The sequence below is a fragment of the Deltaproteobacteria bacterium HGW-Deltaproteobacteria-2 genome (genome assembly GCA_002840505.1).
In the GTDB taxonomy this organism is placed as follows: Bacteria; Desulfobacterota; Syntrophia; order Syntrophales; family Smithellaceae; genus Smithella.
The window spans coordinates 426,899-542,241 of the sequence record PHBC01000003.1 but is presented as its reverse complement, the minus strand read 5'-3'; the positions used below and the strand labels follow the sequence as shown (position 1 = coordinate 542,241).

General features: G+C 43.5%; 110 protein-coding genes and 1 tRNA gene (1 of these 111 cut by a window edge). 49 read left to right on the top strand and 62 right to left on the bottom strand.

Annotated features, from left to right (window positions below):
• The 4 genes from CVU62_09530 to CVU62_09515 form a co-directional block, all read right to left on the bottom strand.
• Positions 1-564, bottom strand: partial view of a trehalose-6-phosphate synthase gene (locus tag CVU62_09530; protein ID PKN37948.1) — the 5' end (the start) only. Its footprint begins 1,698 nt before the window's first position; the window shows 564 of its 2,262 coding nt (coding positions 1-564); the start codon lies at positions 562-564; its stop codon lies beyond the left edge, outside the window.
• A 17-nt stretch (positions 565-581) separates the two neighbouring features.
• Positions 582-2,306: a glucoamylase gene (locus tag CVU62_09525; GenBank protein PKN37947.1), complete on the bottom strand. Its 1,725-nt coding sequence runs from the start codon at positions 2,304-2,306 to the stop codon at positions 582-584.
• 39 nt (positions 2,307-2,345) lie between these two features.
• Complete coding sequence (locus CVU62_09520) at positions 2,346-3,308, bottom strand: glucokinase (protein ID PKN37946.1); 963 nt, start codon at positions 3,306-3,308, stop codon at positions 2,346-2,348.
• 183 nt (positions 3,309-3,491) lie between these two features.
• The gene (locus CVU62_09515; GenBank protein PKN37945.1) at positions 3,492-4,022 is read right to left on the bottom strand and encodes a MarR family transcriptional regulator; all 531 of its coding nucleotides are present in this window, start codon (positions 4,020-4,022) and stop codon (positions 3,492-3,494) included.
• A gap of 153 nt (positions 4,023-4,175) precedes the next feature.
• On the opposite strand from CVU62_09515, the gene CVU62_09510 reads away from it, so the two are divergent.
• From CVU62_09510 to CVU62_09495, 4 genes are all read left to right on the top strand, one after another.
• Positions 4,176-4,628, top strand: coding sequence for a hypothetical protein (locus CVU62_09510; protein PKN37944.1), 453 nt, complete (start codon positions 4,176-4,178; stop codon positions 4,626-4,628).
• Between the two features lie 63 nt (positions 4,629-4,691).
• Positions 4,692-4,886 (top strand): hypothetical protein, encoded by a 195-nt coding sequence (locus tag CVU62_09505; GenBank protein PKN37943.1) that lies wholly within the window; start codon positions 4,692-4,694, stop codon positions 4,884-4,886.
• A 105-nt stretch (positions 4,887-4,991) separates the two neighbouring features.
• Positions 4,992-5,537: a peptidoglycan-associated lipoprotein gene (gene pal / locus CVU62_09500; GenBank protein ID PKN38066.1), complete on the top strand. Its 546-nt coding sequence runs from the start codon at positions 4,992-4,994 to the stop codon at positions 5,535-5,537.
• A gap of 239 nt (positions 5,538-5,776) precedes the next feature.
• A complete protein-coding gene (locus tag CVU62_09495; GenBank protein ID PKN37942.1) occupies positions 5,777-6,313 on the top strand; it encodes a hypothetical protein in 537 nt (178 codons plus the stop codon).
• Positions 6,314-6,404: 91 nt separating this feature from the next.
• Here CVU62_09495 and CVU62_09490 read toward each other — a convergent pair whose 3' ends face one another.
• From CVU62_09490 to CVU62_09480, 3 genes are all read right to left on the bottom strand, one after another.
• Positions 6,405-6,662 (bottom strand): hypothetical protein, encoded by a 258-nt coding sequence (locus tag CVU62_09490; GenBank protein PKN37941.1) that lies wholly within the window; start codon positions 6,660-6,662, stop codon positions 6,405-6,407.
• Between the two features lie 88 nt (positions 6,663-6,750).
• A complete protein-coding gene (locus CVU62_09485; protein ID PKN37940.1) occupies positions 6,751-7,230 on the bottom strand; it encodes a hypothetical protein in 480 nt (159 codons plus the stop codon).
• Between the two features lie 190 nt (positions 7,231-7,420).
• Positions 7,421-7,867, bottom strand: coding sequence for a universal stress protein (locus tag CVU62_09480; GenBank protein ID PKN37939.1), 447 nt, complete (start codon positions 7,865-7,867; stop codon positions 7,421-7,423).
• A gap of 354 nt (positions 7,868-8,221) precedes the next feature.
• Here CVU62_09480 and CVU62_09475 point away from each other — a divergent pair, with 354 nt between their 5' ends.
• The 3 genes from CVU62_09475 to CVU62_09465 all read left to right on the top strand — a co-directional run bounded on the left by CVU62_09475 (position 8,222) and on the right by CVU62_09465 (position 12,770).
• Complete coding sequence (locus CVU62_09475) at positions 8,222-8,500, top strand: hypothetical protein (GenBank protein PKN38065.1); 279 nt, start codon at positions 8,222-8,224, stop codon at positions 8,498-8,500.
• 96 nt (positions 8,501-8,596) lie between these two features.
• Positions 8,597-9,511 (top strand): hypothetical protein, encoded by a 915-nt coding sequence (locus CVU62_09470; GenBank protein PKN37938.1) that lies wholly within the window; start codon positions 8,597-8,599, stop codon positions 9,509-9,511.
• 562 nt (positions 9,512-10,073) lie between these two features.
• Entirely contained in the window at positions 10,074-12,770 is a 2,697-nt protein-coding gene (locus CVU62_09465) for a formate dehydrogenase subunit alpha (GenBank protein PKN37937.1), read from the top strand.
• Between the two features lie 178 nt (positions 12,771-12,948).
• Here the strand turns inward: CVU62_09465 and CVU62_09460 are convergent, their stop codons facing one another.
• Entirely contained in the window at positions 12,949-13,923 is a 975-nt protein-coding gene (locus CVU62_09460; GenBank protein ID PKN38064.1) for a peptide-methionine (S)-S-oxide reductase, read from the bottom strand.
• A gap of 1,280 nt (positions 13,924-15,203) precedes the next feature.
• Positions 15,204-18,194, bottom strand: a complete 2,991-nt coding sequence (locus CVU62_09455; GenBank protein ID PKN37936.1) for a hypothetical protein — start codon at positions 18,192-18,194, stop codon at positions 15,204-15,206.
• 796 nt (positions 18,195-18,990) lie between these two features.
• On the opposite strand from CVU62_09455, the gene CVU62_09450 reads away from it, so the two are divergent.
• Positions 18,991-19,611: a hypothetical protein gene (locus CVU62_09450; protein ID PKN37935.1), complete on the top strand. Its 621-nt coding sequence runs from the start codon at positions 18,991-18,993 to the stop codon at positions 19,609-19,611.
• Between the two features lie 325 nt (positions 19,612-19,936).
• On the opposite strand, the gene CVU62_09445 is transcribed toward CVU62_09450, so the two are convergent.
• Positions 19,937-20,341 carry a putative toxin-antitoxin system toxin component, PIN family gene (locus CVU62_09445; GenBank protein ID PKN37934.1) on the bottom strand — a complete coding sequence of 135 codons (405 nt, stop codon included), beginning with the start codon at positions 20,339-20,341 and terminating at the stop codon, positions 19,937-19,939.
• Entirely contained in the window at positions 20,335-20,553 is a 219-nt protein-coding gene (locus tag CVU62_09440) for a CopG family transcriptional regulator (protein PKN37933.1), read from the bottom strand. Before CVU62_09440 ends, CVU62_09445 begins: the two co-directional genes overlap by 7 nt.
• Positions 20,554-20,713: 160 nt before the next feature.
• Between CVU62_09440 and modA the strand changes: the two genes are divergently transcribed.
• The 5 genes from modA to CVU62_09415 all read left to right on the top strand — a co-directional run bounded on the left by modA (position 20,714) and on the right by CVU62_09415 (position 24,690).
• Positions 20,714-21,460 carry a molybdate ABC transporter substrate-binding protein gene (gene modA / locus CVU62_09435; protein ID PKN37932.1) on the top strand — a complete coding sequence of 249 codons (747 nt, stop codon included), beginning with the start codon at positions 20,714-20,716 and terminating at the stop codon, positions 21,458-21,460.
• Positions 21,461-22,120: a molybdate ABC transporter permease subunit gene (gene modB, locus CVU62_09430; protein ID PKN37931.1), complete on the top strand. Its 660-nt coding sequence runs from the start codon at positions 21,461-21,463 to the stop codon at positions 22,118-22,120.
• On the top strand, positions 22,117-22,830 hold the full coding sequence (locus tag CVU62_09425; protein ID PKN37930.1) for a molybdenum ABC transporter ATP-binding protein: 714 nt from the start codon (positions 22,117-22,119) through the stop codon (positions 22,828-22,830). Before modB ends, CVU62_09425 begins: the two co-directional genes overlap by 4 nt.
• A 367-nt stretch (positions 22,831-23,197) precedes the next feature.
• A complete protein-coding gene (locus tag CVU62_09420) occupies positions 23,198-23,788 on the top strand; it encodes a tRNA CCA-pyrophosphorylase (protein ID PKN37929.1) in 591 nt (196 codons plus the stop codon).
• Between the two features lie 128 nt (positions 23,789-23,916).
• Complete coding sequence (locus CVU62_09415) at positions 23,917-24,690, top strand: hypothetical protein (protein PKN37928.1); 774 nt, start codon at positions 23,917-23,919, stop codon at positions 24,688-24,690.
• On the opposite strand, the gene CVU62_09410 is transcribed toward CVU62_09415, so the two are convergent.
• Entirely contained in the window at positions 24,679-25,488 is an 810-nt protein-coding gene (locus CVU62_09410) for a formate dehydrogenase family accessory protein FdhD (protein PKN37927.1), read from the bottom strand. The genes CVU62_09415 and CVU62_09410 overlap by 12 nt on opposite strands.
• A 336-nt stretch (positions 25,489-25,824) precedes the next feature.
• Here CVU62_09410 and fdnG point away from each other — a divergent pair, with 336 nt between their 5' ends.
• The 3 genes from fdnG to CVU62_09395 are packed head-to-tail and all read left to right on the top strand — an operon-like array spanning position 25,825 to position 30,392.
• Positions 25,825-28,941 carry a formate dehydrogenase-N subunit alpha gene (gene fdnG / locus CVU62_09405; GenBank protein ID PKN37926.1) on the top strand — a complete coding sequence of 1,039 codons (3,117 nt, stop codon included), beginning with the start codon at positions 25,825-25,827 and terminating at the stop codon, positions 28,939-28,941.
• A 1-nt stretch (position 28,942) separates the two neighbouring features.
• Positions 28,943-29,746 (top strand): formate dehydrogenase subunit beta, encoded by an 804-nt coding sequence (locus CVU62_09400; GenBank protein PKN37925.1) that lies wholly within the window; start codon positions 28,943-28,945, stop codon positions 29,744-29,746.
• 1 nt (position 29,747) lies between these two features.
• Entirely contained in the window at positions 29,748-30,392 is a 645-nt protein-coding gene (locus CVU62_09395) for a formate dehydrogenase subunit gamma (GenBank protein PKN37924.1), read from the top strand.
• A gap of 81 nt (positions 30,393-30,473) precedes the next feature.
• Here the strand turns inward: CVU62_09395 and CVU62_09390 are convergent, their stop codons facing one another.
• On the bottom strand, positions 30,474-31,379 hold the full coding sequence (locus CVU62_09390) for a TIGR01777 family protein (protein ID PKN37923.1): 906 nt from the start codon (positions 31,377-31,379) through the stop codon (positions 30,474-30,476).
• Positions 31,380-31,438: 59 nt separating this feature from the next.
• On the bottom strand, positions 31,439-31,822 hold the full coding sequence (locus CVU62_09385; GenBank protein PKN37922.1) for a pyridoxamine 5'-phosphate oxidase: 384 nt from the start codon (positions 31,820-31,822) through the stop codon (positions 31,439-31,441).
• Positions 31,823-31,903: 81 nt separating this feature from the next.
• On the opposite strand from CVU62_09385, the gene CVU62_09380 reads away from it, so the two are divergent.
• Entirely contained in the window at positions 31,904-32,413 is a 510-nt protein-coding gene (locus CVU62_09380; GenBank protein PKN37921.1) for a lipocalin, read from the top strand.
• 213 nt (positions 32,414-32,626) lie between these two features.
• Positions 32,627-33,250, top strand: a complete 624-nt coding sequence (locus tag CVU62_09375; protein PKN37920.1) for a hypothetical protein — start codon at positions 32,627-32,629, stop codon at positions 33,248-33,250.
• A gap of 122 nt (positions 33,251-33,372) precedes the next feature.
• Here CVU62_09375 and CVU62_09370 read toward each other — a convergent pair whose 3' ends face one another.
• The 7 genes from CVU62_09370 to CVU62_09340 form a co-directional block, all read right to left on the bottom strand.
• Positions 33,373-35,334 carry a hypothetical protein gene (locus CVU62_09370; protein PKN37919.1) on the bottom strand — a complete coding sequence of 654 codons (1,962 nt, stop codon included), beginning with the start codon at positions 35,332-35,334 and terminating at the stop codon, positions 33,373-33,375.
• A gap of 36 nt (positions 35,335-35,370) precedes the next feature.
• Positions 35,371-36,453: a hypothetical protein gene (locus CVU62_09365; protein ID PKN37918.1), complete on the bottom strand. Its 1,083-nt coding sequence runs from the start codon at positions 36,451-36,453 to the stop codon at positions 35,371-35,373.
• A 14-nt stretch (positions 36,454-36,467) separates the two neighbouring features.
• Positions 36,468-38,501 carry a hypothetical protein gene (locus CVU62_09360; protein PKN37917.1) on the bottom strand — a complete coding sequence of 678 codons (2,034 nt, stop codon included), beginning with the start codon at positions 38,499-38,501 and terminating at the stop codon, positions 36,468-36,470.
• Positions 38,502-38,558: 57 nt separating this feature from the next.
• Positions 38,559-38,903, bottom strand: coding sequence for a hypothetical protein (locus tag CVU62_09355; GenBank protein ID PKN37916.1), 345 nt, complete (start codon positions 38,901-38,903; stop codon positions 38,559-38,561).
• Positions 38,904-38,954: 51 nt separating this feature from the next.
• The gene (locus CVU62_09350) at positions 38,955-39,548 is read right to left on the bottom strand and encodes a hypothetical protein (GenBank protein ID PKN37915.1); all 594 of its coding nucleotides are present in this window, start codon (positions 39,546-39,548) and stop codon (positions 38,955-38,957) included.
• Between the two features lie 68 nt (positions 39,549-39,616).
• On the bottom strand, positions 39,617-40,186 hold the full coding sequence (locus tag CVU62_09345; protein ID PKN37914.1) for a hypothetical protein: 570 nt from the start codon (positions 40,184-40,186) through the stop codon (positions 39,617-39,619).
• Between the two features lie 97 nt (positions 40,187-40,283).
• Positions 40,284-41,822 carry an MFS transporter gene (locus CVU62_09340; protein ID PKN37913.1) on the bottom strand — a complete coding sequence of 513 codons (1,539 nt, stop codon included), beginning with the start codon at positions 41,820-41,822 and terminating at the stop codon, positions 40,284-40,286.
• 563 nt (positions 41,823-42,385) lie between these two features.
• Between CVU62_09340 and CVU62_09335 the strand changes: the two genes are divergently transcribed.
• The 5 genes from CVU62_09335 to CVU62_09315 all read left to right on the top strand — a co-directional run bounded on the left by CVU62_09335 (position 42,386) and on the right by CVU62_09315 (position 45,283).
• Positions 42,386-42,808: a GNAT family N-acetyltransferase gene (locus tag CVU62_09335; GenBank protein ID PKN37912.1), complete on the top strand. Its 423-nt coding sequence runs from the start codon at positions 42,386-42,388 to the stop codon at positions 42,806-42,808.
• Positions 42,809-42,884: 76 nt separating this feature from the next.
• On the top strand, positions 42,885-43,421 hold the full coding sequence (locus tag CVU62_09330) for a flavin reductase (GenBank protein ID PKN37911.1): 537 nt from the start codon (positions 42,885-42,887) through the stop codon (positions 43,419-43,421).
• 49 nt (positions 43,422-43,470) lie between these two features.
• Entirely contained in the window at positions 43,471-44,442 is a 972-nt protein-coding gene (locus CVU62_09325; GenBank protein ID PKN37910.1) for a hypothetical protein, read from the top strand.
• A 32-nt stretch (positions 44,443-44,474) separates the two neighbouring features.
• The gene (locus CVU62_09320; GenBank protein ID PKN37909.1) at positions 44,475-44,789 is read left to right on the top strand and encodes a cupin; all 315 of its coding nucleotides are present in this window, start codon (positions 44,475-44,477) and stop codon (positions 44,787-44,789) included.
• An 89-nt stretch (positions 44,790-44,878) separates the two neighbouring features.
• Positions 44,879-45,283 (top strand): hypothetical protein, encoded by a 405-nt coding sequence (locus tag CVU62_09315; protein ID PKN37908.1) that lies wholly within the window; start codon positions 44,879-44,881, stop codon positions 45,281-45,283.
• A 41-nt stretch (positions 45,284-45,324) separates the two neighbouring features.
• On the opposite strand, the gene CVU62_09310 is transcribed toward CVU62_09315, so the two are convergent.
• From CVU62_09310 to CVU62_09280, 7 genes are all read right to left on the bottom strand, one after another.
• Positions 45,325-45,864 (bottom strand): hydrolase, encoded by a 540-nt coding sequence (locus CVU62_09310; protein ID PKN37907.1) that lies wholly within the window; start codon positions 45,862-45,864, stop codon positions 45,325-45,327.
• A gap of 412 nt (positions 45,865-46,276) precedes the next feature.
• The gene (locus tag CVU62_09305; GenBank protein PKN37906.1) at positions 46,277-46,684 is read right to left on the bottom strand and encodes a hypothetical protein; all 408 of its coding nucleotides are present in this window, start codon (positions 46,682-46,684) and stop codon (positions 46,277-46,279) included.
• 2 nt (positions 46,685-46,686) lie between these two features.
• Positions 46,687-47,850 (bottom strand): hypothetical protein, encoded by a 1,164-nt coding sequence (locus CVU62_09300; GenBank protein ID PKN37905.1) that lies wholly within the window; start codon positions 47,848-47,850, stop codon positions 46,687-46,689.
• A gap of 69 nt (positions 47,851-47,919) precedes the next feature.
• Positions 47,920-48,375 carry a CoA-binding protein gene (locus CVU62_09295; protein ID PKN37904.1) on the bottom strand — a complete coding sequence of 152 codons (456 nt, stop codon included), beginning with the start codon at positions 48,373-48,375 and terminating at the stop codon, positions 47,920-47,922.
• Positions 48,376-48,417: 42 nt separating this feature from the next.
• Complete coding sequence (locus tag CVU62_09290) at positions 48,418-49,212, bottom strand: short-chain dehydrogenase (GenBank protein PKN37903.1); 795 nt, start codon at positions 49,210-49,212, stop codon at positions 48,418-48,420.
• A gap of 230 nt (positions 49,213-49,442) precedes the next feature.
• Entirely contained in the window at positions 49,443-50,933 is a 1,491-nt protein-coding gene (locus CVU62_09285; GenBank protein ID PKN37902.1) for an aromatic ring hydroxylase, read from the bottom strand.
• 24 nt (positions 50,934-50,957) lie between these two features.
• Complete coding sequence (locus CVU62_09280; GenBank protein ID PKN37901.1) at positions 50,958-51,683, bottom strand: TetR/AcrR family transcriptional regulator; 726 nt, start codon at positions 51,681-51,683, stop codon at positions 50,958-50,960.
• 404 nt (positions 51,684-52,087) lie between these two features.
• On the opposite strand from CVU62_09280, the gene CVU62_09275 reads away from it, so the two are divergent.
• Positions 52,088-52,468 carry a hypothetical protein gene (locus tag CVU62_09275; protein PKN37900.1) on the top strand — a complete coding sequence of 127 codons (381 nt, stop codon included), beginning with the start codon at positions 52,088-52,090 and terminating at the stop codon, positions 52,466-52,468.
• Here CVU62_09275 and CVU62_09270 read toward each other — a convergent pair.
• Positions 52,465-52,779 carry a hypothetical protein gene (locus tag CVU62_09270; GenBank protein ID PKN37899.1) on the bottom strand — a complete coding sequence of 105 codons (315 nt, stop codon included), beginning with the start codon at positions 52,777-52,779 and terminating at the stop codon, positions 52,465-52,467. The genes CVU62_09275 and CVU62_09270 overlap by 4 nt on opposite strands.
• Positions 52,780-52,918: 139 nt before the next feature.
• Positions 52,919-54,370 (bottom strand): 4-hydroxybutyryl-CoA dehydratase, encoded by a 1,452-nt coding sequence (locus CVU62_09265; GenBank protein PKN37898.1) that lies wholly within the window; start codon positions 54,368-54,370, stop codon positions 52,919-52,921.
• 782 nt (positions 54,371-55,152) lie between these two features.
• Here CVU62_09265 and CVU62_09260 point away from each other — a divergent pair.
• The 4 genes from CVU62_09260 to glf all read left to right on the top strand — a co-directional run bounded on the left by CVU62_09260 (position 55,153) and on the right by glf (position 59,381).
• Positions 55,153-55,878, top strand: coding sequence for an enoyl-CoA hydratase/isomerase family protein (locus CVU62_09260; GenBank protein ID PKN37897.1), 726 nt, complete (start codon positions 55,153-55,155; stop codon positions 55,876-55,878).
• Between the two features lie 42 nt (positions 55,879-55,920).
• Positions 55,921-56,910 carry a nitronate monooxygenase gene (locus CVU62_09255; protein ID PKN37896.1) on the top strand — a complete coding sequence of 330 codons (990 nt, stop codon included), beginning with the start codon at positions 55,921-55,923 and terminating at the stop codon, positions 56,908-56,910.
• 373 nt (positions 56,911-57,283) lie between these two features.
• A complete protein-coding gene (locus CVU62_09250; protein ID PKN37895.1) occupies positions 57,284-58,132 on the top strand; it encodes a hypothetical protein in 849 nt (282 codons plus the stop codon).
• Positions 58,133-58,268: 136 nt separating this feature from the next.
• Positions 58,269-59,381 carry a UDP-galactopyranose mutase gene (gene glf / locus CVU62_09245; GenBank protein PKN37894.1) on the top strand — a complete coding sequence of 371 codons (1,113 nt, stop codon included), beginning with the start codon at positions 58,269-58,271 and terminating at the stop codon, positions 59,379-59,381.
• Here glf and CVU62_09240 read toward each other — a convergent pair.
• Genes CVU62_09240 through CVU62_09230 form a run of 3 tightly spaced genes read right to left on the bottom strand, consistent with a single transcriptional unit; the run spans position 59,361 to position 60,988 of the window.
• Complete coding sequence (locus tag CVU62_09240; protein PKN37893.1) at positions 59,361-59,747, bottom strand: hypothetical protein; 387 nt, start codon at positions 59,745-59,747, stop codon at positions 59,361-59,363. The genes glf and CVU62_09240 overlap by 21 nt on opposite strands.
• A 9-nt stretch (positions 59,748-59,756) precedes the next feature.
• Positions 59,757-60,398 (bottom strand): hypothetical protein, encoded by a 642-nt coding sequence (locus CVU62_09235; GenBank protein PKN37892.1) that lies wholly within the window; start codon positions 60,396-60,398, stop codon positions 59,757-59,759.
• 26 nt (positions 60,399-60,424) lie between these two features.
• The gene (locus CVU62_09230; protein PKN37891.1) at positions 60,425-60,988 is read right to left on the bottom strand and encodes a methyltransferase type 11; all 564 of its coding nucleotides are present in this window, start codon (positions 60,986-60,988) and stop codon (positions 60,425-60,427) included.
• Between the two features lie 324 nt (positions 60,989-61,312).
• On the opposite strand from CVU62_09230, the gene CVU62_09225 reads away from it, so the two are divergent.
• Positions 61,313-62,698, top strand: a complete 1,386-nt coding sequence (locus CVU62_09225) for an aldehyde dehydrogenase family protein (GenBank protein ID PKN37890.1) — start codon at positions 61,313-61,315, stop codon at positions 62,696-62,698.
• Positions 62,699-62,747: 49 nt separating this feature from the next.
• The gene (locus tag CVU62_09220; protein PKN37889.1) at positions 62,748-63,218 is read left to right on the top strand and encodes a peroxiredoxin; all 471 of its coding nucleotides are present in this window, start codon (positions 62,748-62,750) and stop codon (positions 63,216-63,218) included.
• Between the two features lie 74 nt (positions 63,219-63,292).
• Here the strand turns inward: CVU62_09220 and CVU62_09215 are convergent, their stop codons facing one another.
• On the bottom strand, positions 63,293-63,505 hold the full coding sequence (locus CVU62_09215; GenBank protein ID PKN37888.1) for a hypothetical protein: 213 nt from the start codon (positions 63,503-63,505) through the stop codon (positions 63,293-63,295).
• 125 nt (positions 63,506-63,630) lie between these two features.
• On the opposite strand from CVU62_09215, the gene CVU62_09210 reads away from it, so the two are divergent.
• Complete coding sequence (locus CVU62_09210; protein ID PKN37887.1) at positions 63,631-64,734, top strand: hypothetical protein; 1,104 nt, start codon at positions 63,631-63,633, stop codon at positions 64,732-64,734.
• A gap of 115 nt (positions 64,735-64,849) precedes the next feature.
• On the opposite strand, the gene CVU62_09205 is transcribed toward CVU62_09210, so the two are convergent.
• Positions 64,850-68,494, bottom strand: coding sequence for a hypothetical protein (locus CVU62_09205; protein ID PKN37886.1), 3,645 nt, complete (start codon positions 68,492-68,494; stop codon positions 64,850-64,852).
• A gap of 200 nt (positions 68,495-68,694) precedes the next feature.
• Complete coding sequence (locus CVU62_09200; GenBank protein ID PKN37885.1) at positions 68,695-70,221, bottom strand: ATP-binding protein; 1,527 nt, start codon at positions 70,219-70,221, stop codon at positions 68,695-68,697.
• A 168-nt stretch (positions 70,222-70,389) separates the two neighbouring features.
• Here CVU62_09200 and CVU62_09195 point away from each other — a divergent pair, with 168 nt between their 5' ends.
• Positions 70,390-70,683: an antibiotic biosynthesis monooxygenase gene (locus CVU62_09195; GenBank protein PKN37884.1), complete on the top strand. Its 294-nt coding sequence runs from the start codon at positions 70,390-70,392 to the stop codon at positions 70,681-70,683.
• A gap of 164 nt (positions 70,684-70,847) precedes the next feature.
• A complete protein-coding gene (locus CVU62_09190) occupies positions 70,848-72,581 on the top strand; it encodes a hypothetical protein (protein ID PKN37883.1) in 1,734 nt (577 codons plus the stop codon).
• Positions 72,582-72,610: 29 nt separating this feature from the next.
• Here CVU62_09190 and CVU62_09185 read toward each other — a convergent pair whose 3' ends face one another.
• The 7 genes from CVU62_09185 to CVU62_09155 all read right to left on the bottom strand — a co-directional run bounded on the left by CVU62_09185 (position 72,611) and on the right by CVU62_09155 (position 81,165).
• Entirely contained in the window at positions 72,611-73,411 is an 801-nt protein-coding gene (locus CVU62_09185; GenBank protein PKN37882.1) for a hypothetical protein, read from the bottom strand.
• A gap of 125 nt (positions 73,412-73,536) precedes the next feature.
• Positions 73,537-76,125 (bottom strand): ATPase, encoded by a 2,589-nt coding sequence (locus CVU62_09180; protein PKN38063.1) that lies wholly within the window; start codon positions 76,123-76,125, stop codon positions 73,537-73,539.
• Between the two features lie 7 nt (positions 76,126-76,132).
• Positions 76,133-77,362 (bottom strand): multidrug ABC transporter substrate-binding protein, encoded by a 1,230-nt coding sequence (locus tag CVU62_09175; protein PKN37881.1) that lies wholly within the window; start codon positions 77,360-77,362, stop codon positions 76,133-76,135.
• Entirely contained in the window at positions 77,359-78,054 is a 696-nt protein-coding gene (locus tag CVU62_09170) for a macrolide ABC transporter ATP-binding protein (GenBank protein ID PKN37880.1), read from the bottom strand. Before CVU62_09170 ends, CVU62_09175 begins: the two co-directional genes overlap by 4 nt.
• A complete protein-coding gene (locus CVU62_09165) occupies positions 78,051-79,235 on the bottom strand; it encodes an efflux RND transporter periplasmic adaptor subunit (protein ID PKN37879.1) in 1,185 nt (394 codons plus the stop codon). Before CVU62_09165 ends, CVU62_09170 begins: the two co-directional genes overlap by 4 nt.
• The gene (locus tag CVU62_09160; protein PKN37878.1) at positions 79,232-80,512 is read right to left on the bottom strand and encodes a TolC family protein; all 1,281 of its coding nucleotides are present in this window, start codon (positions 80,510-80,512) and stop codon (positions 79,232-79,234) included. The genes CVU62_09165 and CVU62_09160 overlap by 4 nt, the downstream gene beginning before the upstream one ends.
• Positions 80,497-81,165, bottom strand: a complete 669-nt coding sequence (locus CVU62_09155; protein PKN37877.1) for a DUF1956 domain-containing protein — start codon at positions 81,163-81,165, stop codon at positions 80,497-80,499. Before CVU62_09155 ends, CVU62_09160 begins: the two co-directional genes overlap by 16 nt.
• A gap of 224 nt (positions 81,166-81,389) precedes the next feature.
• Here CVU62_09155 and CVU62_09150 point away from each other — a divergent pair, with 224 nt between their 5' ends.
• The 3 genes from CVU62_09150 to CVU62_09140 all read left to right on the top strand — a co-directional run bounded on the left by CVU62_09150 (position 81,390) and on the right by CVU62_09140 (position 83,812).
• Positions 81,390-82,388 (top strand): hypothetical protein, encoded by a 999-nt coding sequence (locus tag CVU62_09150; GenBank protein PKN37876.1) that lies wholly within the window; start codon positions 81,390-81,392, stop codon positions 82,386-82,388.
• A gap of 161 nt (positions 82,389-82,549) precedes the next feature.
• Positions 82,550-83,194: a site-2 protease family protein gene (locus CVU62_09145; GenBank protein ID PKN37875.1), complete on the top strand. Its 645-nt coding sequence runs from the start codon at positions 82,550-82,552 to the stop codon at positions 83,192-83,194.
• Positions 83,195-83,242: 48 nt separating this feature from the next.
• Positions 83,243-83,812: a nitroreductase family protein gene (locus CVU62_09140; protein PKN37874.1), complete on the top strand. Its 570-nt coding sequence runs from the start codon at positions 83,243-83,245 to the stop codon at positions 83,810-83,812.
• 118 nt (positions 83,813-83,930) lie between these two features.
• Here CVU62_09140 and CVU62_09135 read toward each other — a convergent pair whose 3' ends face one another.
• Together CVU62_09135 and tkt are read right to left on the bottom strand one after the other, a co-directional pair.
• Positions 83,931-85,625, bottom strand: a complete 1,695-nt coding sequence (locus tag CVU62_09135) for a glucose-6-phosphate isomerase (protein PKN37873.1) — start codon at positions 85,623-85,625, stop codon at positions 83,931-83,933.
• A gap of 14 nt (positions 85,626-85,639) precedes the next feature.
• A complete protein-coding gene (tkt, locus tag CVU62_09130; GenBank protein PKN37872.1) occupies positions 85,640-87,697 on the bottom strand; it encodes a transketolase in 2,058 nt (685 codons plus the stop codon).
• A 369-nt stretch (positions 87,698-88,066) separates the two neighbouring features.
• Between tkt and CVU62_09125 the strand changes: the two genes are divergently transcribed.
• Together CVU62_09125 and CVU62_09120 are read left to right on the top strand one after the other, a co-directional pair.
• Positions 88,067-88,435, top strand: coding sequence for a hypothetical protein (locus CVU62_09125; GenBank protein PKN37871.1), 369 nt, complete (start codon positions 88,067-88,069; stop codon positions 88,433-88,435).
• A 148-nt stretch (positions 88,436-88,583) separates the two neighbouring features.
• Complete coding sequence (locus CVU62_09120; protein ID PKN37870.1) at positions 88,584-89,135, top strand: NADPH-dependent FMN reductase; 552 nt, start codon at positions 88,584-88,586, stop codon at positions 89,133-89,135.
• A gap of 140 nt (positions 89,136-89,275) precedes the next feature.
• Here CVU62_09120 and CVU62_09115 read toward each other — a convergent pair whose 3' ends face one another.
• The 5 genes from CVU62_09115 to trxB form a co-directional block, all read right to left on the bottom strand.
• Positions 89,276-89,599, bottom strand: coding sequence for a cytochrome C biogenesis protein CcdA (locus CVU62_09115; GenBank protein PKN37869.1), 324 nt, complete (start codon positions 89,597-89,599; stop codon positions 89,276-89,278).
• Positions 89,600-89,684: 85 nt separating this feature from the next.
• Positions 89,685-90,464 (bottom strand): hypothetical protein, encoded by a 780-nt coding sequence (locus CVU62_09110; GenBank protein PKN37868.1) that lies wholly within the window; start codon positions 90,462-90,464, stop codon positions 89,685-89,687.
• A gap of 4 nt (positions 90,465-90,468) precedes the next feature.
• The gene (locus CVU62_09105; protein PKN37867.1) at positions 90,469-91,413 is read right to left on the bottom strand and encodes a hypothetical protein; all 945 of its coding nucleotides are present in this window, start codon (positions 91,411-91,413) and stop codon (positions 90,469-90,471) included.
• A gap of 15 nt (positions 91,414-91,428) precedes the next feature.
• Entirely contained in the window at positions 91,429-92,274 is an 846-nt protein-coding gene (locus CVU62_09100; GenBank protein PKN37866.1) for a prolipoprotein diacylglyceryl transferase, read from the bottom strand.
• 24 nt (positions 92,275-92,298) lie between these two features.
• Positions 92,299-93,246 (bottom strand): thioredoxin-disulfide reductase, encoded by a 948-nt coding sequence (gene trxB / locus CVU62_09095; GenBank protein PKN38062.1) that lies wholly within the window; start codon positions 93,244-93,246, stop codon positions 92,299-92,301.
• A gap of 413 nt (positions 93,247-93,659) precedes the next feature.
• Between trxB and CVU62_09090 the strand changes: the two genes are divergently transcribed.
• Positions 93,660-93,959 (top strand): ribosome assembly RNA-binding protein YhbY, encoded by a 300-nt coding sequence (locus tag CVU62_09090; protein ID PKN37865.1) that lies wholly within the window; start codon positions 93,660-93,662, stop codon positions 93,957-93,959.
• Positions 93,960-93,989: 30 nt separating this feature from the next.
• Here CVU62_09090 and CVU62_09085 read toward each other — a convergent pair whose 3' ends face one another.
• On the bottom strand, positions 93,990-95,741 hold the full coding sequence (locus CVU62_09085) for a sodium-independent anion transporter (protein ID PKN37864.1): 1,752 nt from the start codon (positions 95,739-95,741) through the stop codon (positions 93,990-93,992).
• A gap of 496 nt (positions 95,742-96,237) precedes the next feature.
• Here CVU62_09085 and CVU62_09080 point away from each other — a divergent pair, with 496 nt between their 5' ends.
• Positions 96,238-96,603: a hypothetical protein gene (locus tag CVU62_09080; GenBank protein PKN37863.1), complete on the top strand. Its 366-nt coding sequence runs from the start codon at positions 96,238-96,240 to the stop codon at positions 96,601-96,603.
• Here CVU62_09080 and CVU62_09075 read toward each other — a convergent pair.
• Entirely contained in the window at positions 96,596-96,796 is a 201-nt protein-coding gene (locus CVU62_09075; GenBank protein ID PKN37862.1) for a hypothetical protein, read from the bottom strand. The genes CVU62_09080 and CVU62_09075 overlap by 8 nt on opposite strands.
• A gap of 151 nt (positions 96,797-96,947) precedes the next feature.
• Here CVU62_09075 and CVU62_09070 point away from each other — a divergent pair, with 151 nt between their 5' ends.
• On the top strand, positions 96,948-97,274 hold the full coding sequence (locus tag CVU62_09070; GenBank protein ID PKN37861.1) for a hypothetical protein: 327 nt from the start codon (positions 96,948-96,950) through the stop codon (positions 97,272-97,274).
• Between the two features lie 198 nt (positions 97,275-97,472).
• Here the strand turns inward: CVU62_09070 and CVU62_09065 are convergent, their stop codons facing one another.
• Positions 97,473-98,006 (bottom strand): carboxymuconolactone decarboxylase family protein, encoded by a 534-nt coding sequence (locus tag CVU62_09065; GenBank protein ID PKN37860.1) that lies wholly within the window; start codon positions 98,004-98,006, stop codon positions 97,473-97,475.
• 340 nt (positions 98,007-98,346) lie between these two features.
• Between CVU62_09065 and CVU62_09060 the strand changes: the two genes are divergently transcribed.
• Positions 98,347-98,676: a hypothetical protein gene (locus CVU62_09060; protein PKN37859.1), complete on the top strand. Its 330-nt coding sequence runs from the start codon at positions 98,347-98,349 to the stop codon at positions 98,674-98,676.
• Between the two features lie 26 nt (positions 98,677-98,702).
• Here the strand turns inward: CVU62_09060 and CVU62_09055 are convergent, their stop codons facing one another.
• The 5 genes from CVU62_09055 to CVU62_09035 form a co-directional block, all read right to left on the bottom strand.
• Positions 98,703-100,388: an energy-dependent translational throttle protein EttA gene (locus CVU62_09055; protein ID PKN37858.1), complete on the bottom strand. Its 1,686-nt coding sequence runs from the start codon at positions 100,386-100,388 to the stop codon at positions 98,703-98,705.
• A 26-nt stretch (positions 100,389-100,414) separates the two neighbouring features.
• Entirely contained in the window at positions 100,415-101,080 is a 666-nt protein-coding gene (locus CVU62_09050; GenBank protein PKN37857.1) for an MBL fold metallo-hydrolase, read from the bottom strand.
• Between the two features lie 2 nt (positions 101,081-101,082).
• A complete protein-coding gene (locus tag CVU62_09045) occupies positions 101,083-101,295 on the bottom strand; it encodes a hypothetical protein (GenBank protein PKN37856.1) in 213 nt (70 codons plus the stop codon).
• 66 nt (positions 101,296-101,361) lie between these two features.
• Positions 101,362-101,859 (bottom strand): hypothetical protein, encoded by a 498-nt coding sequence (locus tag CVU62_09040; GenBank protein ID PKN37855.1) that lies wholly within the window; start codon positions 101,857-101,859, stop codon positions 101,362-101,364.
• Positions 101,860-101,874: 15 nt separating this feature from the next.
• Positions 101,875-102,666 (bottom strand): hypothetical protein, encoded by a 792-nt coding sequence (locus CVU62_09035; protein PKN37854.1) that lies wholly within the window; start codon positions 102,664-102,666, stop codon positions 101,875-101,877.
• A gap of 425 nt (positions 102,667-103,091) precedes the next feature.
• On the opposite strand from CVU62_09035, the gene CVU62_09030 reads away from it, so the two are divergent.
• The 3 genes from CVU62_09030 (at position 103,092) to CVU62_09020 (ending at position 107,092) form a co-directional block, all read left to right on the top strand.
• Positions 103,092-104,234, top strand: coding sequence for a 2-nitropropane dioxygenase (locus tag CVU62_09030; GenBank protein ID PKN37853.1), 1,143 nt, complete (start codon positions 103,092-103,094; stop codon positions 104,232-104,234).
• An 85-nt stretch (positions 104,235-104,319) separates the two neighbouring features.
• Positions 104,320-105,465, top strand: coding sequence for an acyl-CoA dehydrogenase (locus CVU62_09025; GenBank protein ID PKN37852.1), 1,146 nt, complete (start codon positions 104,320-104,322; stop codon positions 105,463-105,465).
• Positions 105,466-105,592: 127 nt separating this feature from the next.
• On the top strand, positions 105,593-107,092 hold the full coding sequence (locus CVU62_09020; protein ID PKN37851.1) for an acetyl-CoA acetyltransferase: 1,500 nt from the start codon (positions 105,593-105,595) through the stop codon (positions 107,090-107,092).
• Between the two features lie 8 nt (positions 107,093-107,100).
• On the opposite strand, the gene CVU62_09015 is transcribed toward CVU62_09020, so the two are convergent.
• From CVU62_09015 to CVU62_09005, 3 genes are all read right to left on the bottom strand, one after another.
• Entirely contained in the window at positions 107,101-107,907 is an 807-nt protein-coding gene (locus CVU62_09015) for a TIGR03084 family protein (GenBank protein PKN37850.1), read from the bottom strand.
• 92 nt (positions 107,908-107,999) lie between these two features.
• Positions 108,000-109,994: a hypothetical protein gene (locus CVU62_09010; GenBank protein ID PKN37849.1), complete on the bottom strand. Its 1,995-nt coding sequence runs from the start codon at positions 109,992-109,994 to the stop codon at positions 108,000-108,002.
• Positions 109,995-110,117: 123 nt separating this feature from the next.
• Positions 110,118-110,759 (bottom strand): hypothetical protein, encoded by a 642-nt coding sequence (locus CVU62_09005; GenBank protein PKN37848.1) that lies wholly within the window; start codon positions 110,757-110,759, stop codon positions 110,118-110,120.
• Between the two features lie 544 nt (positions 110,760-111,303).
• On the opposite strand from CVU62_09005, the gene CVU62_09000 reads away from it, so the two are divergent.
• The gene (locus tag CVU62_09000) at positions 111,304-112,482 is read left to right on the top strand and encodes an acetyl-CoA C-acyltransferase (protein PKN38061.1); all 1,179 of its coding nucleotides are present in this window, start codon (positions 111,304-111,306) and stop codon (positions 112,480-112,482) included.
• Between the two features lie 244 nt (positions 112,483-112,726).
• On the opposite strand, the gene CVU62_08995 is transcribed toward CVU62_09000, so the two are convergent.
• Positions 112,727-112,813, bottom strand: a tRNA-Leu gene (locus tag CVU62_08995).
• Between the two features lie 115 nt (positions 112,814-112,928).
• On the opposite strand from CVU62_08995, the gene CVU62_08990 reads away from it, so the two are divergent.
• From CVU62_08990 to CVU62_08980, 3 genes are all read left to right on the top strand, one after another.
• Positions 112,929-113,870, top strand: coding sequence for a hypothetical protein (locus CVU62_08990; GenBank protein ID PKN37847.1), 942 nt, complete (start codon positions 112,929-112,931; stop codon positions 113,868-113,870).
• Positions 113,871-113,902: 32 nt separating this feature from the next.
• Positions 113,903-114,985 carry an aspartate-semialdehyde dehydrogenase gene (gene asd, locus CVU62_08985; protein PKN38060.1) on the top strand — a complete coding sequence of 361 codons (1,083 nt, stop codon included), beginning with the start codon at positions 113,903-113,905 and terminating at the stop codon, positions 114,983-114,985.
• A gap of 150 nt (positions 114,986-115,135) precedes the next feature.
• On the top strand, positions 115,136-115,343 hold a 208-nt coding region (locus CVU62_08980), incomplete at its 3' end, for a hypothetical protein (GenBank protein PKN37846.1).

The window sequence follows — 115,343 nt, the reverse complement described above, 5'->3', positions numbered from 1 at the left end:
GAAAGATATAACAAGGAAGAGTATAACAAATAAAAGTACTATATATTTTCGTGTATCGGCACTACGGCTTTCTATAAAACTCATATCATGGATAAGAAATAGGTGTCCCAACGGCACTCCGTCAATGAGAAAAGGTTTAACAGCGACATGCACCAGTCCGCTTGGCAGTTTGAGAATGGAAGGTTTTTCGGGTGCTGGTGAATTAGGAGAGGGACAAGCAAGATCTTTAGGGAATTTGGGTGTACTGTAAAGCAACTTACCTTGACCATCACAAAACCCCATAGCAAAAAGCCTTTCATCTTGAATGGCCCGTTTCATTAGGGAATTGATTCTGTATGTGTTTTCCTGCAAAAGAAAATCGCCGAGAGGTTCATGAATAGTATTGGCAATAAGCTGAGAGCGTATATCAAGATCTCTGGTAAACCAGTGTAACGCAAGTTTGTCCACCAGAGGCAACAATGCGTAAGCCAGTATCGTCATTGCTATTACCAACGGGATAATAAAACGCATCGTTAGTCTTAAAGATCGAAAAGAGTTGGTTTTTTTGTCTGATTGAGGACTCATTTATATATCTCCTCCTTTTAAAATGCGCTGTCCCAGCGTTTGCTGAGGCGTATAGCGGAATTGATAAGCCCTACCATGCTGTAAGTCTGGACAAAGTTCCCCCATGGTTCGCCTGTGCGTGGGTCAATGTGTTCGGCAAGAAGTCCGTGCCGGCTACGCCGTGTCAGAATATTTTCAAATAACTCGCGGGCTTCAGCACCGCGGTTCAGAGCAACCAGGGCATAAATATACCAGAAAGTGCAGACCACAAATGCGTTTTCCGGTATGCCGAAATCATCTGTCTCTACATAACGGTAAATATAATTATCGTGTTTGAGTTCCCGTTCAATGGCGGCCACCGTTTTGGCGAAGCGCGGATCATCCGCCGGCAGAAATCCTATGTCATGGATAAGAAGCAGGCTGGCATCGAGAAAATCTCCTTCGAATGTCGCGGTAAAAGTCTGTTTTTTTTCATTCCATGCTCGCCTGCATATTGTGGCATGAATTTCATCTGCCTTTTTCCGCCAGTAAACGGCACGTTCCATTAGGCTGAGGTGTACGGCGATTCTGGCCAGACGGTCACATGCCGCCCAGCACATAATACTGGAAAAGGTATTAATGCGAAGATTTTTTCTTGCTTCCCATGGCCCCGAATCCGGATGATCATGAACTATAAAGGCTATTTCACCCAGACTTTCCAACCGTGTAAAGAGAGCATTAACGCCTCTGTGTGCAAGACGCTTATCAAAGAACACGTGAGCCACTGCCAGTATTGCTGAACCGTAGACATCGTGTTGGACTTGTTCGCAGGCTTGATTGCCAACCCTAACAGGTCCCATGCCTCTGTATCCGGGAAGACTGTTCATCTCCCTCTCGTCCAATTTTGCCCTGCCATCTATGCCATAGACGGGTTGAATACGGCCACTTGGCGATCCAGCCACGATATTGATAAGATAGCTTAGGTAACGTTCCATCGTGTTTGTTGTGCTGAGGCGATTTAATGCGTTGACAACAAAATAGGAATCACGAAGCCAGCAGTACCGATAATCCCAGTTGCGACAGGAGCCCGGTGCTTCGGGAATAGAAGTGGTCATAGCCGCTATAATGGCGCCTGTATCCTCAAATGTGTTTAGCTTTAAAGTAATTGCCGCACGAATAACCTCTTCCTGCCATTCATATGGGATGGATAAGTCCCTTACCCAATCATGCCAATGGACGATGGTTTCTTCTAAAAAACGACGGGATAATTCACCAATGGCATCTGGAATAGTTTCGTCCGGTCCGAAAATAAGAGTAGCTGTATCTTCGAGAAAGAAAGGAGTTTCTTCCAGTATCGCAGTTACGGAAATGGAGCAGCTATTACTGCCATATTCGTACGTAGGACGAATCCGTATGCATATGCGTGGCGTTCCTTGAATTCGACGGATTTGCCGAATAATCATAATGGGCATGAACATACGTCCATACTGATGAAATCGTGGTGCAAAATCAGTAACTTCTATGATCGCACCATGTTTATCCGTAAGGCGTGTGATCAGAACAGCTGTATTGGCCAGATAGAACTGTTTACTTTCAACCATATCCAGCAGTTCAATAGTGCAGTACCCGGAACCTTCTCTATCCGGATGTTCATTGAGAAGAGAACAGAATACCGGATCGCCGTCAAAACGAGGTAAACAAAACCACACAAATTCAGCGTATTCATCTATCAAGGCGCCTATGTGACAGTTGCCGATTAACCCTAGTTCAAGAGAGTTTTTCATAACATGATCCTCATATTGTTGATGTTTCTACTACTTCAATCATAAATCCAACTCGCTCCAAATGAGTGCTGCCGCTCCTAATATGGCACTTTTACCTGGTGCCATTCCGGACAACATCAGTTTTACAGAGCCTTTGTATGCATGAAATAGGAACTCTTCCATGTATTGCTGTGTCGGTTTTAACAAAATGTCACCCGCCATGGACAATCCACCTGAAAGAAAAATTGCTTCAGGACCAGTAAGCGCAACAGCGTCGGCCAACTTCATTCCTAAAATCTTTGCGGTTTGATCAAAAGCTTCCAAAGCAATTGCATCTCCTTTTTGGGCAAGATCAAAGATCATCTTTGAAGTTATTTTTTGAAAGTCCATTGTTCTTAATAGACTCGGATCACATCGTTCCGTGATGAGTAACAAAGCAGTTCTCACAAGGCCAGTAGCTGAAGCGTATGTCTCCAGGCATCCCTTTTTACCGCATCTGCACTGTCGTCCCGCTGGATCGACCACCGTATGTCCAAGTTCTCTCGCGAAGCCTCTATTCCCATAGAGCAAACGGCCATCAACCACTATGCCGCTACCTAAACCAGTCCCCAGGGTAATAACCATAAAGTTTTTCATCCCACGGGCGTTGCCGAAAAGCATCTCTCCAATGGCAGCGGCATTCGCGTCGTTTGTGATGGAAACAGGAATATTATAATACGCCCGCATCAATCCGGCAAAATCTACAGTTTCTCCCCAGTTTAGATGCACAGCTTTTTCAATGGTTCCCCGATAATAATTGGCATTAGGGGCGCCGATACCGATGCCGCACAAATGATGTGACGGCAAGCCGGTTCTAACCTCTTCAATCCGGTGATGAAGCCGGGTCACAAAGTCTTCCGCCGCATCATTGGACTTTGTTCCCATAGACGTTTCAGCGATTATAGTTCCTGCACGATCGACAAATCCAAAGGATGTATTTGTTCCACCAATATCGATTCCTAAAACGATATTCATGTTGGACATGTAGTTCTCCTTGGATTTCTAACTTCCCAAACAAGTGTTCATATTTAAAGAGACTATAATTATATTCAATAAGAAGTTTATACTCATTTGTTAGATTACTCAATCTATGGAAACATGATGTCTGTTAAAAAATTAGGTATCCCGATTATTTGAAGCGATTCCAAAATTACTGATTGGTACTTATTAGAGTCTTAGTTTTTTACGTTTATCAGACTTTTGAATATCCGTATCATTCGGTACATTAACTTCAGTTGAGCGGATAAGTTTGGGCGGTGTTTTTTGGGCACCGAATATTTTAACTAGAAGCTTCATTGATCTGTCAATTTCTATAAGATTGTTTCCTGAAATTTCCTCTAACCCCGCAACAAGTAAACCCTGCGCAACTTCCGGGGCCGATTTTACCAGATTATGCCCTTTGCTTGTCAATTCAATCCAAACAACACGGCGATCGTCTTTAGACCGGCGTCTTGTAACCAAATCCTGTTTCTCTAAACGATCAATAATGCCTATAACGGTAGCAGGATGCAGATATAACTTATTGGCTAGATCTGAAACATTAACCGGTGAATTTTCATTAATTGTTTTTATTGCCCAGAGTTGAGGACTGGTCAATCCGGTTTCTCTTTCAACTTTTTTGGATTGCTCATTCAAAATTTGGAATACTCGTCTAAGATTGTCGATAATGTTTGATATGATAGGGCTTTTTTTGCTCATGGCACATCCTTTAAAAAAGTTCTTGCAATTTTGTCATAGCCGATATAGTTTGCATGCAAATCAATTGTGTAGAAATCATTATCTGTAGCTTTATTAAGCGATTAGCATAACAAATAATAAAAGTAAAGAATAATATTACCAAGGATAAAATTAATGAGATTATTAAAAAAGAATGTTCTGATCATAATTATTATTTCCTGTACACTATTCAATAGTTCTTTGGCTCAAGGACAAGAACTTATCCCTTTTCTAAAAGGAAAGTGGGTAGGAAAAGCATTGTATAAGGCAACTTCTACGGGCTTTACATCACAAAAGGATTCCATAAGTCTCAATATTTTAGAACAGTCGTATTTAGAGTTTAAGGGCGATGCGGAAAGCATAAGTAATGGGGAAAAAACATCATGGGAATTTGTCGGGTATTTAGGCGAAAGAGGTAGAAATATTTGTTTCATCAATCAGAACAATAAGAAAATTCTTGTAGGCTATGTAATTCATACAAGAAATTACAGTTCAATAAAACTTTATAGATGGGACGAGGGAAGCAATAGAGTAATTGTTTATTTACTACAAAAAATCAAGTCCACGGACAATTTTAAAAAGCAATAAACAGATAGTACTCGCTACCGTCCTTCTCTTGCGGACAAGAGTTGATGTTTTTGAGAGCATGTTATGCAACTAAATAATTTGGATCATATAACTAATTTCATCATGGCAAAAATTTCCCGAATTGCTTATTTGCTAAATTCCCAAAGAGGAAACGTAATACTAATATCGGTTTTTGCTTTCTATTTTATATTCCATTCACTAAAGAACACTTTTCTAAACTTTAATTGTGCGGAAAAAGCACTAAAGAAAGATGACTAATTTAAAGCAAAGATACTTATTGTAACTGTTAATAATAAATTCTTAAGAAGACAAATTATGAAAATGAGAAAATCGATTATTTTTTTGAGTCTGATTGTTTTTGTCATGGCCTATGCGGGATGTGCAGAAAAACAAATAATAAAAAGTGAGGGAACTGCTTATACTCAAAATGAATCGGCCATCAAAAAGAATGGGCAGTCTGGAACAGCCGGAAAATCAGCAAATCAAAATGAGCAGAACAACACAGTGAGCAAATCGACAAAACAAAGCAATAGCAAAGAACAAACGGCTAGGGCACAGGCAGTGTCACAGACCACATCTGATCTCACGGATATTCATTTTGATTTTGATAGCTATAGTATCCGCCCGGAAGACAGAAAAATTCTTTCCAGACACGCAGATTACCTTCTAAAAAACAAGAATATCAAAATTGTCATTGAGGGACATTGCGACGAGAGAGGCACTTCAGAATATAATCTAGCGCTGGGTAACAGACGGGCACAAGAAGCAAAGAAATTTCTGGTTAATTCCGGCGTAACCTCAAAAAGGATCGAAACAATCAGTTATGGCATGGAGCGTCCTCTTGATCCCGCTCATAATGAAGAAGCATGGGTAAAAAACAGGAGAGATAAATTTGTTATTAATAACTAACATGTGGAAATATTTATTAGTCAATTATCAGGGAAATTAATGCACATTTATTATTTACTGGAAAAAGCTTAACCTCCTTTTCCAGAGACTCCGGGAGGCTATGAATTAATAGCGGATTTATAGCTCCGGAGTCTAACAAAAATTTTATCTCAATTGTATCCATTGCAGGTGATTCATTCTATTCCATTACCAATATGGTAATTTTATAAAAATTATTCATAATTATTAGGAGCTTTTGTATGAGAAAGAAAATTTATCTTATTGCCGGATTTGTCCTGATGGTTTCTTTTCTAATAAGCACAAATGATTACGCCGCTGAAAGCAAAATTGGTTTTATCAACTTATCGGAAATAATGAAGAACACGGATGCCGGTAAAAAAGCAGCGAAAGAATTCAAACAATTGTATGATAAAAAACGAGAAGCAATTGCTGCTGCAGAAAAAGATATGAAGAATCTTAAGGAAGAATTGGATAAACAGGGTCCTATTATGACGGAAAATGCCCGCCGGGAAAAGGGAACTAGTTATCAAAGAAAATTACGCGATTATCAATTATTGGTTGAGGATACAAATAAAGAACTGAAAGTACGGGATCAAGATGCCTCCAGCAAACTGATTCCCCAAATTACCAAGGTCGTGCGCAAAGTAGCTGAAAAAGAAAAATATACTTTAGTAATCGACATTGCCCGTATGCCGGTACCCTATTATGCAAAAGAAAGGGATTTCAGCAATAAAGTAATAGAAGAGTTCAATAAGCTTCCGGGCGTTGGGCAATAATTATTTCAGGTAAAAATGGCGGGTTAATTGCGGCAAACAGTGTTTTCCCTCATGCCGATGTCACCGGAAAGAAAAACAATCATTGAATCAATTATTCAAAGGAATATTTGATTGTTTCTGATTGTCCTTTTCTTTTAATATTTAAAGAGATGCTGTTGCCGGACTTCATTAGATCTACCGCCCGTAGAAGGCTGACGGCACCTATTATCTTTTTGTCGTTGATATCGATTAATATATCGCCGTTTTGCAATCCCATCTTTTCATAGAGACTGCTCGGGAGAATGTTGGAAATAACGAATCCCTCATGCACGCCTTTAGGCATAAATGGACGCACCATAGCTCCTTTCATCAGGGCGTTCAGATTACTTAAATTATTGTTTACTGTTTGTCTGTTCAGGGTTAAATTTCTGTAAGGTGAACCGGGACGTGACTGATCTTCAGATAATCAGTTTGCTAGAACCGATCATGTCTCCTAACCGGTAGAATTTCTGTTTTTTGCTTTTGTGATCTTCGATAAAAATATAACCAAATGAAGAATTACAAGCCACCGTTCCTTTCAAATCAAAGTCTGTGAATCCTTCTTCAGACGCAGGAAACCCTCCATCCAATTCATTATCTTTAACAGCTTTCAAAGTGGAACGAAAGAGATTACGCTCTGTAATGATCTCATAATCTTCGATGGAACGGGAATCTGTAACAAAAGGCGAAGAAACATGATCCTTGACGACGGCAGTTTGTTTTGTCAGGAGAAAACTGATAATTTTGTAGAAAAGATTGATTGTCTCATATGACAATAGTGTTATAGTCAGCAATATTAGAAACGTCCGCAGCAAGGTAGAGCCGATTGCCGGAAAAGAACGGATATTCCTTGTCCTGCCAAGCCATCCTTTTACGAGTTGTGTTATTCTAAACCACATGCCTTCTACCAGTTTAAAATATCATGATTCCGGATTGACTGGTGTCCCACAGACAATGATATTCTTTCAGGTTTTGTTCTGCCCCGATATTTCCATTACGACAAATATATATGGATTGTTTGTTTATCGGAGAAGGCAGCGCCGGATAAACGCTGCCTTCTCTTTGGTCTTTTTTTAAGGTCTATGCCAACTAGTGTCGGACAAGAAGAACGGAACTTTTAGCTTCCTCCATCACTTTCTCAGAAATTAGGCCCATAAGCCTCTTCATAAATCCTGTCTTGCCATGAGAAGGCATAACAATTAAATCAACACCTTTTTCATTTTGCTCTTTGAGTATCTCCTGAACAGGTTCTCCTTCCCTGATATCGGTAATAACTTCTATTTCCTGGAATTCGGGAAATTTCTTCAGTTCTTTTTGCATCTTCTCCTTTGCTTGAAGGATTTCGGTATTCTCCGCCGCTTTGACTTTCGATTCATCTAAACAATAATCTCCAGCACATTGTCTAATAGGTTCTGCAACGTGCAGTAGGTAAACCTTGGCACTATATTGCTTTGCCAGTTCTAATGCCTGCTTCAACGCTTCATCCGAGTAATCAGAAAAGTCCGTCGGTACGAGAATTCTTTTTGGTGCAAACATGACAATCGCCTCCTTTCATATATTATCACCATTATTGATTCGTTGATTCACACCAACCCCTTCATATTTGATTATTTTTTCTTAATTGATTCCTACCACCTCCCTAATTAATTGCTATACAAATCATTTGTTTACATATAATATATGCTCCAATAGTCAAAAAGTCAAGGTCGGTGGGCTATTGACACGGAGAAAATGGATTATTTAATTACGGTAAAAGACGCGTTTTTTACGCTGATTGAGAAATGTGGCTTCAAGTTAAACAGGCCATGCCGGATGATGACCTGGGAAGGAGTAAAATTAATGAAGAAAATTTATTTATTTGTTGTTTTAGCATTGGTGCCACTCTTAACCATGTGTTCGGGACCTTATGGTCCCATGATGGGTGGTTGGGATCGCACTGGAAATTATGGATGTCCGTTTGGCTTTGGATATGGATATGGAGGTATGTTTATGGGGATATTGTTTTTAATTCTTCTCGGTGTAGCGATTTACTTTATTGTTCAGAATGTAAAATCGAAGAATGGAATCGGGCAGATACAGGCGTCCCCCCTAGACATTCTAAAGAAGCGTTATGCCAAGGGTGAAATAACAAAAGAAGACTTTGATCGAATGAAAAACGAGCTACAATAAAATCAAAGAAATCCTTATTGCTAAATACTGATCGGCCTTCCTGCTTGGTCAGTATTTAGCGCAACTTAAAAATACAGACCACTAAAGGAGGAATGTATGAAGAAGACAATTTTAATTGTTTCATTAATATTGGCTGTGGCCTTTGTCCTTGGCACCGCTACAGTGCAGAGTCAGACCGGTAGAGGCGGATATGGTTACGGTATGGGACCCGGCTACGGTTATGGCTATGGCATGGGCCCGGGAATGATGGGTGGCTATGGCATGATGGGCGGTAACTGGCTTGAAGTACCGGACAAATTACCAGCGCCAAAAAACGCAGAATGGGTGCAGAAACTCAGGGAAATTCTGACACTGGAAAAAGAATCTTTGGCTCAGTATCAGACCGATCAGGAAAAATTCAATGCTTATATGCCTTATATGATGGTCATTCCTCAGGAGGAGAATCACGTTGAATGGATAGAGCAGCTCTTTGCCGCCTATGGCCTGCCTGCCGATGGAAAGGCACCCCCTGTCGTGGACAATAAGGCATTGACGGACGCTTACGAACTTAGCGTAAAAATGGAAAACAAGTTATTGCCCCGTTATGAATGGCTCATAAAAAAGGCCGAGGATCGCGATACGGCTCAGGTGTTGAATGGCTTACTCATTCAGAGCCGCTGGCATCTGGTGATGTTTGATCACGCCTTGCGTATGGGCCATGGTTACGGATACAGCAGAGGATGGGGAATGGGGTCCGGCATGGGCCCGGGGATGATGGGCGGTTATTACGGTTCTGACACTGGCCATGGATACGGTCGGCATCACCAGCCAATGGCCAAAGCCATTACTGCAAAGGAAGCCGAAACCATGATGAAAGACTATTTGAAATCTTCCAGAAACCCCAACCTGAAGTTGGGCAAAATAAAAGATGTGGGAGACAGCTTTGAGGCGGAGATATTGACAAAGAATAATGACCTGGTTGACAAGGTCCATATTAACAAGGCAACTGGCTATATCAGATCGGCTTATTAGATACAGAACAGATTTACTGGTTGATCTTCAACCTTGTTTCATACTTTTCATTATATCCCGGAGGCAGGCATAATAGAGAAGGCAGCGTCGGATGAACGCTGCCTTCTCGTTTTCCTTGGAAAAGGGCAAAGGCTATGAGCCGATGGCCATCTGCGCCTGGAATGTTCTGAGTTAACTCAGTCCCTGGTCAATTATCTAAAGTATTTAATTTGTAATTCTATGTAGCTTGTCACCGCCTGGATACCTCCCCCGGCATTCGCCGGGCAGTATCGAGGGAGGGGGGATTTAGGGATACCCGCAGTTTGTGAGGATTGTTTTCCCAAAGCTTGCTTTGGGGTTTCACGCCCGTGATTCCAAAATTATTTAGGTCATACTTTACCCTCAGCACTTCAGTATATTAATGAAATGTTGATGGTTTTGTCTGTTTGGTTTATGCTAAATATGACATAGGCCATAATTGACAGAATTGACAATATAGTCGCTTCCCGCTATGAAATCCACACTTAATAAAAATAAAACTCTTTTAAATAAGAGTATTGATTATTGAAGATTGGAGAATAACATGGAGAAAAAGGTACCTATTAAAATTGATGGAAAAGATGTTGAAGTGACCGCCGGTCAAACTATTTTGGAATGCGCCCGCGATAACGGTATTTTCATTCCTACCCTTTGTCATTACCAGAACACAACCAACGTCGGGGCATGCCGTGTTTGCGTTGTGGAAGTCGAAAATGCCCGAAGTTTGGTTGCTTCATGTTGCATGCCGGTGAGTCCCAATATGGTAATTCGCACCAATACTTCGGCAGTTCGCGCTGCCCAGAAAATGATTATTGAATTGCTCTGGTCATCAGGCGACCATAATTGCCTTAGCTGCGAACAAAACGGGCAATGTGAATTACAGAATCTGGTTTACTGGTTAAAGATTGATCAACCCCGCTTTGAGATTAAAGCCCCTGGTTATACAATGGATAACAGCAATACAATGATTCAGCGCGATCTGAACAAATGCATCCTGTGCGGACGTTGCGTTCGCGCCTGCAATGAAATTCAGGTCAATGAAGTGCTGGATTTCTCTATGCGCAGTTCGGAAGCCAAGGTTGGGCCGGCATTTGATGATGATTACATCAATTCTTCCTGTGTATTCTGCGGCGAGTGCGCGCAGGTTTGCCCCACCGGAGCCATCACGTTCAAACAGGCAAAATTTGCCGGCCGTCCCTGGGAACTAAACAAAGTCCGCACCACCTGCACCTATTGCGGTGTCGGCTGTCAGATGGATCTTTTTACCAAGGATAATAAAATCGTGAAGGTCATGGGCAATCGCGAATACGGCTCGCCAAATCAGGGAAGCCTTTGTGTTAAGGGACGTTTCGGTATGGATTTCGTTGCTCATCCCGATCGTCTGAAAAAACCTTTGATTCGCTATAAGAAAAATGAAGACTTCACGGAAGCTACCTGGGATGAAGCCTTTACGTTTATCGCTGATAAGCTTTCCAAAATTAAAAAAGAGAACGGTGCAGACAGTATCGCCGGTCTGTCTTCGGCCCGTTGCACCAATGAAGAAAATTACCTGTTTCAGAAATTCATGCGGGCGGCAATCGGCACCAACAATGTCGATCACTGTGCCCGGCTTTGACACTCTGTCACGGTGGCCGGTCTGGCCGCCACATTCGGCAGCGGTGCAATGACTAATTCTATTGACGAAATTGAATTCACAGACCTGATTCTGGCAACAGGAACCAATACTACGGAAAATCATCCGGTCATCGGTGCCAAGGTTAAGCGGGCTACCAAGCGCGGCACAAAGCTGATCGTGATTGATCCCCGCGAAATCGATCTGGTCAAATACGCCGATATCTGGCTCCGTCAGAATCCCGGAACCGATGTCGCCGTTATCAACGGTTTGATGAATGTCATTATCGCCGAAGATCTTTATGCCAAAGAATATGTGAAAGACAGAACCGAAGGATTCGACGCGCTCAAAAAGATGGTCGAAAAATACACACCGGAAAAGGTCGAAAAGATTTCCGGCGTGCCCGCGGAAGATTTAAAGAAAGCCGCCAGAATGTATGCGCAGGCCAACAGAGCCAGCATTCTTTACGCCATGGGCATTACCCAGCACATCAGCGGCACGGACAACGTCAAGAGCATGGCCAATCTTTCCATGCTTTGCGGCAATGTCGGTATCGAAGGCGGCGGTGTGAATCCTTTACGCGGCCAGAATAATGTTCAGGGCGCCTGCGACATGGGCGGTCTGCCCAATGTTTATCCGGCCTATCAGCAGGTCGCTAATGAAGATATTCGCAAGAAATTTGAAGCAACCTGGAACGCACAGCTTTCTCCCAAACCGGGATTGACCATCATGGAAATGATGGAAGCGGCCGGCAAAGGGACGATTAAAGCGATTTACATCATGGGCGAAAATCCCATGCTTTCCGATCCTGATTTGCAGCATGTGAAAAAAGAACTTCAAAAACTGGATTTGATGGTTGTCCAGGATTTATTTATGACGGAAACAGCTCAGTTGGCCGACGTTGTTCTGCCGGTAGCCAGCTTTGCCGAAAAAGAAGGAACGTTCAGCAACACTGAACGCCGCGTACAGCGCGTGCGCAAAGCTGTTGAAGCTCCGGGTGAAGCCAAAACCGACTGGGAGGTCATCTGCGGCATCTCCAATAAAATGGGTTACGCGATGAAATATGCTTCCGCCAAAGAGATTTTTGAAGAAGTGGCGAAAGTCACACCCAGCTATGCGGGAATCTCTTACGAGCGTCTGGAAAAAGGCGGCATACAGTGGCCTTGTCCCACTCCGGAACATCAGGGAACCAAGTTCCTGCACAAGGATAAATTCTCACGCGGTCTGGGATTATTCACCGCCATTGAATTCATACCGCCCAATGAAATGCCGGACAAACAATATCCGTTACTGCTTTCCACCGGACGCGTCCTGTATCATTACCACACCGGCACCATGACCACCCGCTCGATAGGTCTTTCTGAGCGTTATCCTGAAAGTCTTGTGGAAATAAATCCGGTAGATGCCGATAAACTGAAAATTGCCGAAGGCCAGAAAGTCAAAGTTACCTCCCGACGCGGCACGGTTGAAGCCAAAGCAAGCATCACGAAGAAGAGCGCTCCTGGTTCGATTTTCATGAACTTCCATTTCGCGGACGCATCCGTGAACCTGCTGACCAATCCGGCTCTTGACCCGATAGGAAAAATTCCGGAATACAAGGTTTGCGCGGTAAAACTGGAAGCCGCATAATTTTTGAATAATTAACTCAAACAAAAATAAAAAAGAAATGCCTCTGAAAAGAGGCATTTCTTTTTCTAAGTCCTTCATTATGTCATACCGGCCCCGCATACGCGGGATAAACTCCGGCCGGCGGTGTGCCCCTTAGGGTATATCCAGTATTATTAAGTTTTATGTCCCCGGAGTTTTGCTACATCACTTTATCCGCGCTTTCAGCGGGATTAACGATCGCTTTTTTTAGATCGATATGACAGTAGCCGCCAGGGTTTTTCTTCAAATAGTCCTGATGATATTCTTCCGCTGTATAAAATTCTTCGGCCGGTAAAATCTCCGTTACTATTTTGTCTGAATATTTGCCTGACTTTGCCAACTTTTCCAAAGCCGTTTTGGAGGCTTCTTTTTGTTCCGCATTAGTGTAAAATATGGCTGACCGGTACTGAGATCCCCAATCATGGCCTTGTTTGTTGAGACTCGTGGGATCATGTAATTCCCAAAAATGTTTTAACAGCATCTCGTAACTTACCACCTTCGGATTAAAAGTCACCCTTACAGCTTCGGCATGTCCCGTCTTGCCGGTGCTGACTTCTTCATAAGTCGGGTTTTTCTTGAATCCGCCGGTATAGCCGGACTCACTTTTTATTACACCGTTTACCCGGCTGAAGTACTCCTCGACACCCCAGAAACAACCGGCGGCAAAGATCGCCGTTTCGGTATAGCCGGCGGGTTTAGCGTTGAATAAATACATATAGTCACCATATCCCGATTCAATCATTTTTTCTTTCGGGATAAATTTTAATGACGCGGAATTAAGACAGTACCTTTGGCCGGTCGGGGCTGGTCCGTCGTCAAAAACATGCCCCAGATGAATATCAGATTTGCTGCTTCTTATTTCCACCTGCTTCATAAAATAACTATTGTCTGCTTTCTCTGAGACGACATTCTTTTCTATGGGGCGGGTAAAACTTGGCCATCCTGAATCTGAATCGAATTTATCCACAGAGCTAAAGAGAGCCTCACCCGATACTATATCCACATAAATACCTTCTTTGTGGTTGTTCCAATATTCGTTTCTGAACGGAGCTTCTGTCGCGTTATTAAAAGCTACATCGCACTGAAGCGGCGTCATATTTTTTTTGGCATTTTCCGCCATCGTTTTGATAGCCATAACCTTTCCTTCCTTTACTTGCCCGGTTGATACCTCAGCAAGCGAATATACCCATAAAAATCCAAACACTAAAATAATCAGCAATATGTAAGCGTTTTTGTTTTTCATAATCTTACCTCTGTTGTGAATATAATCATTGCTAAGCAAAGGGCAATAGCCCTGGTGACACCCACTAAGAACTATTCCCGACAAAGTCAGAACGAAGTATGAAGCGTAATAGGTAGAAAGATCCTCCTAAGAAAAATAAAAGCTATGCCTCTGCAAAGAGGCATAGCTTTTTGTCTAAGTCCTTCCTTATGTCATACCGGCGGAAGCCGGTATCCAGTATCCAGTATCCAGTATAATTAAGTGTTATGTCCCCCGAATTCTGGATCCGATAGGGAAAATTCCGGAATACAAGGTTTGCGTGGTTAAACTGGAAGCGGCATACCTTCAAAAATTAACTGAAATAAAAAAGCTATGCCTCCGAAAAGAGGCATAGCTTTTTGTCTACGCTGTCATTCCCGCCCCGCATACGCGGGATAAACTCCGGCGGAAATCCAGTTTATTGTAGGGATTGTTCTAACCTAAAGATCTTTACGGTAAGAAATAGGGCGCTGTCCCTATTAACCCTGACAAAATAAATAATACGATAGGGTGTTATGCAACAACGAAAGGTGAATATTATATTGAAGAATTAGGATTTTTCCCTGATTACTTCAATGCTGATATAAAACTGATTATGGAATGGGATGAACCTCATCATTATACAAAAGAAGGTGAGTTATCTGCGAAAGACAAGAAAAGACAAAAAGCAATTCAAGATTATTTTCCGGATTTTAAATTTATTAGAATTAATGAACAAGACATCAAAGAATACTTAGATTAAATTCATATATCTCATTACTGGAGCATAAAATAAATAAGGCGCTGCCCCTTATTTTAAAGTTTGCGCGGTAAAACTGGAAGCCGCATAACTTTAAAAAAATTAATTAAAACAAAAATAAAAAAGCTATGCCCCTTGAACAGGGGCATAGCTTTTTATTTTAAGGTGTCATTCCCGCCCCGCATACGCGGGATAAACTCCGGCGGGAATCCAGTTTGTTGTAAGGATTGTTCTAACCTAAAGATCTCTACGGTAAGAAATAGGGCGCTGTCCCTATTTTACCCCCGATTGCTCTGAAATATTTTAGTTCAATCGAAGGACGATTGAACCAGCAAAAGATTGCATCTTTGATCATCATGAGCCAAGAGGAGACTTGACCCCTTTGCCACCTTCGTCCCTCTTGCTCACCTTCTCTTTAAATTACTCTAGACTCAATTGCCTCAATAGCATTCTTTATAGCAACCAATTCTGTAGATCTAGATTTTTCCATTGCCCTTTGTAATGCTATGAGACTTTTTTTTGTACCAATACGTGCTATATTTTCTGCAGCATCCTTGATAATTTGAACACTTGAATCAGCTAACAAAGTAATTAGTGTATCTTCTGCTTTTTGTGGATCAACCGCTGCGATGGCTAGGATCATCTCTCTCTTTGCAGCAACATTTCCGTATGAAGGTTGATCAAGAAGATAATGAGTGTATTTATCAAAATAATCGTGAAGCTCAAGGGCTCGCACTATGGCCACAAAACAAGGATGATAGATTCTCTCTTCGCTCTCTATTTTGAATAATTTCAGTGCTCGAATTAAATCTTCTTTAAAAAATGCGCCAATCTTTTTTGCTTTCTCAAACACCATCCACGAATAAGATGATTCAATAAGACCTTCTATCACCATACCAAACACAATATCTTTATTTGCCCCGAAACCTTCAAACAAATTTTTCATATTGTTTGCATTTATCAATTGAATAAGAATTCTTTTTAATGTTTTAGTATCATCGCTGGCCTTCTTTTGAACAAACATTGCATTAAGAAACTTTACAACTCTGATCGAAAAGTCTTCATGCTTAATAATATCTTGATGCCACCAGCGTACAATCATTTTGTCTACAAGACATTCGCAATAATTAATATCAGAAGAGTTTTCGAGCAATGTAATTGCTATTTCTTGTATATCGGTAAGTTGCCCAAGCAAATTCCAAGAATAAGGATATATTAAATTGTTGTACCCCTGTTGATTCGTGACATATGCTCGTAAAAGTTCAAGTAGAAAAGGCATATCTTTCGATGTAATATTTAATGCTGTAATCCATTGCTTCATGTCATCATTCACTGCGTAGAACGAATGCATGCAGATAGCCCTTATTATCAATTTTCTAATATCATCTGTTAAAGAGATTTCATTAAAATGTTTCATAATTAATCTCAATTTATCCTCATCTATAACAATACCATGTCGCATCCAGTCGCTCAGAGAATGCCTCAACATTTCATTTAGCGATTTTTTCATTTTTTCTTCTTCAGTCATGGTCTCAGAGTATTTTTTTGCCATAAAATCATGAATTAACTCATAGTATTCTCTTCTTTCAACAACAAATCTTTTTATAATTCTCTTATTTATTAACTTGCCTAATAGATTTTTAACAAGTTCTTCGTTGGCAATAATCTTTCTTAAAAGTTCATTTAAATCTAATTGCTCTCTGATGCCATCTAATGTGGTCAACTGTACAATTATAGTTCTACAAATATTTTTTTCCTCTTCAGTAAAATCTTTCCATATTTTCTCGGCAAAATAATCGGTGATAATAGCTTCAGATCCTTTATTTTTCTTGTATAGCAAAAACAAGTCTTCCCCACTTATTAAATGTTCCTCACACAAAACAGAAAATACTATCTGCAGATCAGGAAGAAATATGTAGCTTTTCTGGTGGATTGCAAACAAGTCTTCAATAATTATATTTAGTTCTTCATCCTTAATGTAAATGCCAGCAGTTTTAAGTGAATTATTAACGATCTCTTTTATCGTGCTCACTGCGGGTTTATACAAAGTAAATAAATTTCTATCATTCAATAGATTTAATTTCCGTTCTTTTGAAAAATCCCATAAATTTTTTGTAAAATCATCTCTTAGCGCAAACATTATTTTTACGTCTGATTTTTCACTTCTTACAATCTTTTCTATGACATTTAGAAAGTCAGTTGTCGTACTATAGTCATAAAGGTTTTTTTCGAACTGATCTAACACAATGGCGATCTTCAATCCCTTATCTGTAATCTTTTTTAATAGTAAATCCAAGTCATCTGAGCCATCTTCTGATATCGTTTGAAGGGTCATTAATAGTTCATTTTTGCCATTATGATAGTTTTCAATATATATTGGCTTAATTTCCAATTCTTCAAAGATAGGGATCAGGCCTGCTTGAATAAAAGAGGTTTTACCAATGCCAGATTCGCCTAATAGGAACAGGTATCTGTTAGTAAAAATATTCTCAATAAAATTTGTTAATTCTTTCTGCCGACCGAAATATAAATCTCTTGATTCGTTATTATATGAAAGGAGAAATTGAAAAGGGTTCTTTCCTGCACGTTCAGGTGTGTATTCTTTAAGTTTATATTTCTGTATTTTAAGATTTACCTTCTTATATGAGAGCCCATTACTTTCAAAAATCGGTGATAAGATATCGAGCTCTCTTTGAAACCAGTTCTGTATTTCGCTCAATTTATCTTTGCTCCACTTTCCTCTGGGTATACCTATAATTTCAAGCTGAAAAGAGTTGCTGTCGCATTTGATAGACTCTATGAAATTATGGTCAATCCAGTATTTACAGCTGTCGCTGCCAACTTTTAAAATTTCTTTTGTCAAGATTGGTGCTCTACTTTTAGCCCAATCCAAGACATCACCAATTCGCAGTAAAGCCATCAGAAGTTTCAATCTTATATCACCATATCCATCAATATAATCAATCTCATCAAATTCGTTAAGATCTGAAACACCGTGCGCATAAGATATGTCTGCAATTCGGAAACACGTGCTTTCTTCGAGAAAAAAATCTTTGTACCTTCCCTTTATTATTTTTTTTGAACGCTGATGATGTAAAGAACGAATTTCAAAAATACTTTGTCCGGGATAATCTCTTTCAAGCATACCGACATCATGCAAGTAAATACTATTTAATAACAAATATATTTCTATCGCAGACATATTTTTCTTGAAATTAATTGGTAAAAATTCGTTTAGTTTTCTTTCTATGGTTTCACAATGTGTACGTCCATGTCCGGTGAAGCCTTCTTGGGAAAGATAATCAAGCACATCTTTGCTTACTTTGTCTTCAGTGCGTCTGAACATTTCAAAAAGAGAACTGTTTTTTTCGGTTAAATAATATCTTAATGACTGTTCTTCGATCATAATTATTCTCTCCAAATATTTATTTGTGAGTTCATGTATAACAGACAGCCTAACGTCTGGTCTTGAAGAGCAAGTGGGGCCAACTTTGAAATATCAGTTTTCAGCCTCCAGTTAACATTACAAATTTATTTTAGTGAAACATGCAGAAACAAAAGTGTCATTCGACACTTTACGCAATCGTGGGACGGAGTTTAACTAACTCCTTTTTTTAATAGAATTCAAGAAAAAAGATTAAAAAGTTCTATGTTCTACGTTCTAGGTTCTATGTTAAAAATAACAGAAAAAGATGTGAATGATGAAGAGTGAATAGTGAAGGGAGGAAAGAAGAGGATTAGAAGATTGGAGGTTTGGAAGTTTGGAAGATTAGAGGATTGTAAAATAAATGCAGAGGACAGTCTAAAAAGAAAGTGGATGGTGCCCCACGGCACTACGTGCCTGGGATAGTTCCACTTACTCTTCGCGCTGCGTTCCATTTGCGCTTAGAGAGTGTCACTAAATGGTGAAGGGTGAAGGGAAGAAATACTGGATATACCCTAAGGAGCACACCGCCGGCCGGAGTTTATCCCGCGTATGCGGAGCCGGTATGACAGAAGAGCGGGAACGACAAGAAACATTGACATTAATAATTATTATACGATACACATAAACATAAAATGAACAACCCCGCCTCAAAGGACGGGGAATTAGAATACAATTAATCCCGCTCGGCTTCGCCTCGGGGATAATTCGACCATCAAATTTCAGTGCACTTCATTTCTGAAATTTGGGTCTCATTAAATTATAGGGAGGTGCTAAGATGAAGTCGACATCAAGAGTGCTTTTGTTTTCAGTTTTAGCCTTAATTATTTTCGGATTTACTGCCAATTTTGCAATTGCGAAAAATGAGGATTCAGCAGTAATTCAGGGTAGCTCCAATACGGCAGTTAAAGCAAAGATGAATGCTTTATTGCTGTACCACACCAAAACAGGTCACACGCTCGAAGCGGCTAATGCCATTGTTCAGGGCATTCAATCAGCCGGAGGTTCTGTAACGCTTATTTTGGCCAAAGACTTTATTCCCCAAACCATTAATCAGTATGATGTGCTTATTGTAGGCAGTCCCTGCTGGGGCGGCAGTGTAGCCAGCGGCGTTGCAGGGCCCATTACTGATGCGATTAAAAAGATCACCAATGAAGTTAAAGGCAAACTCTGCGCCGGTTTTTCAGTTAATTCCGCATTCGGAGGGGAAAGCACGGTACGGTCAATAGGTGAACGCCTGAAAGCAAAAGGATGCGCTGACTATGTAGTAGGCCCGGTTGCCAAAGCGGGAGCAACGTTGAGTCTCTGGGTCGGCCCCGCTGTAAAGCCGGAAGACCTTGCTCGTTATCGTACCTTCGGTGAAGACCTCGTTAAAAAATTCACGGCGCAGAAAAAATAATTACACCCTCACCCGACCTCTCCCCTCAAGGGAGAGGAGATTTTCCGTATTCACGGCGCAAAAGAAATAACTGACGAGAAGAAAGATGTAAAAAGTGAATAGTGAATGGTGAAAAGAAAAAATATTCTATGTTAAAAAAAACAGATTTAAGTAATTTCCCGCGTCGCTACGCTCCTGGGATAGTTCGCCTTACGCTTCAAGCTTCATCCCGCCTCGACGGGATTCGCTTTCAGCTTGGCTCACTAAATTTTTTAAGTAGTTAAGGGTTAAGAGTAAAGTGAAAAGTGAATGGTGAACGGTGAAGAGAAAAAACAGGTTCAATGTTCTACGCAAAGAGGGTTTCAAAATTTCGGGGATTTAGAATTATAATGTTCTTGAATTTCTTCAGCGTCAACAGATCTTCATCGCCCGTGACTATATAATCGGCAGATGCATCGACGGCACAGGCAATTATCATGTCATCATCGGGATCTCGGCAAATACGAGGGGCCGAACTAACTTTGTGAAGTATTTCTGAAGCGGTTTCCGTAATAATGTCTGTAATTTCGGAAATGTCAGAAGATGAAATTTTAAATTTTTTTGTCAGGATGCCTTTAAATTCCCGGAGAATATCATCAGAGAGAATCAAATCGAAGTCATGTTTGCGAGCGCGGATTAAAAGACCGGAACAAAGACCCTCCGTCAGAAAAGCCGCTATCAGAATATTTGTATCAAATACTACCTTCACGATATGGCCTTGAAAACATCATCATCTGTAACAAAACCAGCTGCCTTGGCTTTATTGCTCAGACGTTTTTTCATGCGACGAAATCTGTTCTCCCATAGAAATTCTGCAAGAGACTCTTTGACGATATCGCTTTTATTTCTTCCTGTTTCTTTGGAAAGGACATCAAGGTCTGTAGCCAGTTTCTTGGGTAAACTGACGGATAAAACGCTTCTCATTTTGCACCTCCACCACTACAATACACTACAATAATAAAATATTCAAGTTGAATAATGAAAGCGGGAATGACGCGGGTGGCATTTCGCGATGGGGAGTTTTTTTTGTTACCGTATATGTTATTTGTAACATAACCAGAAGTGTGCTAAGGAAATAGCTGTGATGAAAAAAATTCGTATTGTTGCTGTATTTATTCTAATTATTTTAATGAGTTCTGTTTCTGCTTTTGCGGAGGAAAAAATTTCCATCGCGGTAGCGGCAAATTTTATTTCAGCCTTCAAAGAAATGGCGGCTGACTTTGAGGCGAAAACAAAAATTAAAGTTGAAGGAACTTTTTCCTCTACGGGAAATCTGTACAGCCAGATAACAAACGGCGCGCCTTATGATTTGTTTTTGTCTGCCGATGAGGAAAGGCCTGCCAAACTTTACAAAGATGGTGCGGGGGGAACGCCTTTTATTTATGCCAAAGGACAGGCTATTCTTTGGTCAGCCAATAAGGATTTCTGCAAGGCAAAAACCTGGCAGGATGCTTTAAAGAATGAAAAGGTAAAAAAGCTGGCGATTGCCAATACTCAGACGGCGCCTTACGGTGCCGCCGCTAAAAAAGCATTGGAAAAAGTAGGCATGTGGGATGCTCTGCAAACCAGGTTAGTCAATGCGCAGGATATTGCACAATCATTTCAGTATGCGTCAACATCGGCAGTTGATGCCGGATTCTGCGCGATGTCGGCTACAGCCAGTGCTGAAGGTAAAAAAGGCTGTTTCTACGTTATCAATGAAGCGCCGGAAATTATTCAGTCGGCTTGTCTGTTGAAAAGAACATCAAATCGCGTCGCTGTGGAGAAGTTCATGGAATATCTAAGCTCTACCGCCGCAAAAGAAATAAAAGTTAAGTACGGTTATCGTTAAATGGATTATCTGGCGCTTTATGTGACATTAAAACTGGCATTGGTGACGACCATTTTTTTGATGGTCATCGCTGCGCCTGTCGCGTACGCGCTGGCTTATTACCGTTTCGCTGGGAAATCTTTTCTGGAAGCTCTTATTTATCTGCCGATGGCTCTGCCTCCCACAGTGATCGGTTTTTACCTGATCATCGTCATGGGACCGAAGGGTTTTGTGGGTAAAGCATGGGGGATGCTTACCGGCGGATCTCTTCTTTTTACTTTTATCGGGATAACGATTGCCTCCATTATTTACTCGATTCCCTTTGCTGTTCAGCCGATGAAAGCGGCCTTTTCGAAGATAGACCGCCGGTTGCTGGAGGCCGCCTACGTGCTCGGCTTATCCAAAAAAGCGGCATTTTTTCGGGTGATTATTCCGAACTCCATAAGCGGCATTGCCGCTGCCGCGGTTTTAGTTTTCCTGCATTCGATTGGAGCGTTTGGTGTTTTGCTGATGGTCGGAGGCAGTATTCCGGGAGAAACAAAAGTAGCTTCCATCGCGATTTACGAAGCCGTGGAAATGATGGATTATCGGGCGGCAGGGCTGATCGCGCTGAGCTTTATTCCGATCAGTTATGCCTTTTTATTATTGATCAATAAACTTAACGAGAGATCCAGCGCATGAACATTACCGCTTCTTTCAAAAAGAAATTGAAATATTTTGATCTTGATATATCATTTTCCTTTGCGAAAAAGAATATGATGGTGATAATCGGTCCGTCCGGCGGCGGCAAGACGACCATCATCCGCATGCTTGCCGGTCTCGATACTCCGAAAGAAGGCAAGGTTGTTTTCGGCGATGAAGTCTGGTTTGATTCTCTGCGTCGCATTAATGTTCCGCCGCAGAAACGCCGCCTGGGCTATGTCTTTCAGGACTATACGCTTTTCCCTCATTTGAATCTTTACGAAAATGCGACGTTTGCCTCTGTGGATAAAAAGGAAGTTGACGAGCTTTTCGAGCTTTTCAAAATCGGTCATTTGAAAAAACGCAAGCCCCACATGGTTTCCGGTGGTGAACGTCAGCGTTGCGCTATTTGTCAGGCGCTCGCCAGACATCCCCGCATACTGCTTTTGGATGAACCTTTTTCGGCGCTGGATGCCATTACGCGCCGCGGCCTGCGCGAAGAATTAAAAAATTTGAAAGGCAAAATGTCTTTCCCGATAATTTACGTGACACATGATATAACAGAAGCATTATATCTGGCTGATGAACTTCTGCCTGTTGTTGAAGGCAAAATAGATGATCAATGGATGCAGCGAATGGTGCGTAGAGAACCGTCGGCGGCAGTGGCCCTGCGCGCGGCTCGCGAACCAAGACTGACATTGGTATATTAGTGACACTCAAATTTCTGGAGAGAAGCGAACAGAAATTTGTTAGCGTCACTTATCCCAGGAACGTAGCGACGCGGGGTTAATATTTATTATGCGTAATGAGTAATGTCCCCCGCTGGCGGGGGCAAGGGGGTGGAAGTTTTTGAAACATACGTAATATTGGTCAGTTTCGCCTCATGTGACTTTTATCCACCTCCGTCACTACGTGACACCTCCGTCAGCGGAGGACATTAAATAGTTATATTTGTTATTGCGACACAGCCTATGGTCGATATGACAGATACGTCGAAGAAGCCGACAATCCCGATGAATCGGGACTAACAAAGATAGCGCTTTGATTTAGAAATGAAATAAGGAGCAACAATATTTTATGAACATCTGTACCTATTCCTATGAAGAGTATCTCCATCTGGTTAAATCATTTCACGGCAATCTTGCGCCGGGTTTGATTATCGGCGGTTTTATTGTTGACCTCGCCATGAAGAATCTGCCCGAGGGAGAATTTTTTGACGCTATTAGTGAAACCCCGGTTTGCCTGCCTGATGCCGTGCAGATTTTAACGCCATGCACCATCGGTAACGGCTGGCTCTCTATCGTTGACTTTGGCCGGTTTGCAGTCACCCTGTATGAAAAATATAGCGGCAAGGGTGTCAGGGTTTATCTTGATACAAAAAAACTGGAAGCCTGGCCGGAAATACACGACTGGTATTTTAAAAAGAAGAAGAAGAATGAACAGGATAAAGATCTTTTGATGGCGCAGATCAAAGAAGCGGGGCAGGGACTACTGGGCGTTCAGCACGTGCAGGTCGATCCGGAAAAAGTCCGTCGCAAAAAATTAGGACCAGTGGGTATTTGTCCTGTCTGCGGTGAGGCTTATCCGTTGAAAGATGGCGAAAAATGCCGCAACTGTCAGGGCGAAACGCCTTATTCGGAAGTAACAAAAGTCAAAACAACGAAGTAAATTGAGCGGTAGTTTTTTAAGACCCTCTCCCTTGAGGGGAGAGGGGTAGGGTGAGGGTGAGAACTAAAGCTACCCCCTCCCCTCAATCCCCTCCCTCCAGGGGCGAGGAAGTTTTTTTGGAGATTTGAATGCTGAAAGCAGGAACCATATTAGCCAGGCTATACGATCTTATTTTACCGGAGGCAAGAACCCTCAAGGTTGCCGATCTGCGCATCGGGCTTGGTTACGTAGGCGTCAGGCTGGATAATGGCTGCACAGGAATTGCCGCTGTTTTATTTGATGCGTTGCCACATGGTTGCACGGTTATGCCGGCAGCGGGCAGTTTTGCCGGCTCTCCCGCGGCTGATTTGCTGAAATATCTTATTGACGGAAAGAACCCTCTCGAAATGGCTATAGGATTGGCTGTCGCCAACGCTTTAATTAAACCACCCGCTGATTGTGCCGATAATAACGAAGCAACAACTTATCTTAATTTGAAGTCCGGTGAAAAAGTCGTGATGGTGGGCTTATTCGCGCCGCTGGTCGAAAGAATCCGCGCTACCGGAGCCATCCTGACCGTGATCGAAAAAAATCCCCAGCGACTGGAACTGCTTTCACCGGAGAACAAACAACAGGCGCTGCGAGATTGCGATGTTGCGATTATCACCGCAACCACACTTTTGAATAAAACATTTGAGGAAACTGTGAGCGCTCTGGGTGCGCCGCGTTCGGTCGCTGTGCTGGGGCCATCCACTCCGCTTATGCCTGAGATTTTCCGAAATACCCCGGTAACACATCTGGGCGGCGTTGCTGTTGTTGATTCCGCGAAAGTTTTACAAATCGTTTCCGAGGGTGGCGGTACACCGGCGCTTCGGCCTTATCTGCGCTTTGTCAATATAATTAATAAAATTTCAGGGAACTAATCTTTCACGACAGCTGTAGATATATCCGCCACTGTCTTTAATATATCCGAGTAAAGTAACATTGTGTTGCTGTGCCAGTTTTACGGCGGCTGTGGTAGGAGTGGATTTTGAAACTAAAACCGGAACACCCATCCGGATAATTTTTGTCATGATTTCAGAAGATATTCTACCCGATACGAAAACAATTCCCTGACTGAATAAGTCCAGCTTGTTTTCCTTCAGCATCAATCCGGTTATCTTGTCAAAACAGTTATGCCTGCCGATATCTTCAATCAGTATCTCATAATCGGCAGTATGAAACAGCACGCTGTGTACTCCGCCAACGTTGGCGAATATTTCCGATCTGGTGATAAAGTTGTTCATTAAATCCAGGATAGTGTTAATAGAATAAGTTGCGTTGCTCTCAACAGCTTTGTATTGGCTTTGCTTCAATGGATTGATGTAGGTATAACATTTGCCGCAGCCGGAGGTGATGCTTCTTAAGCTTTCCTGCCGGTCGATTATTACTCCTTCTTTCAGGTTGATAATAACCGCCAGCATCTTGTCATTGAAATAAATATTGTCGATATCCGAATAAGAATTAATAACTCCTTCGTTATAAAGGAAACCCAGTGCCAGTTCTTCCTGATACTGATTCATACAAAGAACCGAGACGAGTTCCGTTCCGTTGACGACGACTTTCAGAGATATTTCAGCGATTACCTTTTTACTGGTATCAGAAACATGGCAACTATTTTTGTCTCTGATGATCTCGCCTACATTTAGTTCTTCGTAAATTGTGTCTTCCAAAGCAAAAATCCTTTCGTAGTTAGCCTAAATATTTTGCCACAGCATAATAATTTTTTATTACACTCTTGAAGAATATTTGTCCATATTTATACAATGAATTTAATCGATACGCTATATTTCTTCAATATAATTGTCATTTTTTCATTATGTCATAAATGACATTAATAATTGAAATTATTAAATAAAATTACACAAAAAAGTTGACATTGGTTTGCGGAAAAGCTATATCTAGCCAAAATTTGACTATCGGTCATATTGAGGAAAGTCAGGTTTTGCTGTTTGATTTGAAATTTAAATATAAAAAAAGCATAAAGTGTAAATTTTGAGGAAAGGAGATTATCATCAATGAACGTCAGCCGAAGAGGTTTCTTGAAGATTTCCGGTGCTATTGCGGCGGTCAGTGGTTTGGGGATTAGTCTTAAGCCCATATCAGCGCACGCTCAGGAACTGAAAATCAAATATGCTAAAGAAACCACCACCGTTTGTCCGTATTGTTCCGTGGGATGCAGCATCATAGTATCCGTACGTGACGGCAAGGTTATCAACACAGAAGGTGATCCTGATAGTCCCATTAACAGGGGAGCCCTGTGCAGTAAAGGCGGTTCGATCTACCAGATGGCCGTCAATGAAAACCGTTTAGGTAAACCTCTTTACAGGGCGCCTTTCGCCAAGGAATGGAAAGAAGTCGAATGGGAATGGGCGTTAGATAAGATTGCCAAAAACATCAAGAAAAGCCGTGATGCCAGCTTCAAGGTAAAAAACGAAAAAGGCGAAGTTGTTAATCGCACTGAAGGCATTGCTTCTGTCGGAAGCGCGGCAATGGATCTTGAAGAATGCTACACGTACCAAAAATTCTTAAGGGGGTTGGGTCTGGTCTATATTGAACATCAGGCCCGTATCTGACACAGTCCAACTGTACCGGCTCTGGCAGAGTCGTTCGGACGCGGCGCAATGACCAATCACTGGAATGATTTTAAAAACAGTGACGTAATTTTGATTATGGGAAGCAATCCGGCTTCCAATCACCCTGTATCATTCAAATGGATTCAGGAAGCTGTTGATAAGCGCGGAGCAAAGATAATCTGCGTTGATCCCCGCTTCACGCAATCAGCATCCAAAGCGCACCTTTATGCTCCTCTTCGTTCAGGAACCGATATCGCTTTCCTGGGCGGCATGATTAAATATATTTTAGACAAACAACTCTTTCATCTTGAGTATGTTCTTAATTACACCAACGCATCATTCCTGGTTAATCCGGCGATGAAACTTCCAGGACAAAATAACGGTGTTTTTTCCGGCCTGAAAGACGGCAAGTATGAAAAAGATACCTGGGGTTATCAGTTGGATGCCGACGGTGTGATCAAGAAAGACAAAACACTCAAAGATCCCAATTGTGTTTTCCAGCTTTTGAAGAAACACTATTCCCGTTATACTCCGGAACTTGTTTCCCGGATTACCGGAACACCCAAAGATAAACTAACTGAAGTTTACAAACTTTATGGTTCAACCGGCAAGCCTAACAAAGCGGGAGTTGAACTCTACGCGATGGGTTGGACACAGCATACAGTAGGCGTGCAGAACATCAGAACGATGTGCATTATTCAGTTGCTTCTGGGTAATATGGGTATCGCGGGCGGCGGTATTGCGGCAATGCGCGGCGAATCCAACGTTCAGGGTTCCACTGACCATGGTCTGCTCTTCCACATCTGGCCCGGCTATCTGAACACTCCGACAGGTTCTCTGAAGGATCTGGCAACCTATAATGATAAACAGACGCCCAAAACAAAAGAAAAAGACTCTCTTAACTGGTGGAAGAATAAGCCTAAATATGTCGCCAGTTTCCTGCGTTCCATGTATGGAACGAATATGACTCTCGACGAGGCTTATAATTCACTACCCAAAGTTGATGATGGCGTGAATTATTCATGGTTGCAGATTTTCGATCAGATGTACAAGAATAAATTCACCGGTTTCTTTGCCTGGGGTATGAATCCCGCATGCAGCGGCGCTCATTCCAACAAAGTGCGTCAGGCTCTTGGTAAAGTGGATTGGATGGTCAACGTCAATCTTTTTGATAACGAAACCGGCTCATTCTGGCGCGGCCCGGGAATGGATCCGACCAAAATCAAGACCGAAGTTTTCATGCTGCCCTGCGCTTCCTCCGTTGAGAAAGAAGGCAGTATCGCCAACAGCGGACGTCTGCAGCAGTGGCGTTATAAAGCCATCCCGTTTTATGGGGATTCCAAACCTGACGGCGATATCATGAGCGAACTTTTCTTCAAGGTAAGAAACCTTTATTCAAAACAGGGCGGTCCTAATGCAGTGGCCGTAACAAAACTGACCTGGCCTTATGGAAAGCATGTCGGCCATGAATTCGTATATGAACCGCGTACGGTGGCCAAAGAAATCAATGGCTACTTCCTGGAAGACAAAAAGATAGAAAATCCGACCAAGAAGGGCGAGTTCAAGGAATTCAAGAAAGGTGATTTGGTTCCCACTTTTGCCTGGTTGCAGAATGACGGTTCCACTTCATCAGGTTGCTGGGTCTATTGCGGTTCCGTAGACAAGGAAAAAGGAATTCTGCCCATGCGCCGCGGACAGGCCGATCCAACAGGTCTGGGACTTTATTCCGAATGGGCCTGGTGCTGGCCTCTGAATCGCCGCATCATTTACAACGGAGCTTCCGTTGATCCGAGCGGCAAGCCCTGGGATTCCAGCCGAGCTGTTATCACGTGGGATGCGAAAGAAGAAAAATGGAAGGGTGATGTTCCTGACGGTGTCGGCAATCCCGGCAAAGGCAGGCCGCCGTTTATTATGAAGCCGGATGGCGTGGCGAGTATTTATGGTCCGGGCTTGGCTGATGGTCCTTTCCCCGAGCATTACGAACCGTTGGAATGCCCCGTAGAAAGAAATTTAATGTCTCCGCAGAAAAATAATCCGGCCATTAAACGGTTTGATAAGAAAGGCGTCGGATCCGATATGGATGTGTATTCCGGCGTCGGAACCTGCGATCCTCGCTTCCCCTTCATTTGTTCGACTTACCGAGTCAGCGAGCACTGGCAGACGGGTGTTCTCACCCGCTGGTGTCCATGGCTGGCGGAAATGCAGCCCGGTATGTTCGTAGAAATAAGCGAAGAATTGGCTAAACAGAGAAATATTAAAGCCGGTGATAAATGTACTGTAAGTTCAGCGCGGGGCGAGGTGGAGTGTACGGCCATTGTTACCCCTCGCTTTAAGCCTTTTAATATTGATGGCAATGAAATCCATGAAATCGGCATACCTTGGCATTTCGGTTGGATTACAACCAAAGACCGAAAATACGATCCCGGCGACAAGAAAGCTGAAGTATTCACCACCGGCGATGCGGCCAACCTTTTGACGCCGACCATCGGTGATGCCAACACCATGATACCGGAGAGCAAAGCTTTCATGGCTAATGTTGTGAAGAAGGGGGTGAAGTAAAATGTCAGAGAAAATTAAATTATACGATGCTTCGAAATGTACGGCATGCCGTGGCTGTCAACTGGCCTGCAAGCAGTGGAACGGACTAAAAGCCGGTCAGACTCAACATACCGGCACTTATCAAAATCCGCCTGCTTTGCAGACAAACACATATATGATTATTCATTTTCAGGATTATGTTGCTCCGGAAGGCGATGTAAGATGGCTGTTCCGCAAAGAGGCCTGCATGCACTGCACTAACGCGGCCTGCGTGACGGTTTGCCCCAGCGGTGCTCTTCATTACAATAAAGAATTCGGCACAGTGGGCATGGACAGAGAAAAATGCATCGGTTGCAAAGAATGTGTTTCGGCTTGTCCGTTTGAAGTTCCCAAGTACGACAAAAAGACGGAAAAGGTTTACAAATGCGACATGTGCGAAAGCAGAATCACCAATAAATTGCCTCCGGCCTGTGTCAAGGCTTGCCCTACCGGCGCTCTCAAATGGGCTGATAAGGATGAAGCCATGAAAATTGCCGAAGGGCGTGTTCAGTATTTAGGAAGCGATGCCAATATTTACGGTGATAAATTTGTCGGCGGAACGCACATGATGTACGTTTTGAAAGAAAAAGCTGACATTTACGAGGGAATCCATAAAGATCCGAAAGTTCCGCAATCTGTCACGCTGTGGAAAACCCTGCTCAAGCCCCTGAGTCTATTAGCCGCGGGCGGTGTAGTGGGCGGTTCGTTACTCCATTACTTTATACATGGTCCGCATAGACCTCATCCGGAGCATTATGATCAAGACAAGAAGCAGGGAGGTGCATAGTATGAAAAAAGAACTGGTTAAAGTTACTTCATTATATGAGAGATTTGTACACTGGCTTATGGCCATATCCTGCCTTCTTTTATGTTACACCGGATTAGGTATGATGTACAGAGAGCTTAATGTATTAGGTGTTATATTTGGCGGAGTCGGCGGATTGAAGACAGTTCATGATGTTACTGCCGTAGTATTTGCTGTAGGCCTGGTTCTGGCGATACTGATGTGGTGGAAAGAAGCTGGTATATTTGTATTTCCTGAGGACTGGGAATGGATAAAAGCAGCGGGCGGATATTTATGGCACCTGGATCATGTACCCGAGACGGGCAAATACAATCCTGGTCAGAAGATGTTTTTCCTGACTGTAGCGTTATTTGGATTGTTGATGATTGGCACGGGTTTTTTCATGTGGTATCCGGAGAAATTTCCTTTCGGCGCAAATCTTATGGACTGGGTCTACACGCTGCATGTATTTGGATTTATGGTTATCTTTGCTTTCTTCTTTGTTCACCTTTATCTGGGTACCATCGGTAATCCCGGTAGTGTTTCGGCAATGATCAGCGGCTATATGGAGAAACCTGTTTTAAGGATGCTTCATCCGAAATGGTATAAAGAGATGGAGCATGAAGGAACGCTGATTATAAAAAAGTAAGATAAGTTTAAATTAAAAATAAATTTTAAGAGGCTTGGAGAAAAGATTCTTTAAGCCTCTTTTTTTATTAGTTGTACTTTCCTAATTCAGAATTATGCCCCTCAATGCTTCTTCAATATTCGGATATCTAAATTTAAATCCGGCATCGAGCAGACGGCGGGGAATTACGCGCTGCCCTTTTAACAAGACGGAACCGAATTCTCCGAGAATCAACTTAATCATAAAACCGGGCGAGGGCATAAAAGATGGCCGATGTAAAACTTTGCCGATAGCTTTTCCCAAATCAGCATTGCGAACAGGCTTTGGCGAACAAAGATTCACTGCACCGTTTATTTCAGGGTGTTTGAGCAAAAAACTAAATGCCTGAGCTAAATCTTCCATGTGTACCCAGGAAAACCACTGCTTCCCGCTACCCAATGGGCCGCCCAGAAAGAACTTGAACAACGGAATCATTTGACCGAGTGCTCCGCCGTTTTTCCCCAATACAATGCCGAAGCGCGTGATGACAACCCGTGTTCCTTTTGCCTGTGCGTTGAGAGCCTCCTGCTCCCAGTCGTAAGCAAGTTTTGCCAGAAAATCATCGCCTGCCGGCATGTTTTCGGTCAATTCTTCATCTGCATGAAAACCGTAATAGCCCACAGCTGAAGTGCTGAAAAATGTTATGTTTTTCGCATTGTCTGGCAAGGCCGAAACCAGATTGCGGGTTGTTTCGATGCGGCTTTCCCGTAGAATCTTTTTTTGTTCAGGAGTCCAGCGGCTGAAGATGGACGCTCCCGCCAGATTTATGATTACATCATGTTCTCCAACCGCATCCTGCCACTTTCCTTTAATTGTTGGATTGCCGTACAGATAGATGAGGCCAGTCATTTTCAGAGTCGCATCGCCTGATGATTGTGTAAGAATTGTAACTTTGTGTCCTTCTGAAATCATCCTTTTGGTAAGATATGTTCCGACAAACCCTGTGCCACCCGTCATGAAAATATTCATAATAAGTCTCCTTTTGTCAAAAAAGAGTTAAATGCAAGACGGTATTAATTGCAGATGGTTTATTTACCATCACCGATTAGCGGCAATACTTTGTCCACTTTGAAATAAATAAGGAATTTGGATTCCGTATTGTTTTTGTATCCGGGTCCTTTATATTTCTTGCGGCGGATTTTTTCAATCAACGGACTGTCTTTTTCTTCGTGTGTTTTTGTCAGATAAAGCCGGCATCCTTTATAAGAACTTTCCTCTTTAAAGAGATATATCGCGGAGGGATTTTTTTTCAGATTGGCGTGAGTAAGTCTATCGGAGGCGATAAAGGCAACTGTATTTTCATCCATAAAATGGGGTCTTCCATAAATGGCCGCGTTAACCTTTCCTTGGTCATCGGCGGTGGAAAGAACACCGACGCCGCTGATGTTTTCGAAATATTCGTCAAGCTTCATATTTCCTCCTTTAAATTCCAACCATTTTCCGGTAAAATAAGGCAGATTCAAACGATTGTAAAGAAAAAGGACAAAGAAAAAATGAAAAAAATATTTATAGTCCTGGTCCTGTTTTTGGCCGCATGTGTCAGTGTACCTGAAAATATAAAGCCGGTGGATAATTTTAACATCGAGCGATACCTGGGCAAGTGGTACGAAATCGCGCGGCTTGACCATTCCTTTGAAAGGGGACTTACCTCTGTAAGTGCCGAGTATAGCCTGCGACCCGACGGCGGAATAAGGGTTGTCAATAGAGGTTATTCGAAAAAGGAAAATAAATGGAAAGAAGCTGAAGGAAAAGGCTATTTCGTTGACCGTAAAGATCAGGGATTTCTGAAAGTTTCTTTCTTCGGTCCTTTTTATGGATCGTATGTCGTCTTTGATTTGGATCAGGATAATTATTCATATGCTTTGATATGCGGTCCGGATAAGTCGTATTTTTGGCTTCTGGCGCGCAATCCCAAAATAAATGATGATTTAAAGAAACGCCTGGTGGATAAAGCTGCCGCGCTGGGATTTGATACGGGGAAATTAATATATGTGCAAAACTAGAACCCGGATATGCTAAACTATAACATAGCCGGCTGTTTCTTTTCGATCCAAAATATAAATTGACAAACGAAAACCGCCTTTCTATACTTCTTACGCAAAAAGCAAGTTCCCATTAGACAAAGATCAAACTGTATTTAACCTACAAGAAAGCAATATCTTACTAAAAAGAATGTTTGCCTCCTTGTAAAATCTCAATGAGTTATGGAGGGTAAAATGAAACAAAAAAGTAAAGTCTTATCTGTACTTCTAACAGCAATTCTTCTTATTGTTTTTTCATCTGTCTCTTTTGCGGTAGACAGAAAAACAGTGCCGAGCACTGTCAAAGACATGAAGACAATTCAGCCGCCTGTAACCACTCTGGAAATTTGCAAAGACCCAACTGTAAGAAATTTCAATGTCACAAAAACGTTATCCGGCAATGTTGCGACATTTACCATGACCGGCCAGGTATGCAACAGTGGGCCCGGCAATTATAATCAGCCCGGCAACAATCTGGAAGCGCATTTTAATGTATATACCGGATATGGTCCGCAGTTCAGTTATCCGGCTTCCGGTGAAACAAAATTTTTCACGCAGACAGTAGGGCCGGTTTTAAATAGTAATCAGTGCATGTCCTTTACACAAACATATACGCGGGATAAAGTTCTTCAGTGGGGTTTCAAACCACCCATTGCTGCTCCCAAGCCAAACGAAAAACAAGTAAAACTACTGTTTGAATTTTTTGTTCGCGATGCAAAAGGTCTTCTTGGAACATCAAGTCAGCCGAAGTCTCTTGATTGCAATACGACCAACAATCTTTTATCTCAGACATTTGAGATGACGGTTTCTACGCAGTAATCTTAATCAGTAAAAGTATATAAAAAAAGACCTCTGAATTTTTTTCAGGGGTCTTTTTGTTTAAATGCAGTCTTGTTTTGTGAACAATGTTTCTTAATTAAGAAACGAAAAAAAGGATCCCATTATTTGCGTATTGCCGGCGAAGTCGGTACTTTGATTAACATGCCGGATGCCGTCTTGAAAGTCATATTTGCCCCATTGCTGGTTCCGTCGCTGTTGACTGCAACAAGCCGGTAATAATAGGTCGTGTTTGCATTCAATCCCGCCAGAGGAGTTGTAACGTTAACGGCGCTTGTCCCGCTGCCCGCCGATTGCGGCGTCAAAGGAACCTTGCCCCCAAAGGCCGGGGAAATACCATACTCAAAATAATATGAGGTAGCCATTCCGTTCGGATTAACCGTTCCTCCGATGGTGGCTGACGAAGCCGTAACATTCCTTGAGTGGCCTGTAATAACGATGGGCGCTTTGGTTATTGCTGCTGTATTGAATGTTTTATTCTCCCCCTGAACAGCTCCTTTTACGTTGTTTGCCGAGAGTCGATAATAATAAGTTGTATTGGGAGCCAGGCTGATGAGGTCTGCGGAAACCTGTATATCATTCTTTCCCGTCAATCCTACCTGACCTGGTGTATGGTACATATTTTGCGGTGATATTCCGTACCAGAACCAGTAAGATGTCGGCGTATCATTTGGATTGATTGTTCCCATGAGGGTCGCGGATGATTTGGTTATGTTCTTTACACCGCCCGTAGTCACCGTAGGAAGGGCAACCGCCACTGTCTTAAATGTTTTTTCCTCACCTGTTGTTGTTCCGGCGCCATTTACGGCAACGAGTTTATAAGAATATGTGGTGTCTGCGTCCAGACTGAAAATTTTGGCAGTGATATTCCAGTCGTTTGCCACAGCGACGCCGACATTGTCCGTCTTTTTCCATTCTGCACCGGCTTTCCGGTATTCAAAGTGCCACATAGTTTGGTCGTTATGCGGATTGACTACGCCGTTAAGCGTAGCGGTGCTCAGGGTTATGTCCGTTGCGCCTCCGGTTGTGGCGGTAGGTGCAATGAGTTTTTCTGTGGTAAAGGTTTTGTCTTCACCGTAGCTTACGCCCAGTGTATTGCTTGCCACAATCCGATAGTGATAAAGCTTGCCCGGAGAGAAGCTATTCGTCAATGGTAGTGAAGCAGACACAACATCGCTGCCTTTTCCGGCGTAAACCTGGGATTTCTTTATTCCGTAGGATGCGGTTTCTCCATATTCAAAGTAGTACATTGTGTCGAGTCCGGAAGGATTGACTGTACCTCTGAGTGTTGCCCCATGCGTTTTAATGTCGGATGCGTCAAATGTTTTTACAGTCGGTTTGGATGGTGTGAAAAACATTTTATATTCGCCTAATGATTCTCCTCCCTGCTGGTTGGATGCGCGCAGACGATACATGTATCTGGTTCCCGGTGTCAATCCGGTAACTTTGATGTTCAGCGTTACCGGGCTGTTGCCTGAACCGATGTTCTGACCGACAGCAATTCCGGAAGGATTGCACATGACACAATATGGCATGTAACGGAAATAGGCATCGGTGCTGTTGCCATTGGGATTTGCCGTTCCGTGGAGCACTGCCGAGGTGGAGGTAACATCCGTCGCCTCGTTTGTCGTTGCTTTGGGGGGAATATGCGTGGAGAATGTCCTGTCTTCGCCGTATGCCAAAGACCATTTTTTCCACACATTGTCGTAGTATTTGACGACAAGACGGACATGGTAAGTCTGCTGCGGTGTAAGATTGGTAATCTGGCCGGTGGCTTCACAGACTTCGCCCGAAGCGGTTACTTTGCATTCCCTGTACGGCGATATCTGGGATCCGTAGCTTGTACTCGTGCCGTATTCAAAGTAAGCATTGTCTATCTGGAGTTTATATGGTCTGTAAGTTCCCTTAAGGTTGGCTGTGGTCGAAGTGCTGTCTACGATTCCGTAAGTGCTCACAAGAGGAGTCGCCGGTTCGACCGCCCATGTTATTTGTGTCATTTGACTAACTGACCAGACAGTCACTATAACGGCCATGATTAAAATAATGATATAGTTTTTATTTTTCATTCTTTGTTACTCCTCTTGATTTATGTTTTTATCTCGTTATTTGCCGGCGTTTGCGGCAGTCGACGAAAAACGGAAACTACCGGTTTTGCTTTCGCCTATTTTACGACGTTCCTTATCAAAGGCCGTAATTCGCCAATAGTAAGATTTTCCGGGTTCAAAATTCTTTTTAAGTACCAGCTGCGGTAGCTGATAGAAACCTTTTTTTGTGTAAGCGGAAAAAACACGTTTTGTTTCCAGTGCTTCAAAAAACTGAATCAGGTAAACTTCTGCGCGGATTAACTGCCATTCGTATTTCAGCGATGCATAAGGTACTTCTGCTGCTTCGGCGGGAGCTTTTAAAGTCAATCCGGCTTGTTTTACGGCAGCTTCATCTGTTGTTACGAAATATACCAGAACTGGCAAAGGAATCCCCTGGCCTGGTTCAGGGTTGGTTATGACAAAGCGCAACGTGTGCGTCCCGGTTTCAAAGGTTGGCAGCGCCGGAATGTCCGGTGTGGCCAAAGTAATTTGCTGACCGGCGGGCAGAGGTTGGCTGACGTATGACAGAAGCCGGCCGTCAACTTCCCAATAGCCTTTCAAAAGGCCGGAACCATTGTATCTGATATCCGCATAGGCCTTTAAATCGCTTGCATATTTCATTACGGTAGTTTCGGCCCTGCCGTTTCCGAAATATACTGAAATGCGTCTTATGCCCAGCGTTCCTCCTGCTTCTCCCGTAACAGTGAGATTGATTGTTGCCGTATCCGTGCCTATCATGCCCGTAAAAACTCGCCGGTAAAAGAATTGTGCTGTACCCCTTTGCAGCGCCTTCTCCATAATATTCACGGGAATAACAACGGTTTCTGAAATCGTTCCGACAGTGCCGCTGATCGTTACTGTCAGGGGCAGATTATTATATCCGATAGTGGTATCAGGAGTGAAGAATATGCCCTGGCTTGAAGTCAGAGTGCCGGTTCCTATGACATAGCCGGAAAATTGATAGGTAAATACAACTGTATTGCTCTGACCCCGGACAACATTAACGGAAGAAGGTATTACAATAACGGTTGCCTGAGAAAAAGAGGGAGCGAGGAGTCCGGTCAGTATCAAGACAAGAAGGGCTAAGATAAGTTTTTTCATAAAAATTCCTCCGTTTAAAATATAATGGGCATTGCTGCTTCCAGAACAACAAACAAACTAAATTCGTCTTTATCCATTCCCGCATTTATTTTATCGTCCGTTTTCAGATAGCTCAAACGCAATCCCACCGCAGGTTTGACAAATGTTTTCAGGTGATCATTGAGCCGGTAAGATACGGCTGCCCGCGCGTTCCAAGTTCCACTGTCCACAGAATTGTTATCCGCTGTTGATGCCGTATAAGTGCCGCCGGCGTCAAAGGAGATTCTGTCGTGGAAAAAGCGTGAGCGAAAGTCGAGATTATAGACAAAGGTGTCTGTCCAGACATTCGTTGCATGATTACGTGTTTTAGTCCAGGAGAATGCCGGAGCAATGGAAAGATTAGGCAGGGCGTAGGCCGCCGTTGCGGCATAAGAAATGTTTGTCATATCAGCATCCGCTGGTGTCTTGTCGTTGATTAGCGAATAAGACGGCGCAAAATTGACCGTAAAGCTGCCCTTAGTGAAACCAATTCTGGCCGAATAGGTATCGGTGTTCATATCCATACGCGTACTGCCAACGGGTTCCTTTGAGCTTTCCTGAATAATTTTTTGATATGTTAATCCCATAGGAACGTAGGGAATCTTGTTGAACTGATAAGAGATGCTTCCCTGGGTGCTGACGATTTCCGGAAAGAGAGGATCCGAATCGACGTTATCCGAATAGCGGGATGCCATAACATTGAGATTCTGATCTGACAGGTTGATGCCGCTTTGCAGACTGAAGCCCTGTCTGTCTTTTGCCAGCGAAGGATTCCCGACGACACCGTAGTATTTCCCGATATATTCGTATAACGCATCATAAGTAAACCAGTTGATGGCGCCGCCAATTTTAGCCCTGTAGGCGGAGGAGCTTCTTTTGTCAAACTCATCGGCGATATCCGGATCGTATCGCGTAAAGTCGGCCTCCATCTCCGTCCTGAGACGATTCTGTAAAAAATCTGTAGTCAGCAGAAAACCAACGACATCTCCTTGTTTGTTTCCTGTGGTTGTTGAGTTTCCGTATACATTTGGCTGTTCGGATGGCGGCGTTATGGAAGCGGGAAGTCCCGCCGCAGACGGATCTGTTCCGGTCACATAAATTGTCCGGACATCAACTTTATTTTCAAAAAGCTTGACGCCGGCGGAGGCGCCGAATATGTGATCTTCACTCACATCGCCGATGCCGATACCGCCGTCGACGCCGAAGGTCTGTGCACTGCGGGCGCTGAAAACATTGGCATAAACCGGACCAGCTTCACCATTGAACATGGTTCCTTTTCTGGAAAAACCGGATATCGTATACGGGGTTTCATTTATCATGACATCCCCCGCGCTGAGCTTCATTTTGACACGATCCTTTTCGTAGTTACCTGTGAACAGCCAGTTGGCAACGGTAAGCCCTTTTTTCAACGGATCCATTACAGGGATATCCTGATCGAAGTATCGCACATTAGTTGTGAAAGCGACATTCCACGGCCCTTCTTTTACCCTGCTTTCCGATGCCAGATTTCCTTCGATTTTAGAGCTTGGATAAGTTGCCGTTGTTGAAGGGGCAACGTTTTGACCTTCCGTATATATCGGTGCGGCTGCATCGGCTGCGCTGTCTTTTCTTACCAGTGCGCCTTCGTATAGAAGAGATACATCATTCTTGGAGTAAATTTCGCCGAACTTTTCCGAATGGCGGATGCTGAAATTAACGGCAAATTGATGCGGCAAATTGTCCGCGCCCGTATAACTGACGGACAGCGAGTGACTACCCGTAGTTACGAGCATTTCTGGCCGGTAAGTAAATCCTTCAGCGGTTACATCCATGAGCTGTGTTACATCGACTCCATCGAGCATGACAACATACGATCCGGGAGTCAGGGTACAGCGAAAGACACCTTTGACTTCCGGGCGCTTTCCAATAATCACGGTGTTTTCAATGGGGGAGGTGACAACGATGCATTCCTCTGCCAAAGCAAAAGCCGGCGTGAGGAAGCATATAATAACGAAAATGACACAAAACCAATTCATTAACTTTTGGGCCATCAGGCAATATCCCCCATAATGTAATTAAAAATTAAACTTATTTAAAAAAGCTAAACCTTATTTGGTTAAAGGTTTTGCCTTGGCAGGCAGTGGCGGTTCGGGCTGAGGGTTGAGCCATGTCCGGCCGTCTCTTGTCGTTACCTTTACCTTGCCGCCGATTTTTAGGCCGGTGAAATTTCCTGTGATTATTTTTTCCATTCCTGTTTCATTGCGGACTGTAATCTTGTTGCCTTCAATTTTTATGATTGTTCCTATGTAGGACTCATTAACGACAATGATGGATTTAGCTTTATCACCGGGTGGTTCCGGTTGCGGATTAATCGCAAAACCTTTGCACGGAACGAAAAATAATACTGATACCAGGAAAAACAAAACACCTACCATCGCAAAGAATTTTTTCATCTCTATTTTACCTCCTTTCGTTTATCAGGTGGATCTTATTTTTATCCCGCATTACGGGATCATATCATATAGCCGGTTTATATTTTCGTGCAGCTGTTTCGTTTTGGCACTGACTTTATTAGCCTTGTCCCGAGAATTAAATAACATGGCTTTAAGAGAGTTCTTCTGCGGGTATTGACTGATGCAATGTTTTATTACCTTTTCCATGCAAAGTTTTACGTTATCACTATTCAAACATCCCGCATTTTGTTGGTCCTGCACCGTAAAGCTTTTGTTTGGTGAGCAACAGTCCTGCACATAGTTTCTGTAAATGCCTGCCGTATTTTCCGAAGTTCCCTGAAAATCAACGAATCCCTGGTTAGTGTATGCCTGTACCGCCGTGGGCACTTCCGTTTGAGCTGTTTTTATAACATCGTTTATCGCACCAACTGTAGAAGAACAGACAAAAGGAGGCAATGACCCTTGTAGCATGAGAGGTTGCTGCAAAGGTCTGATGGCCTGTGTTCCGGTTGCCGGAGCTGAGCTTTGAATTTGTTTCGGTCCTATAGCCCGTTGTTCAGCATATGAGGAGGCAGTAAGTAAATTTAAAAATAGAACGGGCATCAAGAAAAATAAAACACCTGCCTTAGCATTTATTTTTTTCATCTTTTCGCATCCTCCTTATCTTCAATTTTGATAATGTACTTATTGTTTACGCATAGTTGACTCATTTTTTACGGCATATTATTCAAAAGTGTCTGCAACTGGTTGGAATAATTTTTGCTTTTCGCATTTATATCATTTGAACGCTCAAGTGCCGTCTTAAATTTTTTTATAAAGTTTTCCTTGTTGCCGCTGCCTCCCTTATAAGAACCAATGCAATATTTATATAATTTATCCATACAGTGGTTGACCGTGTCAGTTCCGGCACAGCCGGCAGCCTGCTGGTCCTGAACCGAATAGCTTTTCGCCAGGCAATTCTTGATATGAGGCTTATAGTAACTGCGCAATTCATCATCAATACCTGCGGGTAAATAACCTGTGCCTACGGCACTTTGCAATTCATTTTTTGCTGCATACACGTTGTCAATAGTTAAAAGTAGCAATTGATATATATTAGGCATTGCATATTGACTTGCTATTAAAGTTTGTTGCAGAGGTTTTAATTCCTGTTTACCTGCAGCAACGGTTGGTTTGATTATTCCAATGTTGCCTGTTGATCTTTGTTCGGCATGGGAGATAGAAGAAATCAGGATAAAGCAAAGTGCAAACAAATATACCCCAATATAATGTTTTGAAGACATATTTTTTCTCCTTGTAGTTTTTTCCGACGAAGCGTTGCATCGGCATGAGTGTAACTATAGGAAGTCCGAACTTTTATGTCAAGGAAATATAGCCCACTTACAACGTTGATTCATTTTGTTTTCCGGTCAATAAAAGCAGGATGCCCGAAAGAGCAAAATACGCCGCAGCCGTCATGTAATGGGTGTGTGATGTAATCATCCATGGCAGATACAATTCGCCGGTCGGCATTATGGAATGGATTATGCCAAAGAGTGTGAGTATGGCGCAGACTGCGGCGCAAAGAGCTGCCAACCGCGCTTGGTGGTCAATCAAAAAAGCCAGCATACTTCCCCAGAGAAGCCCGGTGATGATAAATCCGTTGCTGAGCATCGTCAGTGTTTGATGCATGGTTTGCAAACGCACAGGAAGCTTATCCGGTGTGGTACCCATCGCTCCCATGAACTGGCCTAGAATTATCAGCACAAGAGAGGCGATAACGGGCAGGATACTCAAACTTACCGCCGGAGAATGTTTTGGTGGCGAATCATTGTACGCCTGCCGCATGATTTCAAAACCGATAAAGATGAAAATAGGCGCGATAACCGCCCGCGGTATGAGACTGACAAAAAGTGAAAGCAGTCCAATCACGGAGCAGATGCCTATCAGCAATCCGGTCAGCAATGTGTACCACCAGGTTGCGCCCATTTTTTTGTATGCCGGATGGCCGATATAGGGCGTAGTTTGTGCCACTCCGCCGAAGAATGCCGCGATCAATGATGAAAATGCCTCCGTGAGCAGAATGTCTCTGGTGCGGTAGTCATCACCGGCCAGACGGGCACTTTCCGTATTGTTGATACCGCCGATGATCGTCAGAATGCCGAAGGGAATAGCGATGGTCAGATACTGGATGCTGTGCGGCAGCGTTTTGATAAAATCAATGGAAAATGCAGGCATTGAAAAAGTCATTTGCAGTGTTGGTGCGGTAAACTCCGGCAGGTATCCACCATAGCCCAGTACAAAATGAATGCCCGTGCCAAGAACTACAGCCGCCAAAACCCCGGGCAGCTTTCCCGGCAGTTGCATCTTGCTCATGAGTGCTGTAAAGATTAACCCCAGCGCCACCATGCCGACAATGGCCTCGTTAAATAGTTCGATCATTGGCAGAAATCCGAGTAGCAAAAGCCCGATTCCGGCCAGTGGACCCAAAAGTCCCGCGGTGGGAATGATGCGCTGAACCCATCCGCCGAAAAAAGAAGTGATTATTTTAACCGTGCCGATCATAAAAAGAGTGGCCATGCCGATGTGCCAGGTGAGTTGCGCATCATGTGTGGCGACATAAGCCGGGCCCATGACGGCGTAGGCAATGCCGATTGTTGAAGGAGTGTCAATTCCCAGAGGCATCGCCGTCACATCGGTACGCCCTGTTTTTTTTCTCAAACGAAGCGCAAGCCAAGTGTAAACAAGATCGCCTATGCAAATTCCTACGGCTGTGCCGGGAATCATGCGTGTCAGGATAATATCTGCCGGATAGTTGAAAGTGAAGACAAGGATAGCGCTGAAAAATATCAGTGTCCCGACATTGTCGAGAAAAAGGGCAAGAAAAGCGGTTGTCTCTCCCCAGAATCTGTACTGACCAGTGGTGTTTTCAGTTGTCATTCTTTCTCCTCAAAAGCTCGTCCTTATGCCGTAACAATATAAACAAAAACGTGCAGTTTGACAATTCGTTTTCTTAAGATGTAATTCCCGCGAAGCTTGTCCTCGACCTGATCGGGGAGCGTAAATCCATTCCTCTGTCTCATGCCGGACTTGATCCGGCATCCAGTTTTACGGTTCTTTTAAAAAATATTGACAAATAATGATGAAAGATGCTTCTATTAGTGAAATTATTTTCATATTCTCAGATTCAAGTTATTAGTGAAGCTCCAATTCCAAAGCAAATAACCTAAATACCCTTAGGGGCACAATGGGGTTACGATAGGCACATCGAAATTGGTTAATTAAATTCCGACTCTGTCGGGACGAAGCGGAGAGGATAGCTCCACACAGATAAATTTAATGATTATCCCCGTGGCATCTACAAAAAAGTTGTTGAGTGGAATGGACATTCTTATGGGAAAAGGAGACGTTTCTATTTTAGCTCTGTCTGGTGACTTCCACGTTTGTCTAAAGCTTTATATATCCGGAATTCTTTCCTCCAAAAAAGGCAAAGGAGATTTCTGATGGAATTGGACATTAAACTGGATTGTGCGGATGTTAATTGGCAGTTTGTAGCCGAAACACTGAAACGCGTGGGCATGGCTTATGCGGAACCTGCCGCGCACAAAAAAGCATTTGAGAATAGTCAGGTTTCCGTGTTTATCTATCGGGAAGATCAATTGATCGGTTTCGGACGGGCGATTTCCGACGGTGTTTTTCAAGCGGCGATCTATGATGTCGCGGTCATTCCTGAATATCAGGCCCAGGGCATCGGGGCACTCATCATAAAGACGATTATGGATAAGCTTTCTAGTTGTAATTTTATTTTATATGCATCACCGGGAAAGGAAGAATTTTATCAGACATTGGGATTCAGGAAAATGAAAACGGGCATGGCGCTTTTCCTGAAAGCCCAACAGATGAAAGACAGGGGATTCACCGAGTAAACGACATATGTTAAAAGGCAAAAAAGACGGAAAATGATTGTAAATCTTAATCGCTATTGAAAGGAGGTTTTTAAAAATGGCAAAGAAATCACTTCCTCTTTCCAAAGTATACAGCCTGCTGGAGTCGGGGCCGGTTGTCATGGTCACGACTGCATGGGCTAGCAAGATGAATGTCATGCCGATGTCCTGGCACACGATGATGGAGTTTGAACCGCCGCTGATTGGCTTCGTCATGAGTGATCAAAATTATTCCTTCGGACCGCTTACGGCGATCAAAGAATGTGTGATTAACATTCCTACTGTTAACATAGCTGAAAAAGTCGTTGGCTGCGGCAATATATCCGGAGCTAAGCTAGACAAGTTCAAAATATTTAATCTCACACCCAAGCCTGCCGCAAAGGTCAAAGCGCCGCTCATTGATGAATGTTACGCGAATTTTGAATGTCGGGTAGTGGACACAAGCATGGTCAAGAAATACTGTTTCTTTGTCGTTGAAGTTGTTAAGGCCTGGATTGATCCCGCCGTGAAAGAACCTCTAACGATTCATCATCAAGGGAAAGAGGACTTCATGGTTGCCGGAAAAACCATCAAAATAAAATCAAAGATGAAGTAGCTCCAATCTGTATTATAATTGCACCAGGCGAAATGTTTGGAGGTATTTAATGAATAAGCCTGTAGAAAAAAGGGAAGGGTATTGGGGATGGAGAGGCTCTTTTTGCCTATTAAAAGATTTGAATTGCGCACTGGCTTCTCAGGAAGTTTTACAGGATATGATAGACAAGCGAGAAGACCGTGTGCTGAAAGCCGTCACAGGACTGGAAGGTGGTGTCGTGGCAAGCGGTTCGACCTGCGGAGTAGTAACAGGCGGTGCTTTGGGGCTTGCGCTTATGTATGATGATGACCTGCAGAAAAAAGGCATTACAGCAGAGGTGGGAGTAATGTCTTTGGTCGGGGAATACATCAAATGGTTTGAAGATAATTATGGTTCGTCATTGTGTAGAGAAAGAAGCGGTATCAATTTTTATACCACAGGAGGACAATTACGCTACCTTTTACCAGGTGATAGAGTAGGAAAGTGTTTGTGGCATATCGGGGGTGCAATGAAACACTTGTGTGCTTACCAAAAGAAAGAATTGCCTGAATTGAGTATGGAAAAGGAACAAATACAAAATGAGCCGATACATTGCGCGCAGGCTGTCTTGAAGGGGATAAAAAATCGCACCGGTATAGGTGATCCTCTTCTGGAGCGGCTGTCTTTTATTTTTGATGGTGGTTTGGGATATAAAGGAGGCGTTTGTGGTGCTCTTGTCGGAGCAATTGCAGGCCTAAATCTTGTATTGGGTATGAATATTCGTGATTCAAATTATTTTAAAACAATCAAAGCATTTGTTGTTGGTCATGTTAATCTGCTCATAGATAAACCTTTTGGTTTCCCCGAACCATTTTGTGTAGGTAAAAAAATCGTTCAAAAATTTGTAGAAAAAGCAGGGGCGATAGAATGTAGTTTCATTACGGATAAGAAATTTCCCGGCTGGACTGATTTTCAAAAGCATATATCATCTTCTGACAAATGCGCTGGGTTGATCGAACTTGCCACAACGGAAGCATCTAATGCTATCAAAAGTTTGATATAAATAATTCTCAGAAGAAACAGGATCATCAACCTATGGGAAATATATTTTCTTCATTGCCGGATAAATTAGAGCATGAGTCTTTCGAAGAATTGCTTCGCCATAAAAATATAAAAATCGAAAGAATTTTTTCTAAGGGCCATACTTCGCCGGAGACGGGTTGGTATGATCAAAAGGAAAACGAGTGGGTGATTGTTTTGGAAGGCTCCGGGTCAATTCTTTTCGAAAATGGTAACGAAGTTAATCTTAAAAAAGGTGATTATCTAAATATTTCTGCGCACACCAGACACAAAGTTGCCTGGACAGACCCGGAAAATATTACAATTTGGCTGGCAATTCACTATTGGTAATTGTTCACTGGCATAAATGACCTGATAAATTATTCGACGGGAATCTGCCAAGCTTTGGCGTTAGATGTTTTAAATACGGAGGTGAAGTAATGATAATGAGCAAAGAAGAAGCTAAAGAATTCGCTTCAAAGTGGTTACCCGCGTGGACGGGGAATAATCCTGAAAAATTGGCAGAATTTTATTCTGATGATTGCTTTTATCTTGACCCGGCAATCCCATCCGGTGTTAACGGAAAAACAGAGCTCCTTTCGTATTTCAAAAAATTACTTTCTCAAAATCCTGATTGGGTGTGGACTCAGATTGAACCGATTCCCATGGAGGGCGGGTTTCTAAATAAATGGTTAGCAAAAATACCTGTCGGTCAAAAAGTAATCGAATGTATAGGAGTTTGCTTTGTACAGTTCAACAGTCAAAGAAAAATAAAACGCAACGAAGTATATTTTGACCGAAGCGAGCTGATTTCAGAAATATATAAGTACAATAAATCAAAATAATTGCGTGTAAAAAGCAACTCCAGTCAATAACCGCCACTTTTTTACTTTACAATTTTGAAAAACTCTTTGGCTCGCGGATCGGCAGCGGTGCGCAGGAGTTCAAACAAAACCATTTCTGTTGATGTTATTTTTGCTCCGGCGTTTTTCATCGCGTCTATTCCGATTTGACGGTTTTCCGGTGTGCGCGAGGAAACCGCGTCGGCAACCAGATGAACGGTATAGCCGTTGGAAATTAAATCAAGAGCGGTTTGATAGACACACACGTGGCATTCAATTCCAATCAGGATTACATGCCGTCGTTTTAATACTTCCAGATTATTTTTAAAATTATTTTCATCCCAGCAACTGAAAGATTCTTTGGCTATCGGGTTAACGCCCTCAAGTTCCGCGGCTATCTGAGGTAAAGTTTTCCCTAATTTCTGCGGGATTTGTTCGGTGACGATAACCGGCAGGTTCAGAATTTTAAATCCCTTGATAAGTTTAACGGTATTGGCAAAAAGATTTTCCTTGTCGCACATAACCTGGGCCAGGCTGCCCTGAATGTCCACTATAACAAAAACCGCATCAGTGCTATTGATCATGTCGATTTTCTCCTTATAAATCCTGTTGGAATAATGAGCGTAAATTTTTGCGGAGTATTATTTCCTGAAAAAACGGGCATTCGTCAAGTATTTTTTACAAGCTTTGCTAAATTGTATAAAACCAGTAATTATGTCATTCTGGTGCAGAGACTGTGTCGCAATTGTATGTATTGATTGTGCGTAATAAGTAATGTCCCCCGCTGGCGGGGGCAGGGGGTGGAAGTTTTTGAAACATACGTAATTTGGCCAGTTACGCATTACGTGAATATTATCCACCTCCGTCCCGATGATTCATCGGGACACCTCCGCCAGCGGAGGACATTAAATTGTTATATTTATTATTGCGACATAGTTTCTTCGCCAGACAATTGGTTTTAACCGGACAAAATAGTACCCCGCAGCGCATGTGATTTCATCGGCCAAGTCTGAATTTAGGCAGAGTTACTTCCGGTGTTATGTCATCCCAGGCAATTGTCACATCCATGCCGCATTTGATGTCCTGAGGATTGCAATCGATGATGTTCGTCAGGAGGTGTGGTCCTTCGTCCAGTTCCACAATGGCAACCACATATGGGAGATCGTTCGCAAACCCGACGTGATACGCGATGTGATATACGGCATACGTATAAATGGTTCCATGACCGCCGGCAATGATCCATTGGATTTCCCTCTTATAACATTTCGGGCATATGATGGAGGGTGGCCATAGTACATGGCCGCATGTTTGACACTTCTGAAATCTGAGCTCATGGTTTTTGCATCCGTCCCAGAATGGCTTTACATCGGGATTTAATTTAGGCAGGGGTTTGTTGTATGCCATGATTATAACCTCCTGAGAATGCAGCACGAGTGTGATTGCAGTATCCCGCCGTTGTCGCTGCATAAGATAATTTCCGGGCTCTTGGTCTTCGTCTGCGGGCCGAGCTGGCGTTGCCCGCATCTGCCCATAATCTGCATTGCCGCTTCGCTCAAGGGTGTAAGGCCCATGTAGTATGCTTCGGACAGGAGTCCGCCCGAAGTGTTCACCGGCATTCTGCCACCGGTCTCGATAGTGCCGCCCTTAAACCAGTCCTCGCCTTCGCCCGGGGCGAAGAAGCCGTAGTCCTGTAACGTGATCTCCACCGTGTAGGTGAAGCAGTCGTATATCTCACACGCATCCACATCGTTGATTGTAATGCCAGCCATTTTGAAGGCGTCCTCGGATGCTTTCTTTGCTCCGGTTGGACCGGTCATTGATGTGGAATACTTGATGTCCGTCGAAGGATGGTGTCCGCCAAGTCCCATGATGACCGCGGGAGGGTGTTTGAGATCGCGGGCGCGTTCGAGGGAAGTCAATACAATGGCTCTGCCTCCGTCGTTGAGGAGACAGTTATCCGGCAGGCGAAACGGTTCCACGAACCACTTGTAGTTTAAGTAATCTTCAAAGGTAAGCGGTTTGCCATACATTATAGCCTCCGGGTTCAGGCACGCCCATTTCCTTTGACCAACGGCGATATGCTTCCATGTCTCAGGGCCCGTCTTATATTCATGCATTGCTCTTTGGGCCGCCAGGGCGTACCCGCCTGTTGCTCCGAAATGGCCAAACGCTGCATCATCTCCGGTAAATTCGTTGAGCATCGTCAGCATCGAGTCGCTGGATCGGGCATTGTGGCCGAATGATATTATCACGTAATTGCACAGGCCTGACGCCAGTGCGCTTAGAGCGTTCTGTAAATGACTTCGCGAGCAGTTTGCATCCTGGTAAAGATATTTCGGCTCTATTCCCAGATGCTGGGCTACCACGAAGGGAGTAAGATCATTTTCATCCGATGACGCGGGGAAATGCCGGTAACATATCAATCCGTCAATATCGTTCTTTTTCAAGCCGGCATCTTCGATTGCGTTTACGCATGCCTCCAGGTGGAAGCTCAAAGAGGTTCTCCCCGGAATCTTGCCCTGCGGGGTATAGCCCACGCCAACGATCGCATATTTATCCTTTAGGCTCATAGTGCGTTCCTTCTTTTTTCCTCTAGTATGATTTAATACCTGCGTACAGTTTAAAAACGGTATCTCATTTTATCCTAACAGCATTGCGTGATCAATTTTAATGCATTTTGCCTGGATGACCATCAAACCTGCCTTCCGTGCTTTTAGTGCCGCCTGGTCGTGGAAAAGGCCGAGTTGCATCCATACGGCACCCGCTTTGATTTGTATCGCCTCTTCTATAATTTCCGGAATGAATTCAGTCTTGCGGAAGATGTCAACAATGTCGATTTTGTCTTTTATTGACAGAAGGTCGGGATACGATTTCTGTCCCAGTATCTCCGCGCAGGATGGATTTACGGGAATGATCCGATATCCTTTTTCCATCAGATACAGGGCAACGCTATGGCTGTCGCGGGTTGGCCTATCGGAAAGTCCAACAATGGCGATCGTTCGGGCGTTTTTGAGTAGTAGAGCGATTTCTTCATCACGTGGATTAGCTTCGGGAATAAAACAGTTATTGTTTTCAGTAATCGGTTTTTCTGCCATAAAAAAACTACACTATAAAAGTTATTTCTTTTCTTAGCCGGATTAATGAATGCCCAGTAATAAACCGCCATCAATCAAAATTTCGGATCCAGTTGTATAACTGGAAGCATCCGATGCCAGAAAAAGAGCAGCACCGGCGATTTCATCGGGATTGCCGAGACGGCCGGAAGGCAGTGCTTTCTCCACAGCTTCCTTTACTTTTTGAGCTTCTTCCGGTGGCAGATGTCCCCAGTGGGAATTCATCATCTTGGTGCTGATTGGTCCGGGAGATATAGTATTTACCTGAATGTTGTAACGTAAAAGTTCGCTGGCAAATGCTTTTGTCAGCATTCTTATGCCGGCTTTGGAAATAGAATAGATACTCAATCCCGGCTCAGGATTATGGCCATCCACGGAAGCGACATTAATTATCTTGCCACCGCCCTGCTTGACCATGATATTGGCTGCGGCCTGACTGATGAAATAAGCGCCTTTCAAATTGATGTCCATCAGTTTATCCCAGAGGCGGTCGTCACATTCGAGGACGGAACCCATGGCGGGACTGGCGCCGGCATTGTTGACCAGAATATCAATCCTGCCGTACTGTGCCATTACGGCATCAATCATTTTTTTAATTTCTTCTGTTTTACCTAGATGAGCCGGGAGCGCAAAAGCCTCGCCGCCGAAAGCTTTGATTTCGTCCGCCGTTGCTTCCAGATCCTGCGCCTTGCGGCTGGTAACGACCACTTTGGCTCCGGCCTTCGCGAAAGCAAATGCTATCGCCTGACCTATGCCGCGGCCGCCCCCGGTAATTACCGCCACTTTTCCTTTTAATGAGAATTGGGCTATATCGAACATAATTTTATTCTCCTTAGAAATTTTGGAGTTTTGAGTAATGTAAAATGTGTCATTCCGAAATCCCGATTTATCGGGATGAGGAATCTTAATTTAACAAAGATCAAGATTTCTCGTCGTTCCAAAACGTCGGAACTTCTCGAAATGACATTTAAAACAAATTTTTAAATGTATATTAATTTCATGCTAATATTTAATTATAATATTTGCCAGAAAATTTTGCTTTCTGAGGTTCATTTTTTACAGAAAACTTCACGGTCTCCGCCGCTCATGCCGGCTAAGTATTTTACAAGTTTTTTACGGGATTCGATATCGTATTGTGTGGTAATTGCTATTTGTTCCATAACCGGTGAGCCGCCTCCATGATAATTGCCGACGTTTGTAATACCTCCGGTTGCCGAGCAGAGTCCGTCTCCCAGAAATCTCCAGAAGTTGGCCTGGTCTTCCGCCGACATCTTGGGGTTACGCTTTGTATATTTGAGTAAAAGCTCTCCTGTCTCCGGATTTCTGAAATCTTTTTCGTGGGGGAAAGTAGCGACAACACCGCCCGCGATATCACAAATTATTTCTGCTTCGCGATATACTGCCTCGCCCGAGAGACAGCGGCCGACATTGCAGTAAATTGAATGAGGAATATAGGAGCCGGGGCCGAATGGAACAAAACCCATTCCCGGAATGTACAACTCAGGTTTGCCCAGATCGGATGCCGTGTAACCTGCGGCATAACCCAGTTCTATGGTCATAATGATCTCCGCCAGCTTTTCCCGGACATGGGACTCTTTATGAATATTATTGACCTCGGCGGCAAGAGCTGCCGCTCCCAGGATAACATCGCCTATGGCCGGTTTGCAGCCAGAGTAAGAATGACGGTGGAATAGAGCGAAGAGAAGCGCACATGCCCCACCCATCAGATTTTCACCAGCGAGGAAGACTCTTTCCCAGGGCACAAAACAATTATCGAAAATCAGATAGGAATCTGTATAGCCTGGTACGAAACCGCGTTTGTAATGTTCCCGAGGCCGGTAGTTATGTATTGTCACGACCTGCTTCATTCCATCCCAGTCTCCCGGAACAGCGAAGGCCACCGCGTAGTCTTTATCTTCAGGCCGTAGTGCTCTGGTAGGCAGTACCAGAACCTCATCGGCTACGGAAGCTTCCGAAATATGTAATTTACAGCCTTCAACTATTATACCATCCTTACGCCTTTCTTTAATTCGTAAATATGCCGATTGGTTGGGTTGCTCTGCGGGGCGCAGCATCCGGTCACCCTTGGTATCCGTCTGGGCACAGCATCCGACAAGGTCTTCTTTCTGGAAGCGGGTCAGCCATTTCTTGAAATTTTCATGGTATTGAGTAGCCCCTTTATTGGCCTTGTCTGCTTCATAAGAGACATTATAAATGGCATTAGTAGCGTCTATCCCCATGCAACGTTGGATACAGCCGCCTACTTTCTGACACAGCATTCTGGTCATATCCTGTTTGTTATGCAGATCCTTTGTACTTTGATGGATGTGATTGAAACGATTAATGCGTTCGCCAGTCAGGTGAGAAATTGCCGTGCAAAGTTCCTGATTTTCAGGCTTGGCCGCTTCATCGTATGTGACGCCGATAGTATTAAGACAATCCATTTGTAGCTCGTCCGTCCGGTCGATCAATTGGCCGTCATAATAAATGTTGCGTTTCATTTTTTTCAAACCGTTAATGTAATCTTCTTTTGTTCTCATAGCGGTACCTCTTTTGAATAATGGTTATTTGTTCTTATCCTTTGAGGAAGTTCCTCCTTCTTTCTTTTGAATGAGTTTCCCCAGCGCGTTGACATCCTCCAGTTTCAGATACAGAGTTGTGCCGGGAATTTCTTTTTTAGCTCTGATGCCGTCAAAAACAATTTCGATAAAAGGATCGAGCATATCGACAATGCTCGTTTTTCCCTTAGGCCTGCCCTGCATGTGCCAGTGAATGAATAAGTGTTCTACGGTTCCCATCAGCATGGAACGTATTAAATAAGGATTGGCGTCTTTTTTAAAGGTGCCGTCTGTGATTCCTGCTCTGATACAGTCCAGGAGACCATGTGACGAACGGCGTATCGCCGCATGGGCCGGTGTCTGCCGGAATCGTTTGTTGGACATAAGCTGAAGCAACACTAAAGCGGAATAATCGGGATTGGATTGATATAATTCAATATAGAAAAGCATAATAGCTCTTATCTTTCCTTCAATTCCTTTTATGTAGGGGATGACTTTTGATGATGCTTCGAAAGTGTCATTGGATATTTTTTCGGGAATGGCAAAAAGAAGATCTTCTTTCGTGCCGAAATATTCATAGATTGTGGCTTCAGAAACTCCTGCCTCTTTGCTTATTTCAGTTATCGTCGCGTTCTGAAAACCTTTCTCGGCAAATATGCGCAGAGCGGCATCCATTATGCGGTCTTTTCTGGTCTTCGGTCGGTGCTTATCCGTCATTATAATATCCTCCATCTAGATAGTTATAAGATACATTATCATAGTCACACTGTCAATAATTATTTTATTTCATAGTCAGACTATGAAATAAAATAATATTACAAGGTAAAACATGGCTAGAATGGCTGATAAAAATGGTGATAAATTGAAAAATAATTAAGAGGATTATATAATTACAAGGTTGTAGAACGAAATTATCTTGAAAACGGGTTTTAAGATCACCTGTAAATTATCTTTCCTGAAAGAAACAGATCGTCAACCTTGGCAAATAAGTTTTCTTTCAATACATAATAAACAAAAATCCCTCTTTCGAGGGATTGATTATTTTTCTCCGTATAAGTTTTTACTATTTATAAGAAGCCTTTACATGCTTTCATTCTTAGTAAATTTAAATGGTGTATAAAACTGAAGGAGACAATATGAAGAAAACTTTAATCTCAGTACTTATTGCAATATTTTTAATGATTCCCCTTGCATCGTTTGCTAAAACCGCTATGTCTGATAGCGAGTTGGGCACCATATCAGGTGAGACCGGTATTTCAATTGACTTCAGTAGTTTCATCCTTGGTTCAACATCAATAGGCACAAACTACTGGGGTGTTCGAACAACAAGCTCTCCAATTAATGATCTAGCCCCAAAAAAATTGACTTTTTGGGGAAGAACCCCTTTTTTCTTAAACAAAATTATTTTAAGTTCTCATGGAGGCAGTATTCAGGCACCGGCCAATACTGGCTTAAATTCATCGCATTTGGGTGTATCGTATATTGGTGGTTCGTCAATGGTAATTTATGCCCATTAGGACATAAAATTATTTATTTTTATTTTACTGGCGACAATAGCAGCTAGTTTTTCTTCCGGTGCGCTATCCATATTAACGGAATTCCCGGCGATGGTAATCCATTTCCGGGCGAGATTTTTAAATTCTGGTTTATCCGTGCATGCGGTCAGGCAACCGCAGACAAGAATACCTAAGTCCCAATTATTGGAGGATTGATCTTTTGAAAAACTGTATTCCGGTGGCAGCAGCTTTTCTATCTCCCGCACCAGTTTTGCTCTGTCTATAATGGGATTGCACCCGCCGCAATATTTTATACCGATATCAATTTGCATTCATTCGTCTACCTTTGTTGGCTGCGTCACCGGCTCCTCAACGTATAAATAATACGCATACGTCGCCTCTTCCTTGCCGCCGCGGTATACTTTTGACTGCAAATCGATATAACCATGTTAATATACCACGTCACATGAATTATTCTTTTATTCCGGCGATTTCTTTAGCCAGCTTCTTTTTATATTCGAGATTCCCCTGACGGGAAATCATTATACGCTGTGCCTGAGGTGAACCGGCGCCATGCATGGATTCTGTGCGGTAACCGACTGCGGCTGTGCCCAGGGTGATATTTTCCACCAGTCTTAGAATACGGCAACGGTTCTCAGTGGATACCGAAGCGATTCCTTTAAAATATTTTTCGACTATTTTACCGATTTCCGGATGACGCAAATCTTTTTCCGAAGCCATCGTGACCATTAATCCGCCGGCGATATCTTCCGCTAGCCTTGCAATCTCATAGGGAAATCTGGTTACGTTTTGTTTGCAGACGTTGGCCAGCAGCAAATCAATCAGGTAAGTGCCGGAAGCTGTTTTGTGTCCTTGCGCGGAACAGGCAATACCGCAGGAGAAAAGCGTTTCGTTCAGGTGTATCATCTCAATCAATTTATCTTTGATGTGAGAGGCTTTGGACGCGCCGTTGTATTCAGCGGCCAGCGCCGCGGCACCGATGAGCACGTCACCCACGCCTACTTTGCAGCCACCATAGCTCTGACGGTGATAACCGGCAAAGCGTTCGACTAATGCGCCGCTAAAATCATATTCTCCACACATAAACACATTTTCCCAGGGGACAAACAGATTATCGAAAACCATGAGTGCTTCGTGACCACCGAACTGATAGTTGCCTACGTCTATTTCTCCGCCTTCGAGTTTTCGCGTGTCGCAGGACTGCCTGCCGTAAATGTAAGAAATGCCTTCCGCGTCGGCAGGCGCGGCGAAAGAAATGGCGTAATCAGCGTCATCTTTGGTCATGGCGACAGTCGGCATAACTAAAATCCAGTGCGAATTAATGGCTCCCGTCTGATGCGCTTTGGCGCCCCGCACAACAATGCCGTCTTTTCTTTTTTCCACAACACGCGTGTAAAGGTCCGGGTCCGCCTGTTTGCTCGGTGGCAGGCCGCGGTCTCCTTTGGGGTCGGTCATGGCGCCATCCACAGTAAAATCATTTTCCTGCATCATTTTCAGAAATTTGATAAATCGCTCATGATAATGAGTGCCTAGTTTCTTATCCATTTCAAAAGTTACGCTGTCCACGGCATTGATTGCGTCCATTCCGACGCACCTTTGAAAGCAGGAAGCTGTTTTTTGTCCCAGTAATCGTTGCATTTTTACTTTTTTGATCAGGTCTTCAGTGCTTTGGTGCAGATGACAAAAACGGTTTATCTTTTTTCCTGTTAGATGAGATTTCGCCGTCATCAGATCTTCGTGCTGGGGATCCTGAGCTAAAGCGTAGGTCATTTTTACGGAATTCATAGATGGTCTGATTATCGGATGATCCACCGGATTTTTCACCAATTCACCCAGCAGATATACTTTTAGATTCATTTTACGCAGACTTTCTTCATATTGGTTGGCTGTTTTTAACGTCATTGCTTTGTGCCTCCTTCAATATTTGAATGATCAAGATTTTCAGTATCGCAATTGTATTTCCAAGTTGTTCAGCATCAATTAATAATAAATAACCAGTATTTTTAATAGTATACCATAAATATTAGTCGCTATTATTTCCTTGACATACAAAGATGGACTTTTTATACTCCGCACTCAACGGGACAGTATTATATCAGATAAATAACAATTCAGGGGGGGAAACTATGGCGGTAATGAAAGAAAAACGCAAATTCAATTTTGTGTTATTGGCGGTACTGATGGTCGTTATTGTTGCTGGAATTTTCTACCAATTTTTCTTGAAAATTTAAGCTAGCGACGCGGAGAAACGACAGAAACAATTTTTATGTGTCCTAGTGTCGGGCAAGTTCTAGTTTGCTTATAGCCTCAGCTCTGATATTGAACGGCGAGAATTTGGCAACTGATAAAATTGTTGTGGTGGATTTTAGGTTGCTTGTTGCCAGTGGTTCGATGGAGTCAAGGATAGTGTGCGGAACAGGTTTCCGGTGCCATAATGTCGTAAGGTTTCCTTACAGGACAATGTGTAGTAGTGTGCCCGCGATAAAAGGCTTATTTGCTGTGAAATGTATAATCACATCCGCCTGTTCCAGCTCATATCAGGATCCTGATGGCATGATTTTGCGTATCTTTAAAATTACATTGTGAATGTAATGCATACACTAGCTTGACATCTTCTTTAGTTATTCTTTATAAGGAAGGATCGTTGATAAATACATTGTTAAAAGTGAAAGGAAGAAAACTATATGGCTATCATGACATGGATTAAAGATGAAACTGTAGCAATTATTACTATGAGCAATGGTGAAAACAGGCAAAATCTTGAATTTGCCCAAACCCTAAAAGCTATGCTGGATGAGATAATTGCTGATAAATCAATAACGGCATTGATTATTACGTCTAATGACGAGAAGAATTTCTCTCAGGGAGTAGATGTTAACTGGATTATGGAAAAAATGCAGAAAAATGACCATCAACCAGTTAGAGATTTTATCAATGAGATGGACATTGTTTTTAAAACGCTTGTTCTTTATCCTGTACCGGTAATTGCGGCGATTAACGGCCATGCCTTCGGCAATGGTTCGATATTATCCTGTGCCTGTGATTTTCGCTTCATGCGGTCGGACCGCGGATTCTTTTGCTTTCCGGAAGTAAATATAGGCATTCCATTCAGATGGGGCATGAACGCTTTTATGAAGAAAGCCATTCCTTTGCATATATTATCACAAATGGAATTTACAGGAAATCGTTACACCGCGCCGGAATTGGAAAAGCTCAATATTATTGTAAAAGCGTGCGCCAGCCAGGAAGATCTAATGGCGCAGGCCATAGCTTATGCCAGGACACTTCAGAAAAAGCGGGGAATTCTCGGCAAAATAAAAGAAAGACTGTATAGCGATATTGTAAAAGTATTAGACGATGATCATATGCCGCCATCGACGAATATCGATGTTCTGGTTGTTGCTGATTGATATAATAACAAACAATTATTAAAAAATTTATCAGGTGGAAAAATGAAAACAGCCATTACCGAAATGTTCGGAATTAAATATCCCATTATATGCGGTGCGATGATGTGGCTTTGCAAACCAAAGCTTTGTGCCGCCATATCTAATGCCGGTGGCATGGGAAACCTGACTGCCGGGAACTATTCAACTGAGGAAGAATTCCGTGATGCCATTAAATTGACAAGGAAGCTTACGGACAAACCATTTATGGTAAATGTAACAATTCTGCCATCGGTTCATATCACACCCGAGCATCACAAAATGTTCCTGCGTGTTTGTGTTGAGGAAAGGGTTGCCGGGCTGGAAATATCCGGCACACCGCTGGACAAAGTAGTGGGGAGAGAATACGTAGACGTCATGAAAAAGGCGGGAATCAAGCTTTTCCATAAGGTGGGAGCAGTGCGTCATGCCGTGCACGCCGAGAAAGTTGGTTACGACGGAATTTATGCCGCAGGGATCGAAGAAGGCGGTCATCCGTTAAATGACGATGTCACAACAATGATACTGACACCGCGTATTGCCGAAACAGTGAAAATTCCTGTTGTCACTGTAGGGGGTATTGCTGATGGTCGTACTTTGGCCGCGGCACTTGCTCTTGGGGCTCAGGGAGTTATGATGGCGACCCGCTTTGTTGCCACGCAGGAATGTGAAGTGCACGATAACATCAAGCGGGAACTAGTCCGGCGGCAGGAATATGAAACGGCTCTTATCTGCAAAACGATTGGTTTGCAGGGCAGGGCTATAAAAAATAAGCTTGTTGAAGAAGTTTTGGCTGTGGAGGAAAAGGGCGGCGGTTTGGAAAAACTTATTCCGCTAATTGCCGGAGAGAAAATAAAAGAAGCATGGGAATACGGCAAGGTCGATACCGCGCCCATGATGATGGGACAATCGGTGGGGTTGGTAAAGGATATCCCCACGTGTAAAGACCTTATCGAAGGAATCGTGGCAAAGGCCAAGACTGATATTGAATACGTAACGAATATGTTTAAAGAATAAATATAATAAATAGTTACAAAACTAACGGTAATTAATCATCCAATCATTAAAAAAAAAGAATGGCTGCCTGAGCCATTCTTTTTTTGCTTAAAAACCTTACGTCAAAACAAAACGCCAAAGATATACTTTATTGCTCAGAGCTTTTTGTCATTGACAAAAAAAACGTAATTTCTTATAGTTAAACTGGAATAAACAATATTGTATATCAAAGAATTTTTCTTGACCGATCTGCAACGTCTCTTTTAGTGAGGCAACTGCACCCAAATGATGAAATTACCTGCAAGATATGGGATTGTAACGGAAAAGAGATTTGCCGGGAAACAACAATCGGCAAATTCTTAAAGCTAGTCTGCAATAAAGATGCGGGGAGATCATGAATATTAAACAATCAGATCCAATGAGCGGCAGGCCAGCCGAAGCTGGGACAGACTCTGTGATCTCGAACGCTGACCAGATTCATAATGAATCCGGTGCTTTTTCCATGGATATGGAAAAAGCGCGAACGGGTGATGTGCAATCAAACCTCTGTTTAGAATTAGCTGCTTTTCGATCTCTTCTCGAAAAACTCGCCGGCGTTCCTCAAGGAAATTCCGCGTGGACATGGGACCACGAAACAAAATCATTTCTTATTCAGGCACCGAATCCTGTCATTGAGCAATACATTGGTATTTTAACCCGTGAGATGGGTGAAGCTCTTTGCTTACGTGTGAAAAAAGCCAAGGTTGTCGTCGATCTGTGGCCGTGGAAAATTAATAAGGATAAAGCGAGCTTAAGAATAGGGTTCAATGAAGGCTACGATCCGTCAGAACTGCGTGGGTATACGGGTTTGGAAAGTCTCGTAAATCTTCACTTCGTATCTTATCCCAATGATTCACGAGAAGAGCAGGAAGCGCTGACCAGGTTCAAGTCAATGTGTGCCAGGATCGATGCTGTTTTCGAAAAAAAGTGCGAGTGGATGTGGGAGACGTACTGGAGAATGAAAGGTCTGGCCTTTGCAATAGTTCGAAAATTTACTTGGGAAAACAAGTCCTCTATTGTTGAGAAAGAGATCGAACAATTCAATAACTCTCCTGAGGCCCGGAAAGCAAAATTGAAGGTCGATCTTCGTACTTACACTCATGGAACTTCTGTAAACGTTAGGATAGCACTGGAAGGTTTGTCGAATGAACCACGGCTCTACCCGCAAATCCTGGCCGTATTTGATGCTCATTTTTCGGGCTAAAGCGATTAACAACAGACAACTGTTGATTTGAGAGCGCAGGACGAAGAGAGAATAGTAATTCTTTAGATGGAAAGAGTTGCCTGCTTCTGGTACAAGCATTTCCCCACGCACATATGTAGAAGGATATATTTATAAAGTGTATGATTTTATTGTAGTCGGCGCCGGTTTTTTTGGAGCTATTTTTGCCTACGAAATGAAGAAAGCCGGCAAAAAAGTTTTAATAATCGAAAAACGTGATCATATCGGCGGCAATTGTTATTCTTATGATTGTCCTAAAAATAACATCAACGTCCACAAATACGGGCCTCATATTTTTCACACATCTTCTGAAAATATTTGGAAATATATAAATTCTTTTGCCGATTTTAATAATTACCGGCATCGTGTGCTCACAACCGCAGGCGGAAAAGTTTATTCCCTGCCGATCAATCTGGCAACCATCAATAAGTTTTATAACCTATCTTTAACACCGGATGAAGCCGGAGAGTTTTTAAAATCCAAAACACCTGCGATTTCTTACCCCAAAAATCTGGAGGAAAAGGCGATAAGTCTTATCGGCAGAGAGCTTTACGAGACGTTTATAAAGGGTTATACAATAAAGCAATGGGACTGTGATCCGAAAGATCTTCCCGCTGAAGTTATCACAAGGCTTCCGGTAAGAACCACTTACAATGACATTTATTACGATGATGATTATCAAGGAATGCCCAGCGGCGGCTACACGCCGATTTTTGAAAAATTGTTGAAGGATATACCGGTGGAACTGAAAACAGACTTTCTGGAAAAAAGAGATTACTGGAAGTCCATCGCCAGGACTCTTGTTTACACTGGTCCCATAGACCGTTATTTCAATTACAATTATGGAGAACTGCGGTGGAGGTCCTGCCAATTTGAAATCGAAGAAATGCAGTTGGACGATTATCAGGGTGTCAGCATTATGAACTATGCCGATCGGGAAGTGCCCTATACACGCATTCTAGAACCAAAACATTTTTATCGCGAAAATGCCCATCTGTCGAGAGGCACGGTTGTCATTAGAGAGTATCCTTGCGATGATCCGAATGAACCATATTATCCGGTAAGACTGAAAGCTGATCAGGAAATGCTGGCCAAATATCAAAAGGCGCAAAGCCGTGAGAGTGATGTTATATTCGGTGGCCGGTTAGCTGAGTATAAATACTATAATATGGATCAGGTCATCTCCGGAGCTTTGGAGCAGGTAAAGATGTTACTTAAAAGAGCTCTGTAAAATAAAGCCGAAATGAGGAGACGGATTGCTTACAATAATCTGCTCTCCCGAGGACTTTTTAATAACATATCCGTCGAATATTTTTTTCTTGCCTCCTTGCAAATTACCATACACCTTGACTTTCTCACCAACAGAAATTTTCAGTTTGATATTTTCCGGCAACTCCGCCCTGACGTAGATTGATCCGGAATCATCGGTTAGATCAAATCCGCCATCATCAAGCCGGGTTATATTCCCTTCGATTATACTTACGGGCGGCAATGCCAGGTTTTTTACGGGAGTGATTTTAACGCACCCGTTACATAAAACAACAAATGCCAAAAAGGCATTTAATATAAAATATTTTTTCACGTCGTTCCTCCACATTGAATTGCCTTAAATCTTTACAGCGTTGATGCAGATAACGTTTGATTCCCGTTTGATTGTTTGCGCTTCTTTGATTTCGAAACCAGCCAGCCTTACTATTTCTGCGAGTTCCTCGGACCGATAACTCTTGTTTTCTTTGGGAGGTATTCCCAGTTTGCTCACATAACGCATTCCCTTGGCCAGCTTCGCCATCAAGGACATACCGGCCAGCGTGTAGTCAACCGCAAGCATTCTGCCGCCTTGTTTCAAGACCCGATGACATTCCCGTAATATCGTCAAGGGCCCTCGCACGATATGCAGAACATTTCCCATAAACACAGCATCAAAAGCGGAATCTCCATAGGCGATTTGATAACCGTCCGCCGGCTTGACTTCGGCGTTGGGATAGCTTTGCAAGCACAGTTTTGCCTTTGCCAGCATTTCCGGCGACATATCCGTAGCCGTCAAGTGCCGGGCGCTTTCAGCAATTACGGTAGAGAAAATTCCCGTGCCGCAGCCGAGTTCCAGAACAATATCTTCTGTACGAAGCTGATTTTTTAACCAGCACTCAGCGGCATTGCGTGTATTTTCCCCGACGATGCAAATATTGGCTGCGTCAAAGCTGTCAGCTTTTTTACTCCAGTACTGATATTCCCTTGCGTCTTTGGTCATTGTTATTACTCCTGCTGCTCTTTTTTTCAGCAGTGAAATAGAACACTCTGGCTCATGCTGATTTTGGGGAAGTCTTTAATGGAGAATCCAACTTCCTTTGCCATCTCGACTGCGCGCGAAAAATTTTTATTTGATACATGAATTACAGGTTCGATCAGAAGAAAAAGCCCTTCTGGTTTTGTCAGGTCGTGAATTTCTGAGAAAAATCTTTTCTGGTCGGGAACCTCATGCGCCATCCAGAAAGCCAGGATGAAATCAGCCTTTTCATGAAAACAAAGTGAATCCGGAGTTGTCAGATGTGTTTTGATGATTGCGGAGACGCCATGTTTCTGAGCGCGTGCGTCAAGTGCGGAAAGCATCCTCTGCTGAATATCAACAGCGATGATGCGACCTGATGGTCCAACGAGTTTAGCCAACGGTATGCTGAAATAGCCCATGCCGGGCCCGATATCAATTGCAGTATCTCCCTGGTGAACGTAGGGGCTGAGAATTTTAATCGGATCATGAAAAATTCTGCGCAACGGGTTATCGAATGTAAAGCATAACCACCAGGGACAAACATGTTTTTTGTTGAGCAGTTTTTTTATCATTGTTTCTCAAAAAATAATTCTGATTCACTGTCTAATTATTTAACCCAATGCTGTATTAAAATCAAACGTTTGTTATTAGTTAGTTGCGTAAAAAAGCAGTTATAATTTTATCCTTTTTTACGAGAAATATTTCTTTGACATACAAAAACCTTCTCCATATAATTATACCAATTCTAAATCAAAGCGCTATTTTTGTTGGCGTCGTCGTCGGCTTTCTCAACCTATGTACAATACGCCTCGTCGCCTTCTCCTGGCAGCCTCAATATCATCTTTGATTTAGAAATGGTATTCCATCATATAAACTCGGTATATGGAGAAACATTAATGTCACCGGAATCCATATCGCAAACGTTGATTCGACTAAGGGCGTTCTTTACTGCAGGAAAAACAAGAGATGTCGAATTTCGTATCGCCCAACTGAAAAAGCTCAAAGAAGGTATACGCAAGTATGAAGCGGAAATCATGGCCGCTCTTTATGACGACATGCGCAAACCGCCTTTTGAAGCCTATGCCAGTGAAATCGGAATTCTCTACACGGAAATTGATCATGTAATAAATCACCTTTGGTCTTGGTCGCGTCCCCAACACGTAGCGACACCCATCATTCATTTTTTGTCACGAAGCCACATTTATCATGACCCATACGGCGTTGTTTTGATTATCAGTCCGTGGAATTATCCCTTCCTGTTGACCATTACGCCTTTAATAGGCGCCATAGCCGCGGGCAATTGCGTACTGGTCAAACCTTCCGAGTTTTCATCTTCCACATCGGCAACTACTGAAAAGATGATAGCCGAATTGTTCGATCCCGATTATGTGACAGTTTTTCAGGGAGAAGCTGAGGCGACAAAAAATCTGTTGGAGGAAAAATTCGACTATATCTTCTTTACCGGAAGTACGGCCGTCGGAAGGATTATCATGACCGCGGCAGCCCGCTACCTTACACCGGTAACATTAGAACTGGGAGGAAAAAGCCCCGCTATTGTTGATGAGGATGCCAATCTTAATTATGGGATAAAAAGAATTGCCTGGGGAAAATTTTTCAATGCCGGTCAGACATGTATTGCACCGGATTACGCTCTGATACACCGGAAAATAAAAGATGCCTTTATCGAGAAGATGATAGAAACGCTTCACACGTTTTATGGTGAAAATCCAATGATGAGTCCGGATTATGCCCGAATCATCAACGAGCGGCATTTTAACCGACTTGTCCAACTTATGAAAAGCGGATGGATTCTCTATGGCGGCAAAACCCTGAGAAAAGATCTTTATATAGCTCCGACAATCATTGATCAGGTTTCTCCAAACGATCCCGTGATGCAGGAAGAAATCTTCGGTCCTATCCTTCCCCTGATTGAATACAGCGATATTGACGAGGCCATTGCTTTTGTGAATCAGCGGTCGCGTCCTTTGGCGCTTTATTGTTTTTCTGAGAATAAGAAAATTCAAGACAAGGTTCTTCGCGAAACATCTTCCGGAGGCGGTTGTATCAATGACACCATATCCCACATCGGGAGTCAGGAACTTCCCTTCGGCGGTATCGGGGAAAGCGGCATGGGCGGCTATCACGGCAAGGCAAGTTTCGATACTTTCACCCATCAGCGCGGCATTCTGGTTCGTTCAAATTTGTTGGATATATCATTGCGTTATCCGCCTTACCGTGACAGGGTTTCGCTGTTACAATTATTATTCAGGATTATCAGATAGGGATTATGTGAATAAATAAAAAGATAAAAAATATTTATAGAGGTGCTCTATGACGGAAAAAACAATTATTCAGTTGGGAAAGATGGTTAAAAGTTTCACACTGCAGGATCAATTCGGTCAGAACTTTATCCTGTCTAAGATGAGAGGTCATCGCGTCTTGTTATCTTTTCATCCACTCGCTTGGACGCCTGTTTGTGCTTTGCAGATGCAGTCTCTGGAAAAGAACAAAAAGATATTCGATAAGCTCAACACAATCGCCGTGGGTTTGAGTGTGGATAGTGTTCCCTGCAAGGCGGCATGGGCCAAATCAATAAAGATCAGACAGACGAAACTTTTATCGGACTTTTGGCCGCACGGAAATGTGGCCAAAAGCCTCGGTCTTTTCAGAGAACAAGACGGTATTTCACAACGGGCAAACGTCATTCTCGATGAGGGGGGAAAGGTTTGTTTTGTAAAAGTATATCCCATCGCCCAGCTGCCGGATATTAATGAAATTATCGTTTTTCTCAAAAATGCTTAATCCCATGTGGAAATATGATACCCTGCAGCTTGCTTCGGGGTATCATATTCGTGATTGACATATACGCTTCTTCTTCATATACTCCGCCGCGAAAAATAAGTAATGCCATTTCGATTGGAAATGGCCGCCTGTTCGGCGTCACTTCCCGGTAGGGTAATAAGTTTTATTTCTATTGCGCGCCCTTTGGTTGCGCGTTCGGTCAAAGGATAACGAGCCGACGATCCCGATACATCGGGACCAACAAAGTTAGCCAAAGACCGGAAGCGCATCCCGTAAGGGGAGCGCATAATTAACAAATATTACCTTACCGGTAATTACCGCCTGCAAGGTGGTAATTACAAGCGAATTGGCATATTCGCAGATCATGTTCTAGCCTAAACAATAAGGCATCCAGATCTATAAAGGGTGCCGTATGAAGATAATCTGTGCTTTTGAAAAACCAGCTTTATATTTTGATAATCCTGTTTCAGTTATAGTTTGTTCTTCTTTTGAAGACGTTCCGAGGTCTTTTGAAAAGATCGAGGAAGCGCTTGCGCAGGGCTTATATATAGCCGGCTTTTTTTCCTACGAACTGGGCTACGCGTTTGAAGATAAATTTTCATCTTACCCGCTTAACGGGTTTCCTCTTATCTATGTAGGCTGTTACACAAAATCTCAACAGTATAAGAATCAACTTGTCGCTGATAGTCATTCAAGTAAAAAAGAAAATTTGCGATTTAACATTTCCAAAGAGAAATATTTTGAGCATATTGATATTATTCGTTCATATTTACAGTCGGGCGATGTGTACCAGATTACTTATTGTCTGAAGATTCTTTTTGATTTTAAAGGCAATGCATACGATTTATATCAAAAACTGTTTGATGTGCAGCCCGTGCCCTATACCGCCTTTATCGAAACTGATCAATATAGTATCGCGTCACTCTCTCCGGAATTATTTTTATACAAAAAAGGAAGTTCCATTTTGTCAAAACCCATGAAAGGGACATGGCAAAGAGGCGACACGAGTCTTAGTGACATCATAGCCAGACATCAATTTTATCACGATGAAAAAAACCGGGCCGAAAACGTAATGATTACTGATTTGCTGCGTAATGATTTAGGGCGTATCGGGACAAATATTCACGTGCCGCGCTTATACGAAATAACTCCGTATAAAACACTATTTCAAATGACCTCAACAGTTGCCGCTGATATCGAACCGGATATATCAATATACAATTTATTTAAAAGCCTGTTCCCGTCAGGGTCAGTAACCGGCGCGCCTAAAATAAGGGCTATGGAAATCATTCATGAACTTGAACGCGAGCCACGAAACATATACACCGGTGCCATCGGCTATATTAAACCCAACAAAGATTTATTTATTAATATTCCGATACGTACGGCCTTGATAGATCGCATAAATGGGAAGGGAGAAATGGGCATCGGTGGCGGTATTGTGTGGGATTCAACGGCCGAAGGAGAGTGGGCAGAAGGAATTTTAAAAGCACGATTTTTTACCGATAGCATTTAAAAAATTAGTTAGCTGTATTGTTTTGTATTAAACGCGAAGGTGCCATGTGTTGCGAGAGGGGAAACAATATTGGATGATTCTTTTTAATCAAAATTAATGAGTTTAGGAGTGGACATCATTTTATCATAGTATTTACAAAACGAAATCCATTCTTGCCGGCGTTTTTGACTTTATACATGGCTTCATCAGCCAGTTTGATAAGTTTGTCCATATCTTCGCTATGATCGGGGAAGAGCGCGATTCCAATACTTGTACTTACAACCGCCTTTTGCCCTTCGATAATAATAGGCTGAGATACCAACTGAAGCACCTTTTCTGCAACTTGCACGACATTATCAGGAGTGTTGATTTCTGTTGCGATGATCAAAAATTCATCTCCTCCGACGCGAGCTACCGTGTCAGTATCGCGCACGCAGGAAAGCATGCGTTGGGCGACTTGCTTGAGCACGTAATCCCCGGCGTCGTGACCGAGGGTGTCATTGACGGTTTTGAAACCGTCTAGATCAATAAACATCACTGCCGCTGATTTCTTATGTCGGCGAGCGATGTTAATGGCTGAGGATAATCTATCCATAGCCAATCTCAAAGTGGGCAGATTAGTCAGCAAATCGTGGGTTGCCAGATATTTTATCTGCTCTTCGGCCTGCTTGCGCTCGGTAATATCTAGTATTGCCCCGATTAACCCACTGATGGCCCCTTGATTATCAGTTAAAACAGCCTTATTGAAGATGACGTCCCTTGTCTCCCCAAAAGTGTTTTTTACCTGCGCTTCGTAATGCTGTTCACCTCCGCTCTTGAAGAGCTCATTATCTTTGTCATAATAAATTTTCGCAAGTTCCGGCGGGCTGATATCAAATACAGTTTTACCGATGAGTGTTTCCTTCGTTGCACCGAAGAATGTTTCATAAGCTTTGTTGAATCCCGTGTATTGTCCTGTCCTATTCTTATAGAAGACAGGAATGGGTATCGAATTGAGCAGTGTGTTTAAAAAACTCTCGCTTTGCCGCAGTGCCTCCTCAGTATTTCTACGCTCGGTAATGTCGCGGGAAACTCCCAAAATGCCAATAGGTTTCATGTATGCGTCACGAATAAAAGTTATGGAACTTTCCACCCAGATCGTTTTGCCGTCTTTGTGGTAATGTTCAGTCTGAAATGTGCGGATACGATTCGGATCAGCATCCGGGTCCTTATCTGTTTGGAGTTCTTCTGCAAGCACTTTAGTCGCTGCTATAAGCGATTCGGGAGTAAAAAACTGATCAATCTTCAACGCTGTCAACTCTTCAACTGTATAGCCGAGTATCTTTGTTACTGCGGGACTTGAATAGATAAAGTGCAGTGACAAGTCCATTGTCCAAATGTGATCTGCTGTGTGATCCGCGATAAAATGGTACCGCTCCTCGCTTTTACGAAGCGCGTCTTCCGCCTGTTTGCGTTCGGTAATGTCGTGAATAATACCGACAGCGTGCCATTCCCCTTTGATATTTACCGCCGACAAAGACAGTGCCACATCTATTTCGCAGCCGTCTTTCCGGCGCGCGGCCAGTTCAAGAGTTTTTCCGATGGCATTCCCCTGTCCCGTTTGCTGGAATTCAGGAAAGGCCGCCAGATGAGCAGGATGAAATCGCTCCGGGGCGATCAATTCATGAAGGTTCTTTCCAATGGCTTCCTCTTGCGTGTAACCCAGAATGCGCTCCGCGGAAGGATTCCAGTAAGATATATTTCCATTGTTGTCCATCATGGTGATCGCGTCATGAGCTGAATTAGTAATGGCGCTGATACGTTCTTCGCTTTCGCGCAACTTCTCTTCCGCCATTTTGATATCGACGGACTTCCAAATGGTATCCATCAGCAGGGTGAGTTGAAGCACATCCGCTTCGTCATAATTTTTGGACTTATTGGCTACGCCCACAACGGCGACAATGGTATCGTCCTTGAATACAGGCACGGTCATGAACTTGTGGAGAGGAGTATGGCCTTCAGGATATCCTTTCTTGAGCGGATGATCTGCCTGAAAATCGTTTAAAATAAGTGGTTTCCTCTGGCGTACAACCTCGCCCCAAATGCCGGTTTTTTCCAGTTCATAACAAGTTTGCTGATTGGCTATCGTGCATTCCTTCATAACGTCTTTCGACCAGGTATTCAGGATAAACTGCCGGCTATCTTCATGGTAAAAGTAGATATAGCCAATTTTGCTCTGAGTGATTTTGATAGCTTCATCAAGCGCGTAGTCGAGGAATTCTTGCGTTGTCTTGGACCGGTGCTGCATGATTTCCAGAAGACTCATTAGTCTTGTTTCGTTAAGGCGAATTTGCTCCTCGGCCATTTTACGCTCTATGACACGGCCAAGCCGCTCGGCGATGGCTATGAGCAATTGTCGCTCATCTTTTAAAAATGGTCCTTTATCGTTTAGAGGTCGCTCCTCCAGATAGCACACCTCAATCTGTCCGGCCTGTTTGCCGTCCACTATGATTTTTTGTGTAAGCATCCACTGTGTTTTCTGGAAGCGTTGAGTCTGAAAGGCCTGTTCCTCCAGTGTGATACGAGCCTCTGTTATTTCCGGAAACTGCATGGCAGGAGGTAGGAGCATAACTGCTTTCTTCATTATTTCGTCTATTGAAATATCCGGTTCCTCTATGATTGCAGAGATGCCGTAAAGACAGTTCAATTCCTTAAACCGCTCTTTCAATGCCCAATCCGCCTGCTTTCGTTTAGTGATATCGTCAATGCTGGACAGAAGACATGGTTCGTGAGTAAATTTAATTGGCCGGGAGGAAAATAAGCCTGTTAGGATTTCTCCATTTTTCTTTCTAAACAGGAACTCCTTGCTGGTTACCGGCATTTCTTTACGAAGAATGGACACCACTTCCTCTCTATCTTTTTCATCCACCCAAAGCTTCATCATTATTGACGACGTTGCCATTGCTTCCTCTCTTGAATAACCTGTCAAGTTGGCAAAAGCATCATTAATTTCGATGAATTTACCGTCTTCCATGCGTGTAATGGCAATGGCATAGGGTGATGTCTGGAAAGCCTTTGCGAATTTTTCTTCACTCTGACGCAGTTCCTCTTCTGCTTGCATACGTTGAGAGAGTTCGCTCTGCAGCAACATCGACAGCCTGCGGCCGACCAGGATAAACAAAGCAAATGTTAACGCGATGAATAATATCTGGTACATGAAAATCGCAGATAAGTTAAAAAGTCCGGATACAAATATATTGTTTGTCTTAGGTATGGTTAGATTTACTGCGATTTGAACTGCGCTGACGAGACAAAATAACGCAAAAACAATGCCTGCCGGTCTCGTAGCCGGCCGTAGACCACGATCTACTCCTCGCAGCATAAGCCAGGAACACTGTGAGAAAATATATATTGCAGCAATCGATTGAGTAACAATACGCAACGCAATATCAGGGTCAACATATGTGAAATACAAGTATGCAAGCGTAAAGGCGGTTAGCATCACATAGTTGTGATGCTGACGGCTTTCCCTGCCTGCATAGCGGCCAAGTCCTATGTAAAGGACGACAGTGCCTCCGATAATGAACAGGTTGGCCAGAACGATTGAAAATAAATCCGGCATAATTCCGCGAAACGTAATGAAAAGAAGCGCGATAAATTGTAGAATGTAGTCGACAAGCCATAGAGTAATTTCCGGAGACCTCTTCTTGTTTTGCCACCAAAGCGATGTCATTACGATAACGCACAGGAGGATGAATATGACAGATCCGGTAAAAAACATTCTGATGCTAATAGCAGTCATTGCACAGCCTCCATGGCGAAAAGGATTCGGTATTTGTTAAGGGAATGATAATTCTTGTTATGATGAGAAACAAAGAAATCGTTAAATTAAATAGCTTGTAACAATGACAAATTTCCATAGCATTTCCTCGAATGTCAATGCTTGTTAAGGATGGTTAGTATCGCCACTTTTCGATAATGCTATTTGTTTCGCTTTATACTTTACTTGCGGCGCGAGCCGCCAAGAATTGATCCAAGAACACCGCGTACTATAGACGTACCTATGGTTCGAGCCATACTTTTTGCGGCGGCCTGCACCATTCCTTCTCTCTGACCTCCGCGGGGGCCGGTGCTCCCGAAAATGATTTTGCCCAAACCACCGCCGATGCCGCCTAAAATTCCACCCTCATCTTTAGCGGGTGCAGCGGATTCTTCGACTTTAACTGCCGGCTTATTTTCCTGTGCGGCTTCCTGTGCGCCGCCGCGTAATTTCTCATAAGCGGATTCGCGATCAAGAGTTTTTTCGTAATGTCCGTAAATAGTAGAAGCTTTGATAGCGGTCAAACGTTCATCATTGGTCATTGCACCCATGCGCGAGAAAGGAACAATGACAAAGGAGCGTTCTACAACCGAGGGACGCCCCTTTTCATCAAGAAAAGAAATCAACGCTTCACCGACACCAAGTTCGGTAATTGCCTGCATGGCGTCAAAGGCCGGGTTTTGGCGCATCGTTGACGCAGCCGTTTTAACTGCCTGCTGATCACGCGGCGTGAATGCACGCAATGCATGTTGAACACGGTTGCCCAGTTGAGCAAGGACCGTGTCGGGTATATCCAGAGGATTCTGGGTGACAAAATAAACTCCCACGCCTTTGGAACGAATCAGGCGCACAACCTGTTCAATTTTTTCCAGGAGAGCTTTTGGAGCGTCGGTGAAAAGAAGATGCGCTTCGTCAAAGAAGAACACAAGCTTGGGCTTTTCCACATCGCCAATTTCAGGCAATTGTTCAAAAAGTTCAGCCAGCATCCAGAGCAGGAAAGTGGAATAGAGTTTAGGATTATTATAGAGTTCGTCAGCGGCAAGGATGTTCATGACGCCTCGTCCTTCGCTGTCCGTCTGTATCAAATCCGCTATGTCCAGCATCGGCTCGCCGAAGAATTTGTCGCCACCCTGCTCTTCGATAGTCAGAAGACCGCGCTGTATCGCGCCGATGGAAGCGGTGGAAATATTACCGTATTCTGTCTTGAATTTTTTGGCGTTATCTCCCACAAATTGAATCATCGCCCGCAGGTCCTTCAAGTCAATCAACAAAAGTTTGTTATCATCAGCTATTTTAAAGACAATTTGTAAAACGCCGGATTGAGTATCATTCAAGTTTAGCAGGCGCGCCAGAAGCAGGGGGCCCATATCGGAAACCGTTGCCCGCACCGGATGGCCTGATTTGCCGTACACGTCCCAGAATACTGTTGTGTTGGATCGGGGCTTGAATTCCTTGACGCCTATTCCTTCCAGACGTTTGAGCAGTTTTTCCGATGAAACGCCCTCTGCACCTATGCCGGAGAGGTCTCCCTTAACGTCAGCCATAAAAACAGGTACTCCGATTGACGCAAAGGATTCCGCCATCTTTTGCAAAGTAACGGTTTTTCCTGTTCCGGTAGCTCCTGTGATAAGTCCATGGCGATTGGCCATTTGCGGCAATAAAGCAATTTCCTTACCCTGAGACATGGCGATAACAAGCGGTGCGGTCATATTTGCTCCTTATTTGTGGCAATTCTCATGTGGTTGCTTTTTAAGAAAGTATAGGAAGAACGATGCTATATGTCAATAACGAAATAAATTCTGCATCTGCAAGTTTAAAAAGTTGACACGCAAAAGTCTTCTCCTTATACTTTCATTATAAAATATAAATAAGGAGATATGATAATGATTACGCTGATTGCGACTTTAAAAATTAAAGAAGGAAAAATGGAAGAGGCGATTAATGCTCTGAAAGAAATCGTTCCCAAAATTAAAGCGAACGAACCGGGATGTCTGGAATATATACCCCATACTGTTCGTGGCGATGACAAGGCCATTATTTTTTATGAGAAATATATTGATAAAGATGCCCTGAAACTGCATTCTGCAAATTTGATGAAAAATATTGAAAAGATTATACCATTGTTGGAGCCGGGCATGGATATCAAAACCTGTTACGAGATTATAAAATAATCTTGTTCCCATTATAAATGAAGTTTTCGCCATAATGGCGAAAACTTTCATCAATGTAGAGTTCTATTTGCTTTCCCTGCGGGAATGCGCTTTCGATGAAAGCATTGAGTGTGTGTTGGCGTTGACGTCGGACGTTTGAGCGTGAAGAAAAAGCCGGAGGAAGAATGGACGTAGTAAGAAGTATGTGGGCACTCAAAGGAGTAAATATACTCAAGATGTCCAAAACCATAGCCGGGCTTTTGTATTTCCGTCTGACATGGACCAGACGTGACTTGGATTATGTGCCGGCAGGTCTGGTGCCCAAGTTTATCAGCGCCCGCGAGGCGGCCGGAATGATTCCCGATGGGGCAACACTTACTATTGGCGGTTTTACATCTATCGGCCGCGCCTCTATCTTTTACTGGGCATTGAGAGACGCCTTTGAACGCACAGGTCATCCCTGCAATTTGACAGTGATCGGTACATGCCCGCAGGGCGGCCGCGGCAAGGTGCCCGGTACAATCGAGGAACTTTGCGCACCGGGAATTATCACACGTTATATTGTTGGACATGGTGAAACCGCCAAGGCGCTCTTGCAACTGGCCGACGAGGGTAAACTCGAGCTTCATACCATGTCGCAGGGAATTATGGCGTTTTTGATCGAAGCCCAGACAAAGGGTATTGGTTCCATTGAAACCAGTATAGGACGGGGCACTTTTCTTGATCCGGCCATAGGCCGCGGTTCGGCCGTATCTTCCGGGGCACGAAATAATTTTATCAGAATTAAGGGCGAAAAATTGGAATGTTATCTGCCCGTAATAGATAGAGCGCTCTTTCTTGCGCCTTATGCCGATAGTGAAGGTAATATCTACTTTACCGACGCGGCCCTGATTTTGGACTACAAAGATGCAGCGGCAGCGGCGCGACAAAATAGCGGTAAGGTAATCGTATCAGTATCCAAAGTTATTCCCAAGGACATCTCTCGAATCGCTATTAAGGCAGATGATGTTGATGCAATCGTAGTCAACCCGCGTAACGAACAGGCCGGAGGTTTTCTCCAGGCAAAATGCCAGCCTTATTTTTCGGCCTGCTCATCTGACGTGGACGACGAAGCAGTTAAGCTTATGAAGTCCATCAACACCTTTATAGAAGTTACTCCCTATCGCGGTAAGGTTGCCGATATTATTGCGCGCTTATGCGCCGATACTTTTGTCAAGAACACCAAATCCGGGGCTATTGTGAACATAGGCATAGGCATCGGCGAGGAAGTCGCCCGCATGCTTTATGAATTCGGATTATACAAGAAAATTATTTTTACTACCGAAGGCGGAGCTTACGGCGGTCTCCCGGCTGCAGGCGTCTATTTTGGCGCGGCCATCAGCCCGCAACGCCTCTTGAATACTGCGGAAATGTTTCATCTTTATGAAGGGAAACTGGAAACCAGCGTGCTCGGATTTCTGCAGGTGGATTCATCAGGAAATGTCAATGTATCTCATAGGGGTCCCAAGATGATAAATTTCGTTGGGCCGGGAGGGTTCACGGATATTGTCGAATATGCCAAGACAATCATCTTTGTGGGAAACTGGATGGATAAAGCAAAATATGAATTGAAAAACGGCTGTGTAAGACTTAAGAAATCGGGCAAGCTTAAATTCATTGACAAGGTGGACCAGATTACTTTCAATGCCCAAAGGGCGCTGAAAGCTGGTAAACTTGTATTTTACGTAACCACGGTTGGCGTCTTCAAACTAACTCAAGAAGGCCTTGAGTTAATCCGACTTATGCCAGGCATCGATATACAAAAGGATATAGTAAATGCCGGCGGGGCGCGTTTCATTATCCCGGATCATATTGTGCCCAACGTGGCGCCAGAGATCGTAAGCGGTAAAGGTTTTTCTCTAAAATTTGAAAATTCTTAAATTCTGCTTATAAGTAAAGACATGTTTAATTATTTGAAATCTTTTAAAGCAGTTTCATGATCGCGAAGCGGCTTTAAGGAAATCTCAGTTCCACCTTCGCCGTTAACGCCATAATCAAACGGATTATCAAGGTCCCTAATTAAGAAAACCATATAGGCAATCAGGAAAGTAACAAGTAATGTGAAAAAGAGAGACGCATAAAATGGTTCAATTTTAGTAAATATCAGACCAAGTGCGGTCAGGAACCCCATCGCTTCCACAATTGCGTAAGCTGAACTGATAAAATCGGTGTCTCTGACAGTGTCAATTCTCATGATCATTTTTCTGATGTTATTTTGTTCACTCTTCATTTTTACTATGTAGGGGGCTGGAACACCTTCTTTATCAAGTTCAACAAAAAAATCATTCATAGCGCTGATTTTATGCAACATGGATTTAGTTCTTTCCTTTCTATAGAACCAATCCACCAAAGAATTAATAAATGACTTTTGAAATTCCATAAATTGATGAGCAGGGGTGGAATTCTTGCCTTTATATATAGTGTATGCGTCATCAAATAATGATTTCAAGGATGCCGTTAGTTCACTGGGAATTTTCTCGCTTTCTTTGTAATCGGAAAGTACGCCCGTAATAAGAAATCCGATCAGGAATATTGTACCCGCTACCAAACTGGTAAAAAGGGCATTTAATTCCATAATCTCAAATCCGAATTTATGAGAAAAAAACTTTAATATGGCTACCAAAATAATCACGGGCATTATTTTGAAGGCTACTGACCACTTATGCCAGATTATTTTTGTGGATTTATTAATTATATTTTGTGTTTTCATGAATATTAAAACTTTTTACTTGCTACAGAACAAGACCTTTCCTTCCTTCTCACGGCGCGAACATATAAGGAATAACTGTGTGTGTCAATGCGATATTTTGCGATCAACTTTCATTGATTTCTTTTCTATGTTTTATCTTCAAGCAAATCGATATGCTCTTTCCGCGTGAAGATTTTTAAAATTTCGAACCAGGTGATACTCACGATCCCGGCGATGATGGCCAGACAGAAATCTATGGCGTGCATGGGGGCGAAGTGGAAAATTTCCTGCAGAAAGGGTACAAAAATCACAAGCCCCAGGAAGATGAGCGCTCCTCCCATGACCCAGACAAGCGCGGGATTGGGTGCCTTGAAGGAAGCAAAGATGATTCGTGACCAACTGCGGTTGGTCAGGATGAGACAAAGATTGGAGATGATTAAAGTAACAAAGGCGATGGCGCGAGCCTCATCCATGGATTGTCCCAGATAGAGTGCGGCCTTAAAGACCAGGGCTACCACGAGGAGGGCCACGAGCCCCTGGGCTGCGCTAATAACTAGAGAACGTTTACCGAACAGGCGCTCTTTGGGATCCCGGGGATTGCGCTGCATGATTCCTGCTTCTTCAGCCTCAGCCTCGAACACCACGGAACAGGCGGGGTCTATGATAAGTTCCAGAAACACGATATGGACGGGTAATAGAACCATCTCTTTCCATCCCAGAAAGACCGGCAGCAGGGACATTCCCGCAATCGGGATATGGACGCTGACAATGTAGGCCATGGCTTTTTTCAGATTGTCGAATATCTTGCGACCCATTCTCACGGCGCTGACGATGGAAGAGAAATCATCATTGAGCAGAACGAGATCTGATGCTTCGCGGGCGACATCCGTGCCGCGTTCACCCATGGCGACGCCGATATGAGCGGATTTTAGAGCCGGCGCGTCATTCACGCCGTCGCCAGTCATCGCTACTATTTGGCCGCCAGCCTTAAGAGCGTTCACTAAAATAAGTTTTTGTTCCGGTACCACGCGGGCGAAAACATTAACCTCTTTGACTCTTTGTTGAAGGGCAAGAGCATTCATCTGTTCCAATTCTTTGCCGGTGATGACCTTCTCCGGATTCTTAAGCCCGATTTGTTTAGCAATAGTTTGGGCGGTAATCGGGTAGTCGCCTGTGATCATCACGACCTTGATGCCTGCTGAATAACACATGCGGATGGCATCCGGCACGGTCGGACGGATGGGATCTTCCAGACCGATAAGACCGATGAATTGAAAGGTGAAATCATGCTGGATTGCAGGCAGGGGATTTTCTTCATGGAAGTAGGACTTGGCCACGCCCAGCACCCGCAGTCCTTCTCCGGCCATCTGTTCAATTTTTACGGCCAGTGATTTACGGCTGTTATCATCGAGGTGGCATAAGTCGGCAATGGCTTCCGGCGCTCCCTTGGCCGATATGACGAAGTCCTTTCCATCCGGCGATTTCCAAACATGCGACAGGGCCAGGAGCTCCGGGGAAAGCGAATATTCATGCACCAGACTCCAGTTGGCATGGATGTGCTTAGTCTGAGCGAGTTTATCCAACCCCAGTTTCAACAAGGCCTTTTCCATGGGATCAAAGGGATCTTTCTTACTGGCCAGAATGCCGAATTCGACCAATTCATGAAAGGTTTCGGGCAAGGGAATAGGGTATTCTTTCCGGATGATATAGAATTCATCGCAGGCCATGAGCATACGAATATCCATGATATTCTGTGTCAGGGTACCGGTCTTGTCAGTACAAAGCACAGTCGCCGCTCCCAGAGTTTCCACAGCGGCCATCTTGCGAGTTAACACCTGCTTAAGCGAGATTCGCCAGGCGCCAAGTGCCAGGAAGATTGTCAGCACAACGGGAAATTCCTCGGGCAGCATAGCCATGGCCAGAGTGATACCGGCCAGAATGCCGTCCATCCAACTGCTGCGCGTCAGCCCATAGATAAGAACCACAAGGCCAAAGAGTATCAGTGCGATGAGGAAGACCGCCTTGACGATACGTCCTGTCTCCTTCTGGAGCAGCGTGTCTTCCGGGACTACAGTTTGCAGTGCCTTGCCGATAGCGCCGATCTCGGTATGGATTCCGGTGGCCTTGACGTAAGCGATGGCCTGGCCTTGCACCACCAGAGTTCCTGAATAGACAAAAGGGATGTCCTCGCCGCCCGGCTTGCCCATTGTCAGGTTCGCCGGATCTTGTGCCGCCGCGGTCTTTCTTACGGAAATCGACTCACCGGTCAGCAACGATTCATCTACTAAGAGATTGCGGACCCAGACGATAACTCCATCAGCGGGAATACGGTCACCTTCGGCCAGGCACACCATGTCGCCGCTCACGACCTCGCGGCCGGGAATACGGATGTGTTGTCCGTTACGGATAACAAGAGCGCGGGGACTGGAGAGGTCGCGCAGGGCGTCGAGAGCCTTCTCGGTTTTGCCTTCCTGGTAGATGGTGATTCCCATCATGATGAACACAAAACCAAGCAGTAATAGGGCATCCTTAGGTTCACCGAGGAAGAGGTAGATGCTGCCGCACGCCACGAGCAGCAGGAACATTGGTTCTTTCACCACCTCGAAGGCGATGGCCAGAATGTTGCGCCTCTTGGAGGAGGGGAGCTCGTTGTAGCCCTCGCTCTTCAGTTTTTCCAAGACCTCTGCACTGGACAGTCCTTTGATTTGTTTAGCTTGTTCTTCAGTTAGCGCCATATGTATTTTATTCAAACCTTAATGCATCGATGGGATTGAGCAGGGATGCTTTGTAGGCCGGATAGAAGCCGAAAAAGATACCCACCAGACCGGAAAAACTAAACGAAAGCAGAATGGACAGAGGCGAGACAATTGATGGATATTCAAATACGGTAGACAGAATGACGGATCCGCCGCTGCCGATTATAATTCCTGTAATCCCTCCTATCATGGAAAGGGTCAGCGCCTCAATAATAAACTGAATCCGGATATCCCAGGTCTTTGCTCCGACGGCCATGCGGATGCCGATTTCCCGGGTTCTTTCCGTAACGGAAACAAGCATGATGTTCATGATGCCGATACCGCCGACCAGCAGCGATACCGAGGCTATTGCCCCCAGAAGCAGTGTCAGGGCATTGGTTGTCTGTTCCGCCATCTCCAGTATCTGGGTGAGGTTTCTGACCGTAAAATCATCTTCCTTGTTTGGGCCGATGCGATGTCTCTGGCGCAGAAGATCATTCACTTGTCTTTCCGCTATAGGAAGGTCCTCCTCGCTTCTGGCCTTGACCATGATGGTGCGCACCATACCCGGAATAGTTGTTCCGAAGATTTTTTTCTGCGCAGTGGTCAGAGGGATTAAAATGGTATCATCCTGATCCTGACCTCCAAGTGACTGTCCCTTGGATTCCAGAACGCCGATGACCGTGAAGGGAATCTTCTTGATTCTGATTATCTGGCCGAGAGGGTCAATACTGCCGAAGAGATTATCAACTACGGTTTGTCCCAGAAGGCAGACTTTCGTAGCGTTGCGGATATCCTGATCTGTCATGTTTCGTCCCGCTGTGAGACCTAAATCCTTCACTTGCAGAAAGCCCGGGGTTGTTCCCTGAATGCTGGTAGACCAGTTCTGATTTCCGTACACCACCTGAGCAGCGCCATGATGTTCGGGAGCCACAGCGGAAACGGCGGAACATTCTCTGGCGATGGCGTCAGCATCGTCCTTTGTCAAGGTGGACTGACTGCCTCCGCCCATCCTGATGCCTCCCTGTGTGGAACTGCCGGGTACGACGATTATGAGATTGCTGCCGATGCTGGAAATCTGTCCGGAAATTTTCTCACTGATCCCTGTACCCACAGCCAGCATGATAATCACAGCGCTGACGCCGATGATGATTCCCAGCATAGTAAGGGATGAGCGCATCTTGTTGACCCACAAAGCCCTGAGGGCGATTCGGAGAGTGGAAAAAATGCTGATCATGCTTTTTTTACCTCCTCGTCGCTGATTACATGTCCATCAACAAACCGGATGATCCGTTTGCTGAAAGCGGCAATATCCGGTTCATGGGTGACGAGAATAATTGTTGTTCTGGAATCTCTGTTCAGTTTAACGAGAAGTTCCATAATCTCAATGCTTGTCTTCGTGTCGAGATTCCCTGTCGGCTCATCAGCCATCAAAATAGGGGCGTCGTTGACCAGCGCCCGGGCAATGGCCACCCGCTGCTGTTGACCACCGGAAAGCTGATTGGGATGGTGGTGTTCTCTCCCTTCCAACCCCAGCATTTTCAAGGCTGCCAGAGATTTATTTTTTCGCTCTTTAGGCGGCACATGATTATACAGAAGAGGAAGTTCTACATTTTCCAGAGCCGTTGTCCTGGAGAGCAGATTAAATCCCTGGAAGACGAAACCGATCTTTTGATTACGAATGGCCGCCAGTTCGTCGCGTGACAGACCGCTGATTTTCTGACCATCCAGTAAATACTCGCCCGCCGTTGGTTGATCAAGACAACCGACGATATTCATGAAGGTTGATTTGCCCGATCCGGAAGGTCCCATGATGGCGACAAATTCTCCCTTTTCAATTTTAACGGACACATCTTCCAGAGCATGAATGCCCTCATCGCCGACATCATAGAGCTTGGCAAGTTTATGTGTTTCGATAAGAGTCATCAGTGCATGAACCCCGGCGGACGTGAGCTGCTGCTGGTTTTTTTGTTATTAAGACTGTCCGTGATAATTTCCTGACCTGCTTTAAGTTCTCCGGTCATGATTTCCGTGTAAGTTCCATCACTGAGTCCAGTCGTCACTTTGACAGGTTTCGGTTTGTTGTTTTCCAGTATCCAGACTTTTGTCCCTTTCATTCCCTGTTTGTCTTGGGATTTTTCGCTTTTACCCTTTGCCTCTGCCGGTTTGAAGCGCAGGGCCGCATTGGAAATTCGCAAAACATCCTTTCTGGTCTCGATCGTGATGGATACATTGGCTGTCATTCCCGGTTTTAGCTTTAACTGGGAATTATCCACATGAACAACAACATCGTAAGTGACGACATTAGACACCGTGATGGGCGCATTGCGCACCACGGCGACCTTCCCTTTAAAGATCGTATCGGGGTAAGCATCCACTGTAAAGGAGACGTCCTGTCCGACCTGGACCTTGCCGATGTCTGCCTCGTCCACATTGGTGTCTATCTGCATCTTGGTCAGGTCCTGAGCGATACTGAAGAGGGTCGGCGTCTGAAAACTGGCGGCGACTGTCTGGCCGACATCCACGCTTCGGGAAATGACGGTTCCGTCAACGGGAGAAAGAATATTTGTATATTGCAGGTTCGTTTCTGCGATCCTTAGGGCCGCCTGCGCCTGTCCCACCTGTGCCTTGGTTACCTTCTGCTGGGCTTCTGCGGATTGAAAATTTGTCTCGGCTGTTTCCCAGTCGCTTCTGGCGATAAAATTCTGGTCAAAGAGTTCCTTGTTCCTCTGGAGGGTTCGCCGGGCATCAAGAGTGGCAACGGCCGCTTTTTCCATGGTTGCTTTGGCCGACCACAGATTGGCATTGGCCTGATCGACCTGAGCCTGAACATTAGCAGGATCGATCTGGGCCAGGAGCTGGCCTTTCTTCACAGGTGAATTGTAATCGACCATAAGCCTCTTGATTGTTCCGGATACCTGTGTGCCCACGGAAACGGTCGTGACGGCGTTTACCGTACCTGTAGCTGTTACCAGAGCATTAATCTCGCCGCGGGAGACCTTTTCCGTTTTATAGGCCATGTCATTTCCGTTTCCCCGGAGGTAAAAGAAGAGTCCGATCGCAACAATCACTACAGCGATTATTGATAAAATGATAATTTTTTTCTTCATGGTTTTACTCCTATGGATTTTTCCAGGGCGGCTTGTGCCATTTTATAATTATAAAGAGCTGTATTCAAGTTAGCTCGTACGTTATTTAGGGTTATAGTGGCGTCCGCGACTTCAATGGGGCTGCCCACACCTGCCCGGTAGCGTCCTGATGCCAGATCATAGTTTTCTTTAGCCTGAAGCACTGTCATTTCGGCCATGGATATTTGTTGGGCCGTGTCCTGAAGATTAAGGTAGGACTGCTTTACATCAAGGATGATTGCCTGACGGATGGAATCTTCATTTGCTTTAAGAACTTCAAGATTAGCTCTGGCTTCATCAACCTGATATTTAGTCGAAAGCCCGGTAAAGATGGGGAAGCTAAGCGCGGCTCCCGCGTTCCAGCCGCTGCCAAGAGGGAAATCTGTTCCGGAATATCCGTAACCTGCGCTTCCAGACAACGTGGGATAATAGCCCTTTTGGGCCAGATCAATTGATTTCTCCGTAGCTTCCCGTTTGGCAATCACGGAACGAAGATCGGGGCGAGTGGAATAAGCTTTGCTCAAGACATCGTTTAATTGCAGATTACTTTTTTGAAAAGTCAGATTGTCCACAATATTAAAATCGGCGTTACCCGGAATGCCCATTACATCCTTCAATGTTATCCGGGCGGCGCGCACAGCATTTTCCGCCTTCAGGACATTAAGCCGGGCATTACCGAAATCAACTTCCGCTTTAGTCACATCGAATTTTGGCTTGGTGCCGATGCGGAAAAAAGCGTTGGCCTGATCCAGATGCTGTTGGAACTGCTGCATAGTATCGATAGCAACAACCAGATTCCGTTGGTTCTGTAGAAGATTATAGTAGGCATTTTTCACGTTCAGGACGACCATGGTCATGACGTCGTCGTAGTCAGCCCGGGAGGCATTGACATTCAAATTCTGAATCTTCACCTGGGTGGATGTTTTGCCGAAATCGAAAAGGGTCATTCCGACGTTGACATCGGTTGAATATTTATCATAAGAGTCCAGATTGCTGCCGGGCGGGGAAGTCGGGCCGATCCGCTGATAGCTCGTGGACAAGTTGATCTGGGGGTAGTAGTTGGCCTTAGCCTGCCCGACTTTGCTTTCATTTGCCTTAATAGTGCCCGCGGAAGCCTTGAGGCTCGGATGTTTTCCCAGAGCAATTGATATACATTGCTCGAGGTTATATGTCGTGTTTTTTGCAGCAGGCTCGATAGCTTTAGCTATCAAAGGCAGAAGAAATGTAAAAATTATAATAAGGATTATCTTTTTTTGCATGTTTTCACCTGTAAGTTCTTTTTGTTTTTTTCTTTTAAAAGTCCGTGCAAAGAAAAAAGAGTAATATGTTCAGTCAATTCGTCAATTTGTTTAGGACCGAAAAATTCACCAGGATAAAGTCTGCTAATCACGGGGTGTGAATGGCGGAAATAAAGGCATTGACCAACTATACTCATGGAATACAGCCGCACAATCCTTTCTTTAGATTTCTTCTCCAAAATAGCAGCTATAATTTCGGTGAGCAGTTGAAAGGAAGGACGAATTGTTTCCTCCACCAGAATATCGAACGCCCATGTTGGTTGGGTGAATTCTCTCGCCAAAAGTCTGCCGAACCAGGCGGGATGGCCGTCATCCATAATTCGCGTAAGAAATGACCTGATATATGCACGCAGTTTTTCTTCGGGTTTTTGTGCTTCTTTTATGCCAAGATTGTGCGGATGAGTTTGAAAAGCAATTTCCTGATAATGTTTCAATACGGCAAGATAAAGACCCTTTTTGTCGCCAAAGTGGTAATTGATAGCGGCAATATTTGCTCCGGCTTCCCGGCAGATGTCCCGAACCGTCGCCTTGGAATATCCATCTTCGGCAAATATCTTGCCTGCCGCCTCCATGATGGCGGCGCGTGTTTTTGAATGTGTTTTCTTGTTTTCCATAAATATATTCAAACATCTGTTTTAAACAACTGTATGAATAATTTCACTCGTTGTCAAGTATTTTTTAGCTCAGATATTTCCCATGCTTTATTCCCAGAATTATTTTGACACAAAATACCAATTATCATATATCTTTACACGCTTGGCGCGGCGCGAATATTCCATAACGAATTTCGAACATTCCGGGAAAGATCCTCTGACAATTTAATTCGGAGACTAATGAAGTGAGCCTTAGAAAAATTCTGCGGTACAGCTTTACTCTGGCAGTGATGATCGCTGCGGTATATTTTTTCTATCTGCAATACAAGGCTAACGCGGATTTGATAAGCACGTATGATTTCAGTATTAATCCTTATTATATTTTTGTGTCAATTATTATCGGAAGTATCGCTTTATTGTCAGGGCCTTTCGTGTGGAGGATTTACGTAAATAATTATCTGAACGAAAAACTGAATTATTCTGAAAGTTACGCTCTTTACTGCACTTCAGCGATGTTTAAGTACATTCCCGGGAAAATTTGGACTTACGCGGCGCAAATAACATTAATGTCATCGAAAAGGATTTCTAACGTAGCTCTCATTTACATCAATATGGTAAGTTTCATTTGTCTGGCGTTTGTGTCAGCCATGTTTGCATCTTATTATTATCTTTTCTGTGTGCGGGTTACAACGTTGGGAATTTCCATTTTGACATTTATTTTATTGATTGTTCTGGATTTTGTTTTTATTGTGTGGAACAATTCTATAATAAATTTTCTGATAGTTCCCGTAAACCGTTTGTTTAGAGTTGAAATAAAACCATTGAAAACCAAGAAAATAATATTTGTGTATACCCAATTATTTTATTTTTTTTCTTATATTCTTTTGGGAGTGGCAATGTACTTTCTTGCCAGGGGACTCAACATGAAAATACCTTTGACCAGTATGATTGCTATTATGGCAACAATTTCCGTATCGGCGATGGCTGGTTATGTTGCTTTTTTCAGCATGGGCGGACTTGGTGTCCGGGAGGGAACGATGTTTTTTATGCTGAGACAATTTTCCGGCATAGAAGCCGCGCTGATTCTGCCTATCGCGACACGTATATTGCTGACAGTCGTTGAACTTTTTATGGGAATTGTTGCACTGATTATAGGTTTAAGATATGGATATTTCTCCGAGCTGGCAAATGGTCGCCCAGAGGGGTCTATGATAATGAAAACGAAAGCAAATACAGATTTGTAAAGAGCAAAACAAAAATTGCAACTAAATGCCATTTTGCTTTCAAAGGATAACGCGGCGGCAAGGAGGAGGCTCCGCAGGCGTATTACTAATACGTCGAGGAAGCCGACAGACGCAGCCAACAAAGTTAGCCAAAGAAAGCAAATTGGTATAAGGATGTTACTATGGGATTAATACAATTATTAATTAAAGATCCGCTGTCTTTTGTAATATTGTCGGTTCTCCTGTTATATTCGGTAATATTTCATGAACTGGCTCACGGATGGGTTGCCTATAAAATGGGTGATCCAACGGCTAAATGGCTGGGAAGACTGACGCTTAATCCTATCAAGCATCTCGATCTTTTCGGAAGTTTGATGCTCCTGATTGTTGGATTCGGCTGGGCAAAACCAGTTCCGGTGAATCTGGGAAATATTCCCGGCGATAAAAGACGAAAAGGTCTTATTTTAGTGTCGGCGGCGGGCATTACGGCAAACATTATCTTCGCTTTTGTCGCGCTTTTTCTATTGAAGCTGATTTCTCCTGAACCTTCCGGGATGGCCGGGCAAGTCTTTCTTTTGCTGGCCCATATTAACATTATATTAGCAGCGTTTAATTTAATCCCGATTCCGCCGCTTGACGGTTCTAAAATACTTATGGGTTTTGCGCCGGAATCTGCAAACAAGGTACTGAATCAACTGGAACCTTTTGGATTTTTTATTGTTATCGGATTGCTCTTTTTAGGTGCGCTTAATCCGGTGATAAACTTGTTTCAAAATATCATAGTCATGTTTATATCTTTGATTCTACGCGCAATCGGCGCCGGGTAAAATATTGATAGATGAAATTATAATCATTAACAAAAAGGAGATATTGTTATGATGACATTCACAGAGTTATTAAAAAAAAGAAGATCTATTCGTGATTTTCAGGACAAAGAAGTGCCTTTGAAGATGGTGGAGGAAATCCTGCAGGAATCTACTCTGGCGCCTTCAGCCAGTAACGGCCAGCCCTGCCGGTTTTCTATCGTCAATTGTAAAAATACTATTAAAGCTCTCTCCGATGAAAGCAAAGCAAACCTCCTCGACGATTTTGCTCAAAATAAAGCATCTTTTAATCCTGCCTATGCGGATGTGCTGAAAGATAAAAATTTCAATGTTTTTTATAATGCGCCATGTCTGATTTACGTTATCGGTTCGACAAGCGTAGGTTCGCTTGATGTTGACTGCGCGCTGGCGGCGAGTTATATCATGTTTTCCGCGGTATCAAGAGGATTAGGAACCTGTTGGATTGCGTTGGGTTCACAAATCCGCGATCCTAAAACAAAAGCTTTATTGGGAATTCCCGATGGCTGCTGTATTGTAGCGCCGATTATTATCGGCTATCCTGAGAATATACCAGCAGCGTCCGAACGACACGCTCCACAGATTCTCAGAGTAATCAGTTAAAATAAAAATGTCCCTTCACCTCTGTCATTCTTGTGCGAGCATGGGCGAGACAAGAGAATCCAGGAAACAAGTGAACTGAATTGCCCGAATGAGATGAGCAATGACATAACTTGTAGTATTAAAGAATTTCGGTAAGATTTTTTAGCCCGGCAACGGGATTTGTCCTGAAGTGAAAACGAATTATTCTTCGTCCCGCGTCTTTCAGTGCCTGCCAATCGCCCTGAGACTGAGCGGCTTGGAGCGTGCCAAAGGTGAGCGAAGATTTTTTATTGCCGATTTCATCGGGAATATCAACATCCCAGAAATTTTCTTGTGTCAACTGGATAAATAACCCATTTCCGGAATCGCCCTTGTGTAATTGTCCGGTTGAATGCAAATACCTTGGTCCATAACCTTTTGTTACAGCGAGTCCATATTTGATAAAAATCGTTTCACGCAGAGTGCATAGCGCTTCATCCACTTCCGGCGACTGGTTTAAGTAAACCTGCAAACAAAAATAATCACCGTTATCCGCTTCAGAAAGAAAATTATTGAACTTATCGGCCAAAGTAAGAGCTTGTGGCCCTCCATAAACAACACATTCCGGAGTTGTTAAAGAAGATAACTCATAAGGAAGTTCTTTATGCTCGCGATAAACTGCAATCATGCGGCGGATATGCGCCTTTGTTATTTCCACGTCCGGTTGATCGAAAGGATTGATACCTAAAAAGTGTCCGGCTACGGCTGTAGCCATTTCCCAAAGAAACATTTGGCTGCCCAGATCGTAACGATTATTGGAAGTGATAGTAATTACAGGATGTCCGGCTTCAACAAGGCCGTTGATTTTTGTCGAATTATCAACGGCTGCATTTTGAAAAAAAACAAATAAGCGATCATTACCGTAAACACACGGGTCTACCAACGGTTCATCAAGAACAGGCAGGATTCCTTTTCCTTCCTTGCCCGTACTCTCTGCGATAAGTTGTTCCAGCCAGTTGCCAAAAGGAGCCCACTGCGGCGACATAATAAAGGTGATTTTATTTCGTCCTTGCCGCGCCAATGTGCCCAGAGTCGCGCCTAATACGGCTCCGGTGGCGGCAAACTCACCAGAAAAGTTTTCAGTTTTTTCCAGTTGTTGAGCGTCTATTGCTGATAGCAGAAGTATTTCCACATCAACGCCGATAAGTGCTGCGGGAACTATTCCCGTTATGGAAAGAGCTGAATAACGTCCCCCGATATTCGAATCGCTTGAAAATACATGCTGAATAGAAAGCTTTTTGCTCAATTCCTCCAGGGCACTACCTTTATCGGTAAGAAAGATAAAGTGATTACTGGCAGAATCTCCTATTTTTTCGAGGGCTAAGTTATAGAAGAAATGAAAGAGGGATGCAACTTCCATCGTTTTTCCCGATTTTGAGGAAACAAGAAAAATAGTCTTCTCAAAATTCAGGCGTTGAGTAAAACGAGATATTGAAATCGGATCTGTTGTATCAATAACATGTAACTTAGGATAACCATCCTCACTGCCGAATATTTGATTGAATACTTCAGCAGCCAAAATCGATCCACCCATTCCCAGTAAAACAACGTCATTAATGCTGCCATTGATGAATGGTTCAAGAGTTTGGCGAATATAGGTTATCTTTTCTAATGTTTCCGATGGTGCGTCAAGCCAGTCCAATCGGTTGACAATTTCATCAGGAGATGATTTCCAGACGGTATAGTCTTTTGCCCAGATGCGGCCGATAGTATTGTCGCGGCGCATTTGATCCAATGCGCTCATGATTGAATCTTGATATATTCCCAGAGAAAAAGAAATATATTCATTATTCATTTGTTTTTCTCCCTTTAGACGCGAAGGAACAATTCTTTTGCTGCTGCCACAATTTTTTCAACAGTGAAACCGAATTTTTCATAGAGCACCGGTCCCGGAGCACTGGCGCCGAATGTTTCCATGCCGATGATCATACCTTGCAGCCCCACGTAATGTTCCCATCCCAGCTTGATTCCGGTCTCCACGGCAATCCGAGAAGTTATCGCCGGCGGCAAAACGCTGTCACGATATTCTTGCGTTTGACGATCGAATATTTCCCAGCTGGGGAGCGAGACAACTCTTACCTTTGTTCCATTTTCAGTGAGTTTACGGGCAGCCGTTAGCGTTAAGGAAACTTCCGAACCGGTAGATATTAAAATCAATTCGGGATTAGGCGCCGATTCCCACAGAATATAACCGCCGCGTCTCACACCTGATGCGGCACCGCAGACACTTCGATCAAGCACCGGTAGATTTTGACGGCTGAAGATTAGCGTTGTCGGGCCGCTGGTGTTAGATATAGCAATTTTCCAAGCCTCTAAAGTTTCATTGGCATCGGCCGGACGGATAACGGTCATATTCGGCACTTGACGCAAATTCATAATTTGTTCCACCGGCTGATGCGTGGGGCCGTCTTCTCCCAAGCCGATGCTATCATGCGTGAATACAAAAATAGCGCGCAAGCCCATCAGCGCGGCCAGGCGCATAGGTGGGCGCATGTAATCGGCAAAGGTCAAAAAAGTGGCCGTATAGGGAATAAGGCCGCCATGTAAAGCCATGCCTACGGTAATCGATCCCATTGCGTGTTCTCTTATCCCGAAATGAATGTTGCGACCTGTATAATCCCACGAACCTCCCACCATGCCGTGCAAACCTTCTTTGGGAAGTAGAGGACTTTGAAAGTCGCCCATTCCTTTAAGCCAGGTAAAAGTAGAAGGGTTAAGGTCAGCCGAGCCGCCCATAAGTTCGGGTACTTTTGAGGCGATGGCCTGCATTACAATTTCTCCTGCCTTGCGTGTCGCCACGTCTTTTGATCCGTTGGGGAATTCGCTTAATGTCGATTCCCAATTATCCGGCAGGTCGCCTTTTGTTGATCGTTCAAATTCCGCGGCAAGAGCAGTTTCTTTTTGCCGGTAAGTATTTAAAGTGTCCTGCCATTGCTTCTCGCATTTTTTACCGCGTGAAATAGCCTTGCGGAAATATTTCTGAACATCTTCGGGAACATAAAAAGTCGAATCCGTAGTCCAGCATAGAGCTTCTTTTGTTTTTTGCAGTTCATCGGCTCCCAGCGGAGAACCGTGTGCGTCACATTTCCCCTGTTTGCAGGGTGCGCCGAAACCTATTGTCGATTGAACACAAATTAATGAAGGTTTTTCAATTTCACGTTTGGCTTTTTTGATGGCTCGGTCAATAGCGGCAACATCGTTTCCATCGGCAACTTTCTGCACCTGCCAGCCGTAAGCTTTAAAACGCTGTTCGGTATTTTCCGTAGAGGAAAGAGAAGCTGCGCCGGCAAGAGTTACCTTGTTGTCGTCATAAAGAACGATAAGTTTTCCCAAGCGCAGGTGACCGGCCAGAGCACAGGCCTCAGCGGCAACACCTTCCATTATATCGCCGTCACTAGCCATGACATAAGTAAAATGATCAACCAATTTTTCATCTTCGCGGTTGAAGCGTGCCGCCAGATGCGTCTCGGCAATAGCCATGCCTACGGCGTTGGCCAAACCCTGTCCCAAGGGCCCTGTGGTTACTTCCACACCGGGAGCATGCTTGTATTCGGGATGACCCGGTGTACGGCTTCCCCATTGACGGAAATTTTTAATATCGTCAAGAGTAAGATCATAACCGGTGAGATGCAAAAGGGCGTATAAAAGCATTGATGCATGACCGGCGGAAAGAACAAAGCGATCGCGATCAGGCCACTGAGGATTCTTGGGATTGTGTTTCAAATGTCTTGTCCATAAGGTAAAAGCAGCGGCGGCAGCTCCCATCGGCATGCCGGGATGGCCGGATTTGGCTTTTTCAATCGCGTCAGCAGCCAGAAAACGTATAGTATCAATGCATTTATTTTCCAATTCGTTTTTATCGGACATATAGTCTCCTTAAAAATATTTGTACCATTCCTATTTTTTCGGCTAACTTTATTGGCTTAGCCTGTCCCGGCGCAGGCCGGGGTCGGTATCCTCAACGTATCGATATATACGTCTGCGGAGCCTCCTCCTCGCCGCCTCGTTATCCTTTGAAATCGAAATGGTATAAGAATATGGGAAGTGTATTAACATATTTAAAAGGTTTTTAAAACTTTTCTTGAAAAATATTTCAAATTTCATTTATGAAAAAAATATTATAAAATAAATACAGGAAGATAATATATTATAAACAACGGTTTAGTTAGACTTTCATGCACAAACAGGCACAGATGCTATAATCCTTTCACGGTGAATATAACGAAAGAAAGAGGAATGATAAACAGGATTATTGAAAACGAAGCCGAACTCACTGCTGTTTTAAAAGAATGCCAGAGGGTTTTCGTTCTTTTCTATGCTTCGTGGTGCCCTCACTCACGCAGATTTCTGCCAATCTTCGATAAGTATGCCCTTGATAACGATCCGCAATTTTGCCGAATGATGACCGATCAAGTGAGGGAATGTGAAGATACATACGACATTGAAGTAGTGCCGACGGTAATCTTTTTTGAAAAGGGACGGGCGATCAAGCGTATTGAAGGTGTTTTGGGCAGCGGGCTCACCGAAGGACAGCTCGACAACCTTATAAAATCGTGTGATCTTACCGACGGCGAAGCTGGAAAACCGGGGAAGATAAAGTCATGACCAACGGCAAAGTCCAGATATTCACGTCATTGAATTATTGGTGATTTTCGTGCTAATATTCTTTTCAAATTTAGTCATTGTAGAAAATAACAAGATTATTCCTGAAAAATAAATCAGGACGTTGCGGTGATCTTGAAAGGAGGCCTCAATGAATACATACCAAATAACCGTTATAGTCGGGAGTCTTCGTAAGGATTCATTCAATCGCAAACTGGCTGATGCCATTATAAGGTTGGCGCCCCAGGAGTTCTTTTTCCAGCACGCGCAAATCAATGATCTGCCGCTTTACAATCAGGAAGACGACGCGAATCAGGCCGAGCCGGTCAAGCGGCTAAAGACCCAAATCAAAAGCGCTCAGGGACTTTTGTTTGTCACTCCGGAATACAATCGTTCAATACCTGGTGTGCTTAAAAACGCCATCGACCATGCCTCGCGTCCTTATGGCCTGAACTCTTTGGCCGGAAAACCTGCCGGTATTCTAGGTGTTTCAAGCGGCGCTACTGGAACCGCCATGGCGCAGCAGCATTTACGCAATATTCTCTCCGCATTGAACGCCCCAACACTTTGTCAGCCTGAAGCTTTTATCCAGATGAAAGACGGATTGTTTGACGAGACCGGTAACATCGGGGTAGACAGTAAAAAATTCATGCAGAGCTGGATGGACAAATATGTCGCGTGGGTGAGGAAGCACGCGGTTTAATACCGAATCCTATTCCTAAATCAAGGATGATATCGAGGATGCTAGCTGGAGGCAAAGAGGCGTATTATAAATACGTTGAGGAAGCCAACAATCCCAGCCTGTGCCGGGGCAGGCTATGCCAACAAAAATAGCGCTTTGATTTAGGAATGGGATAGCTCGTCATCAAGCCAGTTCAGATATTCCTTGCTCCCTTTAATAATCGGCACGGCGATGATTTCCGGTGTTTCGTAAGAGTGCAGTTTTTTGATGGAGGATTTAATTTTTTTAAATAAGTCTTCCCGTGTTTTAATCAGTAAAAGCCACTCTCTGGAGGTTTCCATTTTTCCCTTCCAGTGATAAATACTTTCAATGGGGCCGGAGATCTGCACGCATGCGGCCAGTTTTTGTTCGACTAAATATCGGGCAATTTTTTGTGCCTGTTCTTTGGTTTCGGTTGTTGTAGATATTTGAATGTAAGATTTCATTTTTCACCCTCACCCGACCTCTCCCCTCAAGGGAGAGGAGTTCATGCAGCGCAATCCCGATGGAATCGGGACATATGAGTTTTTTTCAAGGTCGTGTGCATTCGTACATCATAATCGCGGCCGCCTGCGGCAAGCTCAGGGAATCGGCTTTACCGATTCCGGGAATGCTCCATTTTTCATCGGCTAGTCTTAAAATGGTTTCCGGCAAACCGTGGCTTTCGTTGCCCAAAAGCAGAGCTGCCTTTTTATGGACCGGATGAGGCGGTAAACCGTCGCGTACATCAGAGCCAATGAGAAAAAAGCGTTTTTTAATTTCCGGCAATGTGGCAGACAAATCAATATCGGGGATAATTGTCAGATGGAAAATACTGCCCATGGAAGCGCGCACGACTTTAGGATTGGTGTAGTCCACCGAGTTAGCACTTAAAATTATTCCATCAAAGCCGAACCATCGCGCGCTGCGCATGAGCGCTCCGAGATTGAGGGGATTGTTGATTTCATGCAAAATCAAAATATTGCCGGAAGTTTTAGGCAGCCATGAAGAAAAATTTTGTGCCTGTTTCATACCGACTACAGCCATAATTCCTTCCGGTTCTCTGTCCTGTCCAATTTTTTGCCATTGGGAACGTGTGAGTTGATAAATGAGAATATCTTCGGCGGCTGGCAGTGCGAGCTTCTCCCGGTATTGTATTTTTTCGGGCATAACCAGTATTGCTTTTATTTGCCAGTCGCTAGTCAGCAGCTCTTCGACAACCTTGACGCCTTCGGCCAGGAAGATTCCTTCCTCTTGCCGCACCTTGGTGTCGTCAAGCCTTGCCCATTTTTTCAACTGCGCTTGAGAAGCGTTTAAATATTCTGTTTGCATAATATTACTTCTCTATAGTTATCTGAGGAATATCTTCATACTTTGTATCCGGCCATATTATGGACGCTACAACCGAAATAACAAGAATAGAGGATATTACAATCAGAGAAGCTCCGACCGGTACGTGAAAAAAATCTTCAATAAGCATTTTAACGCCGACAAAACTCAGGATTGCCGCCAGACCGTAATGCAGTAGATGAAACAATTTCATCAAACCGGAAATAGCAAAGAACAAAGAGCGCAGGCCAAGAATGGCGAAGACATTGGAAGTATAAACAATAAAAGGATCTTTGGAAATGGCCAGAACCGCCGGGATGGAATCAACAGCGAACAGGATATCGGTGGTTTCCAGCGCCAGAAGCACGGCCAGCATGGGAGTTGCAAAACGCCTGCCGTTTTTAATGATAAAAAACTTGGCTTCCTGAAATTCTTTTGTCACAGGAATGAAAAAACGCAGCATTTTGATGGCGATATTTTTATCGGGATGAACTTCGGTTTCTTTGTTCAAGGCCATTTTGATGCCGGTAAAAATAAGGAAAACACCAAAAATATACATTACCCAACTAAAGGTATTGATGAGCGCGACGCCCGCGAAGATAAAAATCGCGCGGGTAATCAGCGCCAGCAATATTCCCCAGAACAGAGCCTTGTGTTCATAAGAGTGCGGCACGTTGAAAAACCTGAATATCAGCATGAAGACGAAAAGATTATCGATGCTCAAAGAGTATTCAATGATATAAGCGGTAAAAAACTCCATCGCTTTGGAGTGGCCTTCATCGTGGAAAAAGAAAATGCCCGCGCAAAACAAGAGCGCCAGGGTCACCCAGAAAGCCGTCCAAAGCAAGGATTCCTTCATTTTGATGACGTGAATCTTGCGGTTAAAAACACCGAGGTCTAAAGCGAGCATAGCAAAGATAAAAACACCAAAAAATATCCACCACAAAGTCATTATGCAAACTCCTGCTTATTTTGTTGAAACTGAGACGTGTCTGCGCCATATGATGATAATTATGCCCGCTATCATCATCAGCGAGCAAAGAACCTGTCCCATGCTCATGAAGCTTAAAACTAAACCAAGTTGATAATCGGGTTCACGGAAAAATTCGATAAAGAAACGCACAAAACCGTAGCCGCAAAGGTATATTCCCAGAAGTAGTCCGTCAAAACTTTTCTTTTTTCTAATAATCCACAGCAGAATAAAAAGAACAATTCCTTCGAAAAACGCTTCGTAAAGCTGGGAAGGATGGCGCAGGCTGTGTGTTGAATCTAAGGGGAAATACATTCCCCACGGTACAGCGGTTACGCGGCCATATAATTCGCCATTGATGAAATTGCCGAGTCGGCCGAAAGTGTAACCCAGCGGTATGGCCGGGCAGAAAAGATCAACGAAATTCCAGATATCAATCTTACTTTTGCGGCAGAATAATATAGTGGCAATAACGATGCCAATAAGTCCTCCATGATAAGACATGCCGCTGAGTCCGACAAATTTAATTCCGTTGGAAAAATCGAAGGGTAAAATTATTTCTAGCGGATGTTGCAGATAATAACCGAAGTTGTAGAATAAGGCATAACCGAACCGTCCTCCTAAAATCAAAGCAAGCATTACCCAAACGAGATAGTCCTGCACCGTTTCCGCCGTATATTCGTAATTTTCACTTTTAAGACGATAGATGGTTAGAAAATAGACGATGACAAAAGCAACAAGATACATCAAACTGTAGTAGCGCAGTTGAAATGATCCTATGCTGAAAAGAGATGGGCTTATCTGCGAAGGTAATTGCTGCCAGGCATTGATGAAAGATTCCATGATTATATTTTCTCTGTTTTAACTTTAGTATGATTCGCCTTTGAGTTCTTCGACGTATAACTCGGCGCTGTAAATGGCATTGGCTCCGTCGCCCGCAGCTGTTACCACCTGCCGGAACTGTTTGGCGCGGCAATCACCGGCAGCAAATATTCCTGCCGCTGATGTGCGCATGTTTTCATCTGATATAATGTAGCCGCCCGCATCCAGTTTTAAGATATTTCGGAAAATGTCCGTATGAGGAATTCGGCCGACAAATATAAAAACTCCTTCCGCTTCAAATTCGTTAATTTTGCCTGATTCAACATCGGCTACTTTTACGCCGGTAACAAATTCCTGCCCGGTAACTTCAGCGAGTTTTGATTTCCAGATAAATTCAATTTTTTTTTCCGCGAACGCTCTTTTCTGCAGAATTGCCGCCGCGCGCAGACGGTCGCGACGATGAATCACGGTAACTTTTCTGGCAAAATGAGTCAGAAACAAAGCTTCCTGAATAGCCGTATCGCCGCCGCCCACAACAACAACATCCTTGTTTCTATAAAACGGCCCATCACAGGTGGCGCAGTAAGAAACGCCTTTGCCGGCGAATTCCTCTTCGCCGGGAACTCCCAACTTGTTCCATTGCGCACCGGTCGCGGCAATTACGCTTAAAGTACTGTACGATTTATTTTGCACTACAATATCCCAGATAAATGGTGTACCGGCGTTTTTTTTAATTGACGAGACATCATTGGCTTGAATTTCCAGTCCGAAATTGAGAGCCTGTTTTTTAAATAACTGCATCAGATCGAAACCGTTGATGCCGTCTGGAATTCCCGGATAGTTTTCAATTGTATCGGTAATTGTTATCTGGCTGACCGTTGCCGCTCCTTCCACGAGCAATGTTTTCAGCCCGCTTCTGGCGGCATAAATTCCTGCGGTATAGCCGGCCGGTCCGCCGCCAATAATAATCGTATCGTAATCATATTCAGGCAACTTTGCTTTGCTCACTGATAAACCTCCTCTTGAATAATACACTTATACTCTAATCAATATAAATGGAATTTGTAAAGTCTAAAATAAGACCTTTGGGGCTGTTGACCGGGAGCGTATTCACGTAGGGAGGCGCAATTATAACTAGTCACCTTCCTTGTCGGAAAAAGCCGTAGGCTTTACAATGCTCTCATCTGTCCCGATAAAAGCGGGATCGCTGCAAACCGCACCGCTCAACGTATGTAAATATACGCCTCGCGGTTCGGTTTCTTGCGTGCCTGCATCTGAACATCCCGTATCAAGTACGGGACAAGCTTTTGAATAGCCCCAAAACTTGGGATTTTTCAGCGAGTCTCATTAAAAAGTTTATTATTCGATTTAATTATGGTAAGAGTTTTTCGTCAAAAGGAACATTTATGGATAAACTTAAAGGTTCGCAAAGAAAATATTTACGCTCGCAGGCACATCATTTAAAGCCGCTGGTGATAGTCGGGACAAAAGGCGTAACAGGCCATTTAATCGGTTCAGTTGACCTTGCCCTGAAAGATCACGAACTCATCAAAGTAAAATTCGGCGAGTTCAAGGAAACCAAAAAAGAAATCTCCGAAGAAATAGCCCAATCCACCAAAAGTGAACTTATCGGACTCATTGGCAATATCGCAATCTTTTACCGTCAACACCCGGACCCGGAAAAAAGAAAAATTAAAATACCATAATCTTAATTACATAGTCTTCTTTATATCCGTCTAATCCGGTTGGTCAATTTTATGCACAGCGAGATATCGTTCTACGGCTTGTTCAATCGTTGGAAAGAAATTATCAACGCCAAGCCTGTTGAAAAGGCCGTAACGCTTGAGCATGTCTTTTACCGGACCTTTCATTTCCGCGAAAACCAAATCCATTCCCGCCTGATGCAGAGAGTTGTCCAGTTCAGCCAGCATGTCCGCTGCCGTGGTGTCTACATCGGTAATCGGTTCAGCCGTCACGACAACCCACTTGGTTGGTGTCGGAGCGTCGGCTACAGCGCGCAGTATATTTTCAAGGAAAGTCTCCGCGTTGGCGAAAAACAGCGGCGCATTCCATCGGAAAAGTACCAATCCGGGAATAAGTCTGGCCTCTGGATGGCGGGAAATGTCATGATAACTGTTCAGTCCCTCCACATGGCCGAGCACGGCATCATAAGGATGCCATGCTCGCCAGATGAAAGCGACTAATGCCAGACCTATGGCAATAAAGATACCCTTGATGATGCCCAGAGAAATTACACCCAGAAAACACGCCATGGAGAAAACGAATTCTTCCCGTCGCAATTTATATAAACGCGCAACGACATGAAATTCAAAAAGATAGATACAGGCGCAGATGACTACGGCGCCCAGCACTGCCTGAGGAAGATTTTTGAGCAGATTCGGAGTGAAAATCAATAGAAGGGCGATGCATAATGCACCGACCAAACCGGTGATTTGTGTTTTAGCTCCTGCCGATTCGGCTACCGGTGTGCGTGAGGCGCTGCTGGTGACAGGAAATCCCTGAAAAAATCCTGCGGCCGCATTAGCGGCGCCCAGAGCGATGATTTCCTGATTGCTATCAACTTTGTGACCGGTACGCATGGCGAAGGTTCGGGAGAGAGTGCTCATATCGGCGAACGAAACCAGAGCGATGGCCACCGCGGCGGCAAACAAAGCCTTGAATTCCTCAAAAGAAACCAGGGGAATTTGAAATTGAGGCAGTCCCTGTGGCAATGGCCCGACCACGGCAATTCCGGAACTTACGGATAAATTAAGCCAGGAAGAGATAATTGTTGCGCCTGCTACTGCGATTAGTACACCCGGAATCTTTGAGAACCAGCTCTTGCAACCAAGAATGATGATCAAGCATGAAAATCCGATAATAAAGGATGTCCAGTTTATTTGTCCATTCACAATGCCTTGTATCAGACCGTTTGTTTCCAGTAAAAAATTATTGCCGCTGACTGAAAAACCGAGAACCTTCGGCAACTGACCGATTAAAACTGTGAGCGCGATTCCGTTCAGATAACCTATGCGGATCGGTTTGGAAAGAAGGTCGGTAATGAAACCGAATTTAACGAGACCGGCTAAAATACACAAAGCGCCGGCAAGCACTGCCAGCATTCCGGCGAGAGCGATGGCCTTATCGGGATTGCCCGCGGCAAGGGGCAATATTGCCGCAGCGATGAGGCCGGCCAAAGCCGAGTCCGGTCCCAAAACCAGAATTTTGCTGGGTCCGAAAAGAGCATAAGCGATAAGGGGTATTATTGTGGCATAAAGACCATAAATAGCTGGCAAACCCGAAACTGATGCGTAAGCCATACCTACCGGTACTAGAATAGCGGTTAGCACCAGACCGGCAATTATATCATGGATGACCCAGTCACTTTTGTAATTACTCAGTGTTTCGATAAGAGGAATCCATTTGGATAGACCACGGGGACGAGACTGATGAACAAAAAGTTTAGCAGCGGGATTTTTTTCTTCCAAAAATATACCTCATTAAATGAATAGTTATTTATTCATAATCATAAAAATCTTTTTTGTTGATTGTTTGTTTAACTGATGTGTTTTTAAAAATAAAGCAATTTTAATATGGAGTTAATTGCGTTCATAAATACGCTTTACATGGCAGACACTTCAGGAAATTCGAAACCTTAGTGTCAATTCTAATTTGATCTATTTTTTGATTATAGCCATCACGTTTATTTGGTATGAGAAAGACGTTCCTTGTTGTCTAACAATGCGATAACATTATATTTATATATTATAATTTATCTTGCTTGACAAAAGTAAAAAAAACATTATTATATGAATGAAATTTCATGTTGCACGTTTTTCCTTTTGATTGTCCCTTCCAAACTGTACGTTTCTGCCTATTTCAAATTGCTTATGCGTTTGGTTGTATAAAGCTTATTACTTTTAAGTGATGTATGAAAAAGAATGTTGACGTCTTATTAACAGAGGAGAAAAAAAGGAGAAAAAAATGAAAAAAATAATCACAGGAATCATAATTTTGTTTTTTGTTGTAACCGTGGCGCTCATTCCATTAAATGGCAAGGCAGAAATGAAAGTTATGACCGATAATGAAATGCAAATGGTTTCAGGTCAGGTATCTTTAGCCGGCCTTGTTGGAACGGGTGATGGCATTTTTAGATCTACGATGTTAAAAATAGGGTTTAGTCCTGCAGTAGTTACGACAGTTGGAAGTAGCATAGCATCATTAGCAATGCCTCTGGCAATGCCTCTGATTAACAGTGACCTGGGGACAGCTTCTCAACCAACTGTTCAATTATTATTGAACTTTCAAGTTCCCCAAGATGTAATAAAAGCTTTGTGTACAATTAATTAAGTAAATCAATATATTTTTGTAAATTCCCCGTCCTCATGGTTTTAAAAGGCCAAACCATGAGGACGTAAGTATATGTATTTATATTGATTAATGCCCCGCCAGAATGGAATTTTTCTACATATTGAAAAACGTATACATTTTTACTTGACAAAAATAAAAAGAGTATTATTATAAATTTAAACCTGTATTTCAAGCGGTACGTTTCTCCTTCTGATTGTTGACCATGTCATCCTGTACGTTTCTGTTCGTTTTAACCCCATGCTTTAGATGATTTTATTGGTTATCCTTTGAAGTTACATAAGGAAGAAATTGTTGGTTTCTTAAAAAATAAAGGAGAATGGAAAATGAAGAAAGCAATTACAGGAATCATGGTTTTATTTTTTGTTTTGGCTATAACGATTGTTCCGTTAACTGCAAAAGCTGAGATGCAGGCAATGACCGAAAATGAAATGGAAATGGTCACAGGTCAGATAACCGGTGCTCAACTTATTAGTGGTTTAATCACTGGAGTTCAAAGTAGTTTAAACTACTGGGGCGTTAGCGATGCTCAATTTACAACCTTTTTGACCCAGGTAGGTACGTCTAAGTTGTTTACTTCTGTAATAAACAGCCCACTGGTGAAAGCTATTACGCCATGTATGACCAAATTGTTAAATTATAACTTTTTTTAAGAAAGTACATAAGCGTTTATTTTCAAACGTCCGCCCTCATGGTTCAAAACTCACCATGAGGGCGGTTTTTTTTGATGCAATCTTCTTAAGGGGAAAATAAATTCTATTTTTCCGTCAAAAACCAATGTACAATAACATAGTCTGTTGATATTTCATTAATGCTTAAAAAAAGAAGATTAAGATCCGGCTGATTCAGCCTTAGGGAGATAAAGGCTGGTCTTCAATATCGACTTCGAAAGTGTTGAGAAAAATGCTTATCATCATGTAGCATCCCACGGCAATAGAAAGTTCTACCATTTCTTCATAAGAAAAGTGTTTGCTCAGTGCAGTGAAAGTTTCATCACTGGTTTTGTGATTTTGAACCATCTCTTCGGTAAAACGAAGCACCAGGCGTTCAACCTCTGAAAAAACAGGTGATTTTGAACCTATGTTAAGTGCTTCAATCTTCTCCTCCGGCATGCCTACCCATCGGGAGACTTTAAGATGTTGATGCACTTCGTATTCCGAATGACAAAGAATGCCGGCCCGAACTATGGCCATCTCTCTCAGTATCGGGTTGACTTTGCCGTTTATGAGCACCGACGCGGGCAAAGTAATGAATTTACGGGCAATCGGATATGTGGCATGGGTAATGATCTTGAAAATGTTCATTTGAGGTTCTTTTCCCAGCAATGCCAGTTTATTGGGATCCGCTTGAGCATCTTGCGCTGTAAAATATGGTATGCGTGCCAAGACAACCTCCTCTTTTTGAGCATAGAATGCATTGCCTATAATATAAGGTGACGTTTTTTATCAAGTCTTTTTGTATCCGGAATATCAAACTGCTACATTGATTGCGCCTGTTCTTTCGCGTTATAGGGATCATGGTCGATAATTTCAGTCCGGTAATTTCTATTAAATGAGGTCGTTCTTCTCTCTAAAGAGCTTCTCTGCAAGAGTTTTGATGAAGGCATGCTTATTTTATAGAGAGAGATAATCATAACTTATTGTTAGTAGCCGCATAAGAGATTGACATTGATCCAAATTTTGTTTAATTTTAAAATAAAAGCAATCAATTTACGATAAGGCACTTATGTCAGATGAATTTTCCAGGTATGAAACCAATAGAAGAGTGAAACAAATTTTAGTAAGCCGCAATGTTGATATGACGAAAATCAACTATTCTTGTGTCAATAAAACAATACATTTCTATGGCAGTTTGAGTAAATTATCTCAGGAAGACTTGAGTCTTCCTAACATTGAAGCTTTGGTATCGGAATTAATGAACCTGCCCCATGTTAGCAATATTCAGTTTGATTTGGACAATTGGTTCATTTCTGCTGAACCAGGTGATGTAAGTATTACAAGAGTTGGCGGAAAATCAATAGATAAACACCAGGGGAAAAAAGACCAGTCGGAATAATAGAATTCTTTCCTTTAAAAGTGGTGCTATCTTCTGGTCAGTTGCCGGTATTTGATGCGGTGGGGTTGGCTGGCGGCGCTGCCGAGTCTTCTTTTGCGGTCTTCCTCATATTCAGAATAATTGCCGTCGAAGAAAAGTACCTTGCTTTCACCTTCAAATGCCAGGATATGCGTACATATTCTATCCAGAAACCAGCGGTCGTGGCTGATGACGACGACACAACCGGCAAAACTCTCCAGCGCATCTTCCAACGCACGGAGCGTGTTGACATCCAGGTCATTGGTCGGTTCATCAAGTAAAAGCACATTGGCTCCTTCCTTGAGCATGCGTGCCAGATGAACGCGGTTGCGTTCGCCGCCGGAAAGAGTGCCTACTTTCTTTTGCTGGTCTGTTCCGGAAAAATTAAATCGCGAGACATAAGCGCGTGAATTAATCTGTCGACTTCCTATGGGAATAATATCCTGTCCGTCGGAAATCATTTCCCAGATGTTTTTATTGGAATCGAGTGTGTCGCGGCTCTGGTCAACATAAGCAAGTTTTACTGTCTCACCGATGCGTATGTCGCCGGAATCTGGTTTTTCCTGTCCGGTGATCATGCGAAACAGCGTGGTCTTGCCCGCGCCGTTGGGACCAATTACGCCTATGATACCGCCGGGTGGCAAAGTGAAACTCATACCATCTACCAAGAGCTTTTCACCATAACCTTTGTTTACATCTTTGGTTTCAATCACCAGATCGCCCAGACGGGGTCCCGGCGCGATAAATATTTCCCGCGTGCCGGATTCTTTATCCATATTTTTTCCCAACAGTTCCTCGTAAGCATTAATGCGCGCCTTGGATTTGGCGTGCCGGCCTTTGGGCGACATGCGAATCCATTCGAGCTCGCGCTCCAGAGTTTTTATTCGGTCGCTTTCCGCCTTTTCTTCATTTTTCAGGCGGTTTTGTTTTTGCTCCAGCCATGAAGAATAATTGCCCTGCCAGGGAATGCCCTGTCCGCGGTCGAGCTCCAGAATCCAGCCGGCGACGTTATCGAGGAAATAGCGGTCGTGAGTGACGGCGATGATGGTGCCTTCATATTTCTGCAGATGATGTTCGAGCCAAGCAACGGATTCGGCATCCAGATGGTTGGTTGGTTCATCCAGAAGCAGAATGTCCGGCTTTTGCAGAAGCAGACGGCACAGCGCCACGCGGCGTCTTTCGCCACCGGAGAGAACTTTTATCGACGTATCGCCGGGCGGACAGCGCAAAGCGTCCATGGCCATTTCCAGACGCGAATCGATATCCCAGGCGTCAAGTGCGTCGAGTTTTTCCTGCACGGCGCCTTGCCTTTCACAGAGTTTTGCCATCTCATCATCCGACATCGGCTCGGCAAACTTCTCGTTTATTTCATTGTATTCATGGATTAAATCCATGGTGCTTTGCACACCCTGTTCCACAATTTGCCGTACGGTTTTGGCTTCATCCAAACGAGGCTCCTGTTCCAGATAGCCAACCGTGTAACCGGGAGAAAGAATAGTCTTCCCTAGAAAATCTGTATCCACACCGGAGAGAATTTTCAGAAGAGAACTTTTCCCGGAGCCGTTTAACCCGATAACGCCGATTTTCGCGCCGTAAAAATAAGACAGATATATGTCTTTAAGTACCGGTTTTTTTTCGTATATTTTACTTACCCCGATCATGGAGTAAATTACCTTGTTTCCTTCATTGGCCATAAAAAATTTTCTCCGTAAAGCAGACGTTAAATATAAGGGAATATTCCCTGAATGATTAAATTAAAATTATTCTTGATGCTGCTTTTGCTGGAGAGGATGCCCATGTGTCCGGGAAGAATAAGTTCCAGATCAAGTTTAGAAAAAGCAAGGATGCTTTTCTTTAATAGAGCGCCGTTGCCTCCGGGAAAATCGGTTCGCCCGACGCTTTGGTCAAAAATCACATCACCGCAGAACAATGCTTTTTGCCCTGGCCAGTAAAGACCGATGGATCCGGGTGAATGGCCGGGGGCAAGAATTATTTTAAATATTTGGTCTCCCAAAGCTACGTCGCCTTCTTCCAGCGGGAAATTTACATTCATCTTGGGAACGTTGATTCCGAAAAGGCTGTATAACTCGCCGCCATCTCCTTTTAAAAATTCAATTTCTTTTGTATGCAGCCCGACCTTAACTTTTTCCTGATCAAAAATTTCAGAACCCTGAAAATGATCAGGATGAGAATGGGTGTTGATGACGTAGCGGATCTCTTCTTTTTTAATACCATCGGCGGACATTTTATTCAGCAGATCAGGCACGTATCCGGTTAATCCGGGATCAATTAACGCCTGTACATTGCCGCCGATATAGAAACTGTTGCAGTTATTTTCAAAAGGATTGGTCCATTCATAAATATAAATATCGTTTTTTAATATCATGGTTAATTCCCTTCTTTCGATTTAGCCGGAACGAAAATCCAAAGTAAGATGTATAATAATATGCCTGTGCCGAAACATATGATAAGTGTTGCAAACAGCAGACGCCAAGCCCAGGATGGAATTGGAGAGCTTTCACCAAGGCCACCGCAAACACCGCCGATCCATTTGTCAGAATCTGATTTTGTTAAGGTTTGCAGCCAGTTTTTCTCTGTCATCAATTTTTCTCCATCATAATTTTGTAGCTTAATTTTTAATCAATCTTATCTTTAAATTATAACATTTTATTTTTTAGAGGGGAAAAGGTCATTAATTGGCAAATCTGATGTCCGGTGGCTCACGCCGATGATGTTTCCTTGTTTATTCACGAGAATTAATGTCGGAACTCCGGTAATGTTGTAGTTATTGGCAACACTGCCGTCTGAGTCAAGTAGAACAAGATAAGGGAATGAATTTTCTTTAGCAAAACGAGCCACTCTTTTAGTCGATTCGTTTATATCAATATAAAGAAATTTTAATCCGTGCCGTGCATATTTTTCATAAAGGGCTTTATAGTAAGGCATTTCACTGCGGCAGGCCGGGCACCAGGTGGTTCCGAAAAACATTACGACCGGATTTCCCTTTTGACTGCTTAATTTAAACATTTTTCCCTGAATATCATATAATGAAAAATCAGGTGCCGGAATGGAAAAGACACTGGGCCTGTATTGTCCAAATGACAGAGAAAATGGAATACAAATCAATAAAATCGTGAAAAATAACAGTATTATTTTTTTATTCATCAGAGCCTCGTTTTTCTATATTGATAAAACGCCCGCAGTATACAGGAAATATTCAGCCGCGCCAATTAATATCAATCCAAAAACAAATTTTATTTTTGTCATCCAAACTCCGGATTTGGGCAATGTGGCAATAATCCCGGCAAAAGTACCGACGATAATCAGCAATGTACCCATACCAAAGGCGAACACAAAAAGAAGAGTTATTCCCAGCATAACATTCGTCTTTACAGCAACGTATCCCAGTAAAACAGCCAATACAGGAGTAGTGCAGGGACCGATAACTACACCGGATAAGATGCCTACCAAAAAACTGCTTAAAAATCCTTTTTTATTACTGTTGGCCGATATCTTGATAAGCTTTTGCGGAAGGGGCAGGGAGATACTGAAAACATCCAACATGGATAGTCCCATGATAAGGCATAAATTACCCATGATGAAATACGTCCATGGAGTTGTTTGCATTTGTCCGAAGAGTTTGCCCGATAAAGCGGCTACGCCGCCCAGAATGGAGTAGGTGAAAGCGAGTCCACCAACATAAAACAACGAAAGAAAAAATCCACGGAGCTTGGATGAAGAACTTTGCGCTCCAATAAAGCCGACGGTCACAGGAATCAAGGGATAAGTGCAGGGAGTAAAGCTGATTACAAGTCCGCCCAAGTAAGCGGCTAAAAACGCTAAAAATAGCGAACCCTGCAGATATAAAGATAAATTATTAATCAGATTTTCAATCATTGTTCTTTTTCTTTGTTTTGATTTTATACCAATTCGCTTGTAAGTTCCCACCTTGCAGGTGGTAATTACCGGCAAGGTAAAAACCTTCTTTATTATGCGCTCCCCTTACGGGATACGCTCCCGGTATTTGGTTAACTTTGTCGGCTGCGTCGTTATCCTTTGAATTGAGATGGTATTACTTACTGACAAGATAGAGAAATTGCTTTAAGGCGTCAAGTAAAAAGCTTTCTCCAAAATATAGTGTGTTTATTTTATTATCTATATCAAATTATTATCTATATCAAACAGTATAACGAATGGCATACATTTTTTCAGCAGTAGATTCATGTTGACATTCGGATTTAATATGGCAGAATTCCGGGTACTGCCTAGAAACATGATACATTAAAGATAAAAAAGTTAGCATGAAAATTTACATGAGAGGTGTTGTTAGCACGACCGGATAAAAATCAGAGATTGTCCTAAGAAGTTTGAAAAACAAATAAGGAGCAGGTTTTCATATGAAAAGGATAGTTCTCCGTACCAAATTGTGTGACATGCTGGGCATCGAGTATCCCATCATCAGTGCGGGCATGGGCCCCACATTGATTGGTGAACCGAATGGGGCGCCAGTAGAACTTGTCGTGGCTGTATCTGAGGCCGGAGGTTTGGGAGTTCTTGGCGGAGCAGGCTTCAATATCGATGAACTGCAACAGGCCATTCGGGAAATCAAAGCCCAAACCGACAAACCCTTTGGTGTTGACCTGCTGCTTCCTCAAAATGTTATAAAAACAGATGGCTCGCATGAGTCTATTCCGCTCATGACTTTACTCGAAGGCCTTCCCCCACCATATCTTGATTGGTTCTATAAAATAAAAGCGGAAATGGATTTGCCGGAAATTGATCTCATGGTAAAAATGGACACGACTGTAGTGCAACCCCAAGAAGCAATTCGGATCTGCATCGAGGAAAGAGTGCCGCTCTTTTGTGCCGGTCTGGGCAACCCGGGGGGTATGGTGAATGAAGCTCATGCCCATGGGATGAAAGTTCTGGGAATCACAGGCAATGTGAAAAATGCGAAACGTATGGCCGTATCGGGTCTCGATCTTATCGTGGCTCAGGGTCATGAGGCAGGCGGTCATACAGGAAGAATCGGTACGATGGCCTTGCTTCCCCAGGTAATTGATAGCGTAACACCGATTCCGGTATTAGCGGCTGGAGGTATCGGTGACGGACGTGGATTGGCGGCTGCTCTGGCCATGGGTTGTATCGGAGTCTGGGTAGGGACACGTTTTCTCGCTACAAATGAAGGCGGTGCCATGGATCTTTGCAAGCAACGTATTCTTGATGCTACTGATGAAGATACGCGCGTCAGCAAGCTTTATACCGGCAAAACATCTAGGGCCAATTATACCAAAATCCATGATCTTTGGGATAAATCTGGTCTTGAAGCAATGCCCTTTCCCATCCAGGTCCTTTTGGCCTCGGCACTGCTGGGATCCTTCGTGAAAGGCAATAAAGAGGACTATATCGGTGGATTCGCCGGACAGATTTCTGGCCTGATTCATAAGATTGTCCCCGCCCGTCAGGTGGTTGAGGATATGGTGGCTGAAACTGCAGAAATTTTGATGGAGAAGTTACCGCAGACCGTTACAATAAAATGATAAAATGTACCGGATGAGAATTGAAGTTGGCTGAAAGATCATTTGCTCATTAAATTTATAACTAAAGGGAAAGGATGACGAAAATATGACGAACGAATATCAGGAATACTTCAAAGAAGAACATGATATGCTGCGCAATTCAATCAGATCTCTTGTTAAAAAGGGAATATTGCCGGAAATTGAAAAATGGGAAGAAGCGGGAGAATTCCCTCGGGAATTATACAAGATCGCCGGGGATATGGGCTTTCTGGGAATAGGATATCCTGAGGAAGTAGGCGGAACGCCCGGCGATATTTTTCTTAAAATCGTCGTGGTTGAGGAACTGATGCGTAGCGGATCAGCCGGTCTGGTTGCCGGTCTCGGATCTCTGGACATTGCCATACCGCCGATCGTGCGCAGAGGCACACCCTTCCAGAAGGAACGTTTCGTAAAACCTGTTCTTAGAGGCGAGAAAATTGCCGCTCTGGCTGTTACTGAGCCGGGCGGAGGGTCGGATGTTGCCAGCCTTAGGACAAGAGCTGTGCGTGACGGTGATTTTTACGTAGTCAATGGAAGTAAAACTTTTATAACAAGCGGTGCACGAGCCGACCAGATCACCTGTGCTGTGAGAACCGGCGGTGAGGGTGCGCACGGAATCAGCTTTCTGATTATTGAATCTAATACCCCGGGATATTCGACAGGCCATCCCTTAAAAAAAACCGGGTGGTGGGCATCGGACACGGCGGAAATATTTTTTGATAACTGCAGGGTACCGGTGGAAAACCTGATCGGAGCAGAAAACAAAGGATTCTCCATCATCATGGAAAATTTCCAAAAGGAAAGACTCATGCTTTGCATCATGGCCAACATGACGGCGCAGATTGCCCTGGAAGAATCCATAAGATACTCCGGTGAACGAACGGCATTCGGTCTGCCGCTAAGAGGCTTCCAGGTGACAAGACATAAACTGGCGGACATGGCCACACTGGTGGAAGCAAGCCGTGAATTCACATACCGGGTTGCCGCCAAGATGAATGCTGGTGTAAATCAGCTAAAAGAGGTTTCCATGGCCAAGATATTCGCCTGCAATGTCAGCGACAAGGTCACCTATGATGCAGTTCAGATATTCGGAGGATACGGCTTCATGCGAGACTACCTGGTTGAACGCCTCTACCGCGACAACAGAATCCTTTCCATAGGCGGCGGGACCACTGAGATCATGAAAGAAATTGTTTCTGGCTTAATCATGTGATCTCATCTGTTTTCAATAACTCATCTATGCCGCTAAAGGATTTAGTATTAAGCGTGTTGCCATGCTACTTCCTGAAGTAGTTGTTTAGAATGATAACCTTGTCCTATTCTTAAGGAGGCATTTGGACATGACGATGATACGTCCTGTGATTGTCGGTGTCGGCCAGATAACCCATCGTTTTGGAGATAACGAAAACGCATTGCACCCCCTGCAACTGGCGAAAATGGCCGTTGAGAAAAGCCTTGACGACGCACAATGCTCCGAAATTCTTCGCCACGTTGATTTATTGTCTGTTATCAACATGTTTTCCTGGACGTATGAAAATCCGTCTGGCCTGCTTTGTGAAATGCTCTCCATTAAGCCGAAAGTGGCTGAATACACTGCTATAGGAGGAAATACTCCGCAATGGCTGGTGAACAGGGCCGCTAAAAAAATTGTGGCGGGTGAAATAGAAATAGCCTTGATTTGCGGAGCGGAAGCCATGTATACGGTTGCTGCCGCAGCGAAAAAAAATACTATTCTGGACTGGCCTTATTCTAAGAACAATCCAACCATGGTGGGCGATAACCGTTCTGCATCGAATTCCGACGAAGTTAAGCATTATGCAGAAGTGCCCATCACTGTATATCCTCTTTTCGAGAACGCTTTGAGATCTGAACGTAATCTCAGTATTGCAGATCATAATAAATTCCTAGCCGAATTCTGTGCCGGATTTTCTAAAATTGCGGCAAAAAATCCGCTTGCCTGGTTTAGAGAAGAGAAAAGTGCTCAGGAGATAGAAATTGTAACTCCGGTTAATCGCATGATCGGTTTTCCTTACACAAAATTTATGAATCCGATAATGGATGTAAACCAAGCCGCTGCTATAATTATTACCAGCAGTAAAGTTGCTAAGCGGCTATCAATACCGAAAAATAAATGGATTTATCTGCATGCCGGATATGATGCTACTGACAAATGGTTCGTATCAGACAGGGCAAACTATACTTCCAGTCCGGCAATCAAGGAGATAGTCGGCGCGGCGCTTGAGTCAACCGGAATTAATATCAGTGAAATAGATTTCTTTGACCTCTATAGTTGCTTCCCCTGCGCGGCGGTTATAGCGGCAAAATCAATAGGATTGAATCTTAACAAACTGCCACCTTTGACGATAACGGGAGGACTGGCGTACTTTGGCGGTCCTGGCAACAATTATTCATTACATGCCATTGCTCATGCCGTGGAGAGGTTGCGAAAAAATCCTGAAGAATTAGGTCTCATCACCGCTCTGGGATGGTACATTACAAAACACTCTGTTGGAATATACGGCGGAATGGAACCAAAGAATTTACTTTGCTTTGATCAATCTGAAAATATACAACGCAAAATCGACAGCATGCATAGTCCTGAACTGGCAGAAAAACCAGGCGGTCCGGCGATGGTTGAAACTTATACAGTAATGCATGATCGCCATGGGGAACCCCTTAATTCCATAATCATAGCAAGATTAGAGGACGGCAGAAGGTGTTGGGCGCATACGGAAAAAGACCCGTCCCTTTTTCAACTCATGGAAACAGAGGAATTTGTCGGAAGAAAAGGATTGGTTACCTCGCGTGATAACGCACCAAATTTGTTCCGCTTTTATTAAGTTGTCCGCTAACAATCCTTATTTATTTTCCTATATCCCGGCTTTGGCGGCTCTTCGGGCGGCCCGGCAAAGATTTGTGCAATTGACACCCATTTGCTCGCAACATCTCCTTTATATACTATACCGGTATCGATAATATTACGCCGCTGTGATACCAATAGACAAAAATCTTCTGCAGTGCCGCAGATAATGTTTTCAGCGTCCTCGGGGCCCCATGTCCAAAGATCTCCTGACGGACCGGTCAGCTCAACTCTTACCGGTTCATTCGGAACTTCCAGTTGACGAACAGTAAAACTCCATTTGAAAGTGGCTACTCCGAGATGGGATATATGTTTAAGTCGGTTGGATGCCGGACGTGATATAGAAAAAGTATCAACTATATCCTGGCCGTGCGCCCATGTTTCCATCATTCGCGCGACCGCTGAAGACCGGGCGCTCATCGTGGGGCCGTACCATGGCAATCTGGTCTTTGGATCTAAAGATTCATAGGCTAAAATAAGGTTTTTGCGCTCCTTACGCCACCATGAAAGCAAATCCGCAATGGATAGATTACCCCCAACTGAATTTACTCTTTCGTGTAGTTCGTCATAGTTTGTAATGCCGGAGAGCATATTTGCTGTATGTTTTTCGAACGCCTCAGCATCAGTTGCCGAAAGCATGGCGGCATTATCATAATAGACCAAGTGACTGATTGTATCTTTTGCGGTCCAATCAAAAAACGGCGTTTTAATATACCAGTCCTTCTCATCGAGGCCTGAAACAATAGTATCAAGGGCTTCATATTCTTCTTTAAGATCGCGGACTATTTCTTTCATTAACAAATTCCTTATATAGTTATTTTCACGTTAAAGACAAAAAACATTTAATTGTTTGCCGGATAGCTATATCAGTAAAAAATTAAATCTCCCTAATAAAAATTCCTGCCAAAGAGCTGCTTGCTCAGGCCAATGAGGTCCGACCATTTCAAAAGACCACCCTTATCGGGAGGAAATCCGGTACCCCAAATCATTCCGACATCAATCATCCGCGGATCTTCTACGATCTTTCTATTGAGCAAGTCATTAGCCATTATTACCATGCCGGTGATCAAACCCATTTCAATTTCCTTCTCTGATAATTCCGCGGGGTCTCTTTTCGATATGAGCGGCAGCACTTCCGGATCCGTGCTGCCGTCTTTCAGGAACATTCCCTTCCCGGATTTTTTCAGGCCGAGACGCCCCGACTCCACTATATTTTTAAGGGTTTCCTGCGTAATCCCCATCGAGGCAAATGCTTTATAGAGAACATCGATGCCCACTTCATCGATAAGCCTGAGCGGTCCTACAGGCATTCCGAATTGCACAATAGCTTTATCGATTTTCTCGATGGAATTTCCTTTTTCGAGATATTCAATGGAATTGTAGAGATAAGGAAAGAGCAAGGCATTCACGACAAAACCGGGATTATCCCTGCAAACAATCGGACGTTTACGAATAGAGGCGGCAAAGTTCAGAAGATTATCAATCGTATCCTGACTGGTCATTTTACCCCGGATTATTTCCACGAGTTCCATGATCCAGACAGGCGAAAAGAAGTGAGTGCCCCCGAAACGTTCAGGAAAAGTTACAAACTTGGCCATAGCAGCAACAGGAATAGAAGATGTATTGCTGGCAAGGATGCAATCATCCCGCACGACTTTACAGAGTGATTCATAGGCCTCTTTCTTCACATTAATACTTTCGAAGACCGCTTCGATAACAATATCCACTTCATTGAATTCTGCGATGTACTCTGAGGTTGTGGTGATGCGTTTCATAAGATCATCCACCGTAGATTTCAATCGCTTTTTTTCTGCCATTCCCTCCAGAATCTTCCGCACGAAAGCAAGTCCCCGCTCATGAGCATCAGGGAAGTCTTTGACAAGCACGGGCATTTGCGTGTTGCGCAGAATATCGATGATAATGCCCCGGCCCATAGTTCCGAATCCCAGGATGGCTGCCTTTTTCAAAGGTTTTGGTGTGAAACCTTCAGTCATCATATTCCTGGGCTTGTCCGTCATTGTCTTGATGAAGAAGGTATTAATGCTGCCTTTGGCCTCATTGGAAAGGGCAGCTTGAGCAAAATATTTCTTTTCCAATTCCAGGGCCTCGCTGAGTGGAAGGTTGAGACCCTCTTCCATTGCCCGGATACAAAACATAGGCCCGGGGATTTCTCTCCCCTTTGTGACTTTTAAAACGTTTTGGCGGGCCATCTCAGCCACCGCTTTGACCTGGGAGAAATCATGTACCGGTCGTTCCAGTTTGGCTTTTCCGGCAGCGATCTCCCGAAGAAAAGACTTTGCTTCTGTAAGCAAGTCTTTATCTTGCGGTATTATCCGGTCAATGATGCCCGCTTCCAGTGCTTTGGGAGCGGGGAGGAGGGTGCCCTTTAATATCAATTCTATGGCGTTGTATCCAATAAGCCGGGGTAGACGCTGGCTTCCTCCAGCGCCGGGGAAAATACCGACCTTGCATTCCGGCAAACCGATAACTGTATTTTTAGCATCCGTGGCAATCCTGGCAGTGCAGACGAGGGCAAACTCCAGTCCGCCTCCCGCACAAACACCGTTTATAGCCGCCACTGTCGGAACTTTAAAGTCGCTGAGTTTGTTGAAGGCATCATGGAAATAATCCAATCCCTTTTTAACAGAAGCCGGATCGTTCATTTGTTCAATCATCTTCAGATTGGCGCCGGCAAAAAAATTATCCGGTTTACCGGAAATAAATATGTATCCGATGACATCTTTTTCTTTTTCCAGGACATTGAGAATTTCGCCAAAATTCATAATGGCCTCTTCTGTCCATGTATTCATCGCTTCATTGGGCACATTAAAGGTTACTATTCCTATGTTATCTGCTTTCTCTAAATTAAATATATTAGCCATCTTGATACCTCCATGTATTCAGCAATTTGATGGAACATTAAAAAATCAAGCGTGAATCGCATTCGCAAAAGGCTAACGGGCAAACTATTGCAGCAAAGTCAGCTAATGAAAGCATTGTTATGATTATTTTCTAATCCCCCTGATTATAAGCTTCATAGCACTATTGATCGTGGATCTACGATAATCGACTTTCCCTTTTTCCAGCCTGTTTTCCTGGAATTGGATGATACCCATGAAGGTATTCCAGAATACAATTGCCGTCATTTTGGGATTGAGTTTTTGAAAAAGGCCCTTATTGATCCCTTCGGAAACAATGATCTCTAATTGGTGAAGATTAGAGCGCATCAGGTGTTTGAGATGATCAAGCTTTTTGGGGGAAAGGAGATTAGAGAAAACGGAGGCTTCATAGCGCGATATGAGATGATAAGCATCAGGGTCTTTAACATAAAACTCATAAGTGGCATCGGTTACTTTTTTTATTTTGAGCTCAGGAGAAATATTTTTCATGCTGGCTATTTTGCTCAGCTTTTTGGAAAGCACATCCAAGGATGGTTCGACCATACTATAGTAAAGATCAATTTTGCTTTTAAAATAGAGATAGATAGTTCCCTTGGATATTTCGGCCAGTTTCGCTATGTCTTCAATAGTTGTGGCTTCGTAACCTTTCTTATAGAAAAGAGCGGCAGCACTATCCCGGATTTGCTTAATTCGTAATTCTTTTTCCTTTAGTTTTCTTTCGTTGATGCCCATTATCCTATAAAACATCCTTTATAACGATATGGAAACATAGAGAGAAAAACGCGTTCATTAAATGAACGTGTTCATTTTTAAACCCAAAAAATGAGATTGTCAATTGGTTTTTTAGTAAGATTTCATAGATTATTTATCTAGTTGAGATACGAAAAGCAAAGTCTTTGTGTTCATATAATGAACGGTCTGTTGGCACTTTTTTTATGAATTGATTTTAATAACTCGCATAAAATCATTTAAAAATAATGGTCCCCATGCTATAGGGATAACCTGTAAAATCCATACGACAATTCGTTTTTCAAAAACTTGTCAGGGATGGAAAATAAAACAATTGCTAACGATCATGATTGAATTTCTGAACACAGAGAGCACTCTGCAAATAGTGCTGAAGCATACTGAGTCAAACAGCGTCCGGAGAGTGATGGTCTTTCACTTTTTTTAATTAAGCAAAATCCTATTTTAGGATACTAAAGATTAATGGTCATTTCTAATGACTTATTAAATATTAAATAAAGACCGATAAACCACTTATAGATCGAAAGGGGGCTTTATGAAAAAAATCAGGGAATGCGTTCTAATTGACGGTGTAAGATCGGCAAACTGTCGCGCGCACGCGGAGAAAGGATGGTTCAGAAACATAATGCCGGATGTAATTCTCACAACAGTTTATTCTGCTTTATTTGATAAGGTTAAGAAGATCAGACCGGAAGACGTTGAAGCGGTTTATGTGGGTACCTCAAATCAGTCCGGTTGCCAAAATGAACTGGCGCGCTTTTCATGGCTGGCTGGTGGATTTCCGGAGAGTGTTCCACAGAATCATGTTAACATGCAATGCCCCTCAGGGATGGCAGCAACAGAACATGCCGCAAGAGCTATTTTAGCCGACGAGGGAGACATCTACATTGCCGCAGGTGTTGAAGACATGCAGCACGTTCCAATGGGTCACTCTATGGAATGGCCTAAAAGGTTGTTTGAAAAGTATAATATGAACGATCTTATGATGGGTGTAACAGCGGAAAAAGTAGCAGAAGTTTATAATATCAGCAGAACAGACATGGAAAACATGGCATACTGGAGTAATATGAAAGCCGCTCAGGCTACGAAGGAAGGAAAATTCAAAAGAGAGATAGTTCCCATAGAAGGAGAAAAAGAAGACGGCACAAAGTTTATGGTGGATACCGATCAATGGATAAGAGAAGATATAACCATGGAAAAAATGGCGACGATGCAGTCCCCATTTAAGCCCGGTGGTGTAGTAACGGCAGCAACATCTTCACCGCTGTCAACCGGTGCCGCGGCCATGTTGCTGATGGAGAGGAATCTTGCGGATAAACTAGGGCTCGGCTATCATTTAAAATATGTGGCCGGAGCCATGGCAGGCTGCGACCCTTATGTAATGGGTATAGGTCCGATACCGGCAGTAAAAAAAGCTCTGGCCAGAGCCGGACTTGACGTAAAGGACATCGGCATATGGGAAATCAATGAAGCTTTCTGCAGTCAGGTGTTGGCCATTGTGAGAGAGTTTAGAATTGAAGAAAATGCTCCTTTTAAGAACGTAAATATCTGGGGCGGAGCCACCGCTCTTGGTCACCCGCTGGGCGAATCGGGAGTCCGGCTTTCAGTAACATTGAACACCATTATGAAGACGGAAAGAAAAGACGCCAAATACGGTTGCGCCAGTCTTTGCGGCGGATGGGGTATCGGAAATGCTGTGATATGGGAGAATGTTCATAAATAGAGTCTGAATAAACTTGAATTCACAAGCGCGGCTTTAAATGTACTTTTCGAATAAAGATTACATTTGAAGCCACGCTTTTTAGTTTTTATCTGCAGTGTTTAAAAGAAAAATGGACAGATTTCACTAGACAACAAATTGAACTTTTAGAAGATTCTTTTCTATTCGTTAGAAAACCGTTAGAAGAGGGTAAAAAAAGAAGGTTTAGAAGCATGTACAGTAAACTCCTAAACCCTTGTTTTTTAAATGGTGCCGAAGCCGGGATTTGAACCCGGACAGGCGTACACCCACTAGACCCTGAACCTAGCGCGTCTACCAATTCCGCCACTTCGGCACGCAAAACGTGCACTATACCTATCATCATCTTATTGTCAAGATAAAATGAACTTGAATTTAATCCCCAAAATGCTATGTTAGCAAGCCAATTATCTTAATGGTTAGTAGAAAAAATGATTATATTTAAGGGAATAGAAAACATAACTGAAGATTTTCGCGGATCATTTGTGACTATCGGCAACTTTGACGGTGTACATCTGAGTCACCAATTCATTTGCCGTAAACTTGCTTCAGAGGCGAAAAAAGCAGTAACGAAATCGCTGGTTATTACTTTTGATCCGCATCCCAAGATGATTCTTCATCCTGGCATACGGCCATTTTATCTGATCACTACTTTGGAAGAAAAACTGAAATTGCTGGAAGATTGCGGAATTGACGGGACATTGGTAATACCTTTCTCCATGGATTATTCCCGAGTGACTGCTGAACAATTTGTCCGGGATTTTCTCGGGCAAAAGCTGGCTATTAAAAAAATTATTGTCGGCCATGATTACACTTTCGGTCAGGGCAAAAAAGGCAACAGCGATTATTTGATTTCCCGCGGGAATGAAATGGGATTTACTGTGGAAGTTGTTGATGCTGTTAAAGCGGGGAAGGATATTATCAGCAGCACGCTTGTAAGGAATTTGATTATCAAAGGCGACGTTAAAAAAGTGACCAATTTGCTTGGAAGATGTTATAATATTGCCGGTATTGTCGTTTCGGGAAAAGGGCGCGGTGTTGGGCTTGGTTTTCCTACGGCTAACATAGAGCCAGAGAAAGAATTGTTGCCGCAAGCGGGAATATATGCCGCCTTCGTCGATGCGGATGGAAAGCGTTATATGGCTGCTTTAAATATTGGTGAGAAACCAACCTTCGCTGATTATACTTCTACTTTTGAAGTTCATCTGCTTGATTTTTCCGGTGATCTCAGAGGCAAAAGATTAAATACGGAGTTTGCGGAGAAGATTAGGGACATTATCAAATTTGATAGTCCCGAAATGTTGAAGAAGCAGATTGCGGCGGATGTAGAAAAAGCAAGATCAATTTTGCTTAAGAATATTGAAAATAAATAACAAAGGAAATTTAGATGGAGGTTAGTAAAAAGATGTTAAGAATTGCTATTGTCGGTGCAACCGGGATAGTCGGTCAGCAGGCGATTGTCAGCTTGATCGGGCATCCCTGGTTTAAAATAACAAAGTTGGTAGCTTCGGAACGGTCGGCAGGGAAAAAATATATTGAAGCTCTTAAAGATGCCAATGGCTCTTCACGCTGGTGGTGTACTGAAGAATTGCCCGATGATATCGCTAAAATGGTTGTAGAAGAAGCAGCTTCTTTCGATGCCAGATCGGTGGATATCATTTTTTCCACAATGGATGCGGGTGCAGCCAAAGAACTGGAACCGAAGTATGCCAAAACTACACCGGTTATCAGTACAGCTTCGTCGTTTCGTTATGAAGATGACACACCGATTCTTGTCGGTGGAGTGAATATGGATCACGCGGCATTGCTCGCGGTGCAGCAGAAGAACCGCCGCTGGAAGGGATTTGTTTCTCCAAAACCGAATTGTACGATTGCCGGATTGGTGGTTTCTTTGAAACCGATACAGGAGCTTTTTGGCGTAAAGCAAGTAGTGATGACTTCGCTTCAGGCCATGTCCGGCGCGGGAAGAACTCCGGGCTTATCCGTTATGGACATGACGGAAAATGTTATTCCCTATATATCCGGCGAAGAGCCAAAAGTGGAAACTGAGCCGCAAAAAATTTTAGGAAAGTTTACCGGCAAAAATATTAAGCATGCGCCTTTTGGTATTACGGCGACATGTACCCGCGTACCTGTGCTTGACGGTCATATGGTGTGCGCTTTTGTGCAAACAGAAAAACCCTGTTCGCCGGAACAAGTGAAAAAGGCAATGATGAATTTCGGCAAGGATTTTATCGATCTTGACCTGCCCAGTTCACCGGCGCATCTGATTGATGTTACCGATGATCCTTTCCGTCCTCAGCCGAGAATGGACAGAGACAAGGGCGGTGGGATGACTGTTACTGTTGGACGCATCCGCAAAGATCCGATTATTGAAAACGGGATCAAATATGTTTGCCTTGCTCATAACACCAAGTTGGGAGCGGCCAAGGGTGCTCTGCAAACAGCGGAGTATCTGGTCAAGAATTATCTGAAACTGGTTAAATAATTTATCATGAGAACCCGGTCTTTATTTTCGAAGGCCGGGTTCTTTTTTAATTTACCTTGTTGCATTTGCTGTTAGAATGCAACATTTTCTCCCGCCTTTTAATTTCAATATTACTTGACAAAGCCAGCTGATCTTTACATAAAATAAGCTATGCTAAATAAGCTAAATATAAATCATAAAAAACAGAGCCTAATCATCTACATTGCTTTGATATTGGCAACGCTTGCTGTTTTCTGGCAGTTAAACCACTGTGACTTCATCAATATCGATGATGAAGTTTATGTTACAGAGAACCTTCATGTCCAGTCCGGAATCACGCTGGATGGAATTCGCTGGGCCTTCAGCACAACCTATGCTG

Bases quoted from the DNA above. Each gene is read 5' to 3' on its own strand.
- CVU62_09045 (PKN37856.1), bottom strand. From the start codon at position 101,295: ATGACAGAGAAAAACTGGCTGCAAACCTTAACAAAATCAGATTCTGAC.
- CVU62_09230 (PKN37891.1), bottom strand. From the start codon at position 60,988: ATGATAAAAAAACTGCTCAACAAAAAACATGTTTGTCCCTGGTGGTTA.
- CVU62_09355 (PKN37916.1), bottom strand. From the start codon at position 38,903: ATGAAAAAATTCTTTGCGATGGTAGGTGTTTTGTTTTTCCTGGTATCA.
- CVU62_09005 (PKN37848.1), bottom strand. From the start codon at position 110,759: ATGTTTTATAGGATAATGGGCATCAACGAAAGAAAACTAAAGGAAAAA.
- CVU62_09135 (PKN37873.1), bottom strand. From the start codon at position 85,625: ATGAATAATGAATATATTTCTTTTTCTCTGGGAATATATCAAGATTCA.
- CVU62_09105 (PKN37867.1), bottom strand. From the start codon at position 91,413: ATGACTTTGTGGTGGATATTTTTTGGTGTTTTTATCTTTGCTATGCTC.
- CVU62_09255 (PKN37896.1), top strand. From the start codon at position 55,921: ATGAAAACAGCCATTACCGAAATGTTCGGAATTAAATATCCCATTATA.
- CVU62_09040 (PKN37855.1), bottom strand. From the start codon at position 101,859: ATGAATAAAAAAATAATACTGTTATTTTTCACGATTTTATTGATTTGT.
- CVU62_09200 (PKN37885.1), bottom strand. From the start codon at position 70,221: ATGACCGCACCGCTTGTTATCGCCATGTCTCAGGGTAAGGAAATTGCT.
- CVU62_09395 (PKN37924.1), top strand. From the start codon at position 29,748: ATGAAAAAAGAACTGGTTAAAGTTACTTCATTATATGAGAGATTTGTA.
- CVU62_09080 (PKN37863.1), top strand. From the start codon at position 96,238: ATGAAAAAAATAATCACAGGAATCATAATTTTGTTTTTTGTTGTAACC.
- modB (PKN37931.1), top strand. From the start codon at position 21,461: ATGGATTATCTGGCGCTTTATGTGACATTAAAACTGGCATTGGTGACG.
- CVU62_09185 (PKN37882.1), bottom strand. From the start codon at position 73,411: ATGAAAACACAAAATATAATTAATAAATCCACAAAAATAATCTGGCAT.
- CVU62_09260 (PKN37897.1), top strand. From the start codon at position 55,153: ATGGCTATCATGACATGGATTAAAGATGAAACTGTAGCAATTATTACT.
- CVU62_09265 (PKN37898.1), bottom strand. From the start codon at position 54,370: ATGACGTTAAAAACAGCCAACCAATATGAAGAAAGTCTGCGTAAAATG.
- CVU62_09305 (PKN37906.1), bottom strand. From the start codon at position 46,684: ATGGCATACAACAAACCCCTGCCTAAATTAAATCCCGATGTAAAGCCA.
- CVU62_09280 (PKN37901.1), bottom strand. From the start codon at position 51,683: ATGGAGGATATTATAATGACGGATAAGCACCGACCGAAGACCAGAAAA.
- CVU62_09020 (PKN37851.1), top strand. From the start codon at position 105,593: ATGACGATGATACGTCCTGTGATTGTCGGTGTCGGCCAGATAACCCAT.
- CVU62_09345 (PKN37914.1), bottom strand. From the start codon at position 40,186: ATGTCTTCAAAACATTATATTGGGGTATATTTGTTTGCACTTTGCTTT.
- CVU62_09090 (PKN37865.1), top strand. From the start codon at position 93,660: ATGGATAAACTTAAAGGTTCGCAAAGAAAATATTTACGCTCGCAGGCA.
- CVU62_09415 (PKN37928.1), top strand. From the start codon at position 23,917: ATGCTGAAAGCAGGAACCATATTAGCCAGGCTATACGATCTTATTTTA.
- CVU62_09390 (PKN37923.1), bottom strand. From the start codon at position 31,379: ATGAATATTTTCATGACGGGTGGCACAGGGTTTGTCGGAACATATCTT.
- CVU62_09235 (PKN37892.1), bottom strand. From the start codon at position 60,398: ATGACCAAAGACGCAAGGGAATATCAGTACTGGAGTAAAAAAGCTGAC.
- CVU62_09290 (PKN37903.1), bottom strand. From the start codon at position 49,212: ATGTTCGATATAGCCCAATTCTCATTAAAAGGAAAAGTGGCGGTAATT.
- CVU62_09225 (PKN37890.1), top strand. From the start codon at position 61,313: ATGTCACCGGAATCCATATCGCAAACGTTGATTCGACTAAGGGCGTTC.
- CVU62_09340 (PKN37913.1), bottom strand. From the start codon at position 41,822: ATGACAACTGAAAACACCACTGGTCAGTACAGATTCTGGGGAGAGACA.
- pal (PKN38066.1), top strand. From the start codon at position 4,992: ATGGCCTATGCGGGATGTGCAGAAAAACAAATAATAAAAAGTGAGGGA.
- CVU62_09015 (PKN37850.1), bottom strand. From the start codon at position 107,907: ATGAAAGAAATAGTCCGCGATCTTAAAGAAGAATATGAAGCCCTTGAT.
- CVU62_09115 (PKN37869.1), bottom strand. From the start codon at position 89,599: ATGAAATCTTACATTCAAATATCTACAACAACCGAAACCAAAGAACAG.
- asd (PKN38060.1), top strand. From the start codon at position 113,903: ATGTTAAGAATTGCTATTGTCGGTGCAACCGGGATAGTCGGTCAGCAG.
- CVU62_09505 (PKN37943.1), top strand. From the start codon at position 4,692: ATGCAACTAAATAATTTGGATCATATAACTAATTTCATCATGGCAAAA.
- CVU62_09420 (PKN37929.1), top strand. From the start codon at position 23,198: ATGAACATCTGTACCTATTCCTATGAAGAGTATCTCCATCTGGTTAAA.
- CVU62_09010 (PKN37849.1), bottom strand. From the start codon at position 109,994: ATGGCTAATATATTTAATTTAGAGAAAGCAGATAACATAGGAATAGTA.
- CVU62_09285 (PKN37902.1), bottom strand. From the start codon at position 50,933: ATGAGAACAAAAGAAGATTACATTAACGGTTTGAAAAAAATGAAACGC.
- CVU62_09180 (PKN38063.1), bottom strand. From the start codon at position 76,125: ATGGCGCTAACTGAAGAACAAGCTAAACAAATCAAAGGACTGTCCAGT.
- tkt (PKN37872.1), bottom strand. From the start codon at position 87,697: ATGTCCGATAAAAACGAATTGGAAAATAAATGCATTGATACTATACGT.
- CVU62_09300 (PKN37905.1), bottom strand. From the start codon at position 47,850: ATGAGCCTAAAGGATAAATATGCGATCGTTGGCGTGGGCTATACCCCG.
- CVU62_09480 (PKN37939.1), bottom strand. From the start codon at position 7,867: ATGTTTGCACCAAAAAGAATTCTCGTACCGACGGACTTTTCTGATTAC.
- CVU62_09165 (PKN37879.1), bottom strand. From the start codon at position 79,235: ATGAAGAAAAAAATTATCATTTTATCAATAATCGCTGTAGTGATTGTT.
- CVU62_09030 (PKN37853.1), top strand. From the start codon at position 103,092: ATGAAAAGGATAGTTCTCCGTACCAAATTGTGTGACATGCTGGGCATC.
- CVU62_09490 (PKN37941.1), bottom strand. From the start codon at position 6,662: ATGAAAGGAGCTATGGTGCGTCCATTTATGCCTAAAGGCGTGCATGAG.
- CVU62_09275 (PKN37900.1), top strand. From the start codon at position 52,088: ATGAAGAAAACTTTAATCTCAGTACTTATTGCAATATTTTTAATGATT.
- CVU62_09270 (PKN37899.1), bottom strand. From the start codon at position 52,779: ATGCAAATTGATATCGGTATAAAATATTGCGGCGGGTGCAATCCCATT.
- CVU62_09455 (PKN37936.1), bottom strand. From the start codon at position 18,194: ATGATCGAAGAACAGTCATTAAGATATTATTTAACCGAAAAAAACAGT.
- CVU62_09220 (PKN37889.1), top strand. From the start codon at position 62,748: ATGACGGAAAAAACAATTATTCAGTTGGGAAAGATGGTTAAAAGTTTC.
- CVU62_09190 (PKN37883.1), top strand. From the start codon at position 70,848: ATGGACGTAGTAAGAAGTATGTGGGCACTCAAAGGAGTAAATATACTC.
- CVU62_09240 (PKN37893.1), bottom strand. From the start codon at position 59,747: ATGTGGAGGAACGACGTGAAAAAATATTTTATATTAAATGCCTTTTTG.
- CVU62_09460 (PKN38064.1), bottom strand. From the start codon at position 13,923: ATGGCTATCAAAACGATGGCGGAAAATGCCAAAAAAAATATGACGCCG.
- CVU62_09485 (PKN37940.1), bottom strand. From the start codon at position 7,230: ATGTGGTTTAGAATAACACAACTCGTAAAAGGATGGCTTGGCAGGACA.
- CVU62_09515 (PKN37945.1), bottom strand. From the start codon at position 4,022: ATGAGCAAAAAAAGCCCTATCATATCAAACATTATCGACAATCTTAGA.
- CVU62_09470 (PKN37938.1), top strand. From the start codon at position 8,597: ATGAAGAAGACAATTTTAATTGTTTCATTAATATTGGCTGTGGCCTTT.
- CVU62_09365 (PKN37918.1), bottom strand. From the start codon at position 36,453: ATGAAAAAACTTATCTTAGCCCTTCTTGTCTTGATACTGACCGGACTC.
- CVU62_09520 (PKN37946.1), bottom strand. From the start codon at position 3,308: ATGTCCAACATGAATATCGTTTTAGGAATCGATATTGGTGGAACAAAT.
- CVU62_09120 (PKN37870.1), top strand. From the start codon at position 88,584: ATGAATACATACCAAATAACCGTTATAGTCGGGAGTCTTCGTAAGGAT.
- CVU62_09145 (PKN37875.1), top strand. From the start codon at position 82,550: ATGGGATTAATACAATTATTAATTAAAGATCCGCTGTCTTTTGTAATA.
- CVU62_09375 (PKN37920.1), top strand. From the start codon at position 32,627: ATGAAACAAAAAAGTAAAGTCTTATCTGTACTTCTAACAGCAATTCTT.
- CVU62_09195 (PKN37884.1), top strand. From the start codon at position 70,390: ATGATAATGATTACGCTGATTGCGACTTTAAAAATTAAAGAAGGAAAA.
- CVU62_09160 (PKN37878.1), bottom strand. From the start codon at position 80,512: ATGCAAAAAAAGATAATCCTTATTATAATTTTTACATTTCTTCTGCCT.
- CVU62_09215 (PKN37888.1), bottom strand. From the start codon at position 63,505: ATGCGCTCCCCTTACGGGATGCGCTTCCGGTCTTTGGCTAACTTTGTT.
- CVU62_09400 (PKN37925.1), top strand. From the start codon at position 28,943: ATGTCAGAGAAAATTAAATTATACGATGCTTCGAAATGTACGGCATGC.
- CVU62_09175 (PKN37881.1), bottom strand. From the start codon at position 77,362: ATGATCAGCATTTTTTCCACTCTCCGAATCGCCCTCAGGGCTTTGTGG.
- CVU62_09100 (PKN37866.1), bottom strand. From the start codon at position 92,274: ATGGAATCTTTCATCAATGCCTGGCAGCAATTACCTTCGCAGATAAGC.
- CVU62_09525 (PKN37947.1), bottom strand. From the start codon at position 2,306: ATGAAAAACTCTCTTGAACTAGGGTTAATCGGCAACTGTCACATAGGC.
- CVU62_09385 (PKN37922.1), bottom strand. From the start codon at position 31,822: ATGAAGCTTGACGAATATTTCGAAAACATCAGCGGCGTCGGTGTTCTT.
- CVU62_09050 (PKN37857.1), bottom strand. From the start codon at position 101,080: ATGATATTAAAAAACGATATTTATATTTATGAATGGACCAATCCTTTT.
- CVU62_09315 (PKN37908.1), top strand. From the start codon at position 44,879: ATGATAATGAGCAAAGAAGAAGCTAAAGAATTCGCTTCAAAGTGGTTA.
- CVU62_09475 (PKN38065.1), top strand. From the start codon at position 8,222: ATGTGTTCGGGACCTTATGGTCCCATGATGGGTGGTTGGGATCGCACT.
- CVU62_09510 (PKN37944.1), top strand. From the start codon at position 4,176: ATGAGATTATTAAAAAAGAATGTTCTGATCATAATTATTATTTCCTGT.
- CVU62_09110 (PKN37868.1), bottom strand. From the start codon at position 90,464: ATGCAAACAGAATATTTAAACGCTTCTCAAGCGCAGTTGAAAAAATGG.
- CVU62_09370 (PKN37919.1), bottom strand. From the start codon at position 35,334: ATGAAAAATAAAAACTATATCATTATTTTAATCATGGCCGTTATAGTG.
- CVU62_09320 (PKN37909.1), top strand. From the start codon at position 44,475: ATGGGAAATATATTTTCTTCATTGCCGGATAAATTAGAGCATGAGTCT.
- CVU62_09350 (PKN37915.1), bottom strand. From the start codon at position 39,548: ATGAAAAAAATAAATGCTAAGGCAGGTGTTTTATTTTTCTTGATGCCC.
- modA (PKN37932.1), top strand. From the start codon at position 20,714: ATGAAAAAAATTCGTATTGTTGCTGTATTTATTCTAATTATTTTAATG.
- CVU62_09450 (PKN37935.1), top strand. From the start codon at position 18,991: ATGAAGTCGACATCAAGAGTGCTTTTGTTTTCAGTTTTAGCCTTAATT.
- CVU62_09325 (PKN37910.1), top strand. From the start codon at position 43,471: ATGAATAAGCCTGTAGAAAAAAGGGAAGGGTATTGGGGATGGAGAGGC.
- CVU62_08990 (PKN37847.1), top strand. From the start codon at position 112,929: ATGATTATATTTAAGGGAATAGAAAACATAACTGAAGATTTTCGCGGA.
- CVU62_09310 (PKN37907.1), bottom strand. From the start codon at position 45,864: ATGATCAATAGCACTGATGCGGTTTTTGTTATAGTGGACATTCAGGGC.
- CVU62_09055 (PKN37858.1), bottom strand. From the start codon at position 100,388: ATGGCCAATGAAGGAAACAAGGTAATTTACTCCATGATCGGGGTAAGT.
- CVU62_09330 (PKN37911.1), top strand. From the start codon at position 42,885: ATGGCAAAGAAATCACTTCCTCTTTCCAAAGTATACAGCCTGCTGGAG.
- CVU62_09250 (PKN37895.1), top strand. From the start codon at position 57,284: ATGAATATTAAACAATCAGATCCAATGAGCGGCAGGCCAGCCGAAGCT.
- CVU62_09060 (PKN37859.1), top strand. From the start codon at position 98,347: ATGTCAGATGAATTTTCCAGGTATGAAACCAATAGAAGAGTGAAACAA.
- CVU62_09210 (PKN37887.1), top strand. From the start codon at position 63,631: ATGAAGATAATCTGTGCTTTTGAAAAACCAGCTTTATATTTTGATAAT.
- CVU62_09155 (PKN37877.1), bottom strand. From the start codon at position 81,165: ATGGAAAACAAGAAAACACATTCAAAAACACGCGCCGCCATCATGGAG.
- CVU62_09025 (PKN37852.1), top strand. From the start codon at position 104,320: ATGACGAACGAATATCAGGAATACTTCAAAGAAGAACATGATATGCTG.
- CVU62_09380 (PKN37921.1), top strand. From the start codon at position 31,904: ATGAAAAAAATATTTATAGTCCTGGTCCTGTTTTTGGCCGCATGTGTC.
- CVU62_09360 (PKN37917.1), bottom strand. From the start codon at position 38,501: ATGGCCCAAAAGTTAATGAATTGGTTTTGTGTCATTTTCGTTATTATA.
- CVU62_09295 (PKN37904.1), bottom strand. From the start codon at position 48,375: ATGGCAGAAAAACCGATTACTGAAAACAATAACTGTTTTATTCCCGAA.
- CVU62_09335 (PKN37912.1), top strand. From the start codon at position 42,386: ATGGAATTGGACATTAAACTGGATTGTGCGGATGTTAATTGGCAGTTT.
- CVU62_09070 (PKN37861.1), top strand. From the start codon at position 96,948: ATGAAGAAAGCAATTACAGGAATCATGGTTTTATTTTTTGTTTTGGCT.
- CVU62_09140 (PKN37874.1), top strand. From the start codon at position 83,243: ATGATGACATTCACAGAGTTATTAAAAAAAAGAAGATCTATTCGTGAT.
- CVU62_09205 (PKN37886.1), bottom strand. From the start codon at position 68,494: ATGACTGCTATTAGCATCAGAATGTTTTTTACCGGATCTGTCATATTC.
- CVU62_09425 (PKN37930.1), top strand. From the start codon at position 22,117: ATGAACATTACCGCTTCTTTCAAAAAGAAATTGAAATATTTTGATCTT.
- CVU62_09495 (PKN37942.1), top strand. From the start codon at position 5,777: ATGAGAAAGAAAATTTATCTTATTGCCGGATTTGTCCTGATGGTTTCT.
- CVU62_09125 (PKN37871.1), top strand. From the start codon at position 88,067: ATGATAAACAGGATTATTGAAAACGAAGCCGAACTCACTGCTGTTTTA.
- CVU62_09440 (PKN37933.1), bottom strand. From the start codon at position 20,553: ATGAGAAGCGTTTTATCCGTCAGTTTACCCAAGAAACTGGCTACAGAC.